This window comes from Marinomonas sp. PE14-40 (genome assembly GCF_051623805.1).
In the GTDB taxonomy this organism is placed as follows: Bacteria; Pseudomonadota; Gammaproteobacteria; order Pseudomonadales; family Marinomonadaceae; genus Marinomonas.
In genome coordinates this window covers 5,041,444-5,156,786 of sequence record NZ_CP130700.1, presented here as the reverse complement: position 1 = coordinate 5,156,786, position 115,343 = coordinate 5,041,444, and the positions used below count along the sequence as shown (strand labels likewise).

Below are 115,343 nucleotides of genomic sequence, written 5' to 3'. Positions count from 1 at the left end.
TCCCCATAAGATATAGGCAGACAGAGCAGGCACTATGCCTTTATTCACTGACGTATTCATAATGTCCCTATGATTTGAAACGAATAGAAAAATTCTAGTAAGCAGTCATTTCCTAACTTAAGAAATAAGTCAGGGAAAAAGGGATTGTAAAACAAGGTTCAGATTGAGCCAAGCATATTTACATAGTTCATCAAGATCTTAAATAAACCAAGTGTCTTACTTTTAAGACACTTGATTAGGTTATATTAGATGAAGCATTCAATAATTATATTAAAAGGAGAGCATCAGCTCCAATAATCAGTCAGGGGTTTATCCGCATCAAAATGATGAGCAATTTGCGCTTGTAACAATTCAGCGGACGAGAAAGCATCGGTTAGGGCATGGTGGGCTTTATATCTAGGTAAGCCATATCTTTGGCGACAAGCATCTAACCGAACTGACGTATTGGCGGTAAATATACGTTTTAACAAAGATCTCTGTTTCAGGACCTTTTGCTCTATGGCTAAGGTGTCCAGAATCGGAAAGAATAAATCTTGTCCATATAACTTCTTGGCTGCTTGATATAAGAACTGTCTTTCAATAGCAGCACAATGCACAACAACGACTTTACCTGCCATCGCTTCTAAAATTGCATCAAAGTAACGGCTTAAAGGCGGTGCTTGCTCAACATCCGAATGCGTCAATTCATGGATGGTAATAGATTCAGCTGAGAGTCTAGCGCCAGGGTTAACCACCCAATACTTCGCACTGGCACATTTCACTCGTTTTGCACTCATTGCCACTGAACCCACACTCACTATGGTATCTTTTTGGCTTCGAAGTCCTGTTGTTTCAAGATCTAAAGCTATCATAGGGGCATCTGCAAGTTTAGTATCAAACGCGGGGATACCGGCTTGATAAAATCGCTTTAACGGCCCATCAGGCAGAGTTTGTGCTTGAGTTAAATAGTAATCATGCCAATCGAAGGCCTGATTACCATCTTGTCTAAAATTATCGTACAGCTTGGCTAACATTAGGAACGCTCACCTGCATAACGAAACTTAATAAACTCTTGTTGACGAGATACTACATGGAAGGCATCTCTTAAATTACGCCTTTCAAGGCTAGAGAGGTGCTCCGGGTTCACATGGTTATTCGGCGTTAATCCTTGATCAATTTGTTCGGTTTGGTGTCGTATTCTCACCATGCTGATCAACTCTAATGCCATGGCCAAATCACGCGCTCGACCCTCTTGTAAAATACCAGCCGCTTCAATATCTTGAAGACGTTCCATCGTATTAAGCTTGCGGCTACCGCAGGCTAACGCGTGTACACGAACAATATCAATAATGGGCGCGATGCCCCTTTCTTTAAGATTAAATGTCTTTGACTGCTTACCACTTCCGTCCAACACAAATTGTCTAAAGAAACCTAAAGGCGGTTTTCTCTGGTTTGCATTACGAGACATATGAGATAAAAAGCGTCTATGTTGCTGAGTCTGTAAATGAATATGATCTGTTAACTGCCTTGCTAATGATTGCTCTCCATATACACAGCGCAAATCGAAAAAGATCGAACTTCTTAACAAGGCTTCTGGTTTAGGGTTTTGAATCCAATCACTGAAATAGTTTTTCCATTGGGAAAGAGGTTGTCGCCATAAGGTATTGCTGGCCATAATATCGCCTGTACAAAGCGGATAACCACATTGATCTAGGCTTTGACAAAGCCAGTCTGCAAGGGTTTTAAAATAATCGCCATGCACAGCTTCATCATAATTATCAGACAAGATAAAGGCATTATCTTGATCGGTACTGATCGTTTGTTCTTCTCTTGCTTGTGACCCTAAGGCAATAAAACAAAAGGGAATGGGAGCAGGCCCAAATTTCTTTTCAGCCAGCTGCAATAAACGCTCAATGAAAGTAGTACCTATTCGAGATAAGGCATTGCCTATCATGACACTGTTGGCATCTGCATGAACCAACTGAGTAAAAGTATGCGTCATTTTACGGCTGATAGCCTGTAACGCACTCACGTCTTGCTGCTTAAAGATGTCACTGATTAAATACATGCTACCGTGACTTTCTTTTTGCACTATATCACCAGTACTGATCACCCCTATAGCTTTGCCATTTTTCGTAATAGGGAGATGGTGAACATTTTGTGCCATCATTTTCATCACAGCTTCAGAGGCAAAATCACCGCTATCAAGTGTGATAGGGTCTTCGGTCATGATGACTTTCACAGACTCACCATAACTCAGCCCTTTGGCGATTACCCGTGTTCTTAAGTCCCTGTCAGTTACTATGCCAACCAACTCTTCTTCGTGGGTAATCAGTAAGCTTGAAACACGCTTATCCGCCATTCTTTGCGCCGCTTCTTGTATACTGACATCATCTTCGATGCTAATTGGTGGGCGTCTTAATAAGCTTTTAACAGGACATGTCATTAAAGAGACGTCTTGATTTGAGTTTTGGTTTTGCGCCTCTAATGCAGTGCGCAAACGATTCTCTCGAATGAGTTCGAAAAAATCAGAAAAAATATCCTGCTCTACATAGAGCTTTTTAAACCAGTGAGCCGGAATAAGGTAGAGTAAGCAGTCTTCAATTGCCTTGATTTCCTGACTAACTTTACCATCACGTAATAGGGATAAATAACCAAACAACTCCCCTTCTTCCATTCGTCTTAGCAGCTGATCTTTGGTGGATAATACTTCAACTGCACCACTTCGAATAAAATATAAAAATTCATTAATCGTGTTAGGTACGATAATGGACTCTCCATTTCGTACATATTGAATTTCAATTTCATGGACCATTTGCTCTATCAGTTCTGGCTCTTGCATTTCACTAAAGGGTGGATACTGATTTAAGGCATCCAACATTTCTGTTAATTCCACTTCCATCATATTTTATTTACCACCTGACTTAAGCTAATAATCGAGAGTATTTTCACTGATCTAAAATAAATAAAGCGATGTATGGAGTCATACACCGCTTTATTAGAGCAACATGTTTAAAGTGTATTACTTAACTAGGTGCAAATCGGATTGCAGACCTTTATACAAGCTAACACACATCACCAACATTAAGACGGAGAAAGGTAAGCCAATTGTAATCGCTGCGGCTTGAATCGCAGACAAGGCTTCTGATCCACCGCCAATAAGCAAGGCTATCGCGATAATACCTTCTAGTACAGCCCAGAAGACACGTTGAATCATAGGTGCATCTGTTTTACCACCTGCTGTGATGCCATCAATAACTAATGAACCAGAGTCAGAAGAAGTAACAAAGAAGACAAGTACTAATATGATACCAACAAATGAAATCAAACCGGTAAGCGGTAAATGCTCAAACATTTGGAACATAGCAAGTGAGGCATCAGAAATACCGTTTGATAGTTCACCTACACCGTTATTTACTTGATCAATCGCTGAACCACCAAAGATTGCCATCCAAATTAGTGAAACAAAAGTCGGTACTAGTAGTACAGCAACTAAGAATTCACGAACAGTACGACCGCGAGAAACGCGTGCGATAAACATACCAACAAATGGTGCCCAAGATACCCACCAAGCCCAGTAGAAGACAGTCCAACCATGGTAGAAAGTTTGGTCTTCACGGCCAATCCAGCTACTTAATGGAATAATGTTTTCAACATAGCCTAGGAAGATAGTTCCCATTGAACCAAAAATAGCGCCCGTATTTGCGACAACTAAAACAAACAACGCTAGCGCGGCAGCAATCATAATATTGATGTTACTCAATAATTTAACACCGCCTTCTAACCCTCTAGCAACAGAAACTATTGCCACAGCAGTGACGACTAAAATAACAACAATTTGAGTCGTAAGTGTGTTGGGGACATCAAATAAGAAATTAAGACCACTGGTTGCCTGTTGTGCACCTAAACCAAGTGATGTTGCCAAACCAAAGATGGTTGCAATCACGGCTAGTACATCAATAAAGTGCCCAATCACACCCCATACTTTTTCACCTAATAGTGGGTAAAAAGCAGAACGTATGGTTAAAGGTAACCCTTTGTTATAAGCAAAAAATGCTAGGGATAAAGCGACAACACCGTAAATAGCCCAAGGGTGAAGGCCCCAATGGAACATGGTTGCACCCATTGCTAGCTGCTCACCACCAGGTGTTCTTGCTTCAACATTTAGAGGTGTGCCATACCAACCGGTATAATAAGCCACTGGCTCAGCAACACTCCAAAACATTAGGCCTATGCCCATGCCTGCAGCGAATAACATTGAGAACCAAGTCAGGGTTGAGTGCTCAGGTTTTGCTTCTGTGCCCCCTAAACGGATTTTACTCACTGGTAGTACAATTAATGCTAAGCAGAATAATACAAAAATATTACCACTTATCATAAACAGCCAATCAAAGTTACTAATTGACCACCCTCTCGCACCGACTAATATTTCTTTCGCTTCAGCGGGAAATAATATGGTGCCTAAAATAAAGGCAAAGATAATAAACGCACTGCTCATGAATACAGGGTTAAGGAAATCCAAACCCATCACTTGCACATTGTCCTGACCTACTTTATACGCCGTACTATACTCTGCTCTACCATTACTGGATTCTTTCAGCTTCATTTTGTTGGCTTCCTATTAATTATAATTATATGTTGCACTAGAAAGTATTATAAAATTACCCTAGCGCAATTGTTCTTTTAACGTCACCGAATGTCCCTTGGTAGTCCAACACTAGTGATTTAGGTGGTCTAGTTAGTGTGTCGAAATATGCAATTTCATACCTATTAGCATTTAGTGAAACTAAATAGCCATATATCAAGACTTAATCATAATGCAAAGAAATGACACTTTGATAGATATTCAAAACATGTAGTTACGACACCTTAATAGTCGTTACACCTGAGTCTAAGTGTATCATTTATCAGGCTTTATAAGGGGATTTGCATATTTAAAAGGTGTGCTTTTAAAGGTTTGGTTAAATAATAGGCATAAAAAAACCCAGAACATAAATGCTCTGGGTTTGCTTGAAACAAATTGTATAAGCAAAAGGGAATTTAAAACAAAGAGAAATCAAGTAAAGTTGCTTCACTTAATATAAGTTCATTATAAAAAATTAAAGCCAGACATAATACAAGTTGACCGTTCGTTCCAACTTCTAATCTCTTTATTTGCACATTCGTTCAGTTTTTTGTATTAACTGGCAAAACAAAATAACAAATACAAATATCACAACCCAAAAATATGCAATATTGGTATTTCATGTTTTTTATGGGATGATTCTGCTTAACTGAAATCATTTACACTTATTGTTAGCCTGGCTAACTAGGTGAGCTAATACATTAGGGGTTATCCGTGAAATTTGAAGGTACTAAAAACTACGTTGCCAGCGAGTCTCTTAAACTGGCAGTCCACGCAGCCATGCTACTAGAAAAGCCACTATTAATTAAAGGTGAGCCAGGAACAGGGAAAACTATGCTAGCTCAAGAACTGGCTGACTCCCTTGATACTGAGCTCATTCAATGGCATATCAAGTCTACAACTAAAGCTCAACAGGGCTTATATGAATATGATGCCGTATCACGCCTAAGAGACAGCCAATTAGGTGATGAAAAAGTACATGATATCGGTAACTATATAATCAAAGGAAAAATGTGGCAGTCTTTTGATGCAAATGTCCGTCCAGTACTTCTGATAGATGAAATTGATAAAGCAGACATTGAGTTTCCAAACGACTTATTACTTGAGTTGGATAAAATGGAATTCCATGTGTATGAAACTCAAGAAAGAATCGTCGCTAAGCAAAGACCTATTGTTATCATTACGTCAAATAATGAAAAAGAACTTCCTGACGCCTTTTTAAGACGCTGCTTCTTCCACTATATCGATTTCCCTAACAAAGACGAAATGCAGCAAATCATAGAAGTTCACCACCCTCATATTAAACAAGACCTACTTACCACCGCACTAGAGGTCTTTTTCCAATTAAGAGAGCTCCCTCATTTAAAGAAAAAACCTTCTACCAGTGAATTATTAGATTGGCTTAAATTGCTTATCGCCGAAGACATTGAGCCAGAAGTATTAAGAGACAAAAGCAATAAAGGTGGTTTAGTGCCATTATTCGGTGCCCTACTAAAAAATGAACAAGATGTCAGCCTGTTACAAAAGCTCGCATTTATGAGTAAACGTCGTTAGTTAATACCTCATATTGGAGATCTTGCATCATGCTGATTGAATTCTTTTTAACACTGCGAAAATATCGGTTAAAGACCAGTATTCGTGAGTTATTAGATCTCATTAATGCACTCAAAAATCAGGCTATCTTCGCGGATATTGATGCCTTTTACTTTTTGGCTAGAACCGTCTTAGTCAAAGATGAAACTCAATACGATAGATTTGATAAAGCCTTTGCCGACTATTTTAGTGGCATACAAGACTTAGATGTTCTCTCTGCTTTGAAACAGGCTTATCAAATCCCTGAAGATTGGCTTAGAAAAGAGTTTGAGAAAAACTTAAGCCCAGAAGAAAAGGCTCAAATTGAAGCCATGGGTGGCCTAGACAAGTTAATGGAAACCTTGAAAAAGCGTTTTGAAGAGCAAAAGGAACGCCACGCCGGTGGCAGTAAATGGATAGGGACTGGAGGCACCTCTCCCTTTGGTTCTGGTGGCTATAACCCTGAAGGGGTTCGTATTGGTGAAGATCAGCCAAGACAAAGAAAAGCGGTAAAGGTTTGGCAACAAAGGCAGTATCGCAACTTGGATGCGAATACAGAAATCACTAGCCGCACTATGAAACTAGCCCTTAAAAAACTACGTCGTTTTGCTCGTACTGGTGCCAGTGAAAAGCTCGATTTAAACGGCACCATTAGTGCGACAGCAAAACAAGGCGGTATGCTTGATGTTCATATGGAGCCAGAAAGACATAATGCGGTAAAAGTATTAATGTTTTTTGATATTGGCGGATCAATGGATGATTACATTAAAACCTGCGAAGAGTTATTTAGCGCTGCTCACAGTGAGTTTAAACATTTATCCTTTTTTTATTTTCATAACTGTTTATATGAACATGTATGGGAAGACAACATTAGACGCCGTAGTGAATCCATCGATACCATGAGTTTAATAAATCGTTTTGGTCGTGACTATAAAGTAATCTTTGTAGGTGATGCCACTATGGGACCCTATGAAATTGATGCGCCAGGCGGCAGTGTTGAGCACTGGAATCAAGAATCTGGTTCAAGCTGGCTTAATAAGATAACTAATCATTTTGATAATGTTGTTTGGCTTAATCCTCAACCAGAAGAACATTGGTCATATCATTACTCTATTGGCATGATGAAGTCTTTGATGAAGGATAAAATGTATCCTTTGACCTTAGATGGTATTGGTCGTGCGATAAAAGAACTTTAAACTCAAACCATGAAGTTTTAATAGGCTAGGAATACAACTTATTCCTAGCCTATTTAGCTTGAATGAAGTTTAGGCGGCTATCAGTATATACTCGTCACTAGCCTTGGCTTATTTCGAGGCAATTTTTCCCTTTCGATTTTGCTTTGTATAAGTTCTCGTCAGCAATTTTAATATAGGTTTCAATATCATCTTCATCCTTTCTAGGAACCGCAAAATAAGCACCAATGCTTAGACTTATTTGAGGTAAACCTTCGTGCTTAGGCTGCACTTTCTTTTCATTTAGCAGTTTAGATTTTAACTTTAAAGCGGTTTCTTCCAACTTGATAATGTCTATCCCTACTATATAGACAATAAACTCATCGCCACCAAACCTTGCAACAACATCTGTTTTTCGATTAAAGATAGAGCGAATACATTTAGCAATCAGCATGAGACACTCATCCCCCTTAAGATGGCCATAATAGTCGTTATAGTCTTTAAAGTTGTCTGCATCTATCATCAAAATAGCAATAGGATACTGCTCTCTTTGCGCTTGGAAATAACTTTCCTTGTAAAAGGCCATAAAGTAACGGCGGTTAAACAAGGTTGTTACCGCATCCTTTTCACTTAGATGCTTAAACTTGCTTTTTTGTTGCTCTATTTTTAAACGCTGAGCTTCCATTTCACTAATATCTTCAATGATGCCAAAGATTAATGACACACTACCGTCTTCCTCATAGTCGAGCACCCGAGCACGACTTTTAAAGTAACTATTCTCTTTAAGTGTATGATTATAATAGGGAAACTGATTGTTATATTCGCTAATTTCTTGATTGAGTAGCTGCCGATATTCAGTAAAAATTAGCTTAGCCTGACGCCCTGACTTGAGCTCAACATTCTTAATAAAGTCGCCAGCAATAGGACACGTCTCACTCACAGAGTGCTTTTCTAAATTTGAATCCAGTGAAAAGGCTTGCGCCATAGTGTGGTTGCAATAAAAAGAGTCTGGGTCCTCTCTCACATCAATCAACCACCAACTCAGACCTTGAAAGTTTAGTAGTTGATTTAGTTGCTCTAAGTACGAATCTACTCGTGGATTAGGCATCTAATTAAACCTTACTAATTAGAGTTAATGCCTCATACAATACTGATAACGTCCCTAAAAATGTACGAAACGATTAGACCTTCGATCATCAGATTGAAAGCGACTTACTTTTTCAAGTGTAGCTTCTTATAAATGTTTTTGCCCTTTGGGGAATAAACTCGAGGTTAGTCAAACCTATGAATGAAAGACACATTTATCCACAAAATGAGCCTAAAGTAATTAGGCTAAATGTTTAAAAGCATCATCTGTGGTAAAGAAAATTTGCCCAGGCTTGAGCTGTTCTATGAAACTTGTCTGATTTAGCTGATCCATAACAGGTCCTTTGACTTCTGCAAGGTGCAAGCTGATTCCTAAGTCTTCAAGTTTGGTTTTCATGGCCTCAAACGCATCCAAAGCGGTGGTATCAATAAAACTCACTGAACTAAAGATTAAAACAATATGCTGTATTTCAGAGGCTAGATTAATCTGGGTAAAGATATAATCTTCGATACATTGCACATTCGAAAAGTAAATACTTTCGTCCACTCTGATTGCCAAAATCCCTTGTTCAGTATTGACCTGATGACGCTTAATATTCCTGAAATGTTCACTGTTACCTACCCTGCCTACGACGGCCATATGCGGGTGACTCGCCCTATATACCACCAGCATGACTGAACCCAAAATACCTACGGTAATACCCAGCTCGATACCAAAGACTAAAACAGTAAAAAATGTCGCTACCAAGCTATAAGCGTCGGTACGATTTACTCGCCAGCATCGCTTAAGTTGCTCAAGTTCGATCATAGAGGCTACAGACATAACAACAATTGCGCCAAGGACAGCGAGTGGCAAATAATAAAAGAAGGGAGTTAAAAATAATAAGGTAATAAGAACACCAAAAGCGCAAACAATACTGGCTATGGTGGTTTGTGCACCCGCACTATGATTAACAGCAGAACGACTCATACTCGCAGCCAGCGCAAAAGTACCGCTCAAAGCCGCCATAAGGTTTGCTGCTCCAAGAGCAAGCAGCTCCTGATTAGCGTTAATACGCTCCTTGCGTTTATTCGCCAAGGTTGTCCCAACGCTGATACTTGTCACAAAACACATGAGCGCAATTAACAAAGAAGGTAAAGCCAACGCCTGCCACAAACTCACATCTAGTTGAAAGATTTGTAGAGAGGGAAGCCCTTCTGGAATCGCACCGACCACTCTAACTTGGTTTAAATCATTCAGCTGTCCAAAAAACACAATATAAGCAAAAGCCAATACAATAAGCATAGGGCCAGCTTTTGCTAGCGCCTGCTCAAGTAAAGCATTCAAGCCTAATCGTTTTAGCTGCCCTGGAAATAGGTTTTTAAAATACCAAAGACCGATACAGGCACCGATTCCTATGCTAAGTGTGGTGTAATTGATAAGAGAAACTTGAGCGAATAAAGCCTCAATCGTTTCTGCAAAATTTAAACCCGTTGGCACAGAAACCCCCAACAGATGCTTGAGCTGACTCGTTAAAATGATGATAGCTGAGGCACTGGTAAATCCACTTATCACAGGCAAACTAATAAAGTTTGTCATGCTGCCTAATCGTAATAGCCGCATTAACAACAAAAAAGCACCTACCAGAAAGGAAATATTTACCGCGTAAATAAGATACATTTGATCAGTTTCAGGTGCTAACGCACCCACACTGGATGCCACCATAATAGAAATAAGCGCAGCAGGTCCTACAGATAAGCTTCTGCTGCTGCCTAAAATGGCATAGAAAAAAGACGGTAAAATAGCACAATACAAACCATACTCTGCCGGCACCCCCGCTAGCAGCGCATAAGCCATACCTTGAGGCACCATAATGATGGTGGCAATTAAGCCAGCAATTAAATCACTAATGACATCTTGCTTTTTATAGGTCTTAAGCCAATTGGCTAAAGGCAACTTATCTAGAACTAACATGGCTATCTTCTATGTATTTGAATGTCCTCCACTTTCCTTACTGAAAGCGGCTTACTATAGATTCAAAATATCATATATAAAGACTAAATCTCGACACTTATTCCAAAAATGAATATTGATATTACCAATTGTGCTTATACGATTTTCCAATATAAGCCTACTTTCTTCTCCATAAAAAAGGAGCCAAACACTGGCTCCTTTTTAAGATGACTTGTTATTTAGGCAATACCTAGGTTCGACTATATGACCACCTTTCAATCCCTTTCAGGCTTAATAGCTTGTCTTGGTTTAATACAAAGCCAATCTTTTCAGCCACTTTTTTTGAAGCGATATTATCTTCAGGAATTAAAGCAAGAATTTTATTTAGTTCATGACCCGCCTGACTGGCATAGGAAAAGGCACGTTCTAACAATTGCTTTACGGCTTCCTCTGCTACCCCAAGGTTTTGATAGGAGGGAGAGACATGACAACTAATGTCCACTTCACCACCTTCTGGTTCAGAGTTAAAACCACAGGCACCAATCACGCAACCCGAGCTGTCTTTCATGAAATAAGGCATGGACCAAAATAACGCTTTACCCTCTTCACTTAAGGCAATTGACCTCGAAAAAACATGGTTAGGAGGTAAGGCTTCTTCAGCAAAAGTATACTGGCTTTGAGAAACATCCCTTTGCGGGAATAAGGTAGCAAGTTCAACAAGAGATAACTGTTGTAAAGAAAATTCCATTTAATACACTCCAATATCCAATTAAACAAAGCTGTGATAACAACTGGCAGCGGGAAGCTTAGACATGATCGAGGTGTTTTCGCCACTCATTCAGTAAATTTTTGTCCAATAATCAACCATCTCATAAAGATTTTTTATGATCAATTATTCTAATGTAATACATTGATACCATTAGGTTAATTCATGTTAATTTGGCCACTATATTAGCAAATTAAAAAGTAATAAAAGTACGCTGAGTTAAGCTTTTTTAAAGTATCAATTTTTTAAACTCATTAGGCTAGTTACTTAGCTTTATGTTGCCCTTGCACTATTCCCTCAGCTAATTTATAAACAAAAAAAGCCGCAATTTCTTGCAGCTTTTTGTACATTTTTTGCTAAGCATGATTCTTATCAAAAACTAGCGATTAGCGCTCACCTAGTATTTCAAATACATCGCTCACCAGTCTCGCTTTACCATCAGCTTGTATTTGCCAGTGCTCTCTATGCACTGCTCCAAAAGCTTTATTCATGGTCCAATTAGAGCTTAAGATATAGCCATCATTCCCTTCAGCTACCCAGTTTACCTCTGAATAATCTACATCTTTAAAACCTTGGTCCATGATATTTTGCCAAAATGCTTGGATCTCTGAACGGCCAGTAAAGGTACCCATAGGTCTCGCTTCCATACTCGCACCTTCACAATACTGAGCAGCACAGCCTGCTGCATCTTGGTTATTAAACGCGGCTTGCCAAGCCGCGATACCTGCTTTACATGTTTCTAAAACGTTTGAATCAGACATTATTTACACCTCTGTTATATGTTTTGAAGTACTTTACTCTTGCTATTATCAGCAAAAAACAGAAGAATCAGAAATAACTGTAAACTTAAACAGAACAATAAAAATATGAACAAAGCTAAATATATGACCCTTTTTATGCATATAGTGTCATCAGGAAGCATCACTAAAGCGGCAGAGAAGTTAGACGTATCTAAGTCTGTTGTTAGCCACCAGCTTAAGCTCTTAGAACAAGAGCTAGGCGTAACCTTATTAAAGCGCACCACGAGAAAACAGCACCTTACTGCTGCTGGTGAGGCGTTTTATCAAGATTGTTGTGAATTAAATCAAATAACGGAATCTGCTTGGTTACAAGCTAAAGAAGCGCAGGATGAGCCAAAAGGAAAATTGAAAATCAGTGCGCCCCACGCATTAATGAATACCTTGATTGTTCCGGCATTAGCCAAAGCGTTTAGAGGGAATACAAAACTCAATTTAGAACTTATCAGTAGTGATACCCATCAAGACCTGATGCAAGAGGATATCGATTTAACGATTCGAATTGGCCTGTCAGATGCGAGTAACTTAAAGCAAAAGCGCCTGGGTAGTTTTCGTGATCAAGTATGCCAATCAAGGCTATTTCCAACATTAGACGGCATTGCTTTAAAAGGCTCGTCTGAAGCTAGTTTTAGCTCCAACAAGCCTATACCTGAGGCAATAGAGCGAGCACCATACATTGCAAACTCATGGCAAGGTAAAGAAATCACACATGAATTTTTATCTAAGATAAACCTCAAAAAGCAGCATCTTACGTTTCATCAAACCCATCAGGCAAATAACCTGCAATCTTGTATTGAGTTAATTGAGCAAGGTTTTGGTATCGGCATAGTGCCTGACTTCATTTGTCGTAAACACATCAAGACACTTATGCCAGTATTGGAAGGTTTTGAGTTAGCTGAAAATCCGATTTACGCCTTACACCCTTATCAAGGTATCACTCCTATCGCAGTACAAATGGCGATTACTCAGATTGAAAAAGCCTTAGGACACTTATCATCACAAGATTAAAACTAGCGCCTTCTAGGGCGTTTGCTTTTTGCTTTAGGCTTAATACCCAAAGCTTGATTGCGCTTTTCTTTGTTAGATAAAGGCCTTTTATTTGACTTAGATTCAGGCTTATCAAGATCAGGTTCAAAACCTGGGAACCATTGAGACGCAAGCGGTGTATCCAGAAGTTTTTCTATGTCTTTCAATAAATAGTTTTCTTTCTCAGTCAGTAAACTGATTGCTAACCCAGATTGCCCTGCACGCCCTGTTCGCCCGATACGGTGAATATAATCTTCGGCGTTATAGGGTAATTCATGGTTGATTACATAGGATAAAGCTTCAATATCTAATCCGCGGGCAGCCACATCGGTGGCAACTAAGGCTCTTAACTCACCTGCTTTAAAAGCAGCAAGCACTCTATCTCTAGCGCCTTGAGATTTATCCCCGTGTATTGCCTGAGTTTCTATGCCATCTTTCTTCATTTCTTTCGCTAGACGGTCGGCACCTTCTTTAGTGCGGGTAAAGATAAGGACTTGTTGCCAATTCTTTGAACCGATCAGATAAGAAATTAAGCCACTTTTTTTCTCTTTATCTACCGCATAGAAAACCTGTTCCACTTGTTCTGCACTGGTATTTCTTTGATCAACTTCAATTAATACAGGATCTTGCAGTAAGGTTTTGCTTAATTTGAAAATCGCATCATCAAAAGTAGCCGAGAAGAAAAGCGTCTGCTTTTGTTGAGGTAAGCGCTTTAAAATACGCTGAATATCTATGATAAAGCCCATATCCAGCATACGATCCGCTTCATCTAACACCAAGGTTTTTAATTGGCTCACATCAACCAAGTCCTTCATAACAAGCTCAAGTAAACGTCCAGGCGTCGCTACAAGCACATCGACCCCTTGTTTAATCTCGTCTATTTGCGGATTGATACTGGCACCACCATAGGCAACAACACTCCTTAAAGGTAAGGCTTGGCCATAATCACAAAAGCTTTTATACACTTGTTGGGCTAGTTCACGAGTCGGCGTCAAAACAAGCACGGATACTTGGTTGTTAGGCTCAAGATTTTCTATTTGGTGGGCTTCAAACAATCTATGTAAAAGCGGTAGTGCAAAAGCGGCAGTTTTACCTGTCCCTGTTTGTGCACCAGCCATGACATCTTTATTGGCAAGCACAGCAGGGATGGCTTCAAGCTGAATGGGTGTTGGGGTTTGATAACCCAATAATTCAACCTGTTCCAATAATAAAGAATGCAAACCTAAAGACGTAAAACTCATGATATTCACTTAACCTAACTGACCTATTAAAAACGCGGCAAGTGTAACACTAACTCTGACAACATGGGCTTTCGTCTCCTATCAATTTAACTGTTTAAAAAGCCCCTTTAGCAGTTTTAGCACCAAATGCCAGTCTCATTGAAAATACTTGATATCAAGCAAGCCTAAGGGCCTGTCTCGCATAATTTCACCAAAATGTCTTATAACACTTCTATAGTCACATTAGTAAAGTCGAATATTGCATGATGCAAACAATTTTCCAAAACAGATAGGAATGATAACAAGGAATGTTTATGACAATGTTTAAACGATTGGTTTCGATCTCCCTCGCTTTAACCCTATTCATCTTAGGATCACTGAGCTTTGCCAGCGACGAGTTGCCCAGACTTAACGCTATCAAAAACCAGAGCTCAATTTCAGGCTTATCCTCAGGTGCTTTTATGGCAACTCAATATCATATTGCCTACTCACAAGACTTGGTTGGTGTCGCAGCTGTCGCAGGTGGACCATGGCAATGTGCAGCAAGTAATCCCCTAAACCCTAATCCGCTTTCCACAGCAACAAGCACCTGCACCTGCCTCAAAGGCTTACCCTGCCCTTATCTTGGGGCACCTTTCCCTGATGTGAGTGAAATATACAATCTGGCCAAAGCGGCCGAAGAAGCAGGCAGCATAGATAAGTTAGAAAATGTATTAGATGACAAAATCTATCTATTTTCTGGCAAACAAGACAAAACTGTACTGACACCAGTTGTAGACAGCGCTAATGATTTTTATCAAACATTAGGTATCTCTGACGAACAGATCTTATACGACAACCAAGTTGACGCAGGTCATGCTTTTATTACCAATCAAGAAGTCGATTTAGATTGCCCCCTAAGCCAAACACCTTTTATCAATGACTGTCAGTACCGTCAGGCAAGGATTTTACTTGAGCAAATTTATGGCGATTTAGAGGAATCGACGCCTTACCAAACTGACAATTTGATTAAATTTGAGCAAAAGCCCTTTGTCCCTCAATATCGATTTAATATCAGCAGTATGAACTCAGAAGCTTATGTTTATATACCAACGGATTGCCAACAAGATGCTACCCAGTGCCGTGTGCATGTGGCACTGCATGGTTGTGAACAAGGTATTCAAAGCATAAAAGAAAAGTATGTAACAGGAACAGGCTATTTAGAAGTAGCTGAAGCTAACCAATTAATTGTGCTTTTTCCTCAGGTTGATAAGTCCTCTTTCATCCCTTACAACCCAAAAGGCTGTTGGGACTTCTGGGGCTACACCAACAATAGCTGGCCACCTTATACCTATTACACAAAAGATGCGATTCAGATGCGAGCAATTAAAGCCATGCTAGACCACCTAACTTCTGGCTAATAAACAGCCTTGTCAATACAAACTCAGCGAGCTATAAAGCCTGTTTAATTACTGGCTTTATAGCTTAAGTCCTAAAATTAACTCCCTTAACCATAGATTTGCTTGGTCCTGATCCGCACTTTTATGCCAATAGATATTCCAGTCAAGAGCAGGTAAAGAGTAAGGCAACTCTAAAATTTTAAGGTCGTAACTTTGCGCCATACTAATTGGCACCGTCAGCGCCATATCCGTTTGCGCAACTAACAAAGGTGCCACTTGATAATGTTGCACTCGCATTTTAACGTTACGCTGCCTCCCTAAACGATTTAAACCAATATCCTCATAACCTCGCCCTTTTCGCCTTGAGGATACCTGTAAGTGATCTAAAGCAAGGTACTCATCTAAGCTAATGGTATCCCCAATTATTGGGTGGTCACGCCTGACAGCACAAGCATACCTTTGCTTGAGGAGTGCTTGTGTTTGCATTTGCCCGACAGCAACAAATGGCGCATCTAGGGCTATGTCTAAACTTCCCGCTGCCAACTCTCTTTCAATGTCTTCTCTTGGGACATAACAACATTCAACACCTGCTTTGGGTGCAAGTTCTTGCAGTATTCCCAAAAGCTTGGGCATCACCATGGCTTCAGCCATATCATTCATGCTTAAGCGAAAGGTTTTCTCCGTTTGGAAAGGCTCAAAAACTTGTCCTTCTTGTAGGCTTGTTGCCATAAGCTGTAACGCACTTTGAATACCAGTAACGATATTTTCAGCCAAAGGTGTGGGTACCATTCCTTTCCCTGTCCGTACAAATAAAGCATCGTCATAAATCAGCCTTAACCTTGATAATGCATTACTCACAGCAGGTTGAGTAATACACAAAACTTCAGCGGCCCGCGTCAAATTTCCTTGCATATAAATCGCATCGAAAACAACAAATAGATTCAAATCCACTTTATTTAGTCGCATTTTATGTCCTTAGCCAGTCCGAAAAAGAGTATCTCTTTGCGTGATTCAAACAGAATAATGCCACAGCATTATAACCACCATGTATTTTACCTTATTCATATAATAAATTTTTAAAATAATACTTAGGCGCTTATGCTAATTTTCTAAGCATTTTTTAATCAGGCTCTAATGGGTGAATAAGGATAAATTAATGAGACGTTTGTATTTCATACGCCATGGACAAGCCAGCATGGGAGCAAAGAATTATGATGAGTTATCAGAGTTAGGCATGACTCAAGCCCGTCTTTTAGGAGAATACTTTAAGGCTAATGAGATAAGGTTTGATCAGATAATTTGTGGTACTCAAGTACGCCATAAACAAAGTGCACAACATTTTTTATCTGGCTACCACACTAAAGACTCTAATTTACCTTTCACTTATATGAAGGAATTCAACGAGTATAATTTCGAAGCCATTATCAAGGCATATCTCAAGTGTCATCCTACAGAAAAGCAGGACTCCTATTCAAACAAAGCACTAATACAGCTGCTGAAAAAGAGCCTTACTAGCTGGAGCCAAGATCAGCTTAGCCATGGTAAGTTTAATGAATTAGACGAAACTTGGGCTCAACTTCAACAACGAGTTAGCAAGGGATTGTTAAAGCTTCAATCAGATTTTAGCCAATCAGACACCTTGATTTTCACCTCTGGCGGCCCTATCGCTCAGATCGTTAGCCAAATTTTAGATATACCAGCAAATAAAAGTATTGAGCTCAATTTAACGATTCAAAATACAGCGATCACTCAATGCGTATGCAATCAAGACAGCATTCGCTTAGACAGTTTTAACAGTATTCCCCACCTAGAATCCCCCAAACGACATACATTACGCAGCTTTAGCTAGTTTGCTTTATTTACAATAAGGAAATGACCATGGATTTTGAATATAGCCCTAAAGTTCAAACCCTCATACAAGAAGTGAAAGACTTTATGGATGAGCATATCTACCCTAATGACGCTCGCTTTCACCAAGAGGTAACTGAAAACCCATGGCAGACACCAGCAATCTTACAAGAACTAAAAGTCAAAGCACGTGAACAAGGACTTTGGAATCTTTTTCTTCCGCTAAGTTATGGCAGCCATAGCCCAGGATTAACCAATCTAGAATACGCCCCATTGGCTGAAGAGATGGGCAAAGTCATGTGGGCACCTGAAGTGTTTAACTGTGCCGCACCAGATACCGGCAACATGGAAGTATTAGCCAAATACGCTAATGAGGCCCAGCAAAAACAATGGCTAGCACCTTTATTAGCGGGTGAAATTCGCTCCGCCTTTGCCATGACAGAACCTGATGTGGCGTCCTCTGATGCGACCAACATCGAAACCCGTATTCTACGAGATGGTAATGACTATCTGATCAATGGTCGCAAGTTTTATATCAGTGGTGCCTGTCGTGATTCTTGTGAGTTGCTAATTGTGATGGGGAAGACAGACCCTGATAACCCTAACCGACATCAACAGCAGTCTCAAATACTGGTGCCCACCAATACTCCAGGTGTCACTATCGTAAGACCCATGAAGGTCTTTGGTTATGACGATGCACCTGAGGGTCATGCTGAAATTATTTTTAAAAATGTACGCGTTCCAGTTGAGAATCTCATCTTAGGGGAAGGTCGTGGTTTTGAAATCGCTCAAGGTCGGCTAGGACCTGGTCGGATTCACCATTGCATGCGCTCTGTTGGCGCGGCACAAAGAGCATTAGACCTTATGTGCAAAAGAGCCAACGAACGTATTGCGTTTGGAAAACCTTTATCCAAGCAACAATCTGTGCGTGAAGACATCGCCAAGTCAGCCTGTGAAATAGAACAAGTAAGACTGCTGACGTTAAAAGCGGCGCAAAAAATGGACACAGTAGGCAACAAAGCAGCAAAAGATCTGATCTCCATGATCAAGATAGTTGCTCCTAATATGGCGCTAGCTGTTATCGACAGAGCCATTCAAATACATGGTGCAGCAGGTGTTAGCCAAGATCATTTCCTTGCTCATATGTATGCAGGTCAACGTTGCTTACGCCTTGCGGATGGACCAGATCAAGTCCATATGATGCAACTTGGCCGTAACCTTGCCCAGCAAGCATTCACTAATAAGGATTAAGCATGGCTAACCAAAATGCACTAGATAACAACCTAGACGAGAAACGCTTAACTCACTACTTAGAATCGAATGTAAAAGGCTTTAAAGGACCAATTAGTTTAACTAAATTCGATGGCGGCCAATCTAATCCTACTTATAAAATCATCACACCTTCTGGCACTTATGTTTTAAGACGCCAGCCCTTTGGGGCCCTATTAAAGTCAGCTCATGCTGTTGATAGGGAATTTCGTGTGTTAAAGGCATTAGAGAATACGAATGTACCTGTCCCTACGGCTCACCACCTTTGTTTAGATAAAGATGTTATTGGCAGTATGTTTTTTCTCATGGAATTCTGTGAGGGCCAAATTTATTGGGATGCTGCACTACCAGAAATAAATAAGAAAGCCGATAGAAGCGCTATGTATGATGCGATGAATTTCGCTCTCACTCAGCTACATAAGGTGGATGTACAAAGTGCTGGTTTAAGTGATTATGGCAAGCCAGGCAACTATTTTGAAAGACAACTCAGTCGTTGGAAAAGCCAATATCAAGCAAGCGAAATTAAGCCAATTAAAGCGATGAATACACTCATTAATTGGCTAGAAGAAAACTTACCAGAAGATGATGGTCGTATTGCCCTATGCCATGGGGATTTTAGATTAGATAACCTAATTTTTAACGCTGAAGACAAAAGTGTAAAAGCCATTTTAGATTGGGAGCTTTCTACGTTAGGCCACCCTTACGCGGACCTTGCTTATCAATGTATGCAATTAAGGCTTCCTATTAACTCTGATAAAAATGCCATTTCCGGCCTGATGGGTTTGGATGCAAAGGCCCTTGGTATTCCAAGTGAAGCTGAGTATGTTGCCCTTTATTGTCAGCGAATGGGCATAAAACACATTGATAACTGGCACTTTTATCTTTGCTTTAGCTTTTTTCGACTTGCGGCGATTGCTCAAGGTGTGGCTAAACGCGCACTTTCTGGTAATGCATCAAGTAAACAGGCTGGCAAAGTCGGCGCCATGGTTGAACCACTCGCCCTCCTAGCCCTTGGCATTATTAAAAATGAAATTCCTTTCCCTAGCTCAAAACAAGAAGAAACATCAGGAGCCCTATTATGAAAGCCATTATCTGTCATGAGTTTGCACCAATAGACGCCCTCTCCTATGAAGAGGTCGCAGACCCAATCCCAAATGACCACGAAATTATTGTTGATGTTGCAGCATGTGGCATTAACTTCCCTGATGGCCTTCTCGTTCAGGGTTTATATCAAATGAAGCCTGAGCACCCTTTTTCTCCTGGTAGTGAAGTAACCGGCACGATCAGTCAATTGGGTACTAAGGTGAAACATCTTAAGTTGGGGCAAAGGGTTATTGGTCTCACCATGACTGGCGGTTATGCTGAAAAAGTGGCTATCAACTCTCGTATGGTTTTGCCCCTGCCTGACACCATCAGTTTTGAACAAGGGGCAGGACTAATTACAGCTCACGCAACAGCGCACCATGCACTAAAGCAAAGAGCAAACCTTAAAAAAGGTGAAACACTTCTTGTTACAGGTGCATCCGGTGGCACAGGTCTAGCGGCGGTTCAGATAGGTAAAGCCATGGGCGCCAAGGTCATTGCACTTTGCTCAAGCCAAGAAAAACTGTTAGCGGCGAAAGAACAAGGGGCAGATGAACTCCTATTAAGTAACGACCCAGACCTTAAAGATAAAATTAAAGCGCTAACCGAAAATAAAGGTGTAGACGTTGTTTATGAGGTAGTCGGTGGTGACCTCTTTAATGTCTGTGCTCGAAGCATGGCATGGAATGGCCGCTTACTCGTTATCGGCTTTGCGTCTGGCTCGATCCCCGAATTCCCGGTTAATTTGGCCCTGGTTAAAGGCTTCTCTGTAATAGGTGTGTTTTGGGGCAGCTTTGCACAAAAAGAGCCAGCAAATTTCATGGTCAATATGCAGGAACTGTTAGCTTGGTACGCACAAGGCCAAGTCAAAGTGGTCATTGACCAAGTATATCCTCTATCCAAAGCACCAGAGGCGCTGACTAAGGTATTCAATCGCCAATCAATCGGCAAACTGATTTTAACGCCATAGCTTAACCCCTTAGCTTAAACCCTTAGCAAGAAAAAAGACGACATCAAAAGGAGAACATATGACAACCCAATTATTTGATTTAACCGGCAAGGTAGCATTAGTCACAGGAGCAAGCCGAGGCATAGGTGAAGAGATCGCTAAGTTGCTCGCAGAACAAGGCGCCCATGTGATTGTTTCTAGCCGTAAGCTAGAGGGTTGTCTTGCCATCACTGATGAGATATTGAGTACGGGCGGTAGCGCAGAAGCCTTTGCTTGCAATGTGGGCAACATGGAAGATATCAGCGCTCTTTTTGAACATGTGAAATCTAAGCATCAAACACTCGATATTCTGATTAATAATGCGGCCACCAATCCCTATTTTGGCCATATTTTGGACACAGACATTGCAGCCTATAACAAAACAGTTGATGTAAATATTCGTGGCTACTTTTTCATGTCGATTGAAGCGGGCAAGCTAATGCGTAAAAACGGAGGAGGTACCATCGTCAATACCGCCTCAGTTAATGGTGTTCATCCAGGGCTTGGTCAAGCTATTTACTCAATCACAAAAGCCGCTGTGATTAACATGACCAAAGCCTTTGCCAAAGAGTGTGCGCAATTTGGCATACGCTGTAACGCTCTACTTCCCGGTCTCACTAAAACAAAATTCGCTGGTGCACTTTTTACCAATGAAGATATTTACAAAAGTGTGGTTCAAGGAATACCTATGGGCCGTCATGCTGAGCCAAAAGAAATGGCAGGGACAGTTTTATATCTAGCGTCTGACGCAAGCAGTTACACCAACGGTGAATGTATCGTGGTTGATGGTGGGCTCACACTCTAACTAGAAAATAAAAATTGAATGAAATACCTCCAATTTGTATTAAGGAAAAGGTGCCATGGAAAACTTTAAAGATCAGGTGGTTATTATCACAGGTGCTAGCGGTGGTTTAGGTAAGGAAGCCGCCAATCAATTTGCTCAACAAGGGGCAAAACTCGCCTTATGTGACATCAATATCGCTGCGTTAAACGATTTAAGTACCGAACTTACTGAACAGGGTATTGAAGTATTTAGCCAACCTTGTGATGTGAGCAACGAACAAGAAGTTCAATCCTTTATTAATAACACTGTCGTTCATTTTGGACGTCTAGATGTCGCCATTAATAATGCCGGTATTGACCCGAAACACAGCCCTCTCGCTGATATGGATACACGAGATTTTGAGCGTGTTATGGATATCAATGTTAAAGGTGTCTATTTATGCATGAAGTACCAGATCCCCCATATGATAAAACAAGGCGGTGGCGCGATTTGCAATATGTCATCGGTTGCTGGCATTTCAGGCGCCCCCTTTATGTCTGCTTATGCGGCGAGTAAACACGCGGTTATCGGCTTAAGTAAATCGACTGCCCATGAGTATGGTAGAGCAGGTATTCGTGTGAACAGCGTCTGCCCTTATATCACAATGACAGACATGGTTGAGCAGCATCTTAAAACCTTAGATAACCCAGAAGAAGTACTGGCTAAGTATGGTAAGGCATCCGCCCTAAGGCGTGTTGCTCAACCAAACGAAGTCGCAAAAGTCATGTTATTTGCCTGTGACAAAAATAACTCTTACATGACAGGTCAGGAATTGGTTGTTGATGGCGGCATGACCGCTGTTTAAATAATTCACCACTTATGAAAGGAGTAACCCTATGACACTGAATAGACAATGGCGTATGAGTAAACGCCCAACAGACTTAGTTGGTAGAGAACACTTTGAGTTTGACCAAAGTAAACTCAGAGAGATAGAAGATGGTGAGTTTCTTGTCCGTAATTTATACCTATCTTTTGACCCTACCTTAAGAGTTTGGATGAATGAAAAAGACTCTTATGTGTCTGCCATTCAAATCAACGAGATTATGCGTGGCACGACTGTCTCTGAAGTCATTGAAAGCAAGCACAAGGACTATCAAGTAGGTGATAAGGTATTAGGCGGCTTTGGTTGGCAGGACTATGCAATAAGTGATGGCAAAGAGCGTATTATTCAGACTCGAAAAATCCCACCTAACATCCCTGCAACCATGCCTTTAAGTGTATTAGGCGTTACTGGTATTACCGCCTATTTTGGTATGACAGAAATCGGTAAGGTTAAAGCGGGTGATACGGTATTAGTGTCTGGGGCTGCTGGTGCAACAGGGTCGATTGCAGGCCAAGTTGCTAAGCTTAAAGGCGCAAAAGTGATCGGTATTGCAGGTTCAAAAGAAAAGTGTGACTGGTTAACCCAAACAGCTGGCTTTGATCATGCGATTAATTATAAAGACGAAAATATCAATCAAGCTTTAAGTGAATTATGCCCAAAGGGTATTGATGTATTTTTTGATAACGTTGGTGGTGAAACCCTAGATATTGTCTTAGCTAAAATCAGTATCAATGCACGTATTGTTCTTTGTGGTGCCATATCCAGTTATAACTCAGGCCAAAGCTATGCGCTGAAAAACACCAGTAACTTAATCGTGCAGCGAGGCACTATGCAAGGCTTTATCATTTTAGACTTTTTACCGAGAGCAAACGAAGCTATCTCAGCGTTATTAGGCTGGATTCAATCGGGTGAACTCATCTTTCAAGAAGACATTCAAGAAGGGTTAGAAAATGCGCCTGAGGCTTTCCAGCGAATTTTCACCGGCAAAAATCAAGGCAAACAGTTATTAAAAATTGCTGAGCCAGAGCATTAATCTCAGACCCAAAGAGCGCCCTTAAACTTAAAGAACGCCCTTAAATCTAAAGAACAAATGCGGCATAAATTACAGCACAAAAAAAACCGCACTTAAATTAAGTGCGGTTTTTTTGTTAGCCATTAAAAATGGCTAACCGAATCACTCAACTTAGATAAACTAAATTAAAGCACCATACGACGTAAGTCGCTTAGTACTGAATTTAAATAAGTCATGAAGCGACCAGCATCACCGCCGTTCACTGCTCTATGATCATAAGATAAACATAGTGGCAACATGGTACGAGGTTCAAACTCTTTACCATTCCAACGTGGTTCAACATCCGCTTTAGAAACACCTAAGATACCCACTTCAGGGCAGTTTACGATAGGTGTAAAGCCGGTACCACCAATAGCACCTAAGCTAGAGATAGTGAAACAACCGCCTTGCATATCAGCAGGTAGAAGCTTCTTACCAAGCGCTTTCTTAATCAGTTCATTTGCTTCTTTAGCAATTTGAACCACTGACTTTTTATCCACATCACGTAATACAGGAACCACTAGACCGATTGGAGAATCAACCGCAATACCAATATTCACATAGCTCTTTTGTACATAGCTTTCGCCATCTGCACGCATAGAAACATTAAATGCTGGATTTTCAACCAACGCTTGTGCTGCCGCTTTAATTAGGAATGGTAGTGGTGTTAGTTTAACACCCTGTTTTTCCATTTCCCCTTTAAGGCCTTTACGGAAAGCTTCAAGTTCTGTGATGTCAGCTTTATCAAACTGTGTGACATGTGGCACGTTTAACCAGTTACGTGACATGTTCTGAGCCGTGATTTTTTGAATCTTGCTCATCTTCACAATTTCAACTTCGCCAAACTGGCTAAAGTCAACATCAGGTACTTGCGGAATACCAGCACCAGCAACAGTCGTTGCTGAAGATGCCGCTGGAGCAGAAACAGCTTTCTGTACTGCCGCTTTCACATAAGCGTTCAAATCTTCTTTGGTAATTCGACCACGAGGACCCGTTGCACGTACCAAAGAAAGCTCAACACCTAGCTCGCGAGCAAGCATACGAACAGCAGGACCTGCATGAACATTTTTAGATGGTGTCGCTAGAACAGCTGCAGTATCAACAGCAGGCGCTGCTTTTACGGGTGCAGCAGGTGCTGGTGCGGCCGCTTGAGCAGGCGCAGCAACTGGTGCTGGTGCCGCAGCAACAGATCCTTCAACTTCAAGATCTAGAAGCATATCGCCTTCTGAAACCTTATCACCAACATTTACTTTAATTGCTTTAACAGTACCAGTGCTTGGTGCAGGAATTTCCATTGATGCCTTGTCTGTCTCTAGCACAAGAATGGAATCACCCTCTTCAATTTTATCGCCTACAGCCACTGAAATTTCAATAATTTCAACGCCTTCAGCACCACCAATATCAGGTACAGTTACGGCTTCAACACCACCAGCAGTCACAACTGGCGCAGCAACAGGTGCTGGAGCAGCCACAACAGGCGCTTCCGCTACAGCAGGGGCAACCTCAGCAGCTGGGGCAGCAGTTTGAGAAGCAAGTACTAAAATAGCACCACCTTCTGATACTGTGTCACCAACATTGATAGAGATGCTAACCACTTTACCTGCAGCAGGTGCAGGAATATCCATAGATGCTTTGTCAGTTTCAAGCACAACAATTGAGTCGCCTTCACCAACTTCGTCACCTACGCTAACGCAAATTTCAATAACTTCTACATCCGTCGCACCGCCAATATCTGGCACAGCAACAGCTACTTCAGCTGATACCGTTGGCGCAGCAGCAGGAGCCGCTTCAACAACAGGCGCAGCTTGCGCTACTGGAGCAGGCGCAGCAGCTTCTACAGCAACCTCACCACCCGCTACTTCAACTTCAAGAATTACGTCACCTTCATTTACTGTCGCACCTTCTGCGATAGCAATGCTGGTCACTTTACCTGCAACAGAAGCAGGCACTTCCATAGAGGCTTTATCTGTTTCTAATACAACAATTGCTTGATCAATTTCGATCATGTCGCCAACTTGGACATTAATCTCGATCACTTCAACATCGGCTGCACCGCCAATATCCGGTACATGAATGATCTCTGTACTCACGGAAATCTCCTTTGTCATTAAGACGCATCAAAAATATAAATAGCCTGATCAAGACTAATCTTAGATCAGGCACAGATTTAAATGGTAATTAGCAAGTTACTGGGTTTGGTTTTTCTGGATCTAGACCAAACTTAACAATTGCTTCTTGAACCACTGATGCCTCAATTTCTCCGTCGTCAGCCAAGGCTTTAAGAGTAGCAACAACCACCCAATAGCGGTTGATTTCGAAAAAGTGACGCAATTTCTCACGAGTATCACTACGGCCAAAGCCATCTGTTCCCAATACGCTGTAAGTGCTATCGATAAACGGACGAATTTGATCTGCAAACAATTTAACGTGGTCAGTAGACGCAATAACTGGACCCGCACCGTTTAGGCAATCAGACACGTAATTAGCACGTGGTTCTGCTTCTGGGTGCAATAGGTTCCAACGCTCAACATCAAGACCGTCACGACGCAATTCATTGAAAGATGTCACACTCCAAATATTAGAGTTAATGCCATAATCATTGAAAAGCATTTCAGCAGCGGCTTCTACTTCACGCAAGATAACACCAGAACCTAATAGTTGAACTTGTTTCTTATTAGACTTCTTAGTGTGCTCTTTAAGCTTGTACATACCTTTGATGATGCCTTCTTCAGCACCTTCTGGCATGTCTTCATGAGCATAGTTTTCGTTCATTACGGTTAGGTAATAGAAAACACTTTCTTGCTCTTGGTACATACGACGCATACCGTCTTGTACAATTACAGCTACTTCATAAGAGTAAGTAGGATCGTAAGAGACACAGTTCGGAATCGTACCTGCCAATAGATGCGAATGACCATCTTCGTGCTGCAGACCTTCACCGTTAAGTGTGGTACGACCTGCTGTTGCACCGATTAGGAAGCCACGAGCACGCGAATCACCTGCTGCATATGCAAGGTCACCAACACGTTGGAAGCCGAACATAGAGTAGTAGATGTAAACAGGAATCATTGGATAATTACTGTTGCTGTAAGATGTCGCACACGCCAACCAAGCAGACATCGCGCCAGCTTCGTTAATCCCTTCTTGTAGGATCTGACCTTTTTGGTCTTCTTTGTAGTACATGATCTGAGTGTGATCATGTGGTGTGTAACGCTGACCTTCAGCTGAGTAGATACCCAATTGACGGAACATGCCTTCCATACCAAAAGTACGCGCTTCATCAGCAACGATAGGCACAACACGATGACCAATTTTCTTGTCTTTAACAAGTGAGTTTAAGACACGAACAAATGCCATAGTCGATGAAATTTCACGACCTTTTGTGTTTTGTATTTGTGCTTTGAATGCTTCTAAAGAAGGTACTTCAAGGGCTTCACTGGCTTTACGACGCGCAGGGAAAGCACCGTGCAACTCAGAACGACGAGCACGAAGATATTTCATCTCTGGGCTGTCTTCAGCTGGACGGTAGTAAGGTAGATCCTTAAGCTCTTCATCACTAATTGGAATACCGAATTTATCACGGAACATTGCCAATGATTCTTCGTCCAACTTCTTAGTTTGGTGAGCGGTATTTTGTGCTTCAGCAGCTTTAAACATGCCATAACCTTTAACGGTTTGAGCAAGTACCACTGTTGGGCGACCATCATTCTTAGATGCTTCAGCATAAGCTGCATACACCTTATAAGGGTCATGACCACCACGGTTTAGGTTCATGATGTCATCGTCAGACATATCTTTGACCATTTCCAGTAGTTCTGGATATTTGCCAAAGAAGTGCTCACGCGTATAAGCGCCACCATTTGCCTTGTAGTTTTGTAGCTCACCGTCACAGACTTCGTCCATACGTTTTGCTAGTAAACCTTTTGTATCTTTTTCGAATAAAGGATCCCAATGACGACCCCATAAACATTTAACAACATTCCAGCCAGCGCCTCTGAAGACACCTTCAAGCTCTTGAACAATCTTACCGTTACCACGAACAGGGCCATCTAGACGCTGTAGGTTACAGTTAATCACGAAGATCAGATTGTCCAGCTTTTCACGGCCAGCAAGTGCTATTGCACCTAAAGATTCTGGCTCGTCACACTCACCGTCACCTAAAAATGCCCATACTTTACGGTCACCATGATCGATCAAACCACGACTTTGTTGGTATTTAAGTACATGTGCTTGATAAATAGCTTGGTGTGGACCTAGACCCATAGAAACCGTTGGGAACTGCCAATAGTCAGGCATCAACCAAGGGTGTGGGTATGAAGAAAGACCCTTGCCGTCAACTTCACGACGGTAGTTATCTAGCTGTTCATCGGTCAAGCGACCTTCGATGTATGAACGGGCATAGATACCTGGGGATATATGGCCTTGGAAGAAAACCATATCAGCTTCTTGTTTGCCATCGCCACCACGGAAGAAGTGGTTAAAACCTATATCATATAAGGTTGCTGCTGATGAGAAACTCGTAATGTGACCACCAAGTGTCGAATCGACTCGGTTTGCCTTCATTACCATAGCTAATGCGTTCCAACGAATAATAGAACGAATACGACGTTCCATAAACAAATCACCAGGTAACGGCTTCTCATCTTGAGGTGAGATAGTGTTACGGTAAGATGTAGTGATAGAAGCTGGCATAGGTGCGCCGGCTTTAGTCGCTTCTTTATTCAGTTGATCTAAAATGTATTGTACACGTTCCGGTCCTTCTTCACGAAGAACAGACTCAAGTGCATCTACCCATTCTTTGGTTTCAATTGGATCGATATCATTGAGAATATGCTGCTCAGTCATAGTATTAATAACCCCCCGCTATTAGAACAGATCTTGGCTCAACCGTTGATTTTGATTGTTTTCAACCGAAGTGCCTTTTAAACGAACCGTTGGAGCCACACTAGGATAAGTATGGAACCAGCTAACGCTCATGCTAAACACTAGTCTATTAAAATATAATGGACTTGTGTTTAGCATGATTGGGGTCGAAATTATTATTGTTTTAAGTTTTCCAACGCCATTTCATCAGCCACCCTATAGGTCGGAACGTTTTCCGATTCGGATCTTTCAAAAAGATCTCGAAGTGTAGTCCTGATTTTTGCAACACGCTGTTTTGCAGCAACTGAAGAATAATCAGGCTCAAAGGATATGTTAATTATTCCACCGGCGTTGATCACATAATCAGGTGCATATAACACCCCTTTTTCATGTATCAAATCACCAATAGCTGGTGTGACTAATTGATTATTAGCAGCACCAGAAACGATATCCCCTGTGAACTGGTTTACAAATTCGGCGCTAAGAGTACCACCTAAAGCGCATGGCGCATAGATGTCTATTGCAAGTCCAAATAACTGATCTGAAAAAACAATCTCTGCATTGAAGTCATTTTTAGCTTTTTCGCAGGCTTTTTCATTTAAATCACAAACCAATAATTGGGCACCATCTTGGTGTAAATATTCACAAAGATAATAGCCAACATGCCCAATCCCCTGTACTAAGACACGTTTACCCTGAAGAGAATCTGATCCGTATTTTTTTTCACAAGCGGCTTTAATACCTTGGTACACGCCAAAGGCAGTAAAAGGTGACGGATCGCCACTAATTTCTGACAATCCATACACAAAATTTGTATTTCGTTTCACAATTGACATGTCTTTTGGAGAAATGCCAACGTCCTCAGCTGTGTAATAACGGCCTTCGAGGGTGTTTACGAAGCGTCCAAACGCTTCTAAAACCAATTCACGTTTTTCTGCACTGGGTACGCCAAAAATGACAGCCTTACCACCACCAAATGCTAAAGATGAAACTGAATTCTTATAAGTCATGCCTTTAGATAAACGAAGGGCATCAGTAATAGCATCGGCTTCTGACTGATAATTCCACATTCGACAACCGCCAACAGCAGGCCCACGGTTTCGATTATGAATACCAATAAATGCAATTAAACCAGATTCATCATCTTGGCAGCGATAAACCGCTTCATGATGATCAAAATCTACATGAGTACTCACGTCTAATTTCACAATACGAAATGAACTGTTATCCAAAAGTGGCTCTGATGAGGGGATTTCTTGAGATAAAACTGAATGCATAGAACACCTCTCGCGTTTTGCGCGTTTATTTTTATGTAGCTTTTGGCTACTTTATGAGTGCTTAACGCTATTTTTTGGGTAAAAATCTAACGTTAATATCTTATAAAGGTGACCACCTTTTTCTAGGTATCGAATAGATGATCAACTTTGAGTGTAACCTGCGCCCTTTTGAAAAGCAGCAAGCATTTTCAATCTAATGATAATTCCTTGAAACCTGCGATTAAGTCGCGCCACTCATAAAAAGAAGATTAATGGGGGCTCTTTTATCTCTACCTACTGTCTATTCTCTTTTACTAAAATGCCAGGCTTTGAGATTTGTAAAAATCTCAAAGCCTTAACAAAATACTAAAAAGCTCTCCTAGTATTTGACTTATATACAAATAAGAAAATAAAAATCGCTGGCTTGGCGCTGACGCAATTGCCAATACCCGTTACAATATGCCTCTTTTCAATTTGTACTTACAGGACACAGCATGACACCTAACGATGCCCAACTTCAGCATCAGATAACATCTCAGGTTAGCCAAGCACTAGCTGAAGACATTGGCTCTGGTGATATTACAGCTCAACTTATTCCATCTGATGAAAGCATTAGAGCGAATGTGATTACCCGTGAAGATGCTATCTTATGTGGGAAAGCTTGGGTTGAAGAGGTATTCAAGCAGCTCGATAAAAATGTTGAGATTAGTTGGTTTGCAGAAGAAGGCGAACAGCTTAGCGCTAATCAAAAAATATTCTCCTTGTCTGGTAACGCTCGCAGTATTTTAACGGGCGAACGCTGCGCATTAAACTTCTTACAGAGCTTATCTTACACTGCAACAGTTTCAAGGGAGTATGCTCAGCTAGTAGCGAACACAAAATTAACCGTTTTAGATACCCGTAAAACGATTCCTGGCTGGCGTTTAGCTCAAAAGTACGCGGTCACTGTGGGTGGTGCTCAAAACCATAGAGTTGGCTTATATGATGCATTCTTAATTAAAGAAAATCATATCATGGCTGCAGGCTCTATCGAAAATGCAATAAAGCAAGCGCAAACTATAGCATCAGGCAAAACCATAGAAGTTGAAACAGAGAGTCTTGCAGAAGTAGAACAAGCAGTAATCGCTGGTGCTGATATTATTATGCTCGATAACTTCTCCCTAAGTATGATGGAAGAAGCAGTAGCGACTTATGGTAGCAAAGTTAAGTTTGAAGCTTCTGGCAATATGACTAAACAAGACTTATTAGATGTAGCAAATACAGGCGTTGATTTTGTTTCTGTTGGAGCACTAACTAAACACCTACATGCTATCGACCTTTCATTAAGAGTAGTTAAAGACTAAAAATGAACGATTTTATACTGGTTATAAATAGTGGCAGTTCTTCCTTAAAGTTTGCAATTCTGTCTCAGCAAGGTAAGCAGGTTATTCTTGAAGGAATTGCAGAGCGTTTAGGCAGTGAGTCAGCGTCGATTGATTTTGAATACAATCAAACGAAAGAAACAGTGTCACTGAACCTTGGCTCCCATCAAGATGTTCTAACCAGTATAAAATCATGGCTTGACCAACACCCTCATATAACTGAAAAGTTAATTGGCATAGGTCACCGAGTTGTTCATGGTGGCGAATCTTTTAGTCAGTCAGTTCTGATTGACGATAAGGCGATGAATGCCATAGAAGCATGTGCTAATTTGGCACCGTTACACAATCCCGCGAACATTAAAGGCATTACTGCCTGTGCGAACCTATTTGCTAATCTTCCTCAAGTTGCCGTTTTTGACACAGCTTTTCACCAGTCATTAAAGCAAGAACAATACCTCTACCCTATTCCTATGCATTTCTATCGAGACCACACCCTTAGAAAATATGGTTTCCATGGCACCAGTTACCGTTATATAAGCCAAACGCTATCTCAAGTAGACGAGCAGTCCTTACATCAAGGAGTAATAGTTGCTCACCTTGGCAACGGAGCCAGTGTATGCGCTATCCAAGATGGTAAGTCAGTTGATACTAGCATGGGCCTCACACCTCTTGATGGACTGATGATGGGAACACGTTCTGGCAGTATCGACCCTATGATATTGAGCTTTGTTGCTAAAGCTGAAGGTAAGAGTCTTGATGATTGCTTAAACATTTTGAATAAAGAGAGTGGCCTTTTAGGTATATCAGAACTTTCAAATGACTGCCGTACTTTAGAAGAGGCAATGAAAGCGGGAGATGAAAGAGCAAAATTAGCCCTAGACATGTTTTGTACTCGTACAGCAAAAAGCATTGCAGCCCTTGCCACCTCATTAACCACATTTGACCATTTAGTATTTACCGGTGGCATAGGTGAGAACTCTGTTTATGTCCGTCAGCAAGTCTGTCAAGCACTAAACCTTTTTGGCATAGAAATTGATAAACAGACTAATATTGATCTACCTAGAAAACAGATACACAAGATTTCGAAAGCACAAAATAATAAAACTGTTTGGGTTATCCCAACAAATGAAGAATTGATGATTGCCTTGGATACCATTCATTTAATTCAAGCTTAGGCCGTTAACCTAATACGACCACCTTATATAATTAGAATTTGGAAATAGACATGTCTACTAATGTCCTAATGACAGTACCAACTGGCCCAGGTGTTGGCCTCACTTCAGTTTCAGTGGGATTGGTACGGGCACTCGAACAACAGGGTCTCAAGGCGAGTTTTTTTAAACCAATCGCACAACCAAGACCAGGTGACGCTGGTCCGGACAGATCGACAGCCATGGTTGCTCAAGGCTCAACTCTCACACCAGCTGACCCTATCCCTTTACATGAAGCTGAACGTTTTTTATATAACGACCAAATTGAAGAGCTAATGGAAGAAGTGGTTGCCAGATTTCAGTCAAGTATAGAAGCAGACAGTACTGTTATTATTGAAGGTCTTGCTCAAATTCCTGGTCACCCTTATGCAACAAGGCTAAACAAAGCCATAGCCAAAACACTTGATGCCTCACTAGTACTCGTTACTGCGCCCAACAATATGCGAGTTAATGAACTAGAGCACCATGTTGAAATTGCCGCAGGATCTTATGGCGGCATAAAGGCTGATGACGTTATCGGCTGTATACTTAACAAAACAATCCCTGGCTCACTTGGCTCTAAGTCCTATGGTGATTCATTTGCTCAGCGCCCTATTTTTAAACGCAATTTCAATTTATTAGGGCAAATACCTAAGACTGAAGAGTTAACTTACCCAAGAGCCAGAGATGTTGCTGATTTTCTCAATGCGAAAGTTATTAATGCGGGGGAATTAGATACTCGCCGCGTTCAATCATTTACCCTATGTGCTCGCGGTGTAGAAAACACGCTACCCGCGCTAAAACCTGGCGTGCTCGTTTTCACCCCTGGAGATAGAACCGACATCATAATGGCAACAGCCATCGCGGCTCTTAACGACACTAAAATAGCTGCACTCGTTCTAACGGGTAGCTACCAACCTAGTGAAGACCTTCTCAAGCTTTGCGGTAAAGCCATGGCTAAAGGCCTTCCGATTCTTTCTGTGGATACCAACAGTTGGGAAACGGCAATCGGCATGCAGTCTTTTAATCAGGAGATTCCACTTGATGATAAGCAGCGTATCTCACTAGTGAAAGAACATATGGCTCGCTGTATTGATCATGAATGGATAAGCTCTTTCGCTCTTAATCAGGATGAGAGAAAGCTTTCACCACCTGCATTTAGATATAAGCTAATCGAACAAGCAAGAGCACTGAAAAAGTGCGTCGTACTCCCCGAAGGTGAAGAAGTGCGCACAATTGAGGCGGCCTCTATATGCACTGAACGTGGCATTGCTCGCTGTATATTATTAGGTGACGAATCTCAGATCATGCGCATTGCCCATAACAATGGCATTGAACTGCATCCTGATGTTGAGATTTTAAACCCTAGCTCTATTCGTGATCGTTACATTGCTCCTATGGTGGAGATCAGAAAACATAAAGGCCTTACTGACATAGTCGCCCGTGAGCAACTTGAAGATAATGTAACCTTAGGCACCATGATGCTAGAAACGGGTGATGTGGACGGACTGGTTTCCGGAGCGATTCATACAACAGCGAATACCATTCGCCCAGCATTGCAATTAGTAAAAACCTCCTCAAACTCTTCTTTGGTCTCCTCTGTCTTCTTCATGTGTTTACCAGATCAGGTTTTGGTATACGGAGATTGTGCAATTAATCCAGATCCAAGCGCAGAACAGCTCGCTGAGATTGCCATTGAAAGTGCGGACTCTGCTATTGCGTTTGGCATTCCTGCCCGCGTGGCTATGATCAGCTATAGTACAGGCGGCTCTGGTGCTGGTAACGATGTTGAAAAAGTAAAGTTAGCCACTGAAATGGCACAGGCAAAACGCCCTGATTTACTCATTGATGGGCCGCTACAGTACGATGCAGCCATTATGGAAGACGTAGCAAAACAAAAAGCACCTAATAGTAAAGTGGCAGGCCGTGCTACCGTCTTTATTTTCCCAGACTTAAATACGGGTAACACTACCTATAAAGCAGTACAGCGAAGTGCCGATGTCATCAGTATCGGCCCTATGTTGCAAGGTATTCGCAAACCTGTGAATGACCTATCTCGCGGCGCACTGGTCGATGATATTGTTTACACCATTGCGATAACCGCTATTCAATCAGAACACAGTTAACCAAATATAGAGGGCTAGTGGGTCATTAGATCAACTAGCTCTTTTTACTCTTTTTTTAAACACTATTCATCAACCTCGCCCTTCTGTACAAAAAACGCTCAGGCATTATAATTAAAGCAAGCCTCTAAGTTTTAGCGAGATGTTTTATGTCTATGAGTATTCCTCACGCTATTGAAGCATTCTCTAAAATGCCACCAGCAACAGCGCCCAACCAGTTTGAGGCAGACGAACATCCACACAATCAACAATTAACTAGACAAGCAACCAGTCAAAGTACACCCCTTAATGAGAATAATCGTTTTGTTACCTTATCTGAGCAAGGCAGGCACTTGTCCCAACATAATCATGCTGAACAAGATTTAGCGAGTAGAGCATCAGACATCCATAATAATACTCAGCTGGTCTATCAAAAAAAATCTCAAATTCAGCCTCAAAGTAAATTTCAGATAGAGCAAGGATTAAGCGATGCAGAACAAAAAGAAGTGGACCAGTTAAAACGAAGGGATCAAGAAGTTAAAAATCATGAAAGAGCTCATGCTAGTGCTGGCGGTCCCCATGCGGGCGCACCTCAATATGAATACGAAACAGGCCCAAATGGCAGTCGTTATGCGATTAATGGTGAGGTGTCGATTGATCTAAGTGTGATAGCCAATAATCCACAGGCGACTATCGATAAAATGAAACAGGTGTATCGAGCAGCTTTAGCGCCGCAAGAACCCTCTTCGCAAGATAGAAGTATTGCTTCTGAAGCTCAACAGTCTATGAATACCGCTAGAACAGAATTAGCTAAAGAGAGGGCTGAAGAGAGTGAACAGGACTCAAATCAAGATAAGACTAACTTTAGCCAGACAGCATCAGATAAACAGATTATAAACCCATATAGTGAAGCAGAAAGTAGAAGCAAAACTAGCTTTCATCAGCTAGTTTAAAACAGACTATTTAAGCTTAAGGATGAGCTTAGTGCGTCTTTAAAAATCATTTCCAAATTTCACGGAGGAAATAATGGAAATAAGAACCCGTCTGCCTCATTCATCTAAAATGAATGGATTTACACTTGTTGAGCTTATGATTGTCATCGCAATCATCTCTATTCTAGCAAGTCTTAGCGCTCCCAAGTTAACGCGACAAGTTGCCAAAGCCAATCTAGTATCAGTTCATAATTTAGCCAATCAAAATCAAGCTGCGATAGAAGAATTTATTATGATAAATGATAATTTCCCGACCAGCTCTGAATTCGAAGACTGGCTTATTACTGCTGGTACGGATAGCCATATAGACCAAATTCTCATCGATAATACTGATGGTATAAGTGGTGATTTAAAAATCACTTTGAATACACTACCTGGTTTAGATGCTGGCCACTATTTTGTGTTTTCACGCAATAGCAGCGCGAACTGGTCTTGCCTCTCGACCCTTTCCTCAGATTATTTACCTAGTCATTGCTCAACAACTGAAAATGATGAGGTCGAAAGTTTATGATGATGCTAGAAGAAATCTTTCAACATGCAACTGAAATGCAGGCCACGGATATTCATTTATGTCCAGAAGAAAAAGACTACAAAGTCTTATTTAGAGTCGCTGGGAAGCTAGATCTTTTTTTACGCCAAGCGCCAGGAAATTTAATTAACCGCCTAAAAATCATGGCTAACTTAGACCTTTCTGAAACTAGGCGAACTCAAGAAGGTCAATTTAAATACAGCATTAATCAAAGGCTTTACTTTATTCGCGTTAGTATTATTGCCACACAAAAAGGTGAAAAAGTGGCTTTACGCTTATTACATCAAAATAAAATAAGACAACTAGAGGAGCTTAACTTACCAAACGCATTAGTGAATGAGATAAATAAAGCCTTAACCCAAGATAGTGGCTTATTTTTGGTTTGTGGAGCGACAGGAGCAGGAAAGACAACAACGCTTTATGCTTGTCTAGAGAAGCTAAACCAGCGAAACAAAGCTATTTTCACCATTGAAGATCCTATTGAATACGAAGTAGATAGCTATTTTCAATGTGAGCCGCAACTGGCAATTAACATTACTCATACAAGTCTACTCAAGTCTTTTATGCGACAGGATCCAGATGTTATTTTAGTGGGAGAGTTAAGAGATGCTGAGACAGCACAACTAGCCATAACGGCCGCTTTAACAGGCCATATGGTATTCGCTACTTTACATAGTAATTCAGTGATTGATGCTATCCATAGAATGCAATCATGGCAGGTAGATTTTTTTGCATTAAGCAGTGTCATTCGATTAATTTTGCATCAAAAAATGCACTTTGATCAGCTCAATGCCAAACCCATATTTTTTGGTGCCACTCCAAACTGGGGTAATGAGAATCGCCCTTCCCAGTATAATAGCCTCACGCAAAAAGACTCTCTCTGGTCATTTTTCGGTGATTCAAAGGAGTAATGTACTTATGCCTTGGTTCAGAATTGAAAGTAATGACGTAAGCATGGTTAGATTCTACCCCTCTATAGAAAGTGCTTATTTAGATCATTTTAGTCAGAAAAAGTGGGCGATTAAAATTAAAAAGATAAGGTTAAAACCACTAAATAGTAAGCTCCTTGTTAGCTTTCTTTCTGAACTACTAAAAGGCCTAGAAGCAGGCCTCAAGTTACAAGAAGTATTAACTTATTTAAGCAAAAACCATAAAAAGTCGAACATGGCATTAATATCCCATGCCATCTGTGATGAAATTAGCATGGGGACACCTTTTAATGTCTGCTTTAAATCACTAGTCGAGCCTTCACTGCATGGTTATTGTCATCTATTCATTCAAAATAGTACTAGTGAGCAACTCTTAGAGAATTTAAACATTTTACACGAGCAGATAGCTCAACTAAGGAGCTGGATTAAACGATTACAAAAAAGTCTTATTTATCCATACTTTGTCATTCAGTTGTCTTTAATTATTTGGTTAGCAAGCCTCATTTTGAATACACAAAAGTCGGATCAATTACAAGCAAACTTGGGTATTTACTTTTCCATCACGGTATCCCAACTCATCACTTTTTACTTACTTGAATCTAGTTTAATGATAAATTTTACTGAAAAAAATTATCAAGCATTTAGACTTAACAAACTATTCAGTTTATTGAAAGCATCTTTAAGCACAGGTAATCACTTACAGAATGCGCTTACGTTATTACCTAAAAACTTCTCACACCCAAAGCTTAAAGATGAGCTTTTACTGACTTACTATCACCTTAGGTTGGGAGATAGTTACTTAGTCAGTTTTCCAACTTATTGGTTTCCAAAGGAATCTTTGTTAGCCTTAGAAGCTTCATGCCATTCGGGCGATATTATTAGAGCAATCGACTCTGCCACACATATTCATCATGAAAGGTGGCAAGCAAGCTTAACTCTCGTTGAGAGACTATGCCCAATACTAGGCTTAATGATTGCGGGTATTTTTGTTAGTAAAACCCTATTAACCATTTACTTACCACTGATAAACATAGGATAAATAACACAGGATGAGAACTCACTCTTGGAATTAACTATCGCTTCAATTCTATTATATGTGCTCATATGCCTATGCTTTGGCAGTGCCATGACGGCTTATATCAGTAGGACACCAAAATATGAAGAGTTTATATGGCGCAAAGAAGCCCATCAGTTTTTAGAGCTCCCCTTTGATAATAACCCGCCCCCTTCATTCAATTCAGGTTGGTCTTTATGTCCTGAATGCAAGCACACGCTTAAGTTTTATGATCTTATCCCCATTTTGAGTTTTATAAGTACCAAGGGAAGATGTCGCTACTGCAAAAAAGCTATACCTCTGAGCTATCCATTAACTGAACTTGCAAGTTTGCTAACCTGTTTACCTTTACTTTTTATCAGCACTAATTGGATTTCACTCTTAATACTCACCTGTATATTTAGTTTACTGATCTGTATATCCATCATAGATTGGAAAGTTCAATGGATACCTGATCAACTCAATCTATTACTTTTAGGCTTCGCCTTAACCTTTAATATTGTTGAAAGCACAATTTCAATGAAGGATGCCGTATTAGGCATGATGTTAGGTTATTTATGTATTGTCTCAATACGTCAGCTATATTTGATATTTAAGGATATTGAAGCCATAGGTTTGGGGGATGCCAAATTATTAGCAGCACTTGGTGCTTGGCAAGGGGTTGAAAGTTTGTTCTACATCCTTTTTTACGCCAGTATTACTGGCGTTATTTATGCTATTTTCAGTAGAAAGGGACGTTATCAGAGCCTTGCTTTTGGACCTTTTCTTTGCTTTTCAGCCTTATTAAATTTTTTCATTACAAATCAGTACTAATATTATATGACAGAAATAAATAAAAAAACTCTTGTAGGTTTAGCTGGCGGGATTGGATCGGGTAAATCGACAATCAGCAAACTTTTTAACCAATTAGGCATCATTAGTATCGATGCTGATGATGTTGCTAGAGAGGTGGTAGAACCTGGCAGCAAGTGCCTTAAGGCAATTGTAGAACGTTACGGAAAGGGAATTTTGCTCGATAACAAACAACTAGATAGACGACAGTTACGCCAGATTGTTTTTGAAGATAAAGCAGAGAAACACTGGCTTGAATCAATAACACACCCTGAAATTCACAACCGCATTGAAGAATTAATTTCTGCTGCCGATAGCAAGTATGTTCTATTAGTACACCCCTTATTATTTGAGACTGAACAAAACAATCGTTGTGACTATGTCATCGCAATCAGTGTTCCAAGGGAAGTACAAGTACAAAGGGTGACAGTAAGAGATAATTGCAGTGAAGAGCTAGCAAATAAAATTATTGACAATCAAATATCAGATATGCGTAGATCAGAATTAGCTAATACTATAATTAAAAATACTGGAAATATCAGTGATTTGAATGCTAAAGTCGATGAGTTGAACCAATTTATTATTGAAAATTTTAATGAAAACTAACACAGAAACAGTGAAAGAAATTAGCTGCCCTAACTGTAAGGGTAAGTCAGTTTGGAACAAAGAAAACAAGTATCGCCCTTTTTGCAGTGAAAGATGCAAATTGATTGATTTAGGTGAATGGGCATCTGGTACTTACGCAATTGCACAAACTCATTCTGAAGAAGATGAGGTGTTTTCCAGTATGTTAGAAGAAACACCTGGATCACATTATTAAAAACACGATATAAGTGAAAAAATATGGCAGAAATTGATTTTTCAAACCAAAGAGCACTTCTTATTGAAGATATGGCTGAAGCCCGTATATTACAAAAAAAGATGCTAACTGACTTTGGTTTTAAGCAAATTGAATTGGCAATGAAAGCCGAATCTGCCATAGAACTATTAAGATCTAATACCTATGACGTTGTATTGTCTGACTACAATTTAGGCAGTGGCAAGGATGGTCAGCAACTACTAGAAGAAGTACGTCACTCAAACCTTATTCCGAATACATCAACCTATTTAATGGTTACCGCTGAAACCTCAATTGAAATGGTTATGGGCGCAATTGAATATCAACCTGATGGTTATATTTCCAAACCTTTCTCTCAAGCATTATTACAACGCAGACTATTAAAGCTGATAGAGAGCAAACAAAAACTCTATGACGTAAATCATGCCCTAGACCAAAAAAAGTATGAACAAGCAATAGAAGAAGCCGTTAAGGTTGTTGAAGCGCACCCCTTTTTGGAGTCAAAGTGCTCAAGAATCAAAGGTGAGTGCTTTCTTGAACTAGAACAATATGACAATGCCATTGAACTATTTCAGACAGCACTAAAAGAGCGAAAAATGCCTTGGGCCCTTTTTGGTCTTGCTAAAGCTTATTTCTATAAAGGAAATTACGAGGAAGCAGAAAGTCGATTTAGACAGCTAATGCTTGATAATCGTTTTTTTGTGAATGCCTATGACTGGTTAGCGAAATGCTTGGTTAAACTAGATAAAAAAGAAGAGGCGCAAACTACGCTAATTGATGCCGTCGCTAAATCACCAAAAGCCATTTTACGTCAAATTGAATTAGGAGAATTAAGCTCAGAGCTAAATGATTTTGAAACGTCTGAAATGTCATTCCGACGAGCTGTTTTTCTTGCTAAGCACTCCATTTACAGTGATAGCAGTATCTACTTCCAACATTTAAAATCCTTCATTGGTATTGCTAAAGAACACGAGCTATCTAATAGGCAAGTTGATAACTTCAAAATCACACTCAAGAAAATTCAAAAACTGTTTGGTGATAATCCAAAGATAAAAAGTGGTGCTTATGAAATTGAAATCGAACTTTTTATTACTCAAGATAAGTTAAACCAAGCAAAAAGTGCTCACTTACTCTATAAACAAGATGTGGACATGGGGCTTGCGGCACCACAATCAGACAGGTTTAAAAAGAAATTAGAACCATTACTGGGAGAATCAAGTGAAGAAAGTTGATATTAGCGTCATACTCGCCAGCTCAATTCACGAGAGTAAAAATGCCGTTGGCAATCTCATGTATCAACTTCAAACATTAAAGTCTGAATTTGAAGGCCCAATAGAACAAGTTGAAAAAATCAATAATATTGAAGAAGGCCTTAAACAACTCAACGATGAATGGGTTGAATATCTATATTTATTCAAATTAGCCTCCGATGGTTATGACTTACAAACCGAGACTTTACAAGTAAGTGAGTTTCTAGACGACCAGGTTTTTGTATTAAGCCAGTCTGCTACAGCAAGACACCTTATACTGAGTTATGAATGTGATGAGTCTTTATTAGCAAACTTTGATGAAAGACTACTCACTTCAGTCATCAGTACTGGGGTATACAACGCATTACGGTTTGCTAAGAGCAAGATACTATTAAAAGCAGATATCATCGATGGCTATCTAGTATTCAAGATAGAAGATGATGGCCCTGGTTTTTCTGAATCAAACAGCGAAGAAGAAAACTTTCTAGATAGTAGCACAGGTCTAGGGCTTTACTTTACTGAGCTATCAGCCCAAGCTCATAGCAATGATGATAATCAGGGATACATTTCTAAGACTGACTCAAGCACCCTTAAAGGCGCCTGCCTAAGTATTTATATCCCTCAATAAAACTGATTCTCAGGGTAATTAAGGTTATGGTAGCCAGACTTCAAAACGGCTACCACTTAGTATACTGTTATTACTTAAAGCGACATATCCAGACCTGCCTCTATTTTGGTGAGATTTAGCGATCTCATTACAATAAAGCCACCCCAGACCTTGTTCATTGAACTCTTCGCTCTTATCTTGAATCCCTTCATTAAACCTATCTAGAATCGTGTCAGGAAAACCTCGGCTATTATCGTCTACTTGAATAAGTATGCCGTCATCTTGAGCAAGCGCTCTGATAATCACGGCATCTTTAGTATAACGACTCGCATTCACTAGAGCTGTAATTATAATAGAGCTAACCAATTCAAAGTCGAAATAGGCACTCATATCCTCAAAGCACTCAATCTCTACTTTGACATCCCCCATAACGAACAAGCCGTTCACACTGAGAACTTGCTCTTCTAAAAACTCATGTACGAAGTGCTCTTCATGCACAATAGGTAAACGCTCGTATTGAATTCGATACAAGGTGTGAAGGTGAAAAAGATTATTCTGTAAACGTGCTACTTCATAATGCATATTGGAAAAGCTCTGCTTATGCTCATCACTCATACGCTGGGCCAAAGCACCATTGGCCTCAAAAGATTGAAGCAGCATCGCCAAGGAAGTATTCATATCCTTTACGGTTGAAGCCATCACATTATGAAACATCGAATCTTTATTATTCACACTCTATCCTTATGATTAAGCTTGAAAGTTACGCACTACATAGCTTTTTAAACTACGATAACGTTTAAACTGTTTATGCTGCACAGAGATATGCTTGATCCTATCAAGGGAATCAATACAGATATCAATTAAACTTTGCTGTCTTTCTGTCGTTTCCATTAATTTTAAAGCGGTCTGCACTAAGTTCATATTCAAACCGGGGTGAATTGGTGATGATTTTTGTGCTTTTTTGAAAGCTACAATGGCGTCTTCATAACGTTTATTTTCATAAAAACTTAAGCCGACTAAATTATCTTGCTTCGCTTTCAATCTAGCAGTTAAGCCAACAGGTTCGTCTAGGAATGCATAGGTTTTAGCAATCAGTCTTTTATCGACATTTTTATCATTTAAAATATGATTAAACATCTCATTTGCAGCATCATGCTGACCCGTGGCATAGAGTACTTTTCCCATTTCTAATGCAATATCAGGCGTTAATAAACCAGCATGCTCTTCAAGCATACTCTTGCCTTCTTTCAAGGCAAGATTCGCCTGATCTCGTTTACCAAGAGAAGAAAAAACTTGGCTTTCAATCAATATTTTATGTAATTGAGTAGAGGCATCATCTGGAAACTTTTTTGCCATTTGATTCAGCATAGAGAAAGCGTCCTGAGACTTTTTACGAGCTTCTGCTGATGCATCACCAATAATTGATTCAGAGATCACTTGTGCAGCTTGTAAGTATTGATCAGCAGAGGCAAAGTGTGAATTAGCACTCAATTTTAAAGCCTGCTGACTCGACCTTAAAGCCACATCTAAATCACCATTTGATAAGCTTAAATTTACTAAAGATTGCTGCCTTGTCATGACCCTAGGAGAAAGTTCGACTGCACTTTCTAAAAAGTCTTGTGCTTGCTCCGAGTCTCCTTTTTCCTCTAAATACTCAGCAAGAAGATCAAAGGCTTTTATACAATTAGGAAACTGGGCAACTACTTTATTAAGGTGAGTTATTGCGTCTTGAGCTGACCCCGTTGCATTCATTACTTGTGCTTCAAGTACCATAGCCCAATCAAGGTCTCGTTTAGATTGAACCAAATGACAAAGGCTTTTAGTTTTTTCAAACTGTTTTGTTTCGAAAAAAGCTTCAGCCATCTTACGTCGACACCATGCAGAGTAGCGGCTTCCAACTTTAATCAATTGATTACAAAGTGTTAAAACTGAAGCATAATTACTATCTGCTAAAGCTTTTTTAATCTCACTCAGTTCACCATTTTGCTGCACCAATCTTTCAATTCGTTTAACTAATACAGATTGAGTAAAAGGTTTTGTTAGATATTCATCAGGACTTGCTTCCATAATTCCCATAACAACATCACGGCTTGTCTCAGCAGAAATAATGACGAACAGAGCAGTGCTTTTCAAATAACCTAACGATCTCACTTCTTCTAATACTTGTTGACCATTTTTTCCATGGCCTAAATTATAATCACATAAAATAAGGTCAAACTTTTTCGTTTTGCACTCATCTAAAACACCCTTCCCTGTGGCTGTAACATGGATGTTTTCAATTCCAACTGATAATAAAATTTTTCTTATAGACTGACGAGAGTTTTCAAAGTCATCAGCAATGAGTACTTTTAATGCACGCAATGTTTGAAATTCCACAGTTAATTAATGGTTTACAGTATGTTTGTTATATTCATAATATAACTTTTCATAAGTTTAATTTAGATTTAAACATTTAGCATTATTTTACACTTAGTCACGTAAACAGGTTATTAATAACTCTCCTGCATCTTCAATATGGTTTCGTAAACACTCTAATGCCGATGAATACTCCTGAGCTTGTAATAGCCTAAGCATCTCATAATGATCTGATTGGCTTTTTCTATCATAATCAAGGGGAATACATTGAAAACCAATATAGCGGTCAACTTGTGAATGAAGCTGTTCAACCACTTTAAATAAAGTAGGTCGACTAGCGGCCTCATATAAGGTTTTATGGAACATCCAGTTCAGTTCACCACGTTCAAGAAGTGTCAGGTCTTTATACTCAAGCTCCTCTAAATAGTCTTTCGCCCTCCCTAAAATGGCATGATTCAAATGAGGAATAGCCAATTCAAGTAGCATGACCTCTAGTGCAGAACGCATACGATAAAGGTCTTCAGCTTCATGGCGAACTAATACGGGTATCATGACACCACACTTTCCATGGGGGACTAGCCAGCCCTCTGTTAATAGCTTTTGTAAACTATCTCGAATAGGAATACGGCTCACTTCATAGCGTTTTGCCAAATCTACCTGCTTTAATGGCACGCCAAGCGGTAAATTTTGGGACCTAATATCTGCTTTTAATTTTGCTAAAACATCTTTACTCAAAAAAATCACCGTAAAAAACAAACGTCACTCTATTGTCCAATATTCACAAAAAAGAATTCAAGGTTAATTCTAATTTTTATAAAATTCAAACATGATTCATTTTAGAGTACTCCATTAATTCAGCCCTTGAGTTTAGTCATAAAAAGTAAAGTCATTATGCCAAAGCAAATCCCCCAGAAAGCTGATGAAATATCAAAAAAAGACACATCGGATAGGGTCACTAAAAAAGTAATTAAAGCGGCTTCTCGGGTACTGTCTTTCTCTAAAGAGGTTTTTAGATTAACACCAATGGTAGAAAGCAAAGCAAGACCAGCTAACGCAAGAATAAGGTTCTGAGGGAATAGAGAAAATATAGCAATAATGCCCGCCCCCCCAAGGCCTGCTAAACAATAAAATACACCGGCTGACAAACCTGCTATATATCGCTTTTCAGCTTGTTTATGACTTTCTTCCCCCATACAAATCGCTGCGGTAATTGCGGCAAGATTAAAGGTAAATCCACCAAATGGCGCCAATACTAAGGTTGTAACACCAGTCCAAGAGATAAGCGAGGAAGTAGAAACATCTAGGTTATGTGCTTTTAAAGCGACTATCCCTGGCATATTTTGCGCTGTCATAGTCACGATAAATAAAGGTAAAGCTACACCGATTACAGACTTAAAACTAAACTCTGGCATTTGCCAGACAAACTGGTTAGTAAAAGTCATGGATTCAGTCATAGCAAGCAGCTTAGGTTGATCATAAAAAATCAACAAAAGAGCGACGACAAGTACCATAATAATGGCGTACCTAGGGATAAAGCGTTTAGCAATTAAGTAGGTGACTAACATGATAAAGATTTGAAAAAAGTCACTGGTCATACCATCAAAAATAGCAATTCCAAACTGAAACAGTACGCCAGCTAACATAGCACAAGCAACCTGATACGGTATGAGCGTCATTAATCGATTAAATAATCCAGATACACCAACAAGCAGAATCAAAGCACCAGTAACGACAAAAGCACCAATTGCCTCGCTATAGGGTACGCCTTGTAAACCAGTCACTAAAAGCGCTGCCCCGGGTGTCGACCATGCCGTTATGATAGGTTTCTTGTAATACCAAGATAATGCGAAGCAACTCACCCCCATACCAATACCAAGAGCGGTAATCCAAGATGTTAATTGACTCGTATTAGCACCACTTGCTTGAGCAGCCTGAATGACAATAGCAACAGAACTTGCAAAACCAACCAGCACAGCAACAAATCCCGCAACAATAGCACTTAAGCTTAAATCATTTTTAATCGACATGACGTTTCCAATTCATAGACTTTTCAGGATAATGGCATAGCTCAAAAAATATGTATACATTTTTAAATAATGGTTATTTTTAATATTCTTAAAAATTTCACTTAGTACAACCTTGAATATATAGATAACACCACCCAAGTTCGTAAAAAGGGATAATGCCAACAAAATTTACAAGCAGCTTTTAATCACAACTCTTTTATTTACACAAAACAACAGCCATACTGCCTGAGCTATCTTTAATTATTCACTGACTTAACGCTTAAAAGGGTTACCAATGGAAGTAAAAGATTTACTACAACAGACAGATAAACTCCCCAATGTGCCTGATGTCGTTCGAGAACTTATCATTGCGTTAAAAGACCCAGACGCCGATTACAACGCAATTGCAACAAAAGTCGGCCAAGATCAAACTCTTTCCTTAAAAATCCTAAGATTAGTTAATTCAGCACATTTTGGCCTTTCAAGAAAAGTCTCTTCTATTGATGAAGCTGTTGTACTTTTAGGCATGGATAAGCTCAATACTCTGGTTATTGCATCTGGTTTAGCTAATTCAGCAGTAAACGTTGATGGACTTGATTTAAAGCTTTTCTGGCGAGATGCCTTTATGGTTGCAACAATTGCGGCTTGGCTTGCTCAAAAAACAGAAGTAGTTGAAGAAGATATCGCTTTTACAGCAGGCATTATTTACAACATAGGTCGGCTCTTATTACATTTGGCAGCACCAAAAGACGCCATGGAAATCCAAAGTCTTGTGAAAGATAAAAATGCATCACGAATAGCAGCTGAAATGGAGCGTTTAAGTTTTACCACTCAAGATGCTGGTAAAGCATTATTAGACCTATGGAAGTTTCCAAGCGAATTGGGGCTTGCAATTCAACAGTACAAAAGACCTTTAGGTTATGAAGAGCCAACGCCTTTGAGTGCTATTTTAAATCTTGCTAATTATTTAAATGGTGCTAAATCAAGTGATAGAAGCATCGAGGACATCAAACAATTTATTCCTAAGAAAGTAATGCAGCTTGCTGGCATCTCTTTAGAAGTAGTAGATGAATTAGATGAAGCTCTCATGTTAGAAACTGGGTTTGAACCATAGTAAGAAAATTAGTCTCAATACAGATCAGCAAACATTGAAAGCGCACGTTAGATAAAGGTATGATGCGAGCAATTTTATTATCATTAGGGATAAAGCGTGGCGTATTCAAACACCCCCGTACAAGGTGCTTCATGGATGGTTATTGCAGGTCTAGCATTTGCTATAGTAAATAGCCTTGCTCAATATTTAAGTATCCACTTTCAGATAGCGTCAACGACTGTCGCCTTCATTCAATATGGCATCGCCTTTATTGTTATTTTACCTTGGCTTAAAAGCCTCGGACTTAAACAAGCATTAAAAACAAACAAACTTGGTTGGCACATAACGCGAGTATTCTTCTCCGTAATCGGCATTCAATTATGGCTTTGGGCTCTTGCCTACCCTATTCCCATTTGGCAAGGGATAGCTCTTTTAATGACATCACCTCTTTTTGCTACACTGGGGTCAGGTATTTTTTTAAAAGAGAAAGTTGGTTTAGCAAGAATTTTTGCAACGCTCGCTGGCTTTTTCGGAGCTATGCTTATTTTAGAGCCTTGGAGTGATGACTTTACTCTTGCATCACTCCTTCCTGTTGGGGCTGCTTTCTTTTGGGCAATCTATTCTTTGATGGTTAAAAAGCTCTCAAGCGACGACTCACCTACCACCATGGTTGTCTACTTATTAGTATTAATTAGCCCATTCAATTTATTATTGGCTTTACCTGAATGGAGCTTACCAACAGGGTCGTTCACTTGGACATTATTATTAGCAGCAGGCATTTTCACAGCGTTAGCTCAATGGGCTATCGTGAAGGCTTACTCGATAGCAGATGCATCATTTATACAACCATTCGATCACGTTAAACTCCCACTTAATGTACTCGCTGGCTGGCTTGTCTTTGGTTGGGTGCCACCAGGCAGGCTTTGGTTAGGGGCATTTATCATTATTTTAGCAATAGCTTTTATCACCCATTATGAAGGGAAGAAAAAACCACAGCCCAAAGCAACATAAGACCCTAAAGGGATACATCTTGCATCCAATTGTCGCAAGATGTATCAAACCCTCCCTAGAACTAACTTTATTACATCTAGCTATCCACTCTAATAAAACAAGCCTTTATAATGGTCGTCTCCTTTCAAATTTTAGGCGCCTTGTATGAGCGATGTTATTCGAGTATTAGTTGTTGATGATCACTTAGAAATCAGAACATTACTCGCAGAATATTTACATAAACACGGCTTGCGTGTCGAAACCGCAGACGGTGGTGAGAACATGCGCCAACACTTAAGTAAAAGCAGTTTTGATGTCATCGTTTTAGACTTAATGATGCCAGGAGAAGACGGCCTAACCCTATGTAGAAAAATCAGAGAAAAGTCATCTATTCCTGTCATTATGCTCACAGCAATGGGAGAAGAAGCGGATAGAATAGTTGGCATTGAAATGGGAGCTGACGATTACATAACGAAACCCTTTAGTGCCCGCGAACTTCTTGCTCGCATAAAAGCATTAGTAAAACGCTCTCAAAGCATGCCTTATCAAGGTGAAAATCAAAAACAGGCAAGACAATTTAGTTTTTTGAATTGGCGCTTAAATTCTATTAAAAGAGAATTAATTGACCAAGAGAACCAAATTATTCCATTAAGCAGCGCTGAATTTAGATTACTCACTGTATTTCTGGAAAACCCAAAACATGTTCTCAGTCGAGATCAGTTAACAGAAATGACAAAAGGGCATGCGGCCGGTGTTTTTGATAGAAGCATTGATAATCAAATCAGTCGCCTTAGAAAGAAAATAGAACCAGACCCTAAGACACCTGAAATCCTCAAGACAGTATGGGGTGGTGGATATATTTTCACTGAAGAGGTCGTTAAGACGTGAGTTTTCTAAAAAAAGTAACCCTGCCGCCCTTCTTAAGTAAGCTTTACCCTCGAAGCTTAGCCGGCCAATTTATTTGGTTACTTTTAATCGCCTTATTATTTAGCCAAGTTCTGACAGGATTTATATTAATCAATGAACGAAAAGAAGCCTTAACAGTACTTAATCGCAAAGGAAACTTCAGCCGCATCATTTCTACTGTTCGAATATTAGAAGAAAGCCCTCAAGAGCTACATAAGAAAATCCTTCATGCCGTCAGCTCTGAAAATATTTATTATTGGTTTGCTAAACCAGAACAAAGTAAAGTATTAAAAAGCGCCCCCCTAGACCAGCAGCTCGTCGAGAAGTTTAAACGTTATGGCATAAACAATTTAGTTGTTTTAGAGAGTAATCAAAACCCAGACTTTGAACACAAAAAGTATTATTCAAAAAGACCAAATAGCAACAAAAAAGATAACCGCCACTCTGAACATAAGCCATTTGAATGGAGCCAGATTGCTATTCAACTAAAAGATGGTCGCTGGCTCAATGTCGCAAGCAGATTCCATATTAGTCCACCATTATGGCCACTAGCGAATGTTGTTTCGATTTCAATTACCGCTGCATTTTTAACCTTTATTGCTATTTTCATGATACGGCGCATTACCAAACCGCTCGCAAAACTCACAACAGCCGCAAAACAATTAGGTTGCGGTGAATCAGTGGAGCCATTAAAAGAAGCAGGACCTGAAGATATTAAAACAGCGTCTATTGCCTTCAATCAAATGAACGACCGACTACAGAGATATATTTCAGATAGAACGAATATGCTAGCTGCAGTGTCACATGATCTTAGAACCCCTATCACTACACTAAGACTCAGAACAGAGCTTATGGATGAAGGTCCAACTCAAGAGGCATTTTTAAGTACGCTAAACGAAATGCAATCTATTACAGATTCAACACTATCTTTTATTAGAGAAGAAAAGTCGACCGAACCGAGTCAACTCATAGACATTAATGCTCTGTTGGATACCATTTGCCAAGACCTACTTATTCAAGAAAAAGAGGCAAAGCTAATCACATCAGAGTCCTGCTTTTATAAATGTCGCCCTATTGCCTTAAAACGAGCTTTTTGTAATTTGATTGAAAACGCGATCCGATACGGCATTAAAGCAGAAATGGAATTGAGCAAATCTGAATCTCATGTCAGCATAATCATTCGTGATGAAGGACCCGGGATAGAAGAGAGCCAACTTGAAGAGGTTTTTAAACCTTTTGTAAGGCTCGACAAAAGTCGACAACAAGCCGGTGGAACTGGACTAGGCTTAGCAATCACTCGCTCCATAATACAAAACCATGGTGGTAGTATTAGACTTATTAATAATCAGGGAAAAGGGCTAAGTGTAGAAATAGTTTTACCTATCGTTTAACAGGTACAACTACGACTTTTGAGATTGCTTTATGGTGCCCCACATGGCCTTTTTTTACAACTCGAGCGCAACCACTTGCTAGCACTAGGCTACATACCGTTACAAATTTCATCAACACAGGCCTTTAAAAATTAATAAGGCCAGCATAAAAAAGCCACTGATTTACACCAGCGACTTTTCATAAGCTTTTCACTTCTAACTATTTATAAACAATTAATTAGAAGTTATAACGAAAGTTAGCATAAGCAGTATTTATGTCATTATCATTAAAGTCATAATACTCATAACCTGCACCAAATGAAATTTGAGGTGCTGGATAAAACCTCACAGTTGCTTGATAACCCACTCCTGAATCATCAAACACATCATGATATTTAAGCTTTGCATCTAATTCAATATGAGCTGTCAGGGCTGATCTAATACCACCATCTATTTGAAAACCGGACTCATCAACAGAACCAATCTCTGAATTGGCAATCCTTACCGTACCATACATATCTGTATTACTTAGTGATGTTGCTGTGTATGCTCCAATACCAAACTGAAGTGTTTCAGCATCTACATTGTCGTATTCATAAGTAGTAGATTCAACACTAAAATATAAAGAGTCTTGAAATACAAATCCTCCAGAAAAAGATGAATAATCACCTGTAGAAGAGTTAATGTCACTGCTGTCTGCCTTACCCAAAGCAAGATCAACATAATTATAACTAAAATCTGAAGCATAAAGATTAGTAGATAACCCTAATGCCATTGCCAAACCGGCCACTTTAAACTTATTCATTACACGCTCCATTTGCCATGCGCTAGTTTTAAAACAAAACTATTGTCGGTGAATTGTAACTTCTATACAAACTATAACGACCCAAAATTACAAAAGTTTAGTACTAATTAATAAAATATTAGTTTAATTAGTAAATTCTAATCTTTTCTTCACCGAGCATGTATCTAAAGTAAGTTTAAAGCCTGCATAGCCGCTTTTATTCTTTCTTTGCTTTCAGTCTGTAAAGGCACAATTGGCAATCTAACATCATCTTGGCATAAGCCGATTAAAGACATTGCATATTTAATCCCAGCAGGACTTGGCTCTACAAACAATGATTGATGCAAAGGCACTAGCTTTTCATGTACTGCCTTCGCTTTAACATAATCACCTTGTAAACATGCCTGTTGCAACTCGAAACAAAGCTTAGGTGCAACATTTGAAGTCACAGAAATACAACCGTTACCACCAACTGAGTTATAAGCAATCGCAGTTAAATCTTCTCCTGACAAATAGCTAAATTCATTACCAATTAAATGCTTTTCAATGCTTGGTCTCGCTAAATCACCCGTTGCATCTTTCACCCCAACGACTCTTGGTAGCTCCGCTAGTCGTAGCATGGTTTCAGGCTGAATATCTACAATCGCTCTAGGCGGAATATTATAAATAATCATTGGTAGTTCTGTAGCATCATGCAGATATTTAAAGTGCTGATATAAACCTTCTTGTGAAGGACGATTATAATAACCCGCCACACACAGGATACCATCCGCACCAGATTGCTCTGCAGCTTTAGCAAATGCCAGCGCTTCAACTGGGTTATTAGAACCCGCACCAGCGATAACAGGTACACGCCCAGCACTTTCTTCAACAACAACTTGAATAACTCGTTTATGCTCTTCTTCAGTTACCGTTGGTGACTCGCCCGTTGTACCTACAGGCACTAGACCATGAGTACCATTTTCAATTTGAAAATTAACATTATGGCGTAATGCAACTTCATCTAACTCACCATTTTTGAATGGGGTAACCATTGCAGTATAGGAACCGCTGAACATAATCTACTCCTTACCAGTATTTTTAAACCAAAAAAAAGCCCAGACGCGGTCGGCGACTGGGCTTTAGGTATGTATTTTATGACTAATTACAAACCTCAACCAGAGTCGCTAGAAAGCTAGGTTTCTTCGCGTTGCTTGGTTTTAATGAAGTTAGTTGTTTAGACATTTTATAAATCTCTGTTGATTGCGTTATCAGTGTTACTAAACATAACAGGCTAGCAAAATAGGTCAAGCAAATTTTCAGTTTCATGACTAAAGTAAATATCAGAATGTGAACTAACATATCTTCAATCGATAAACACAGTCTCGCTTATTAAGCTGCAAAGTTATCCGTCAGATATTGGTTAATTGCCTTTGATTCATATAGCCATGTATCTTGACCTTCTTTTACAATGCGCAAACATGGCACTTGAATTTTACCACCTTGCTCTAGTAAAGACTGTCTATCAGCATCATTATTTTTGGCATCTTTTAACTCAATCGGCAAATTAAGCTTATGCATGGTTCGGCGAGTCTTCACACAAAATGGACACGCTTTAAATTGATACAAAGACAAGTGCTGCGTTTCTTGCTCTACTTTTGACTGCTCTTGTGAGCTACGCTTCATTTTCGCAGGGCGAGTAACCCAGTCAACAAATATAATGATTTGACCTAAGCCATTACGTAAAAGCTTAATAAGCATCTTAATAAAACCCTGTTAGTTTAAATTCGAAGCAGAATTCTACCTGATTTTAAAAAGCATCATAGTCTTAACTTATAATCTAACGCCAACTATGGCCAAAAAAAGAGCACTTTATTATCTATGAAGCAATTTACTGATAAAAATTTTAACCGTCCGCAAATGTGTTTTAGGAACATTTGGCGCCAAGGCGATCAAGTGGTCATATTCATCTTTAGTTGGTTGAACCAGTCCGCCATGGGCAAGTGCCAATGTCGTAGGGTTTAGGCTCACAATTTTTTGCAATGACGCCTTATATCGATTTGGATAGAAAACAGGGAAAGGAGGGATATAACGCCCTTTCACTTTAACCATTAAATCTGCCACATAAACTTTATCACTAGGAAGATGATGTAAAGACAAGTCTCTATCCGTGTGCCCTTGCGTCTCAAGTGCTTGCCAATCAGTAAACCCTGGCAAAAAGTCTCCATCTTCTAATTGGTAATCAGCATAAAGCTTACTTGGATAGCGAATACTTTTATTCGGCTTTTTAAGTCTATGGGCTACCCACTTCGCTAAAAGAATATCTGTCAGATGCATTAATTTGCCATTAATCCCAGCATACCACTGTCCCGATACACCAGAGGCAGCTACTTTGCAGCCAGTCAAGGATTTCAGTTTATGTACAGCGCCTGCATGATCTGGGTGCATATGTGTCACTACAACAAGTTTTAAATCTGTTAAAGGCCTAGCAAGGTCATTACAGATAAAGTGTTTTAGCATGGAAATATCAGCCCGACTACAGCCATCAAGCAAGAGTAACTTATCTGAATATTCTGCGAGATATACAGATTGGATATAACCTTGAAGGTGATGCAGCTTCATATATTCATGCCCAGCAATTCATAAGGAGTAAGAGATATTAAACCCACACTGACATAAAACAAACAAGTATCATATTAAAAAACAATAAAAATAAGTTATATCACAATCAAGCATAATAAAGTTTGCCCATAAAAAAGCCCTGCTTAGAAAGCTAAGCAGGGCTTTGATGTTCGAACAAATTAGACTATTGGCTTAGTTGCACAATTAGCTTATTCATACGGCTAACAAATGTTGCTGGATCTTCTAATTGACCACCTTCAGACAAAGTTGCTTGCTCAAACAACAACCAAGTCATATCAGCAAAGCGCTCATCATCAGATTCAGCATCCATTTTCACCACTATCGGATGCTCAGGGTTAATTTCTAATGTTGGCTTAGTGTCAGGCAATTGCTGTCCCGCTTGCTCTAACAAACGACGCATTTGCAAGCCCATGTCATGCTCACCTACAACTAAACACGCAGGCGAATTAGTCAAACGGTCGGTAGAGTTAACTTCAGCAACCTGCTCTGAAAGCACAGTTTTCATACGATCAAGCAAAGGCTTAAGCTGCTCAGCTTGCTCTTCTTTCTGCTTTTTCGTTTCTTCAGTTTCTTCTTCAGCAATATCTAGCTTGCCTTTAGTAACATCTTGGAAAGACTTACCTTCAAACTCATTTAGAGAAGACATCATCCACTCATCAATACGGTCAGAAAGTAGCAGTACTTCAAGTCCTTTCTTACGCAAGATTTCTAAATGAGGACTGTTTTTCGCTGTGTTATGGTTTTCAGCATAGATATAGTAAATCTTATCTTGGCCTTCACCCATACGCGCCACATAATCAGCTAAAGATTGATCCTGTTTTTCAGTATCTGTATGAGTCGAGCTAAAGCGCAACAAAGCAGCTACTTTATCTTTATTACCCATATCATCTGCTGGGCCTTCTTTTAGGACATTACCAAATTCATCCCAAAACGCTTGGTATTGCTCAGGCTCTTTTTTAGCCATCTTAGCAAGCATATCCAAAACACGCTTAGTCAAAGCTGAACGCATAGAGTCAACAGCATGATCATTTTGCAAAATTTCACGTGATACGTTTAATGACAAATCATTTGAATCAACGACACCTTTTACAAAACGCATATAAGGCGGCAAGAATGCTTCGGCTTCATCCATGATGAAAACACGTTGAACATAAAGCTTAAGACCACGCTGCATATCACGATTCCAAAGATCATGCGGCGCTTTGCTTGGAATATATAGCAAGCTTGTATATTCCAACTTACCTTCTACTTTGTTATGAGACCATTTCAAAGCATCCGTATAATCATGAGATACATGCTTATAAAACTCTTGATACTCTTCATCAGAAACCTCTGAACGAGAACGAGTCCATAATGCTTTAGCAGAGTTTACAGCTTCGAATTCAGCGGCTTTACTCTCATCAACTGGCTTAGGGTTACCCTCTTCATCAAATTCAGGATAAGCCACTTTTTCCATTTCAACTGGAATAGAAATGTGATCAGAGTATTTAGTAACAAGTGAGCGTAAACGATAGTTATCAGCGAAATCTGCTTCATCTGCCTTTAGATGTAAGATGATACGTGTACCACGACTTGCCTTTTCAATGGTTTCAATCGTAAATTCACCAGAACCATCAGAAACCCAACGAACCGCTTCGTTTTCAGCCACTGCGGCATAACGTGTTTCGACAGTTACTTTGTCAGCAACAATGAACGAAGAGTAAAAACCAACACCAAATTGACCAATAAGCTGGCTATCTTTTTTCTCATCACCACTTAACTTTTCAAGGAACTGAGCGGTACCTGATTTAGCAATAGTACCTAGGTTATTAATGGCATCATCACGAGTCATACCAATACCGTTATCATCAATAACAACCGTATTAGTCTCTTTATCAAACTCAACGCGAATACGTAGCTCGGTATCCTGAGCTAATAATTCCGCATTAGAAACGGATTCAAAGCGTAGCTTATCAACTGCATCAGAAGCATTTGAGACAAGTTCACGTAGAAAAATTTCTTTGTTCGAATACAAAGAGTGAATCATCAAATGCAAAAGTTGTTTTACTTCTGTTTGAAAGCCTAACGTTTCTTTTTGTGTTTCAGTTGTCATATGACAAGTCGCTCCTAACGATTTGAATTCACTAAATAAATTCTTATTAATTCAAAAATGGTGCAATTACAGAATTGCTATCTTGATACTTTAGATAGCGACGTTGAAAAAGATTTCAAGGACAAGAGAGAAAAAAAGATTAATTCGACAGGCAAAACAATTTTTTAAGGATGAAAGTGAGCCCAAAGCGACTCACCTTTGGGTAACTCAACCAATTTTACGAATTAAGCTCAACCCATCACCAATGGGAATTAAACTGACATCGACCTCATCATCTTGCATGATAAAGTCATTTAGCTGGCGAACATATTGAGTGTTCTTATCATCAAACTCATCTTTAGCCACATTCCCCCACCAAAGCGTATTATCAATAGCAATGCAGCCATTCGTGCTTAGCATTGATTTAGCTAATTGATAATAAGCAAGTTGATTCGCTTTATCGGCATCAATAAAAACAAAATCAAACATCTCTCCTGCCTGCATTAAAGACTCCATATTGACCTTAGCATCGCCAAGGCGAGTTTCTAACCTAGCACTCAAACCTGCTTTTTCAATATAAGTATTAGCAATATCTAACCACATAGGTTTTTTTTCTAATGCCAACATACTGGCATTTTCAGACATAGCCATACCAATAGATAGCGTACTATAGCCAGTAAAAACCCCGACCTCTAAAATACGTTTAGGATTTTGCATCTTCACTAAGAGAGATAATAGCTGCCCCGTCTCAGGTGAGATTTGCATTCTCGCCATATGATATAAAGACGTTTCAGCCCTTATATCTTTCAGAATCGAATGCTCTTTTACTGAAGCCTTAAGCAAGTAACGATAAACATCATCGTCCACTGAAACGGTTCTATTTACAGGCTCTTGATTAAAGTTCTCAAGTAAATCAGCCTTTTCTTGAACTGATAAATTTTCAGGCAATTCAGGTAGCATGAGGTACAGATAAGCCTTTATTTAATGTTTTAAACGTTTTAGAGCGGAACTCTCTTCTATATAAAATAGCGACAACAATCAAAATGCTCGCCCAACAAAAATAAGGCCCTAAAAACCAGCCACTAAACGCCATAGCAAAGTAAAAAGCACGCAAACCATAATTAAACTGGTTCGCCGCCAAGCTACAAACTTTTGCCATATGTTGAGCATAATCCTCCCTCTCTTCTTCAGAAACACTCTCATCGGTATCAAGAGGAGAGCTCCCCACCAACACAGAGCAAAAATTATATTGCCTTACCGACCAGGTAAAAGTAAAAAAGGCATAGGTAAAAATAAGGATAAGAACAATAATTTTTAACTCCCATTCTTGCTGGGAATTCGGTGTTAAAAGCTTAAAATCTGCAATAATACCCAATGCCTTTTCTGAGTAGCTAAACGCGGTAAACAAACCAGCAATAATTAACAGAGAGCTTGAAGCAAAAAATAAGCTACTACGCTCAAGATTCGCCATGATAGAGGCATCGGTCACCCTATTATCCCGCCTCAATAAACGTCGCATCCAAGCCACCCTAAATTGATGCAATACACTAACCAAACAATCTATATGCTTAGATTGATATTGAGCAAAAATACTGTAGCCAATCCAAGTCATAAAAAATGCAGTTAAGGTAATCATATCTAGATGGCTAATAAGGAGGATCTGATTTTCAACTAGCATAATATTCTCTATACATATCAAATAAATATCTAATGTTTACATTATGTTCAAAGAGAACACAAATTCGACTTTAAACCATAATAAAAATTTGCCGACATAAAAAAAGCAGATTGTAAAACAACCTGCTTTTAATGAAAGGATTAATCTCTTAAATTAAACCTTCAACTTCCAGTTAACCGTTTGGCCAGCAAAGAAAGGTACAATAGGGTTACCGTTTGGCAAAATGATTTGCTCAGGCACCTCCCAATCCTCTTTAACTAGCGTCACTGTCTCAACATTTCTCGCTAAACCATAGAAATCGGGGCCATTTTTACTGGCAAATGCCTCTAAATGCTCTAGCGCACCAAGATCATCAAACACTTGAGTGTAAAGCTCTAAAGCAGACCATGCACTATAACAACCAGCACAACCACAAGCAGACTCTTTACGATGTTGCTCATGGGGCGCTGAATCTGTCCCTAAGAAAAACTTCTTAGAACCAGAAGCAACAGCGGCTTGAAGGCCTTGCTGATGGGTATTTCTTTTCAGAATTGGTAGACAGTAATTATGCGGTTTAATCCCACCATCAAGCATGTCATTACGGTTTAGCAACAAATGTTGAGGAGTAATAGTTGCAGCAACATTATCATGTGCGCCAGCGACAAATTGAGCCGCGTCAGCAGTCGTAATATGCTCAAACACCACTCTTAACTGCGGAATTTTTTCAACAACTGCAGCCATATATTGATCGATAAAAGCTTTTTCACGATCAAAGATATCGATATGCTTATGGGTCACTTCACCATGAACCAATAACAACAAATCTTGTTTTGCCAATTCTTCAAAGACTGGATATAACGCATCAAATGCACTAACACCGGCATCAGAGTTAGTTGTCGCCCCTGCTGGATACAGTTTTGCTGCAACAACACCCGCCTCTTTTGCTAAACGGATATCTTCAGCAGTGGTTTTGTCTGTTAAATAAATCGTCATAAGTGGCTCAAAATCGCTTCCATCAGGACGCGCTGCCAGAATACGATCGCGGTAAGCAATAGCTAACTCACCACTGGTAACAGGTGGAACCAAATTAGGCATAACGATAGCACGGGAGAAGCAACGCGCGGTTGCTGGCACAGTTTCATTCAACATATCGCCATCTCGGAAATGTAGATGCCAATCATCAGGTTTTAAAATAGTGATTTGATTCATACTCTGCCCTTACTACAAGATTTATTTAAACAAATTTTAGCTAAAAAAAAGACCGCAATAGCGGCCTTTCTTCAACTCCAAATTAGGAGTTATTATCACGACGAGGACGACGCTCACCTTCACGGCGAGGACGATCACCATCACGACGTGGACGATCACCATCACGACGAGGGCGACGATCACCATCACGACGAGGACGACGATCACCATCACGGCGAGGGCGACGATCACCAGCAGGACGCTGTGGCAACTTATCTAGTGACTCAAGCACACTGACTTCAGCACGTTGACCACAAATACGTGTTTTAGCAAGCTTCTCTACCGAATCTTGTTTCATTTCAGCAGGAAGGTCGACTGTGGCATAGTCTTCATAAATTTCGATATGGCCAATGTAACGACTTTCAATATCCGCTTCATTTGCAATCGCGCCAACAATATTACCAGGCTTAACACCATCACGATAACCAACACTTAAGATGTAACGAGTCATCTTAGTTTCTGGGCTATCTTTTAATGGCATAGGCTCTAGCGTTAAAGGGCGCTGCTTACGAGGTTCACGTGGCTCACGCTCAGTACGTTCACGACGGTCATTACGCTCATCGCTACGTTCACGACGCTCTTGACGCACTTCCATCTCAGAAAGAAGTAATGGGTTTTTACCTTGTGCCATATGAGCAAGTGCAGCAGCAACCTTTAACGGTTCAGCTTCATGCTCTTTTTGATAGCTTTCAGCTAATTCAATAAAGAAATCTAGATCAGCATTATCAAGAGTATCTGTAATACGCTGCTTGAAACGATTTACACGTTGAGTGTTAATATCAGATGCTGTAGGTAGCTGCATGCGCTCAATCGGCTGACGTGTTGCACGCTCAATTGCTTGTAACATACGACGTTCACGATGAGCAACAAATAGGATAGCGTTACCAGTACGACCGGCACGACCAGTACGGCCAATACGGTGAACGTAAGATTCGGTATCGTAAGGAATGTCATAGTTTACAACATGACTGATACGATCAATATCAAGACCACGTGCAACAACATCGGTTGCCACTAGAATGTCAATTTGACCACGTTTGATACGGTCAACGGTACGCTCACGTAAATTTTGACTGATATCACCATTCAAAGCTTCACAAGCATGACCACGAGCAGTCAATTTTTCAGCAAGTTCAACGGTAGCAGCTTTAGTACGAACAAAGATGATCATGCCATCATGCTCAGACATTTCTAGAATACGAGTTAACGCATCCAATTTATGCAAACCACTTACTTGCCAATATTTTTGAGTTATCGAAGTATTTGTTGCTGTTTTAGTAACAATTTTAACTTCTTTCGGGTTATTCAAGTGACGATTAGCCACTTGACGAATAACGGATGGCATAGTCGCAGAGAACAAAGCGATTTGACGCTGCTCTGGTGTATGCTCCAAAATCCACTCAACATCATCAATAAAGCCCATACGAAGCATTTCATCAGCTTCATCAAGCACAAGTGCTTGCAAAGAATCTAGCTTCAATGTTTTACGACGAATGTGGTCCATAACACGACCAGGTGTACCTACGACAACTTGAACACCACGTCTTAGTTGACGAAGCTGTGTATCGTAGGACATACCACCATAAATTGGCAAAACATGGAAATCAGGAATGTTACGAGCATATGTTTGAAATGCTTCAGAAACCTGAATAGCCAACTCACGTGTTGGTGCTAAAACCAATAGTTGAGTGTTTTTATCTTTTGGGTTAATTCTAGATAACAACGGTAGCGCAAAAGCCGCTGTTTTACCTGTACCTGTCTGCGCTTGCCCTAAAAGGTCGTGACCTTCTAACAAATGTGGAATACTTTGCGCTTGGATAGGTGATGGTTGTTCGTAGCCTTGATCGACTACGGCTTTTAAAACATTGGCATCTAAGCCCAATGAAGCAAAAGTAGGCTGAATATCAGCGTCAGACATGTATGTGAATACCTTTAGTTTTGGTGGGGGCAACTATAAGTTGACCATATTGAATCCGGCCGTCCGCAGGACTATATCGGAAATCAAAATAGTTAAGTTGCAAATATCCGGGGAAATTCTGCGGCGCATTGTATACCAACTAATCAATGATAGCTAGCAACAAACACCATCAATTTAGGCTTACCGTTAAATTAGACTTTAATCTAAGCCCCTGAATTTGAATTCACCTCTTTGGCTGTCAAGTTCACCCTTCCCACACATATCTAGAGTCAAATTGACCAAGTACGATCATTTCAATTTGTTATACATAAAGCTAATAAAAACAGAATAAATCAATAAGATGTTTGTTATTAATGCATAACCAGTAGAGAGTATAGCCTACTGGTTATAACAAACCTGCATTAGTTACTTTTCATGACCAATTGCCATACCATCAATCACTTTATTATAGCGTGGCATTTCAGCATGAGAGCCTAACATGAGAGCAATCCAACGTGTTCTCGGATTGGCTTCTAAAGCCAACTTCACAATGATAGTCAATGGAATTGAAAGCAACATACCCACTGCACCAAATACCCAGCCCCATAGAATCAAAGATAAAAAGACAACTAAGGTGGATAAACCTAACCCTTTTCCCATATACCTAGGCTCTATCATATTACCGACTACCAAGTTAATCACAAGAAAACCTAAAGCAGCCAAACCAGACGCTAATCCGCCCAATTGTACAAAAGCCAACATAACAGCCGGAATCGCCGCAATAATAGAACCTATGTTCGGCACAAAGTTTAATAGGAAAGCTGACACCCCCCATAACAGAGGAAAATCTACACCGATTATCCAGAGCCAAATCCCCACCACAAATCCCGTCAAAATACTCACTAACGTTTTAATTGCAAGGTACTGATTAACCGCTTTTGAAAAAGCATCAAAACGTTTTAAAGAACCACTTGCATCATCCATTGCTGCCGATAGTTTGGTAGGAAAATCTGCCGCTTCAAATAAAATAAATACGACTGTCATCAATACAACAAAAACATTCGTCAGTACGCCCCCTAAGCTACTCAAGGCATTTGTCACGACCTGCATCAAGATGGAAGGATCAAAATAGCTTCTTATCTGGTCAGCAGATATCGAGATTCCCACCAGACTGAGCAATTCCGTCACAGCTGATAATTCATTAGCCAACCTTTCTTTGTAGCCAGGTAAGGCTGCATAAAAGTCATCCAGAGAACTACCAACAAAGATAACCAAGGAGCCCACAGAAAAAACCATAAGCAAGACAACTAACATCACAGCAATGCCAATGGGCACCTTGTGACTTGCCAACCAAGCTAAAAGCGGTGCAAAAATAATCGCTATAAACATAGACAACATAAAGGGCACCACAATTGCCGATGCGGCCTTTAAACCAGCAATAATAATGACCAAAGATGCAAAGCCGACTAAAAAGTATGTGGCTCTATGAGTATCGGCCAAGGTTATCTCCTTAATTTCATGTTGTTCATTGTTATTACTAGACTAACCCATTGGATAGATGCTTTGAGCATAGTCAGCAAGATCCTGCAGCATAATCTGTTTACCTTTTGGCAACTCAGAATCATGCGCCAACTCATTTAAGCGAGCAAAGAACGCATCCATACAAATACTCCCTCCTGCACTCTCATCCATCAGTTTAGCGCTACGATATTCTTCCCACTCTTGTCTCTGAGTATCTGATAATTGTTCAGGGTAATTACGACCAATATAGCGCATCAGCATTTCTGGTAAACGCCTATCATCAAATGATAAAGCCAGTTCTGATAATGCATTAGGCCCCGTATCTCTAATTTGCGCCATACGTGCTTTATCATCCCGTGAAAAGAAGCCTCCTGAATACAGCATGACATCTGGGTCTTTATCAATTTGCTCCCTTTCCTGCATAAATACCTGACTAATTTTATTCGCAAGTTCAGGGTAGCTCTTTAAGATGGCTAAATTTTGACGACATATTTCGCCATCAAGATTTAATCGAGAAACCACATTGGCATCCTTTAGAAAGGTAGCAGGCGCAACAGCAGGGCTTCGATTATAATGCAATGTCTTAAGAGGTAATCGGGATATATCACCAAGCTCTTCTTTACTAGAAAATACCCTATGCCTAATTTCATCAACCGTAAGATCAATGAGAGGCTGAGCATCTTCCATCAAATCAAATAGAATTACTCCATTTTTGTTCGTGGGATGTGGCGCAATAGGGGCAACAAAAGCCGCGTAGTTTTTGGCTAGTCCAAACATACCGGATATGTGTAAAAACGGCTTCATGCGATAAGGGTCAATAAACTGTTGCAGCTCCCCTTTTTCACGCATTTTAAAATAATAGTCATACAACTTAGGCTGCTTCTGCTTAATCAGTTTAGCCATTTCAATAGTGCCATACACATCTGATAAAGCATCGTGCGCTTGTTCGTGAGCTATTTCATTCGCTTTGGTTAGATCCTCAAGTTTTAATGAGGTCAGACCATCCTGATTTTTAGGCCAATTAATCCCCTCTGGTCTAATGGCATAACACATACGTACAAGATCAATAATATCCCAGCGAGAACAGCCGTTTTGCCACTCACGAGCATAAGGGTCAATAAAATTACGATAGAACCCATAACGAACCACTTCATCATCAAAACGAATACTATTGTAGCCAAGTGAGCAAGTACCTGGCTTAGCAAACTCTTTTTCAATTAACGCCATAAACTCTGTTTCAGGATAACCTTCTCGATTAGCGTCCTGTGGACTAATGCCCGTCAACAAACAAGCATCAGGATGAGGCAATACGTCTTCGGCCAATTGACAATAAATCATAATAGGCTCGCCTATCTGATTGAACTCAAGATCCGTACGAATGCCTGCAAACTGCATAGGTCTATCACGTGCTGGATCAACGCCAGTTGTCTCAAAATCAAACCAAAAAAAAGTAGAAGTTGTAGCACCAGTCACAAAATTTTCCTGTCAGTCAAAGAATAATGACGTATTATAACCGCATTTTATTACCTTATGGCATTAATAACTTAATTGTAAGAAAGAGGAAGCCTCGAGTGTCTACTCCAAATAACTGCCCTTGTAACAGTAGTTTACCCTATGAGATCTGCTGTGGTATGTATCATAACAACCCAGGGACAGCCCCCACAGCAGAAGCGTTAATGCGCTCTCGCTATAGTGCTTTTTACACAAACAACTTTGCCTATATCAATCGCACCCAGAAGCTAAAAAATAGCCCAAATCAAGATGAAGCAGAAATCGCAGACTGCAATAATGAAACTAAATGGATCAAGTTAGAGATTATTGAAACCGAAAAAGGTTTGGAAAAAGACAAAGATGGCATGGTGTCATTTCGCGCTCACTTTAAAGAAGGTAAGCACATCGGCAAACTTAGCGAACGCTCTTTATTTAAACGCATAAAAGGTGAATGGTTTTACATTTCCGGTGAGCATGAAGTCGAACAAAACACACCTTTAGTCAATTCTGACGTAATGAAGCTAGGTCGCAATGACCCTTGCCACTGTGGTTCAGGCAAAAAGTTTAAGAAATGTTGTGGCAAATAACTAAATTTGACCGATCGGTTAACTTTTATTCATTACTAGCCTATAATTTATGAACTCTACTCAGAAAACTTTTTATTACGAGAGCACATAAATGAACCTACTTGAACTAATGGGATATATCGCATCCGCTTTAGTCGCAATTTCTTTAACAATGAGTTCGATTGTCCGACTAAGGTGGCTCAATTTAGCAGGTGGACTCACCTTCGCTTTATACGGCTTTTTAATTGGCGCTTACCCTGTTGCTGCTGTGAACTCTTTTACAGCTTGTATTAATATTTTTTACTTAATAAAAATATACCGAGCAAAAGTCGAGTTTAACGTTATTAAAAGTGGCACTGAATCTGGCCAGTCTGGTTATATAAGTTTCTTCTTAGATAGATATAGCAAGGATATAAAACACTTCTTCCCTGATTTTGATCTTTTCAAACATGACGAAAGAAGAGAATATTATTTATTAACTGATCAAGAAACGGTTGTAGGAATACTATCAGGTATACGTTTAAGTAAAGATCATTTTCAAATAGATCTCGATTTAGTTACTCCGACCTACCGTGATGCCAGATTGGGTAACTACTTATTTGGTGATAACAACCATTTTGCAGAGAAGTTTAAAATCGAGAATATAACCGCAAATGCTCAAAGCGAAGCAAACCGACGCTATTTAAAAGGGATAGGGTTTAAGCCTATCAAAGATAATGTTTGGCAATATCGCAGTTCATAAAGCATAAACACCTGAACTAAATTTTAGTTTCGACTCAAGTCTGGACCTAACAAAAGTATGTTAAGTCCAGATCCAACTAACTTAGGCTAAATCCTTGCCTGTAGATGCGCACCACACGCGATACCAATCATCATCAGCAAACTCAATCTGACAAGCGGCAACCGCTTTTTCCAATCTATCTATCTTACCAGATCCCAACACAGGACATATTTTAGCTGGATGCTTTAATAGCCAAGCCAATGCAAGTTGATCAACACTCGCCTCATCATATTTTTCTGATATCACTTGAAGCTGTTCTCTCACTCTCTCCTCTTGCTCATTACTACCACTAAACAAGCGACCTCCTGCAAACGGAGACCAAGCCATAGGTGTGACAGCATGCTGGTGTAAATGATCAATTTCACCATTTTCAAAAGACTGAGTTTGCAATACGGAATATTCCGATTGATTCGCGACCAAAGGAACATCCACCCTTGATTGCAACAAATCAAATTGAGCCGAGGTAAAATTAGACACACCAAAATGCTTAACTTTACCTTGAATCATCAAGTGCTCAAACGCACGCGCCACCTCATCTGCATCCATCAATGGGGTTGGTCTATGTAGGAGCAACAAATCTAAATACTCAGTTTGTAGTTGCAACAAAGAATTTTCTACCGAAGAGATAATATGATCGAAACTAAGATCATACTGATAAATTGCATGCTCAGGTCTAGCATCAGATTTAAGCTTGATGCCACACTTAGAAATCAGTTGCATCTTATCCCTTACGCTTGGTTTCAATGCTAGCGCTTCACCAAACAAGGCTTCACATTGGTAGTCCCCATAAATATCCGCATGATCAAATGTAGTCACGCCCAACTCTAAGCAGGCTTCAATAAATGATAAGCGAGACTCTTTTGTCATATTCCATTCACCTGCTCGCCAAAAACCTTGAGCAATACGCGAACCTTTAAAACCCAAAGGGTGATATTGATGAACCAGTGTATTCAAATCATGCCTCTCTTATAAAATGAGATTTTATTAACAAGATATTTTTATCTAACTTTATCCCAACAATAATAAAACTGGAATTTAAACCCTTATGTTAACCATTTCTAAGTGTTAATTAATCAAATAATTAAGAAATGTGAAAATTAAGAAGTTATTAAAACTTTCTTATGAAAATCACTTTTAACCTTATTCAATCTGGGTATGATAAATAGAAATTAATCGAGCTGAAGTATTCATATGAAAAAGACCATTATCGCCTCTCTTGTCACCCTAGCTACGGCCTCTAGTATGAATGCCCAAGCTGAAAACCTATTAGAAGTTTACCAACTTGCTAAAATCAATGACCCAGGCTTGCGCTCTGCTGCAGCCTCTTATGAGTCTGAGAAAGAAGGCGTTGTGATTACCAAGGGGAGTTTATTCCCTAATATTTCATTTGATGCTGATCTTGGTTACACAGATACAAGCGCAGATTCGGGTGATTCTGATACCAATACCAACTCATTGAAAGTTAACCTAGATTACCCTATTTACTCCCCTGCTCTTGGGTATGCGGTTGATGCGGTTGAAATCGGCTTTGAAAGCTCTGGTGTTACTTATGCGAATACCGAAGAGGATTTAAGCTTTGAGAGCATCTCAGCTTACTTTGATCTATTAACTGAAATGTCGAATCTCAATACCGCCAAGCAACAGGCTAAAGCCACAGCGAGCCAACTTGATCAAGTGAAACAGCAATATGAAGTGGGTCAGGTTGCGATTACTGACTTACATACCGCTCAAGCTGAATACGATTCAAACATTGTTGATATTATCAGCGCTGAAGCCAATATGATTAACGCTCAAGAAACCCTGCGTCAATTAACAGGAAAACTCATTACTGATGTTCCAGATTTATCTAAGAACTACCCAATTAAAATGGACACAGACAAGACAGCGGGTTTTTATGTGGATCTGGCGAAAAAACAAAATAACGACATAAAAACACTAGCACTGGCTCACGACTCGGCTTTGACCAATATTGAAATTCAAAAGTCTAATGGCCGCGTTCCTACGGTGACGGTTTCAGGCAGTCTTACTCGTTCTGATCGTGACACGTCACCAACCTCAAGCGGTGATGGCGATAGCCTAGCAGCATTTATTGGCGTTAATGTCAGTATTCCTCTTTATCAAGGCGGTGCAATCAATGCGCAAGTGAGACAATCTGTTCATGATGCCGTTGCCGCTGAAGAGAACCTAGAAGATCAATTACAAACAACGGAACTAGCGGTTCGCTCTTTGTACCGAGATCTAAAAACTTCTGTGGCGCAAATTGCCGCACAGAAACAGCTGATTATCTCAAACGCCAGCTCATTAGAAGCGACTCAAGCAGGCTACGATGTGGGCACACGTAACATTGTTGAACTATTAGACGCTCAGTCTGATTTATACAACTCTCAAGGCACACTAGAGCAATTAAGGTACAGCTTTGCGGTAAAACAAATGTCATTGCTTGAATACACAGGCGAACTTGATGAAGACAAAATCAAAGAGTTAAATACTTGGTTAGTTAACTAGCATTAAAAACCAAATAAAAAGGGCGCATACAGCGCCCTTTTTATTTGCCTAGAAAGTTACTCACTAATCAGTGTATCTAACTTTAAAAAGCGATTTAAAACACGATAAAGGCCAATGGCATCCTGACTGCCTGCAAGCTCTCGAATTGAGTGCATAGCAAAGGTAGGCAAGCCAATATCTAACGTTGGCACACCCACTTCACCAGACGTAATTGGGCCAATCGTACTGCCGCACGCCATATCACTACGTACAACAAAAGTTTGGACTTGATACCCTTCAGCTGTAGCAAGCTTTTTATAAACAGCCGCTGTTTCACTATTTGTGGCATACCTTTGATTAGAGTTCACTTTAATGACAGCACCTGAGTTAATTAAAGGTGCATGCAATTTGTCATGCTTAGCTGCATAATTTGGATGCAAGGCATGAGCATTATCAGCAGAAATCATCATAGACTGATTCATTGCTTGCACATAGTGAGCAGGCTCTGGCGATAAACGTCGTAATACATCTTCTAAGAAAGGCCCGTTCGCCCCACTTGTTGAAAGACTACCGACTTCTTCGTGATCAGTACAAATTAGAAGGCTTGGCCTTTCATCACTAGCATCTAACAAGCTTGCCATACCAACAAAACAACTAAGCAGATTATCCAAACGAGCGGAGCAAATAAACTCTTGCTTTAGGCCAACCAAAGCAGGTGCCTGATGGTCATAAAGGCTCAATTCAAAATCAAGAACATTAGCAACATCAAGATCTGGGTACTCTTTTAATAACTGCTGCTTAATTAACCCTTCAAGTTCAAACTGACTATCTCCCAGACCTAAAATAGGGAGTAGCTCTTCTTGCGGATTCACACTAAAACCTTCAACCACCCCACGGTTAAGGTGTATTGCCAAATTAGGAATAACGGCAATTGGATCTTTAAAGTCTATAAGACGGCTCACAATTTCACCGTTAGCTTGGCTAAAACTGACGCGCCCAGCAATAGAAAGGTCTCGATCCAACCAAGTATGCCTTAGCACACCACCATAAACCTCAACCCCTAATTGATCATAACCATGTCGATTTACATGGGCGTTTGGCTTAAGCTTTAAACAAGGGCTATCTGTATGAGCGCCAATCATTCGCCAGCCGGTTTTATGAAAATCTAGGTTCGGTGTTGTGAACGCGATAATAGAGGAGGCATTGCGACGAACAAAATAACGCCCGCCAGCTTGAATATCCCAATCTTGATTTTCTTTTAGTTCAACAAAACCTTTTTCAACTAATGCTGTCTTCATACTAGTAGTTGCATGAAACGGAGTGGGTGATGACTTCAGAAAAGATAATAATGAGGCATTAAAAGATTGATTTTCCATAACTTCCTTTGTACAAAATTAAGTAAATAATTAATAGTTTTGCGTAGATTAGCTGGCCATAAACGAATGAGTCTAATATGATTTCAACATGCGCCAGACTCAACTTTAAAGAGACAAATATGCCGAGAAAATATAAACGACTATTGTTAAGCCTTCTCACAGGGTGTGCGTTAGCATCACCTTCACTTCAGGCTTTCGACGAACTTAAGCCACCAGCTGAGTATAAAAAAGTATCGATTCAGTTAGTCGAAATGTTAGAAGGTATTCACTATAACAAAACTCAAGTCGATGATCGAATTTCAAGCCTCGCGTTTGATGCCTATATAGACTCTTTAGACCCTAGTAAAAGTTTTTTTCTGGCTGAAGATATTAAGCGCTTTGAAGAGTATAGATACCGCTTTGACGACGCGATCACCTCTGGTGATGTCAGCGATGCGTTCGTCATATACAACTTATATTCCCAGCGTGTTGAAAGCAGATTAAACAAAGTCATCGAAGACATGCCAAGCATGATAGAAGCGTTTAACTTTGAAAAAGATGAAACCTTCAATGCAGACCCTGATCAAGCGACTTGGGCAAAGACAGAGCAAGAGCTTCAAGAAACTTGGCGTAAACGTATTAAAAATAGAGCACTGACTCTGCGCCTAAACAGTCAGGAAGAAGATAAAATTGAAACCTCCCTGACACGTCGTTATAGCAACCAATTACACCAAATTGAACAAACTAATTCGATTGATGTTTATCAAATTTTTGCCAATGCTATTACCGAAGCATTTGACCCTCATACTAGCTACTTTGCCCCAAGAGCATCAGAAACCTTCAGTATCAACATGAGCCTCTCCCTTGAAGGCATAGGTGCTGTTTTACAGCAAGAAGATGAATACACACAAGTTGTTAGATTAGTGCCAGCGGGTCCAGCTGATAATCAGGGAGAGCTTAAACCAAATGATAAAATTGTTGCGGTAGGCCAAGAAGGCAAAGAAATGATCGACGTCGTCGGCATGCGCCTTGATGATGTTGTCGATATGATACGCGGCGAGAGAGATACTAAAGTTTTATTAGAAATCATTCCTTCCAATGGTGATGGCCAAAGCAATAAAATCATCACAATTGTACGTAAAAAAGTAAAACTTGAAGATCAGTCAGCTAAAAAAGAAATTGTTGAAGTTGAAAGAAATGGCGACATTTATAAAGTAGGCGTTATTCAGCTGCCTACCTTCTATTCTGACTTTGCAGCTATTAAGGCTGGCGATCGTAACTATAAAAGCTCAACCAGAGACACAAAAAACCTCATAGAAGAACTGAGACAAGATGGCATAGATGCATTAATTCTTGATCTTAGAAACAATGGCGGCGGCTCTTTACAAGAAGCAAATGCATTGACTGGCCTTTTCATTCCAGCAGGTCCTGTGGTTCAAATTCGAGATTCTGCCGGTAGAGTGAGTATTTTGGGCGACCAAGATAGAAGCGTCACTTATAGTGGCCCTATGGCTGTTCTCATCAATAGGATGAGCGCCTCAGCGTCTGAAATTGTCGCTGGTGCCATTCAGGACTATGGTAGAGGCCTAATCTTAGGCGGCCAATCTTTTGGTAAAGGGACGGTGCAAATTCTACAGGACTTAGATCAAGGTAAACTTAAAATCACCCAGTCTAAGTTTTATCGTGTCTCAGGAGAAAGTACTCAGCATAAAGGAGTCATGCCAGATATCGCATTTCCATCCATGCTAGACGAAAACAGCGTGGGTGAAAGTGCGCTGGATAATCCATTACCTTGGGATAAAATCATGGAGACTCGTTACCCAGTGTATTGGGATATTCCAAACTTTTTACCTGAGTTAGAGCAACGACATAATCAAAGAGTTGAGAAGAACCCAAACTTCATAGCACTCAGTGAGCAGCTTGATCAAATAAAGGAACAGTCAGATAGATTTAGCGCCATTTCCCTCAATGAAATAAACAGAGTTGAGCAAAGGGAAGAGAGTGAAGAAACTCAGCTAAGTCGAGAGAATACTCGCCGTGAAGCCCTAGGTTTAGAGCTCATCACATCTTTAGATGATATCAATGATGAAGATGCAGAAGACATTTATTCTAAAGAAGCATCTGAAATCTTGTTAGACTTTATCGGCATGAATCAACGCCAACAAAATCAATAACAACTAACATATGAAATGACTCGTGCTATAGCGACGGGTCATTTCTAGTTAAATTAATTTTAAAGTTTTACCCCTAAAATTAACTCTACAATCACACCTTTCATTACAAACCCAAACACACCTAGGCCTAAACCACCAAGAATTACAAAAGTTCCTAGCTTTCCAGCATTGGATTTGCGCGCTAAATCAAACATAATAAAGCCCATAAAAATCACTATACCAGTTACACAAACTGTCAACATAATGGATTCTATTTCTTCTATTTCCATAACAATCTAACGACCTCAGATATTATATTCAAATGGCAAAATCTTCTTCAGACCGCAATACTATAGATTTATTTTCTAAAACACGAGGCCGTCCTAAGACTCGTCCCTTAACAAGAAAAGACCAACTTAAAACAAACAAACGAAATCAACGACTTAAAGAAAAAAAGCAAGGACTTAAACGAGTAGAAATTACACTTAAAAATGATGTTTTAGAAATGCTTGATCAACTCTGTGAGCAAGAAGGCATGAAAAGAGCGGAATGGATAGTACAACAAGTCGCTCTTGCGCACGCCAAACCGAAAGCTAAAAAACGACCAAAAACCTCGATAAACACTGCTGAAACCATAAAGCCCACTTCTGATTAAAGTGGGCTTTAGGTAAATCTAACTTAAGACTCTAACTGAGTTAATAAGTCTATAACACGACGACTTGATGCTTCCATTTTAGCAAGGTGACCAATCCCTTTTTCCAATTCACCTTCTTGCTTAGATGAAACAGCAGCCAAACCATGCTGATGAAAATCTGCATGCACTTCGCCTAACTGCTTAAAGGAATGGTTACCAGCAAACAAAGCGCGCCCTTCTCCTTCATACCATTGCCCTAAACGACATTGAGTATGATCTGCAAAGTCATGATGAGAACTCGCTGATTGTTCAACAAAATAGCGGTGAACATTCGCTTTCCAAACCATGTGATCCATTTTTGCTGTATGCAACATGCAATGAACACTCTGTTTATCAACAGTAGACTGGGTATCTAAAGCTTTATTAAAGACAGTTTTAACCCCTTTAAAGGTCTCGTCTGTACTTTCTACCAATTTATTACACCCAGACACAACTAGGTTGATATGACCATCGGCGATGCCTGTGTTACGCTCAATCGACTCGACCAACTGCGCAATCTCAGAACTTGCATCACCGGCTTTTTGCGCCAAAGACCGTACCTCATCAGCAACAACAGCAAAACCACGACCCTGCTCACCAGCTCGTGCAGCTTCAATTGCCGCGTTCAGAGCCAAAAGGTTTGTTTGCTCAGAAATGCCGCTAATAATTCCGACAAATTGTGTGATATTACTGGCAAGAGTTTTAAGCTCAGTCACACTGTCATTACTCTCACGAGCACCGTCTTGAATTCGCTTAATTTCTGTTTCAAGAGTCTGCATAGCGACATTACTGTTATCGGCGAGTTGACTAAAGTCAGCCAAGTTTGCTTTCTCTTGACTTAGATCTACCAAACTATTTGATAAGGATTCACGCATAGTATCAAAAGGAGACATAGCTTCTAGATACATAGATTCTAATGGTGATGCCTTCTTACGGGTTAACAAGTCTTCCAATTCAGCAAGAGATTGCTGGTATTTGCCCTGTAATTGATCAAGTTCTGTCGACAAACCAGCGCAATCAAGCTGACTCGCTTCAAGTTTTGACTCTAATTCAGTAACTTGCTTCGCTTTTCCCCACATATAATCCCCTATCATGGTGTATTTGTTATACTCTGCAACCAAACTAAACTAACACTTTGATATATATAAACCTATGGCAAAATTGTATTTTTATTATTCGGCCATGAATGCCGGTAAATCGACCGTTTTATTACAGTCTGCACATAATTATAAAGAAAGAGGTATGACACCTTTATTATTTACTGCCGCCATTGATGACAGGGAAGCTATTGGTAAAATAGCCTCTCGTATAGGTATTGATGCAGACGCACAAACATTTAAACCAGATACAGACCTACTTGAAGAGATTCGTCTACTTGCGAACAAAAGCAGACTTGATTGTATTTTAATCGATGAAGCTCAGTTTTTAACTGAAGCTCAAGTTTATGCCCTATCTGAAGTGGTTGATAAGCTCAAAATTCCCGTTTTAGCTTTTGGTATCAGAACTGACTTTAAAGGCCAATTGTTCGAAGGTAGTAAAGCATTACTGGCTTGGTCCGATAAGTTAATTGAGCTAAAGACTGTTTGCCATTGTGGCAGCAAGGCGACTATGGTGATACGCATTGACGGTGAAGGTAACCCACTACGTGAGGGGGAACAGGTCGAAATTGGTGGCAATAGCCGTTACATTTCAGTTTGCCGTAAACATTTTAAAGAGGCGGTTGTAGATTAATTATGTGGTTTAAAAACGTACAGTTCTTTCAGTTAACAGACATAGATGCAATTGATACAAACGAGTTGATAGACAAGCTGGCTGATTTCCCCCTGAAGGAATGCGGTAGCCAAGAAGAATACTCTTTTGGTTGGATGCCTTTAATCAGAAACAGCGAACAATGGTACTTAGCAAGTAACAAATGCCTTTTAATTCGAGCTGGAAAAGAAGAAAAAGTACTGCCCTCATCCGTCGTTCGTGAAGAGCTTGAAACCAAGATATCTGAAATCGAACTAATGGAAGGCCGTAAAGTGGGCCGCAAAGAAAAATCTGACATCAAAGATGAGCTTGTTTTTACATTAAGACCCAAAGCCTTTTCTAAACGTTCAGACATTTGGGCGTATTTAGATATAGAAGCAAAACTACTGGTCATTAACAGTACTAACGCCTCTATGACAGAACTTTTGTTCAAACAATTGCAAACAACACTTGGCAGCTTCCCTATGGCACCACTTATGGCACAGGAATCACCAAGTGGCCTAATGAGTAATTGGCTATTAAAAAATGAGTTGCCAGCAAGCCTTAATACAGGTGAAGAATGTGAGATACAAGATGGGTCCGAAGAGAAAGCTAGTATCCGCTTTAAAGCATTAGAGCCATTATCTGAGGATGTTACTCGTCACATTGAGCAAGGTATGCGCGTTAAAAGCCTAGCCCTAAAATGGACGGAAAAGCTAAATTTTGTGCTCCATGATGACCTATCATTACGTAAGATTAAGTTCGATGACACAATCAAAGAGCAAGCCTTTAATGACTCTCAAGGTGGTGGACTTTCAGATTTAGATGCTAACTTTGCGCTTATGTCTCTCGAACTACGTCAGTTTTATGATTCTTATAAACTTTGGTTTGATATCCAAGAGAAGTAAGCAAGGACAAAGAGCTGAACTATACTCATATAGTTCAGCTCATAAATGCAAGATCTCAGAATTAAGCACAAAGCTGTTAGCTTTTTCCACAGTTTAGGTGGATAAGTTGGGGAGAAATACAGGCAAGCTAGAGCAGCTCTAGCATCCCTCTTAATGCAAGCAATTTATTAATCTTTTTTTAGTCTTCTTATCTCACCTTACCTTAAAAACAAATTAAATAAAATGAATAAAATTGAAACGGAACAAAGGCTTGCACAAAAAGTAACCTTAATTGGTGGCGGCATTGATGCATTATTAGGTATTTTAAAAATTCTCGCTGCAAGTGTTTCTGGCTCTCAGGCATTAATGGCAGATGGCATACATAGTCTTTCTGATTTACTCACAGATCTGATGGTTTTGATAAGTTTCAAGATCTCCCGCCAATCCCCAGATAAAAACCACCAATTTGGCCACCTTAGATTTGAATCTCTGGGTAATCTTTTACTTGGTTTTATCCTATTACTCGTTGCACTAGGCATAGGTTTAGATTCTATTTTGCGCGACAGTCACAGCCAGATAACTTGGCTTGGTGTAAGCACTCTGATTGCCACCATTATCTGCAAAGAAGCTATTTTCTTTTACACAAAAAAAGCAGGAGACAAAATACAAAGCCAATTACTCATTACCAATGCTTGGCATAGCCGCACTGACTCCCTTTCCTCAATGGTTGTATTAGTCAGTATGCTAGGTACTTATTTAGGTCACGCTTGGCTAGATAAAGTCGCCGCTATCGTCATTGCGCTACTCATTTCTAAGATTGCCATCAGTACTATTTGGAAAACACTTGCTGAGCTTATTGATACCGCACCAAATAAAGAAACAATGCACAGCATTATTGAATGTGCCAAAAGTGTAGAACCTCTTGCCATTCCAAGTAAAATCCGAGCAAGAACCATGGCCGGTAAGGTTTATCTCGATATGCGCCTAGAAGTCGATAAACACATTAGTGCCAGTGAAGGTCACTATTTAGGGGAACTGGTTTCTGCCAAGATTCGTCAACATAATGCGAATGTTGAAGATATTCTTATTCACATAGATCTAAATTCTTTGGCAGAAGATGAAAACATTAAACAGGCCATCGCTAAGTTGCCTGCTAGAAACCAAATATTAGCTGATTTAGGTTTCTTATTAAGATCACACAAACACTATATTGACTTAACCAAGGTGCAGCTTGACTATCTCGATACCGGACTTGAGATTAGCCTAACAGCTTACTCTAAATCGCTTAAAGAAAACGAATCAATGGAAAGAGCCTGTGCGGGTGTCGAGATGGACAGTATGAATATTCGCTATGCTAAATCAGTAAACTTACTTTGGAATATTCAGGATGAACTCTTAAACAATAATTAAATGACTAACAGGTGTTTAGCCCTCAATAGGTCACAGTTAACACTTCAAGACATTTCTTCTAGTATCTCATTCAAGTTTATTGTCATCCAAAGCTAAACTTGTTTGAGACTCTTCAAGGTGAGCATTGGGTATTTTCTTATTGGTTTTTGCCCCCATCACTTTTAATTGCTGTGCACGCATCACCAAGTTACCACGTCCAGAATTAAGCTTATTCATCGCATTGTCATAACCTTTTTGTGCCATATTTAGGCGATTACCGACTTCATCCATATCTTGGACAAAGCCAACAAATTTGTCATACATGGCACCTGCCTGCTTCGCAATTTCGACCGCATTTTGACTTTGCTTTTCATTACGCCAAATGTTCTGAATTGTCCTTAAGGTTGCCAGCAAATTAGATGGCCCGACTACGATAATATTTTTATCAAAAGCATCACTAAACACATTTGCGTCTGCTTGAATACCTAGCAAATAAGCCGCCTCAATAGGAATAAACAAGAGTACAAAATCTAAACTTGTCACCCCGGGTAAAGTATCGTAAGCCTTACTACTTAAATCTTTAATATGGCGCTTGATGGCATCCAAGTGCTGTTTTAATGCCTTCTGCTTTTCTTCTTCTGTTTGTGCTTCCACATAAGCAAGATAGCTAATCAAAACCATTTTTGCGTCTATGATAATTTGCTTTCCTTCAGGCAAATTAACAATAACATCAGGCTGTAATCGCCTGCCAGATTCTGTTGTAGTAGAAACTTGAACTTGATACTCCCTTCCCTTTTCTAAACCTGAGCGCTCTAAAACACGCTCAAGAATAACTTCTCCCCAACCACCTTGAATTTTGTTTTGGCCTTTTAGCGCTTGCGTTAATCCTGCGGCATCATCACTAATTCGCTGATTCAGTTGTTGTAGATTTTTAATTTCACGAACCAAGGAGAAACGCTCTTTTGCCTCTGCTTGATAACTCTGCTCAACCTTTTCTTGAAAGTGCTTAATTTGGTTTCCTAACGGATTCAACAAAGAGCCTAACTGCTTTTCATTTTCAGATAGCATCTTGCTCTGCTGTTGCTGCATTATATCTTGCGCAAGTTGTTTAAACTCAACTTCCATCTGACGCTTTTGAGATTGAAACAAGGCATCCTTCTCTTGCCAAACCGTTTGTGCCGCTGCAAATTGTTGCTCCAGAATCAAAGTTTCTTTTTCCATCGAGTGGATTAGCTCAGACTGATGTAAAAGTTTTCTATCAAGTTCTTGATTTTCATTGGCTTGTTTTAGTAATTCTTGTTCACTTTTTTCTTTATCAAGCTGCCACTTACGGCGCATTGAATGTACAATAGATAAAAAAAGCACAATGCAAAGAATGACCCCGATAAAAAAGCCGCTTATCGCCAAAGAAAAAGGCTCGATCATATTCACTATTTGATCATTATTCATTTACTTGCCACCTGCTAAAATCATATATAAATCAATCATCAAAACTATTTATTCAAGTGTACATGGATTATTTCTTAAGCCCAACTGAGCCTCAGCGTTTTGATCTTACTATCAAGAAAAGTCAATTCATCACTCAGGTATGTCGTACCAAAGGGAGAGCCGAGGCAAAAGCATTTATACAGAGCGTGAGAGACAAATTCCCTGATGCCAACCACCATTGTTCAGCATTTGTCGCAGGTCACCCAGACAATGTGCATTTATGGGATCAAAGCGATGATGGTGAACCTAAAGGGACGGCAGGAAAGCCTATGTTAAATGTATTGCAGCATTCAGATTTTGGCGAAACCTGTGTTGTTGTTACCCGTTATTTTGGCGGTATCAAGCTCGGTGCTGGAGGATTGGTACGCGCATATAGTCAAGCAGTACAAGAAGCACTAACAAATACCCAAACCCAACAAATATTTCCAAGAGATAATATACAGCTGAAAATATCCTACGCTTTATTAGGCAAGGTAGAGTATTGGTTAGAACAAAGTGACATTGACGTAATCAATAAACATTTTGATACAGACATTATTTTTGATTTAGCTGTCATACCTAACTCTTGGATAGAACAAAAAGCTATCTTGACCAATTTATGTCAAGGCAGCCTGACCCTTACAAATGTGGATGAATAATTAATATGTACCAAACCGGACAAAGATGGAGTAGCCGTAACGAACCTGATCTAGGTGTCGGCATGATAGTAGAATTAGAATCTAAGTCTTTCACTGTACATTTTGCAGAGTCAGAAATAGATCGCCATTACTCTGTATCACAAACTAGCCTAGTTAGACGTACCTTGACTGAAGGTGACGAACTTTACTTCCAAGATGAAGCGTTTGTTATTGAAGAAGTACGCGAAATTGACGGTCTTGTTGAGTATTTTATTGGAGATGATTGGATAGAAGAATCAATTATTCAGTTCCCTCGCAATGATAAAAATGAAATTGACGCCCTATTGTCTCTTTCTCCTGCGAAACGTATGTGGTTTGACCTACGCCACCAGACGCTAAATCATCAGTCTAAATTAGCCAGCTCTGAAGTTAGGGGCCTAATGGGGTTAAAAGCTGAATTACTACCTCATCAGATCTACCTTGCTCACGATATTGCAAATCGCCCGAAAGCACGTGCACTACTTTGTGATGAAGTAGGTATGGGTAAAACCCTAGAAGCGGGTTTGATTCTTCACCATAGAATGCTAAATGGCCTATGTAAACGCGCACTTATTCTGACACCAACTAACTTACAGCATCAGTGGCTAGTTGAGATGTTACGTCGTTTCCACCAACACTTTTCATTAATTAACGAAACAGCTTACGAAGAAAGCTGGGATGAAGACGCTAATTTATTTGAAGAGCAGCCACTTGTTATTGCACCAATCGATTGGGTAGCAGGTAATGGGAAAGCAGCACAACAAATGCTAAGTGCTGATTGGGACATGGTAATTATCGATGAAGCACACCACTTAAGCTGGAGCCCAGAGGCACCAAGTAACGGTTATCAACTCGCTGCTGCCTTAGCGGCTAAGTCTGAATCTTTATTACTATTAAGTGCTACACCAGAACAAACAGGTGAAGAAGAGCACTTTTCTCGTCTGCAGTTACTTGACCCTGAAAGTTACCATGATTTTTCACAATACCAAGAACAGCAAGCAGACTTTAAGCAAGCCGCTTTGTTAGCAGAACAGCTTTTACCTTTAACACAAGGTAAAGAGCCAGAAGCTCGCCCAGACTGGGACAAATGGTTCGCCCCGTATTTAAAAGAAGTAAGTTCTAAAGAATGGTTTCAGTCTTTAAACACTAAAGATGATGAAACATTTGAAATGGCTGTTCAAGATGCCATTAGCTGGTTGATTGACCGACATGGTACCGGTCGTGAGGTTTTTCGTAACACACGCGCAGCAATTGGCGGATTCCCAGATAGAATACTCACTCACTACCCATTAACACCTAACCCTACTCATAGTTATAGCCAAGACTCTGTGTTCCCGCAGAACAGTTTAGAACAAGCTAAATGGGGTGAAGATCCACGCTGGGAATGGCTAAAAGAATTCTTAGAATGTCAGGCAGATAAAGTTTTAGTTATTTGTCATAGCTCGGACATGGCTCAATGGCTAAGTGAACAGCTGACTTTTGCCGGCTTCCAAAGTGCAGACTTCCATGAACAAATGCCACTTATTCACCGAGATAGAGCAGCAGCCTATTTTGCAGACCCAGACGGCGCGCAAGTATTGGTTTGTTCTGAAATCGGCAGTGAAGGTCGTAACTTCCAATTTAGCCATAACTTAGTTATGTATGATCTACCTGAACATCCAGATTTATTAGAACAGCGTATTGGTCGTCTTGATCGTCTTGGCCAAACCCAAGATGTCAAAATTCATGTACCTTACATCGAAGGCACAGTGCAAGAAAGGCTGTATCAATGGTACCACCTTGCTTTGAATGCATTCTGTCATACGACACCTTGTGGCGACAAAGTAAATCACACCTTTAAAGATAGCTTAGCCAGTTTCTTACAAGGCAATGACGATGACGATACCTTGATTGCTGAAGCTAAAGCTTACCATCAAGCGCTATTGATTCAACTTGACCAAGGACGAAATCGATTGCTCGAGATGACGTCTTGTCGTCCAGAAAGAGCAAAAGAGCTGATTGAAAATATAGAAGAAAACGCATCAGCAGGCTTAGATGAGTATATCGAAAAGGTCACTCACGCATTCAATATCCATACCGATCGTATTGAAAAAGAAGGTGATGAAAGCGAATGGTTCATCCGCCCTTCTACTGACATGATGTTAGAGGCATTACCAGGCATTGAAGAAGAAGGCAAAACCTTAGTTTTAAATCGTCGTAAGGCAAGTCAAAGGGAAGATGTGGCTTTTGCCACATGGGAGCACCCATTAATTTCTATGCTGATGGATGAAGTCCATACTTTTGATTCAAGCAAGCTAACAGCATCGACTATGCCTATTGCTGCATTACCTGAAGGTACTGTACTAATAGAAAGCCTATTTGTGATTGAAGCAAGCGCTCATCCGCGCCTAAAACTGAGCCAGTCTTTACCAATGACTCCTATTTGGCAGCTATCTGACGCCAACGGTAAATTTTTACATAGTCAGTTCACCCCTGAGAAATGGGCGGATCGTCTAAAAAGCGTACCTAACCGTGTTGCTGAACAATGGGTTGCAGCCTTGCGCAAAGACCTAATTGAGCTACTACAGAACCACCAACTGAATGCCCATGAGCAGGCTAGGCCGATTATTTCGCAAGCCAAACATGAGTATCAGAGAAAGTGGCAAGGTGAACTAGATCGCTTGATTGAATTACAAAAGCAAAACAACCAAATCAAAGACGAGGAAGTTGAGCGTTTAGAAAACAACTTACAAGAAGGGTTAAGTCGTATTGATGATTGCCAAATTCGCTTAGATGCGATCCGCATTATTCTGACAACAAAACCTTAGTAACAATGCCTGCACACGAGATTTTAAATATTCTCTATGAAGATGAATGGTTCGCTGTCATTAATAAGCCAGCGAACTTTTTATCTGTACCAGGAAGAGGGATAGAAAAACAAGACAGCATCACCCATAGAGCTTTTAATTTGTTCGGTGAAGCTCATGCCGTACATCGACTTGACTACGCCACTTCCGGCCTCATTATCGTAGCAAAAACCTTAGAGTGCCATAAACGCTTATCCGAACACTTTCGTGAAAGGCGCGTACAAAAAGAATATCGAGCAATTTTAAGAGGCCAAGTAGTCGCCAAAGAAGGCACCATCTCTAAACCTCTCATTTGTGATTGGCCTAATCGGCCAAGGCAAATGGTACACAGAGAATGGGGAAAGCAAGCAACAACTCACTGGAAAATCATTCGCCAACAAGATGACAAACAGCATAGTCGTGTTGCTCTTTTTCCTATCACAGGTCGCTCTCATCAATTAAGGGTGCATATGCAGAGTATGCACCACCCAATTTTAGGTGATGAGTTTTATGATGATATGTGCTCTAAGGCAGACAAACGTCTTCACCTACATGCTTACCGTCTTGAATTTAGCCACCCTTTCACCACAGCTTGGTTAAAATTTATCGCTGTTTGTCCCTTTTAAGCACTAGCAACAAAAAAACGCCTATTAAAATTTAATAATAGGCGTCTTATAACACTACCACTTTAATCGTCAGATAACCCTTTCAATTGCTGATTAACCGATTTAACCGCATCCCCAATTTTATCAACCGAGGTTAATAGTTGTTCAGTATCATGGGTATTGTTTTCCGCTACATCAACAATATTACTAATATTACGATTTATCTCGTCACTCACCCTTGTTTGCTCCTCAGCTGCCGCAGCAATCTGGCTATTGAGGTCGTAAATATTTTTAGTCGATTGAGCAATACTCTCAATCATAGCATTCGTTTCATCGGCATTTTCCAAGCTAGAACTCAAACTCTGATTACCTCTGACTATGGTTGTCACCGCCTCTTTCGCACCATCTTGCAGTCGAGTAATCATGGTTTGTATCTCTTCTGTGGATGCTTGAGTACGGCTAGCTAAAGTTCTCACTTCATCAGCAACAACAGCAAAACCTCGCCCTTGCTCGCCAGCTCTCGCAGCTTCTATCGCAGCATTGAGCGCCAGCAAGTTAGTTTGCTCTGCAATGCCACGAATCACATCTAGCACTCCACCTATATTTTGACTATCAGCCTCAAGCTTAGTGACAACATCAGCAGAGAGTTGCATCTCTTTGGATAACGCCTGCACCGCCTGCATATTGGAAACGACTACTTGTTTTCCTTTTTCCGCGTCTTCCTGAGTTTGTTGCGCACTGAGAGAGGCGCTTGATGTTAACTCCGCAACTTGTTGAGCCGTTGTCGTCATCTCATTCATCGCCGTTGCGACCAAATCGGTTTCTTCTTGCTGCCTTACGATTCCTTGCTGAGAGCGCTCAGCCACACCAGCCAAGGACTTAGAAGTACTTACCAATCCACCCACCTGATTAGCAACCACACTTAAGGACGCTTCCATTTTCTCCATAAAGCTATTAAATGCAGTAGAAATTGCACCTAACTCATCATTAACAGAGACATCAAGCCTTTGGGACAAATTACCCTTACCATCTGCTATTCCTTGTAAAGCTTGGCTGACATTATTTAATCTCACAGTAACTAAGCGCTTAAAGGTGAACATAAGAGCTAATAAAGAGACGATAAGAGTAACCACTAAGAAACTAGCTAAGTTTAAGTTAAGCGCATTACCTGCCGCTATTTGCTCATCAATGGGAATCTGTACTTCTAGTACACCACGTACATCACCTAGCTTCCAGCCAGTTTTCGGCGTATCAGGATGAGCGTTATGACAGTTGACACAGCCTTGCTGAGTCATAGTATCGGCAAGGGCAACTCGTACCACTTCTCGCCCGTCAATGTTCTCTACTCTACTCACCGTTGCTCCTGGGTCACTATTTAACTGAGACCAAGCTTTTGCACCAAACTCATCTAACTGACGGTTTTTGCGGTTTGGAAAAGGAAATTGGCTATAAAGCTTTAATGTCATGCCTTGCTTTGAAAACTCATCGCTAAGGTCATGTATGAAGGTGGCAGGTAAAGGTATTTGACTAGCATTAGATTTGTGTTCAAAGTGCGGCTTCATGCTAGATCCAGCCAACACCTTCTTAACAACATTATTAGTATAATAGCCTCGTATGGTTTTATATTGTTGCACCGTGCTAATTGCAGATGGTAAGGCACTATCCTCAGCATTTTCCCGCATAGCAGAAGAAAAGTAAGTTACCAGGACCATTCCCATTATGATAAATATCAAAATAACGGGGACAAACAACTTAACTAGAATACTCTTTGTATATACTTGCATAGCCTTATCCTTTTACATCCATTTACTAAAAATAGAAGAAAACATTAGAATTAAGGCACTAACAGGCTATTTTTATGTAATTAAATGAAACTCTCTTCAAACTATTTTTTATAAATTCTTCCCGAGGGATTTAAAAGCTTATACATTTAAAGGTAGGGATAAAATCCATCTTGATAAAAGCCTTTTTCAGCATTAACTTATAAGCATTAGAAATAACCAGATATCTTTTTAAACATTAGCCACAGAATGTTAACCTTTACCAAACCAACCAAAAAAATATGTCTTTTTAGGGATATGATATGAACAAATTTCAAAAATGTGCATTGGTCATTGTAACGGGTGCCACCTTAGCCGCATGTGGAAGTTCGAGCACCAAACCAGCAGAAGTTGCTGGCAGTATTTCACCTGTAGATGAAAGTGTTCAAGCAGAAAGCATATATAACTCTGCCAAAGCGGATTATGAGCTATGGCTAGGCAAGATGAAGGAAATCGAGCCTTTAGAGCTATATTCAAAAAGCATTTACAAAGAGACTTTAAGCTCTTGGGCTAAAGCGGTTGATGTTTATGAAAATTTTGCAGATGACCCAGCAAAAGCAGTTAAAGATTATTCTATTTTTTCCTCTGGCACTTATGCGGAAGAGTACAACGAGAAATTAGCAATCGTAAAAGTAAATCACGCCAAGCTACTTGAATTGAAGAACAAGGCTGACACCATTCTGGCCGATTCAATTGATCAAATGGAATACCTAGATACGATTGAAGCTGAAAAACATTTTAAACAAAACTACCGTACAGTTAAAAATGCCTATGTTTCTTTATTTGCCTATGTAGCAGATAACGATATTGGTGATGCCCAAAATAAACAAGCGGCATTTTTAAACACAGCCAAAAAGCTAGAAGTGAAAGTAGTTCTTAAAGTAAATATTGAACCTTTAGAAAAAGAAATTGCTCAACTTAAAAAGAGTGGTATAGCGACACTTGCCCCTATCAGCTATAGCAAAGCGACAGCAGAATTATCGCTGGCAACCAGCGAAGTAGAGAACAATGCACGTAACCAAGAGGTTATTCTGGCCGCTACTGAAAAAGTGAAATTTGAGATTGATCACACAACGCAAGTTGCCAATGAAGTTCAACGCTTAAGATCTACTTCTAACCTTAAGTTTGAAGCGGTTGCACTTGAAGTTGAAAACCGTTTACTTGAAATTTCTAAAGCAATTGACGGCTCTGACTTTAGAAACAAGCCAGTACGTGTACAAAAAGACATGATAGTTGAACTGATTGATGAACTCACCAATACAGACACGGCAACAAGACTTGAAAATGAAGTTGCCAGCTTACAAGCCAAACTGGAAGCCAGCCAAAACAAGCTTAGTCAAGAGCAATCATCTTTAGCTGAAGCGAGCAAACAGCAAGAGGTTCTTAGAGAAAGAATCGAATCCCTACAACAGCAATTAACCTTAAAACAATCTTTAGTCGATAAACTAACTAAAGATCTTGCCGATCAAGAAGGGCTAGCTCAATAAGCTTTTGACCCTAAGACAAAGCCAGCATGTTTACCATGCTGGCTTTTTTTATGTTCATCTATTTTTCGCAACCAACACTTTTCTAATCGTTTGATTAAAAACATCTATAAAATGTGGAGGAAATTGCTTTCCACTTTCAAAGTTAATTTTCTGAACCGCTTTCATTGCACTCGACTTATATTCGTTACCGGAAGCTCCCCAGACAAGATCAATGAACTTAACAGCCATAGACAAAACAAAAGCGCCAGGGGGTATCAAAGAGCCGACTAATGCTTCTGGAAAACCGGTCCCATCAAAACGCTCTTCATGGCTTTTAACAATAACAACAGCCTCTTCCCAGCCAGGATGTTTACTAAGAAGCTGAGCGCCAACAATAGGGTGATTTATTTCTGCTGCTATTTTAGCTTGCTCATCATCCTGTGCTTTTAGTACCAAGGCTCTCCCCATACCATGCATATAAGCAGCAGCACTTAATTGGGCTGCATCAACAGGATTACTAAGATCATTATTTATCAAGAGACACAATTTAACGATTCGCTCCCCTCTCTCAGGCGAGTAACCTAATAATTTATTTAACTTGGCAGATAAGGCTTTAAACTGCTCTATATCAGCAATTTGCTCAGTTGAGAACTCGGCCTTTACTAACAATACATCCGTTTCATCATCAGCATCCTGGGCACCTTCTTCTGCTAACAGGGTAAGCACTTTTTCAGCCTTAGTCCCTCTTAAAGCATCGTCTTCAAGATCATATAATTCTGTTAATTGATCCCTCATTAAAACGAGTTGATCATCTTCAACAACATGAGAGCTAAAAAGTTCTCGGAGAATAGCCCCTACCTCTTCTATTATCGTATTCGTAAGTTCACCCAAAGAAACGGTATATGCTATATAGTGCCCTCGCATGCCATCAACGATTTCTTCGAGTTTATGAAGCACTTCAACTAGGGGGTCAAGAAAGCAGACAGAGCAGTTTCCCTTCATACTATGCAATGATCGAAACAAGGTATCTAGCTTCTCAAAAGCAAAGCCCTGATCTTCAATATCATTAATGATCTCTTCAATCTCTAGCTGAGCTTCTTTATAACATTCTACTAAGTCTTTCTTTAGCTCATGATCTAAAGAAGAAAAGTTTTTGCAAACAACTTGCCCCATAATAGATTCACCATCCCGATAAAATGAGAAAACCGATGCTGTTAATCCTATCCCTGTATTTCAAGATTAGATCTTAATGAGTAGTTTTTCTTGTTTTCAATCTGCAAAATTTTAGTTCGATGAACTCTAAAGCTTATTACTAACTTGTGAACGTCCAAAAATTAGGGTCAAGAGCACGTCTTCAAAACTCTAGCTAGCTTCATAAATGTTAATAAAAATTGAATGTTTAGTATTCTAGTCTAGGTTTCTAATGCAAAGCTCCATATAATGTCGACCAAGTCTAACTGACACCTTTTTATCTAGATTAATTACGCGGTTCTTAACATCACAATGGCAAAAAAACTTTTCATCCAGACCCATGGATGCCAAATGAATGAATATGATTCATCTCGTATGGCAGATTTACTTGGCGATAGCCACGAAATGGAACTTACGGATAATGCTGAAGAAGCAGACGTGCTCCTTTTAAACACCTGCTCTATTCGAGAAAAAGCACAAGATAAGGTTTACCATCAGCTTGGTCGTTGGAAAAAGCTAAAAGATAAGAATCCAGATTTAAAAATTGGTGTAGGTGGTTGTGTTGCCAGTCAAGAAGGTGATTCCATCCGCAAAAGAGCCAAGCATGTTGATATGATTTTTGGCCCCCAGACCTTACACAAATTGCCTGAGATGGTTGATGCGGCGGCAAACTCCATTCCTATTACAGACATTACTTTCCCTGAAATTGAAAAGTTTGACCACCTTCCAGCACCAAAAGTAGAAGGTGCTGAAGCATTCGTTTCTATTATGGAAGGCTGTAGTAAATACTGCACTTTCTGTGTTGTACCTTATACCCGTGGTGAAGAAGTCAGCCGACCTTTCACTGATATTCTTGTAGAAGTGATGCAACTAGCAGAACAAGGTGTCCGTGAAATTCACCTACTTGGGCAGAATGTTAATGCTTATCGAGGGACAGATTCAGATGGCATAGAATCAGATCTTGCAGATGTTATCAGCGCTATTGCTCAAATTGATGGCGTTGAGAGAATTCGTTTTACGACCTCTCACCCTGTAGAGTTCACCGATAGCTTGATAGAAGCCTTTAGAAATATTCCAAAACTCGTCAGTCATTTACACTTACCTGTCCAAAGTGGTGCTGATAATATTCTTAAAGCAATGAAGCGTGGCCACGACAGACAATCTTATATCGATAAAATAAATCGTATTAAAGAAGCACGTCCAGGTATTAGCTTATCGTCTGACTTCATTATCGGCTTTCCAGGTGAAACCGATGACGACTTTATTGATACGATGAACCTGATTCAAGAGATAGGTTTTGACCACTCCTTTAGCTTTATTTATAGCCAAAGGCCTGGTACACCAGCATCTGATTTAGAAGATAACATTTCAGAAGACGTTAAAAAACAGCGACTTGCAATTTTACAACGCCGTATCAAACAGCACGCCTATGACTACAGTCAAGCGATGATAGGTACGACTCAGCGCATTTTAGTGAGTGGATATTCGCCCAGAGATCCAGGCCAAATGCAAGGTAGAACTGAAAACAACCGAATTGTTAACTTCTCGGCAGTAGAACCTCAGCTAGTTGGTAAATTTGCAGACGTTATTATCACGAACGCTTATCCTAATTCTTTATTAGGTGAGATGATCAGCTCTGAACTAGAATTAGAGTTTGAACTAGCTTAATTTTTAACACTCACTTTCGTTTTAAGGTAACTCTTGGACACACTAGCAACCCTACATACAAGACTGCAGCCGGCTCAGGCTGCAGCACTCGCCAACCTTTGTGGCCAACTTGATAGTAATTTAAAACTTATCGAGGAAAGGCTTGAAGTAGAGATAGGTTATCGTGGAGAGCTTTTTACCATAACTGGCTCTGACAAAAAGGCCCTATCAAACTGTAAAACATTACTTGAAAACTTGTACCGTGAGGCATTGGTTGAAGCCGACTTAAGCCCGCAAATGATTCATTTGTTTTTACAAGAGTCGGCGGTAGAAGCCTTAACCTCTCAAGATACTACGCCTGAGTTTCAGACGATTAAAACTCGTAAGCTGCATGTGAAGGCAAAAGGCCGTAATCAACAAGGTTACGTTAAGCAGATACGCCAAAATGATATCAACTTTGGTATTGGTCCTGCTGGTACAGGTAAAACTTATCTGGCCGTTGCTTGTGCAGTCGAAGCGCTTGAGAGTGATAGAGTTGAACGTATTATGCTAGTACGTCCTGCCGTTGAAGCAGGCGAGAAGCTGGGTTTCCTACCAGGTGACTTAACCCAGAAAATCGACCCATATTTACGCCCCCTTTATGACGCCTTGTATGAAATGCTTGGTTTTGAACTAGTTGACAAACTCATTGAAAAAAATGTTATCGAGATTGCACCTTTAGCCTTCATGCGTGGTCGTACTCTTAATAACGCCTTCATTATTCTTGATGAGTCCCAAAACACCACAAGAGAACAGATGAAAATGTTTCTAACCCGTATTGGCTTTGGTTCAACCGCTGTTATTACGGGTGATAGAACTCAAGTGGATCTACCAAGAGGCACCTCATCTGGTTTAGCTCATGCAATGCATGTATTGGATAATGTTAAAGGTATTAGCATGACTCAATTCAGCTCTATGGATGTAGTCAGACACCCTCTTGTGCAACGCATTGTTGAAGCTTATGATGCTTTTGATGAAGAGCAAGAAAAAGAACGTGAAGCAAAAAAAGCCGCTAATATCAAAGCTCAACAAGAAAAAGCAGAAATGCTAAATGCAGACAGTGAATAAGATGACAAACTTAGATCTCGATTTACAACTTGCAAGTGTAAATACTGACAACTTACCCAGTGAGCAAGATTTTGTTAGCTGGATTGCTCCAGCACTTCCTGATCATGGCACTGTTTTTGAGCTAACAGTGCGTATTGTCGATGAAGAAGAAAGCCAACAGCTTAATCACCAGTATCGTGGAAAAGACAAGACAACCAATGTGTTATCTTTTCCTTTCGATGTACCTGAAGGAATAGAAATACCTCTTCTAGGGGATCTCATTATTTGTAAGCAGGTTGTTGAGCTAGAAGCAAAAGATCAAAATAAAACCTTATTTCATCATTGGGCACATATGGTAATTCATGGTACCTTGCATTTACTTGGTTATGACCATATAAATGAAGATGATGCGCAAGAAATGGAAAGCTTAGAAATAAGCATACTTGCGCAATTAAAGATCCCAAATCCCTATCTGATAAATGAGTGAGATCAGACTACTATGAGCGAAGACCGATCGAGTCCCTCAAACGATCAACAGCCAAAATCTTGGTTTGAGCGCCTAAGTCAGGCTTTTAATGATGAACCAAAAAGTAGAGAAGATATTATCAATCTACTGGAGGCTTCTGTTCAATCAGAAGTTATCGACAAAGATGCATTTACGATTATCGAAGGTGCACTTGAGGTTTCCGAGGTTCAAGTTAGAGACATAATGATCCCTCCCTCTCAAATGGTGGTAGTAAAGTCAGACGATGACCCAAAAACAACCTTGAGAAAAATTATTGAATCATCACACTCACGCTTTCCTGTTGTGGGTGAAGATTCCGATGAAATATTGGGCGTATTACTTGCCAAAGACTTGCTTCCTCTTCTTTTTAACGAAGGAGATGTGACTAACGAGCATTTTTTAGAAAGGCTAAGAGAAGCTAATTTTATCCCTGAAAGTAAGCGTTTAAATGTTCTGTTAAATGAGTTTAGAACTAAACGCTACCATATGGCGATAGTATTAGATGAATATGGCAGTGTTTCTGGTTTAGTGACAATTGAAGATGTTCTAGAGCAGATTGTCGGTGAAATTGAAGATGAAACAGACAAACTAGAAAATGAAGATGTACAAAAACTAGAGTCACCTGGAACTTACCATGTGCCTGCGCTTTATGCGGTTGAAGACTTTAACCAGTACTTTAAAACGCAATTCAGCGAAGAAGAGTTTGATACTATTGGCGGTATCATTGTTCAGCGATTCGGACATGTTCCAAGCCGTGGAGAAGAAATAGCAATCGATGATATTAATTTCACTGTTGTGAAGTCGGATGGTCGTCGCGTTAAAACGTTACAGGTTACCTTTCCAGAAGCCGAAGACTTTGCCTAATTAATAATGAAACATGGACGTTTAACAGCTCACAAACTGCCTTTAAGTCTACTAACTAAGCTTAGTAACCTCATCGCCCAATCTAAGGCTAAATATGGCAATAAAGTAGATTACTTCTTTGCCTTAGTAAGCGGTATGCTGGGAGTTTTAGCTTTCGCACCTTTTAATATTTGGCCTGCATATGTTGTTACAATTTGCTCTAGCATTTGGTTTATAAAACAGGCGGATACATTAAAAACAGCATTTAAAAGTGGTTTAGCATTAGGGCTAGGCTTTTTTGGTGCGGGTATCTCATGGGTTTATGTCAGTATTGCCACCTATGGTCAAATTGGCTTACTACTTTCCATTTTAATCACCTTAGCCTTTGTTGCTTTATTAGCCAGTTTTTACGCATTCGCTTTTAGTATTACCTGGAAAGTCATAAACAAATTCAAACAATGGCCAATTAGTCTCATTTTTACCATTAGCCTACTTCTTAGTGAGTTTTTGCGTAGCACCCTATTTACGGGCTTTCCTTGGCTTTTGCCAGGATATAGTTTGCATTCGACTTGGGCGTTTGAATTATCGCCAATTGGTGGCATATGGCTATTAAGCAGTCTTTCTATTTTAACTTTTAGCCTGCCTACGGCTGTGTTTTTCGAAGGTTTTAAAAAACAATCATTACTCTGTTTTGCGCTGATCATTACATGGGGAGCAAGCCTTTACCTGCCTCATTCCGAAATTCAGTTCAGTGAAGAGATTGGCAAACTAAAGACAACATTGATTCAAGGAAATATAAAACAAGACGAGAAATGGTTACCAGAAAATGCTGGACCAACCCTCGACTATTATCAAGCTACTAGCCTAGAACACCTAGATAGTGACTTGATTATATGGCCAGAAACCGCCATTACTTACTTACATCATCAAGTTGAACCCTTTTTAGCGCCATTTGATAAAATCTTGAAAGAGTCCAATACCAGCTTAATTACAGGTGTGCCTGTATTTACACAATCTCCCGATAAAGCACTTGGTCAAGGTCGTTTTTACAATGGACTTTGGACTTTCGGGGATGGCTTTGGCTTATATCTTAAGCAAAAGCTGGTTCCTTTTGGCGAATATATCCCTTTTCAAGAATTACTTGGTCCTATTTTCGATATCTTTGGACAGCCAATGACCTCTTTCCAAAAAGGAGAGAGCAATCAACCTAGTTTACAAATTGGTGAATGGGCAATATCCAGTTTTATTTGTTATGAAATTGTTTACCCTGAGCTAGTACGTAGCATGGTTAGAGACAGTGACATTCTTCTAACCGTTAGTAATGATGGCTGGTTTGGTGAATCAATTGGCCCTTTACAACATTTACAAATAGCCCAGTTCAGAGCCAAAGAAAGCAGCCGCTACTTAATCAGAGCAACTAACACGGGTGTGACAGCAATTATGGATGCAGAAGGCAGCATCCAAAAGCAACTCCCCCAATTCACACGCGCAAGCCTGACTGCTGAAGTGAAACTGCTGAAGGGCATTACTCCTTATGTGCAATATGGCAATCTCGTTGTATTGAGCTTTCTTTTCTCGCTGATACTTCTTTATTCTCTCTATTTCACCATTAGAGCAAAAGACTAAAACCTAAAAAGCCAACTATTTACACGTTGGCTTTTTTTATATTTAGTGATACTACCCCTTACTTATACCCTAAGAAAAATCACTAAAGCGAAGAGCACTAGCCATTATCTTTCTTCAAATTATAAATCAGACACGCACTAGCCATTAGCAATAACACGCATAATAAAACACCGACAAGTAACGATGCTGACTGAGCTGATTCCAGTGCTTTTTTACCACCAAATATTAATAGACTCATCGCAACCCCTGCCTGCGCGAGCACCCAAAAATGGCTTAATCCCATGCTTCTTGTCGTTGCAGGTTTACGTGTCAGTAACTCAAGGACATAAATAGAGGCGTTCGATGTTGAAACAAAACAAAGAAGAACAAGAACAATGGCGACAAATGCTAGCATTTGGCTATAAGGTAAAAGCGTCAGCATCTTAAATAAAGCGGTTGTCGGAGACAATCTTGGCTCCATAATTTCGCCTATACCTTGGGAAATTTGCTCTAAACCAATGCCACCAAGAGAGCTAAACCAAAAGAGTGAAAACACGCTTGGAATAACAAGAGTAGCAAAAATGCATTCTCTAATACTTCGCCCTTTTGATATTTTTGCGATAAAAATACCGATGAAAGGCGCCCAAGAAAACCACCAAATCCAATAAAAAACAGTCCAGCCATGAAAGAATTTAAGGTCTGTACGCTCTGACCATTGGCTCAAAGCAACAAAATTGTTGGCGTACTCAAGTGCGGTCTTCCCAAAAACTGAGATAGCTGTATTTAAGTCAGTTAAAAGCACTAAGCTTATTGCAAAAACACAAGTTAAAAGCAAATTAACAAGGCTAAATTTTTTAACCCCTTTTACAAGGCCTAAATGCATCACAAAAAAAAGTAGTACACTGGCAATCAGTATTAAAGCACTTTGACTCATCAGAGTATTAGGAATCGCATATAAATATTCTAAGGATTTTGCTGCTTGCCTAGCACCTAATCCCATTGTCGTCGCAACACCAAATATGGTTGCAACGACAGCGAGCACATCTATTAAATTGCCACTGAGTTTATGTGTTTGCGATTTCAAAATTGGATATAAAACAGAACTCAGTTTAAGAGGTAAGCCTTTGTTATACGATGCATAAGCGACAGTTAGCCCCATAACAGAATAAATAGCCCAAGGATGTAGCCCCCAATGATAAACGCTAGCAGCTAAAGCAAGACTTTCTGCTTCCTTACTGTGAGCGGCATGATTAAAAGGCACCCCCCACCAATCAGTGTAAAATGAAGCAGGCTCGGTTACACCCCAAAATACCAAGGTGAGGCCTACACCCGTCGTAATAATCATTGAATACCAAGCAAAATTAGAAAACTGAACAGCTTCCTTACCTAGTTTTCTTTTACCTAACGGTGAAACTGCCAATACTAAACACAAACCTAAAAGCAAATTCGCACTTAACACAAAGAGCCAATCAAGATTAATAACAGACCAACGACGCCCACCAACAAAAACACTTTTAGCCAATTCAGGAGCAAGTAAGCAGGCAAGCAAGGTAACTAGGATTACCCCAACGGATAAGAGTAAAACAGGGTTAAAATTAGCAAGTTTTAGGGAGTTCTCACTCGTTTTTCCACCTTCCGATATAGCCGCAACATTTTGCGGTTGGCTCATTTTCATAATTAATATCCTTATTAACAAGCATAAAAAGCGCACTCTATTCAGCCATAGAAGAAATACTAGGATGATAGAAGGCTATAAATTCGACAAAATTAAGATGAAATGGCAGCAAGAAATAAATAGCAGGGAGGATGTGTCCTTCAGTTTATAGCGCAGTTTCTATCCTTGAAACCATTTTTCGAGGGCAAGAGTAATATAGCAAAGGTTATCAGTGCAAATCTTGAAGGGCGTTTTAGTGCTTTTAGCTTTCACCAATACAAGCTAGTCCACCAGATGAGTCTCATCCAGAAATAAGTGAGTCTAATTCTGATAAAGTTTATTCTTCAGCAGATTTAGAATGGTTAGAGAAAACCCCATATCCGCAGTTATCACAGACATCTAATTCCGTACTTTGCTTTAACACTTGGTTTTGACTGCAAGACATACACAAATACACACCCGCCTCACAATGGCTTCCCGCCGTGTGGCAGTGTGCTAAAGGAACTGGATTTTGATTGACATGATCAACAAGCCATAACAAGCCCAAGTCTTCAATTTCTTCAAGTTCTTCTAATGCATCATGCCCTTTTTCAAGTACCAAATGCCAATGAGCTGACACCCAAGCTTCCATATATCCCATCTTATGGTGCCAATACGCTGTGGCAAGATGTGCATCATCCACGACCCATGACTTTGCCGCCTCCAGTGTTTTTCGTGTCTCTTTTACGATTCCTTCATTGGTTTTGCTTTCTTTTTTATCTGATTTCATAACTAGACCCTCTTGTGCCTTCTAATTAGTGCCTCATCTATATAAAATAGCTCACAATTAACAATTCTATCGATAATTAACACTAGGCTTGAATCTAAAGCGCTTTTATCAGGCCAAAATGGGACAATTTTACCGTCATGCAAGAACAATATAATCCGCAAAACATAGAAAGTATCGCTCAGTCATTCTGGGACGAAAATAAAGTATTTAAAGCGGTTGCAGATAGCAACAAGGAAAAGTTCTATTGCCTTTCCATGTTCCCATACCCAAGTGGTCGTCTACACATGGGTCATGTGCGTAACTACACCATAGGTGACGTTATTTCTCGTTACCAGCGTATGCAAGGTAAAAATGTTCTTCAGCCTATGGGTTGGGATGCTTTTGGTCTTCCTGCTGAAAATGCGGCGATCAAACACCAAACAGCGCCAGCAAAATGGACTAAAGAAAACATTGCTTATATGAAAGATCAACTTAAGCAACTTGGTTTTGGTTATGACTGGGATAGAGAAATTGCGACTTGCACACCAGAGTATTACCGTTGGGAACAGTGGTTCTTCACTCAACTTGTTGAAAAAGGCATGGCGTACAAAAAAACCTCTGCGGTTAACTGGTGCCCTCATGATAAAACCGTTCTGGCTAATGAACAGGTTGAAGATGGTGGTTGTTGGCGTTGTGGCACGATGGTCGAAAGAAAAGAAATTCCACAATGGTTCATCCGTATTACCGATTACGCGCAAGAATTATTGGACGACCTAGACCAATTAGATGAATGGCCTGAAAAAGTTAAAGCCATGCAACGTAACTGGATTGGCCGTTCAGAAGGGCTAGAGTTCAGCTTTGCAATCAAAGGTAAAGGTGACAAACACGAAGATAGAATCAGTGTTTACACAACACGCCCAGATACTATTATGGGTGTGACTTACATGGCGGTAGCAACAGAACACCCTCTTACTTTAGAAGCGGCTCAAACAAACCCTGAACTTGCGACTTTCATTGCGGACTGTAAGAAAACCTCCACGACTGAAGCTGATATGGCAACAATGGAGAAAAAAGGGATGGATACTGGCTTTAAAGCCATTCATCCAATTACCGGCGACGAAATTGCAGTTTACGCTGCTAACTTTGTCTTGATGGATTATGGTTCAGGCGCAGTCATGTCTGTACCTGCTCACGATCAAAGAGATTTTGAATTCGCTAATGCCTATGGTCTGCCGATCAAACAAGTTATCACAGCCGTTGACGAAGAAATTGATCTAACCAAAGCCGCTTACACAGAAAAAGGCATTCTATGTAATTCTGGTGAATTTGATGGTTTAGATTTCAGTGCAGCATTTAAGGCTGTAAGTGAATGGATGAAAACCCAAGGTATAGGTGACATTAAAGTTAACTTCCGTCTACGTGACTGGGGCGTTAGCCGTCAGCGTTATTGGGGGACACCAATTCCAACGATCAATATGCCAAATGGCGAAGTTAAAACTGTTCCTGCAGATCAGCTCCCTGTTGAACTTCCAACAGACGTTGTGATGGATGGCGTTAACTCACCAATCAAAAACAACCCTGAGTTTTCAGCAATTGAATTTGAAGGCATGCAAGCAGAACGTGAAACAGATACCTTTGACACCTTTATGGAGTCCTCTTGGTACTATGCACGTTATTGCAGCCCTGAAAGTGATGAGATGATGCTAACAGAAGAAGCAAACTACTGGCTTCCTGTTGACCAATACGTTGGTGGTGTTGAACATGCTATTTTGCACTTACTTTACGCTCGCTTTTTCCACAAATTACTTCGTGATGCAGGCCTAGTAACATCTAACGAACCTTTTAAACGCCTACTTACCCAAGGTATGGTGAATAAAGATGGCACTAAGATGTCTAAATCTAAAGGCAACACAGTTGATCCTCAAGAAATGATTGAGAGATACGGTGCTGATACAGTACGTCTATTTATCATGTTCACGGCACCACCAGAGCAATCATTAGAGTGGAATGATGCGGGTGTTGATGGTTCTTCTCGTTTCCTACGCCGTTTATGGTCTCTGGCTTATCGTCATACTAATGCTGGTACAGTCGGTGTGCTTGATACAAGCAAACTAACCTCTGAGCAAAAAGCGCTACGTCGTAAAACACACGAAACTATTGCTAAAGTAACAGATGATATTGAACGTCGTCAGACCTTCAATACAGCTATTGCAGCACTAATGGAGCTGTGTAATGAAATCAGTAAGTATGAAGACAAATCAGAGCTTGGGTTAGCAGTAGAACAGGAAGCGCTTGAAGCCGCGACGTTATGTCTTTCGCCAATCGTGCCACATATCTCACACGAGTTATGGGGAGCACTAGGCCATAACACTAACGTCGTTGATGCGCCTTGGCCAAAAGTTGACGAAAGCGCTCTAATTAAAGATGAGCTTACAATCGTAGTTCAAGTATTGGGGAAAAAGCGCGCAGAAATGTCTGTCTCTGCTAGTGCAACCAATGATGAAATTGAAGCCTTAGCACTTGCTAACGAAAATGTTATCAAGTTTATTGAAGGTAAGACTGTTCGCAAAGTCATCGTTGTACCTGGTCGACTTGTCAATATCGTCGCAAACTAGTTCGGTTAGAAGGTGAGAACCTCTTTCTCACCTTCTCTCATTCTATATTTGGATAATTAAATGGCCTTTTCTCAGCTAAAAAAGCAATCCATATCATTTAGTGCAAAAGCATTCATCATTGGTTTTATTGCGCTATTTATCAGCGCATGTGGCTTTCATTTAAAAGGGCAAGTTCCCATTCCTCTTGCCCTTAAGAACCTAAAGCTCAATTCTCAAAGTGAAATGCCTAGTTTTGATCAATCTCTTAATAAGTCGCTTATACTTGCCGATGTATCTATCATTGATGAAGATGCTCAAGTAGACGAAACTGTTTTAGAACTAAAAGTGCTTAAAATCACATTTACGGATAGAACCTTATCAACTGCTAGCAATAATGACGTCACTGAAAGAGAAAGAACGTTAAAAGCCAGCTACTTTATTCGCAACAATACAGGTAAATCTCTGTATGGTCCTCGTATAGTAACGCTCTCAAGAACTCTATCTAATCAAGATGCTAGTGATGATACTGTACTTGCTTACAATAAAGAGCAAATGCAAGACATGGCGGATGATCTAGCCAAACAGTTAGTAAACGATCTAGCTTATTCACCTTTATAACAACAGCAGAATGAGCTTAAGATAAAAATCAGATGAAAATTAAAACCGAGCAAATTGAACAAACTATCAATAAGCAAATTCACCCGATTTATATTATTTCAGGTGATGAAACCTTATTAGTTCAAGAAGCCAGTGATACGATTCGTCGTTTACTTCCTAATAAAGGTATAGATGAGCGATTACGTTTTGTGGCTGATGCTCAATTTGATTGGCAAGAGGTAATACAAGAAAACCAAGCCCTGTCTTTATTCTCTTCTCAGCGTCTGTTTGATATTCAAATTGACAAGCTTTCAGAGAAACACACAAAAGCGTTAACTCAGCTAGGTAATGAACTGAGCACAGATAATATTATTCTGCTCACCTTACCTAAGTTAGATGGTCGTAGCCAAAAGACTAAATGGTTCACTAAACTTGAATCTCAAGGTGTTTTTGTTCAAATATGGCCAGTTGAAAACAACCGCCTAGGACAATGGTTACAAAAAAGAGCCACCAGCTTAGATCTAAGCCTTACCCGTGATGCTGCTGCACTAATTTGTGAACGTAATGAAGGTAACTTATTAGCCCTATCACAAGAGCTTGAAAAACTCGTATTAATCCACGGTCCTGGCAGCAAAATTGATGAGCAGATGATTGCTGAATCTGTATCTGATAGTAGCCGTTACTCTGTCTATGATTTAAGCGATCGAATCCTCATGGGTAAAGTCAAAGAGTCGTTACATTGCTTACAGCAACTCAGTGCTGAGGGTGTCGATAACAATATCATGCTATGGCTACTTAACCGTGAAATTCAGACTTTAGATAAGTTGGTTCAGGCCAGTGCAACTATGCCAGTTAGACAAGCTTGCCAAAAACAGCGGATTTGGGATAAACGCATTCCATTTTATGAAAGCGCCCTAAGCCGTCATAATGTTAATACCTTAAACTATATGCAGCGCTATATGGCATTAGTTGATCAAACCATTAAAGGCCTACATGCCCTAGACATTGATACTGGTTTGAGAAATCTTGTGATGATGTTCTGCGGTGTTAAAGCCGTTCAGACTGAACTCGATATAGAGGCATGATTTAATAATCTAAACTTAAGTCCCTTAACGTTCATTTGATGTTAAAGGACTTAAGCTAATCGCAACAATTAAGCGTAAATTTTGTTAGCCCAGACTCCAAGACCTGCAGCCACACTACCAAAGTGATCCCCATCAAGAATTTCAATTTGCCCTAACCTTTGAGCAATCGCTTCTCTAATCACTGGAGATTGAGCAGAACCACCGGTAACAAAAACAAGATCAGGTTGCACACCAGCTTGTTTTACGACCTCCTCCATTAGATTCAACATTTTTGTTAAAGGCGGTTGAATACGATCAGCATAACTATCACGAGAAACATCACAGGTTAAGCCAGACTCAACATAGCCAAGATCTAAGGTATGAATCAGGTTATCAGACAAAGCTATCTTACATTGCTCTGCATCCCTAACAAGATGGAAGTTTTGCTTTTCTTCACGCAAGTTTATAAAACGCTCTAACAAGTTTGGTTCTTTAGCATCTCGATACATTTGCTCAAGGTGAACTTGTGTCTGCAAACTGTTAAAGCTTGTTTGAGCACTAACATCATTGGTTGTAACTGCATCCCAAAATACTTGAGTGGGCATCGGCAGACCGTTTTTCAAACTAGACTCCATGCCAAACAAAGGCATAAGGTTTTTACCTGCTAACTGAATATCCAAATCATTACCACCAACTCGTTCCCCCGTATGGCCAAGAAAATCAGCAGAACGATCAAGCTTGTTACGATAGTTTGGCCCCATACGAACCATGGCACAGTCACTCGTACCGCCGCCAATATCTACCACCAATACCGTCTTATCATTTTCTAGACGATTTTCAAACGCTAACCCGGCTGCGATTGGTTCGTATAAAAACTCAACCGATTTAAAGCCTGCACGCTTAGCTGACGTAGTTAAGATATCTAACGCTTGTCGGTTAGCATTATCCGCATTAATACCTTGAAAATTGACTGGGCGGCCAACAACCGTATGAAGCAATTCATGACCTAAATTCTGCTCAGCTTGATGCTTGATGTTTTGCATCATAGCGGTAACAACGTCTTCAAAAAAATGAATAAACTCTGCTCTAAAACCACTCCCACCTAAGAAAGATTTAGGCGACTTTACAAAATAACCTTCATCAGGTTGTGCTAAGTATTGAGCAAAAGCATCACGTCCAAAAAATAAGCTTTGCTCATCTTGATGGATATCGGCTTCACGTCTTACTCTTTGTGCCATAGTTAACTGATTCTTACGACTCTGTAGAAATTCAGTCTTATGCACATTGTCTTTGATATTTAGCGCAACTGATTCAACGATAAGTTCACGCTCTAATGCATAAAGCGTTGAAGGAACAAAGCATTTACCTTGCTCTAACTCAACAAGAGCAACTTGTTGAGTTCCGTCAGATATAGCTGATATCGCGCAATTAGAAGTACCATAGTCAAATCCAGCTATCATTTATTTATCAGCCTATACAGTTCGTTTTAAAAAATGGGCGGGCAAAATAACATAGCTAAAAAAATGATTCGAGTGTTTATCTATGAGAGGTTGAAAAATATTAAATAGAATTAGGAAAGATGGGTAATTTCGTAATATTTAGCCTCATGACCAATTACGACTTTAATTTCATCTTCAAGGTAAGAACCCATTAATGATTTCCCCATTGGAGAACTTGGAGTAATCAAAATACCACTGGTTTCTTCACATTCGAAAGCCTGGCCACCAGCACAAGGTGAAATAAAGCAGTTCATCTCTTTACCAGAGTCATGGGTTAGGCGAATTAAAGCACCCATGGCAATTTCATCACCTTCTATAAATACTTTAAAGTCAGCAGCTAAAAAGTGCTTTAAGTCATTCTCACACTCTATCACCCTCTGAGATTGTCCATGGGCTAAATAAGATGCTTCTAAACCAAATGTATCATATTTATTCTCTGCTACAGTTTCTTTATCTGTGGCAGCTTCATATGCTTGTCGTGCCGCAGCCGCAGCCGTTTCAAATCGCTGTTCTAGCATAGTGACAATGGCAGTAATTATTCGGGATTTGTTCATAAAGCGGATGTTGCTCAAGATGTTAAACAACAAATGTAATCACATTCTAATAACGATAATCAAGAGGAAAGCACTGGTCAATTAATGCTTTCCTCCACTAACTTCTACTCAGCATCGTCAGTACATGTATAGCTTTTCACTAAGCCATCTTTACCCCAAGACTCCAACCGGACATCAAAGCCCCACAGACGTCTAAAGTGCTTTAACACTTCAACCGTGTCTTCATTAAGTGGTCGATCACCATTCATCGTGTGTTTTAACACTAGGCTCCTATCTCCTAAAATATTGACTTTTTGCACCTGAATATTAGGTTCTCGATAACTTAAATTATATTGCTGAGCTAATCTATCTCTTAGCAAACGATAACCTTCGTCATTATGAATTTCTTTTACTTCGACAAAAGGATCTAACACATCATTTTCTAAACCGAAGAAGCGGAAATCGCGCATTAACTTGGGAGATAAAAACTGCAAAATAAAGCTCTCATCTTTAAAGTTACGCATAGCAAAATCTAAAATCTCTAACCAAGGTTTATCAACATAATCAGGAAACCACTCTCTATCTTCTTGAGTTGGGTTTTCACAAATCCTCTTAATATCTGTATACATAGCAAACCCAAGAGCATAAGGATTAATACCAGAGTAATACTGAGAGTCAAAAGAGGGTTGGTAGACCACGTTAGTGTGAGACTGTAAGAACTCTAAAATAAAGCCATCTTCAACCAAGCCCTTGTCATACAAACTATTCATAAGTGTGTAATGCCAGAATGAGGCCCAGCCTTCATTCATAACCTGAGTTTGTCGTTGAGGGTAAAAATATTGCGCCATTTTTCGCACAATTCTGACCAGTTCACGTTGCCAAGGCTTTAAGAGAGGCGCATGCTTTTCTAAAAAATAAAGTAGATTTTCTTGCGGCTCACTAGGAAAGGACTCTCTCATATCCTCCCCATCGCCCGCCTTATCTGATTTTGGAATAGTACGCCAAAGGTCATTAACTTGCTGCTGCAGTTGATGCTCTCTTTCTGTCACTCGTGCTTTCTCTTCTTCTGCTGATAAAGGTACAGGTCGTTTGTACCTATCTACGCCAAAGTTCATCAAGGCATGACAAGAATCCAAGGTTAACTCGACATCTTCAATACCGTACTTCTCTTCACACTCTTGAACATACTTTTTAGCAAATACAAGATAGTCAATGATTGCCGTCGCATCAGTCCAAGTTTTAAAAAGGTAATTCCCTTTAAAAAAGGAGTTATGACCATAACAGGCATGGGAGATTACCAAGGCCTGCATCATCATATTGTTTTCTTCCATAAGATAAGCAATACAAGGAGAAGAATTAATCACTATCTCATAAGCTAGCCCCATACGGCCGCGCTTATAATTCTGTTCAACATCTAAAAATTGTTTACCATAAGACCAATGATGGTAGCCCAAAGGCATACCGACAGATGCATAAGCATCCATCATTTGTTCTGAACTAATGACTTCGATTTGATTTGGATAAGTATCCAAACCAAACTCCGCTGCTATTTTGCCGATTTCTTTGTCGTAGGTTTCTATTAAATCAAATGTCCAATCAGATCCTGTTGACAAGAAATTCCGCTTACTTTTGGCTTGACTCATGCAACCTCCTTTGGAACAAATCTCTAAATACCGGATAAATATCGGTCAGGTCTGTAATGTGGCGCATGGAAAAATAGCTTGGGTGTGTATTTTGAACCTGCTCATAAGCATACCAAAGGCTCTGGTGGTTTCTTGGTGTGATTTCGATATAGGTAAAATATTGCACCTGATCAATGATGGATTCTTCCAAAATTTTACGACAAGTATCAGAGTCATCATCCCAGTTATCACCATCAGAAGCCTGTGCTGCGTATATGTTCCAAGCATTGGACGGATACCTATCTTGAATAATTTTATCCATCAACTTAAGCGCACTTGACACTATGGTGCCACCTGTTTCGCGTGAATAAAAAAACTCTTCTTCAGTAACTTCTTTTGCACTTGTATGATGTCGGATAAACACCACTTCAATTTTTTCATAATTACGACGAAGGAATAGATATAAAAGAATATAAAAACGCTTGGCAATATTCTTAGTTTCCTGTGTCATTGAACCCGACACATCCATAATGCAAAACATAACAGCCTGACTGCTAGGTTTCGGTTCTTTTACATGGTGATTATATCTAAGGTCATAACTATCTAAAAAAGGTGTCTTATCAATTTTTTGACGTAACTGCTCAGCTTGAAGTAATAGCTCTTTTAAGAATTTTTCATCTTTAAGAGCGGTATCTTCTTTTTCGATTTCTTCTATTTGTGCTTCGATCTCAAGTAAAAGCTTTTTAGAACTTCGGCTCATAGCAATACGGCGCGCCTGCGCATTTCGCATAGAGCGAACTATGTTTAATTTAGACGGTGTACCATCAGAAACAATACCCGCATGCTTTAAACTAAACTCTTTAATTTCTTTTAATTCTTTTTGCAAAAGATTAGGGAGTTCAAGATCCTCAAAAACATAATCGAGAAACTCTTCTTGAGAGATTTGAAAAACAAAATCGTCCTCTCCTTCCCCTTGATCACTTGCATCTCCAGAGCCACTCCCTTGTCCACCACCACCTGGAGGCTTTGGAATGCGGTCCCCAGTATTAAACTCTTTATTACCTGGGTGAACGATTGATCCAGTTCCTCCTTGGCCATGACCAAAAGAAGGTTCATGTATATCTTGCTGTGGTATGGTAATTTTCTCACCACGGTTTAAGTCTTTAATGCTTCTTTCGTTAACAGCTTCTTCTACCGCTTTTTTAATATGCTTTTGGTAACGGCGTAAAAATCGCTGTCGGTTGACACTACTCTTGTGCTTTCCATTCAGGCGGCGGTCAATTATATAAGACATGGGCTCACCTCCTATGCAGCTTAAAGAAGAGACACTGGCCTCTTACCAATGCCTATAAATAGGCTAACAACATCTCCTATAAAGGAGATGCTGCTAGGTTTTCTTTACTGTGATTTACGCACTCTTAAGTACCACTCAGAAAGTAGTCTTACTTGTTTCTCTGTATAACCTCGTTTCACCATACGTTTCACAAACTCATTATGTTTGGTCTTATCTTCGGTAGAAGATTTAGCACTAAACGAAATAACAGGTAACAAGTCTTCCGTATTAGAGAACATTTTGCGTTCAATCACTATCCTGAGTTTTTCGTAGCTTAACCATGAAGGGTTTTTACCGTTGTAATTGGCTCTAGCTCTTAATACAAAGTTAACCACTTCATTCCTAAAGTCTTTAGGGTTGCTAATGCCGGCCGGTTTTTCAATTTTTTCCAGCTCATCATTAATTGATGCTCTATCTAAAATATCCCCTGTTTCTGGATCTCGGTACTCTTGGTCTTGAATCCAAAAGTCAGCGTAGGTCACATATCTATCAAAGATGTTCTGACCGTATTCAGAGTAAGACTCTAAGTAAGCCGTTTGAATTTCTTTACCAATAAACTCAACGTATCGTGGCGCAAGGTACTCTTTCAAGCTTCTTAAATATCTATCATGTCGCTCTTGATCAAACTGCTCTTGATCGATTTGTTGCTCAAGGACATACATAAGATGAACTGGGTTAGCAGCAACTTCAATTGGATCAAAGTTAAAGACTTTAGATAAGATTTTGAACGCGAATCGAGTCGATAGTCCATCCATGCCTTCATCAACACCTGCGGCATCTTTATACTCTTGCAAGGATTTAGCTTTTGGATCCACATCTTTCAACGTTTCACCATCATAGATTCTCATTTTTGAATAAACAGATGAGTTCTCAGGTTCTTTTACTCTCGATAAGACAGTAAATTGAGCAAGCATTTTTAAGGTATCTGGTGCACATGGAGCCGATTTCAGAGAGCTATGTTCGAGTAGTTTTTGATAAATACTCATCTCTTCAGATACACGAGTACAATAAGGCACCTTAACGGTATACACCCTATCGATAAAGGCTTCGTTGGTTTTGTTATTTTTAAACGACTGCCACTCAGATTCATTCGAGTGAGCCAAGATAATGCCATCGAATGGAATACCACCTAGCCCTTCAGTGCCGTTGTAATTCCCTTCTTGGGTGGCAGTTAATAGTGGATGCAGCACTTTAATTGGCGCTTTAAACATTTCCACGAATTCCATGATACCTCGGTTACCTCGGCATAATCCGCCAGAGAAACTATAGGCATCAGCATCATTTTGCTCGAAAAACTCCAACTTACGAATATCAACCTTACCGACTAGTGCGGATATATCTTGGTTGTTTTCATCACCTGGCTCTGTTTTCGAGATAGCAACTTGTTGCAGAATTGAAGGGTAAACTTTAATCACTTTAAACTGGCTGATATCACCATTAAATTCGGTTAGACGTTTTGTTGCCCAAGGAGACATTGAACCTTTAAGGTAACGTCTTGGGATTCCATAAACTTCATTAAGAATATCGCCGTCTTCTCTGACATCAAACACAGACAAAGGAGACTCAAAAACCGGCGACCCTTTAATGGCGTAAAAAGGAACGCTTTGCATTAATTCTTTTAACTTTTCTGCAAGAGAGGATTTCCCCCCCCCAACAGGTCCAAGCAGATATAAAACCTGTTTAGATTCTTCCAAACCTTGAGACGCATGTGTTAAAAAAGCAACGATCCTTTCTATTGCTTCTTCCATACCGTAAAAAGCTTCAAAGCTTGGGTATTGTTTGATTAATTTGTTCGAGAAAATTCGGCTTAACCTAGGTTCTTTTGATGTATCTATGATCTTAGGTTCACCGATGGCTTTAAGCAGGCGCTCAGCAGGTGTTGCATACGCACCGACATCCGTTTTACATAGGTTCAAGTATTCGTCTAATGACATCTCTTCGTCTTGCTGAGAATCATAACGAGATTGAACATGGTCAAATATACTCATGTTATTGTCCCCTATAATCAAGATTACTCTTTGCCTATTATTGGCAAAGTTTTTGTTGATTCCATAACTAAGGTTTAGCACAGTCCGAAACTTCGGCAAGTCTATTAACAAATTGATGCAAAAAGAATAATGTTAGATATCGGGATTCAATTGAGAAACTAAGTATGATTTTTGAACTAGAGAAAATGTCAGCAAATCAGAGGTATCATTTAATCACTCAAACAGTGCTACCTAGGCCCATAGCATGGATACTGACAGCAAACGAAGAAGACAGCTTCAACCTAGCGCCTTTTTCTTATTTTGCAGCATTAAGCTCAGAGCCCGCGTTACTAGTAGTTTCTATAGGTAATAAAGAAAAAAACCTGAACAAAGATACAAAAACAAACTTATTAAGAGACAAAGAATGCGTTTTACATATCCCAAGTGAGCAAAATGCCCAAGATGTTAATACAAGTGCAGCAACCTTAAGGTACGGTCACTCAGAAATTGAAGAACAAGGGTTAACACTCACCCCTTTTTGCAAGAATTTACCTAGATTATCAGATGCAAAAGTTGCCATGCACTGTCGCTTATACGATGTACACCAATTGAGTGACAGTCAAAGTGCCTGCTACTTAGAAGTTCTCAGCATTCATGTTGAAGATACTATTGTAAGCGAAGCTGAAGGAAGGTACTTCATAGATAGTTTAGGCCTTTCACCACTGAGTCGCCTCGGTGGCAGTGATTATGGTGTGCTAAACGAAAAATTAACCCTTAAAAGACCCAGCTAAATATAGTCATAAGAAGAGGACGTTCTGTGAATTTAACAAGGCAAATTAAACAACTACCCTTTATCGAAAAAGCGGCACCAGAAGTGATTAGCAGTTTAATTCAAATTGCCGACATTATAGAGCTGGAAAAAGATGATTACTTAGTAAAACAGTTTGATATTGGTCAGCATCTATATTTTCTTCTTTCAGGGGAGCTCGCCACGCTTATCCCACTAAAAGAAAACAATGTTGAACACAATATTGGAACGGTCAAAATAAAAAACACACCTATTGGTTGGTCTGCTTTTCGGTCACCTGCACGTTATACAACCACTTACATAGCCCAGAAAAAAACACAGCTACTTAGACTCCCAATACAAGCACTCACCACCCTTATTAATCAAAACCCAGAGTTTGGCAATGAGATCTTATCTTTTATCTATACCTCTTGCTTACCTGTATTAGAAGAAGTTCAAAACCAAACACGCCCATTTTTCTCCAACGAGAGCTTAGCCTTTGATGAAACTAGACCTTTAGAGCCAACAAGCCATCATAAGTTTTCCGCTCAAGAAGCGTTTGATTTAATCAAATCAAGTGCATTCTTCGAAGGCTTTAACCAGCAGGAAAAACGTATATTCAGTAAATCAGGTAGTTTTTTCTTGGTTAATCAAGGCGATATTATTAGCCAACAAGAAAAAGTATCAGATGGCTTATATCTTCTCATCAAGGGTAAAGTCATTGTCAGTTATCAAACTAACAAAGGCAGAACCTTAACAACTCGAACCATCTCAAGAAGAGGAACAGTACTTAGTTGGACTGCGCCTAATCAAAATATTAATAATCGAACGTCTATCATAGCGTCACGTGATAGCAGTATTTTATATATATCCCAAGAAAAGTTAGATAACCTGCTAGAGATGTCACCGAAAATTAAGCATAAATATTGGTATCGCTTAATTTGGTTGGTAGGCACACATTTGCTTGCAGCTAGAATGAGACTTTTATCCCAAACCCTTAATAACGAAGTCACGGCAGTAAGTAATGTCATTGCACAAAATGCAGCACTATTATCGGTAAGCTCACCTTTATATAAAATCAGTGAATTACTTAAAAGCCAAATTACAACAAATGAAGCTTTTGGACTTTTATATAAGAGCCTTCACTTTGGCACTGCGTTAGAAAAAACCATTGCCGGCATGTGTCTTGATATTTTAAAGGATGTGCAAAGGGAGAATGGATTTTATCTACAATTACAAAAGGCCTACGATAGAGTCAAAGAACTGGACTCAGATACCCCTAAAATGGATATCAGACGTGAAAATGCTCAGCTCTTTAAGCAGGCCTTTGAGAAAGTCCCTTATGTCATCAAGGGGCTAGAGAACCTACCTAAAAAAGCGGGCAGCCTATTTATATATAATCACTTAGCCAATGCCGAAAGCACGACCCTCCCTAATGGCTTTAACTTTCCCCTTGATGCTCAATTCATTAGCTCATTAATCATTGATAATCAGTATGGGGTAACAGGTTTAAGAATAGTTGGACGAAGTCAGAAGAATGAATATTGGAGAGATGATTATTACCATAAGTTTGGACATATTTTTGTCGATAGCTGGCAGTCATTAAGCCAAGATGACACGGCTAATAACGCTTTTCTACAAGATGCTAGCAATGTCATCAATGATGATATCCCTTTGCTTATTTCACCTGAAGGGGCACGCTTTTCGACAGAAGATTCGCCTTCCATTTTTGGAGAGTCAGCTTTCTCCTTAACTCAATCAAACCTGTTAAATGAAGAACCTTGGATCGTACCTATTGCCGTTGCAAACTTTGATAAACGTGTCGATCACACCATATATTCTGTAGTGATTAAGCCCGCATTCAAACTTTCGGATAGAGTAAACTTTAACCGCAAGGATAGCCTGACTAAATTTTTGAAAAAGTATCAAAGTGAGTTTAAGGGCTATGTTAACGAAGCAAGGCAGCTTGCTAGAGAGATAGCGATTACCCCCTCACTAAGTCACCAGCCAGGTTATCGTTCTAATATGCTTAAACTCAATCAGGTTGAAGCAGAATTTGAGTCAGATGTCAGAGCATTAGAAAGTCAGCTCGCTCAAATATCCAATCAAAATCAAGCCGCCGCTTTTTATGGTTCATCCACCTTTAAACTTTGGGGGGACATGCGCCAGTCTTTAAGCCATATCAATACCGTCAATCTTGGTTTTGGTGGAGCCACTCTTGAAGCCTGCGTTTATTATTTTGAGCGACTCGTTCTTGCTCAGCAGCCTAAGTCACTGGTTTTATATTTGGGTGATAACGATATAGGAAACCGTCAGAGTTATAATCAAATCACTGAGCACTATATTCAGTTACTTGAAAAAGTAGACCAACACTTCACAGATCTTCCTGTTGCAATAGTCAGTGTCAAGCCAAGTCCGGCTAGGATGAAACATCATCAAGAGATCATTGAAGTAAACAAATTATTAGAAAGATTAGCCTTCACAAGACCCAATACAGTTTACATTGATATCTATTCAGCTTTTATAAAGCAGGATAACAGCCTAAAAACTGAACTTTTTTGCGATGATGAATTACACTTAAACAAAAAAGGATATGAAGTGTTGAGTCAACATATATTAGCATTTGAAAACTTTATTTTTCATAAATAAACATGACTTTTATTGATATTCTCTTTATAAAAATCAATACCTTATATAAATGAATGAAATTTGAATTTAACTATAATTATATTGTTTGTATGCTGAACTCTCTATATTCTTTAACCTATATGAAAGTAGCAATCTCTATACAACTATTTGGAAAACATCATGTCTGAAACAAAATTTCGCCTTGTTACCCGTAGTGATTTCGATGGTTTAGTCTGCGCCGTCCTCTTAAAAGACCTTGATATTATTGATGATATTTTATTCGTTCATCCTAAAGACATGCAGGATGGTAAAATAGAAATTACAGAAAATGACATCACCACCAACCTACCTTACGTAGCAGGATGTCATCTGGCCTTTGACCATCACTTAAGCGAAACAGTCAGAAATGATGCGGATATTAAAAACCATATTATTGATGCTAATGCCCCGTCAGCGGCTAGAGTTGTTTACGATTATTATGGCGGTTGGAAAAAGTTTCCTAGCATATCTATTGATATGATGGATGCGGTTGATAAAGGCGATTCGGCACAATTTTCCGAAGAAGAAATCATCAACCCTCAAGACTGGGTATTGCTAAACTTTATTATGGATGCAAGAACAGGTTTAGGCCGTTTCAGAGATTTCCGTATTTCCAACTACCAGCTTATGATGAAGCTTATTGATTACTGTAAAAATCATACCATTGAACAAATACTTGAATTGGAAGATGTGAAGGAAAGGGTTGAACTTTATCGTCACCATGACGAACAAGCTAAACTACAAATTCGTCGCTGTGCAACTCGTCATGACAACCTAGTCGTTCTTGATCTCTTAGATGAAGAAACTATATATGCGACTAACCGCTTTATCATTTACGCTCTATTCCCTAACTGTAATATCTCTATCCACAAGTTATGGGGACTTAAAAAGCAAAATACTGTTTTTGCTATTGGTAAATCCATTCTAGATAGAAGCTCAAACACTAATGTTGGTGAATTGTGTCTTGCATATAATGGCGGTGGTCATATGAATGCTGGTACTTGTCAGGTTGCTAACGAAGATGCCGATCAAGCATTGTCAGATATTATTAAAACAATTAATCAACAAGGTTAATTGCAGTTCTATTAATACAAATCTGATAGCCCTATCAGGTTTGTATTAACTTGTAGGCAACTTGATGTAAATACGGATCAAAGTATTAAGAATCTAGCTTTAGAAAGTTCTGTACAACCTCGTCATACTCAATCGCTTCTGAAAAATAAAACCCCTGTAATAAGTTAATTCCCAGCTCAGAACAAACCGAGATATGGGCCTCTGTCTCTACACCTTCTGCGACGACATCACGCTTTAATAACTGTAACATAACAGTTAATCCCTTTATTAAAGCCATATTTTGACTATCGTCTAAATTACTTGGCATTAAGGAGCGATCAAGTTTTATCAAAGAAATAGGGTATTTTTTTAAATGGTTAACAGATGAGGAACCTTTACCAAAATTATCTAACGCAATTTTACAGCCTAACTTATCTAGCTCTCTAATAATGTTAATGGAGTAGTTGGATTTTTCAGAAAAGGCACATTCAGTTAATTCAAATGCAACAAGGTGAGGCGAAACCTTGTTATCAATTAGGCACTGATGGATGTATTCGACTAATTTAACATCTTGAAACTGTATCGAAGACAAGTTTATCGTCATTACAAATGGCTCATTTTTTTCATGGTTAAATTTGCTTAAAGAGCAAATTGCCGTTTGTATTATCCAGCGTCCAATACTAATCATTTGCTGAGTCTGCTCTGCCACTGGTACAAAATCACGAGGGAAACGTAAGCGACCATCTATTCCCCAACGTATCAAAGCTTCAAAGCCAAAAACAGTCTTATTCTTAGGGTTGAGTATGGGCTGGTAATGCAGTAAAAACTGCCTTAGCTCTTGCGCTTGTTTTAATTCTTTTTCTAATAATGCACGTAAATAAAATTGCTCTTGCATTTCCTCTTCGAAGAAACAAACTCGGCTTCTTCCTAGTTTTTTTGCTCTGTACATTGCAATATCAGCTTGTTTAAAAAGCTCTTCAAAATTAGTGGCATTATCAGGGTAAATAGAGATACCAACACTGGCCGTTGAATGAACTTCAGTCTCATTAATAATAAAAGGTTTTGTTAGTGTCTCAACGACTCGTGAAGCGACTTTGCTAGCATCTTCCACTGAATCTAAATTAGATAAACAAATACTAAATTCATCTCCACCAAGTCTTGCAAACAGTTCATTGCCCCTTAAGCAAGACTTAATACTATCAACAACTAATAGCAATAACCTATCCCCAACATCATGCCCATAAGTATCATTAACAAATTTAAAGTTATCTAAATCAATCAATAAGAGCGCTAATTTATGCTTGTCTCGAATGTTATTAACGATATTGATTCTTATAGAGTGCTCGAAGTAAGCTCGATTTGAAAGGCCAGTTAATGTGTCAGATTCCGCTAATAATTTTACTTTTTGATAGCTCTCAGCCAGCTGTTTCTCCAGCTCAAATCGTGTTTGGGCTTGAAGTACTGCCCGTCTTAATCTGGCTCCAGTCACTTCCGACTTCATTAAAAAATCGTGAGCACCTGCTTTTAAACAGTCTATTGCAAGCTGCTCATCTTCAGAGGAACTCATCATAACAATAGCTGTATTTGAGCTTTTAGATGACTGAGTAAGCTCATAGATCATTTCTGTACCGTCACGCTCAGGCATACGATAATCAAGTAGAATTATATCGTAAGAATTATGTTGATAGAGCTCTAACCCTTCATCTACTGTCTTTGCAGTATCAATAGAGACATCTAAATGGCTCTTCTTAAGCGCCCTTAGAACCAGCTCCTGATCTACCTTGTCATCATCTACAATCAATACATTCAATCTAGCCCCCTTTAAATCAGCCGTCACACTGATTTAGGAAAATGAGCAATCTTCATATAAGCCGATAAAAACTCAACAATTGATTCATAGCCAGTTCCAATTTCATTTTTTATAAAATAACCAGCGACATTTTTATCAAAGCTCAACGCGATATCTTGCTCAGATTTCGATGTTGTTAACACATACACGACACTCTGTTTGAACTTTTCATATTCACGTAAATAAGTTAAAAACTCTAAGCCATCCATCATAGGCATATTTAAGTCTAGCAAAATAATAAAAGGATAATTTACCATACCCATTTTTAATAAATTGAGAGCCTCCTTTCCATTTTTAGCCCTTACTATTTCATTTGTTAATCCTATTTTTACAAAACTTCTTTTAATTCCGATTGCATCAACATCATCATCTTCGATTAATAAAATTGTAATACTCATTTTAACCTCAATTTAAAACGTTATTGATTTGGTAATGGCCAACTAATGATGAAAGAGGTTCCTCTGACTCCATCAGATTCAATCGATAGATCACCATTATAGTGATTGATAATTCTTTTTGCTAAAGCCAACCCCATACCACTGCCTTCCACATCATCCCTTGGTTTAAGTGTTTGAAACATTTCCAAGACTTTGTTGTGCATTTCAGGTGGAATACCTGGCCCATCATCAGATACTGTAATAATTTGATTTTTATCCGTTTTATTAAATTTTATTTCTATTATCCCTTTATCTTTATCATGATGTTTAACAGCATTAGATAGTATATTTCGAATAATAATTTCAAATGGTACCCGTGGAATTAATAAATATGAGTTTGATGAAATACAAGTAAACGCTTCCGGCTTATCAATTAAACTAAACTGGTCCGAAACAAGTCCCTTTAACTCAAGAGGCTCATACTTGTATTCATATCGACTCACTCGAGAATAGTTTAATAAGTCATCTAAGAGCCTTATCATACGGCTCGATCTGCCTATCATCAGGCTTAAGTGCTCTTTGGACTCTATTGGTAATATCTTTTCGCAATCTTCTTCAATCCAGCGTGCAAGTTGCTGAATAGCATTAAGTGGAGATTTAAGGTCGTGGGAAGCAATATAGGCAAACTGCTCCAAATCAGAATTACTTTTTTCTAATGCTTTATTTTGTTGAATCAGGTTTTGCAGCAACTCTTTTTCTTTTTGAATATCAACAATATGTATCACAATATTTGAAATTACATTATTTTTATCTATCACTAATGCTGCGGTTAGCAAGCCCCAAATATAAACACCTTCTTTATTTAGAAACTGACTCTCAACATGTATTGAGGTTTGTTTACGTTTAAGCATATTTTTTATCATGTCATGAATAATCAAAGAACCATTATTCGATAGTATTTTTTTTAAGTTTTCGTCAATCAAATCATTCCTATCAAAGCCTAACCAAGTACAAATGGCTTTATTTAATTCAATAAACTCTAAATTTAAATTAAGAATGGCAAAACCTGTTGAAGATGCATTCACTGCTGTATCTAATAAGGCCTCTGAACTTTCTAAAGCTTTTTCAATTTTAACTTCATTCGAAAGATCTCGAATGAGGATAATATAATAATTTGTAGAGTTTGAACTTGCTTTAGTAATGGTTAAATCGATAGGTAATAATCTGCCTTCTTTGTTAGCAACATTAAGAATTTTTTTCTCTTCATAGGCATGCTTACTTTTTACATTTAGATAATGCTTCTCAATGCTATCAGAGACAGCTAGGTTTGGATCAGGTATCACGGATATATCTTGACCAATCACTTCAGATTCTTTAAGTCCTAATGCAATTTCTGCCGCTTTATTAAAACTTAAAATTTTATTTGAGTTATCAATCGTAATGAGTATGTCACGCATACTATTAATTGTTGTTGTGAGTTTTTTCTCACTCACTTTTAATTCGCGGGTCATTTCATCCGCATAAAGAATGGCTTTTTTATTCGATCTGGCTAGTACAATGAATAGAATAAGCAACATAATATCAATGCTAATACCACCTATTAGAATCATCATAGGCTGATCATTAGAAACTTGATGCCGAAAGAGTGTTGTTGACTGCATTTCAAAGCTCCAGTTACGACCATACATTTCAACTTCTAGCGTCTTTGAGAATAACGGAGTTTTATCATAACCCTTGGCATTTTTTTGTAGCTCATCATAAAGTAGATCCGCTCCGTCACTGATTTTAAAGTTAACGAGACGATTCTCATTTTTAAGCGTCCCTTGCATAAGCTTTTCCATGATAAAGGGCGCATAAACATTAGCGATAAAAGATGCACGTCTTAGAGGAATACTGTTAGGGGGTTGGACAAACTTATAATAGGGTGCAAAAAATAAAAAGCCCGGCGTTTTTTTAGCATCTTGAACCAAAATAATAGGGCCTGTGATTTGGGCTGTAGCCGTATCTCTCGCTTTAATTGAGGCAGTATGGCGATTTTTTTCATGGGCCATGTCTAAGCCCACCGCCTTTTGATTCTGTTTAACAGGCTCTATATGAGTTATTGGCCAATATTCATTCTTATCATGGACAGGATGAATCTGATAATCAGGCCTAAGTAGCCTTTGTTCTGCCAGATAATCATTCAGCTTATCTGGCGCAACATAATCAATAACACCGATACCATTGATCCCTGGATATTTTTCTTCAATCGACAAAGCCATTGCAAAGGCCTTCCAAGTTTTGGTATTAACAGCCTCTTTTTGTGAATTAATTGCAGCAACGCCTGCCCATAAAGCATCTTCATACTTCAGCATTCTTTCTTTAACAAGCTCTATTAAAAGATCTGATTGGAAGTTAAATTGAATTTGACTCTTTTGCTCAGCTAGGCGGGATGTCACTTGCCATGCGCTTAAAGTTAAAACCAGCGATAAAACAACCACTAGCCAATGATACCAATGGAGCTTTCCATTGCCTTTATGTATCGTATTTTCTGATTTTCGTCTCATATACAGCCTTAACCAAGCCTATCTTTCTAAATACCTAATAAAGTTTAATTCGCCAAGGAAGTAGCTTACGAATAAGTGAAATCTTTCTGTCTTTATAAATATTAGTAGGGATTAAAAAAAAAACATGGATGCAAAGACTTTAATGCTTCGAATTTACAAAAAATTATATATTTACAACAAGAGGTTAACGCGACAAAAGATAAGCAGACAGTGAAGGGTACAAGCGAAAGTGGTGCTGTAATCAGATTTACAGCACCCGCTTTAATCAGCTATTTTACAATCTAACCTTTTTTAAACTCAGGAATAATATGATTACCGTATTGAGCAATGATATTTTCTTCATCACCATTATCTAGATAGATATTAAACTGTGTTGTACCCGCTTCTTCTAGGTTACGAATTTTCGCAATATGGTCTTCTACTTCACCCAAGACGCAGAAACTTTTAACAATATCTTCGGAGATAAAATCCAAATAAGGGTTATCACTTTGACCGTGTTTTGAATAATCATAGCCCTTACGATTTTCGATATAATCCGTCAGACTTTTTGGTACAAGTCCTGAATCAGCACCATATTTTTCAACGATATCAGCAACATGATTACCCACCATAGCTGGGAACCATTTTGTATGCTCAACACAGTCTTCCATTTTACCAAAATAAGCCGGTGCAGCAGCCTGTACTTTAAAGTTTGACATATCTTTGCCAGCTGCTTCCCCCGCTGTGATAGCTTGATCTTTAAACCAAGTAATCAAACTAGGCTCAGCAATCTGTAAGATAACGCCATCACCCACTTCACCTGCTGTTGCAAGAGCTTTTGGACCATAGGCACCAATCCAGACAGGTAGCTCATAACCATTAGCCCAAGGTAACTTAACAGGCTCTTCACATTCACCGTAACTGACTTCTTCTCCGCGAACCATGGCTTTTACTTTATGCGTAAAATCAGCAACACGCGCCAAAGGCGCAGGCTTTTTCCCCATTACTCGCATTGAAGAGTCACCTCGGCCTAAACCAATATCAAAACGACCTTCACTTTGTGCAGCTAAGCTAGCATAAAGGCTGGCAGAAAGTGACCAATCACGAATATTAGGGTTAGTCACACAAGGTCCAAAGCGCATGGTTTTTGTATGTTCCATACACATAGCCATAGCAACAAATGATTCACGCCACAAAATATGAGAGTCATAGAACCAGCAATAATCAAAGCCAGCTTCTTCTGCTTGTCTTACTAAGTTTCTAGCACGATTTGGGCTCACGAAGCCTTTAAAAGTAATTCCAAATTCCATTCTTTATTCCTCTTTGTCTTCAGTTTTTATGGTTTTTATATCGCTTTTTTATATTTTTCTTTCATTAAAATTTTAATGCGTTAGCCTATCTAACAAACAGCGTAGACAAACAAATCAAAAAGCACCTTTAGTCATGTTGCGGCGGTAATATCCCAACAC

Annotated in this window: 97 protein-coding genes (2 of these 97 only partly in view); 50 read left to right on the top strand and 47 right to left on the bottom strand. The window is 39.6% G+C overall.

Annotation, left to right across the window (positions count from 1 at the left end; genetic code table 11):
- From rarD to Q0A08_RS23810, 4 genes are all read right to left on the bottom strand, one after another.
- Positions 1-60, bottom strand: the start of a protein-coding gene (gene rarD, locus Q0A08_RS23825) for an EamA family transporter RarD (protein WP_438464019.1). It extends 837 nt beyond the left edge of the window; 60 of the gene's 897 nt are visible here — the first part of the coding sequence; the start codon lies at positions 58-60; its stop codon lies off the left edge, out of view.
- A 224-nt stretch (positions 61-284) separates the two neighbouring features.
- Positions 285-1,013, bottom strand: a complete 729-nt coding sequence (locus Q0A08_RS23820; RefSeq protein WP_438464018.1) for a 3'-5' exonuclease — start codon at positions 1,011-1,013, stop codon at positions 285-287.
- A complete protein-coding gene (locus Q0A08_RS23815; RefSeq protein WP_438464017.1) occupies positions 1,013-2,884 on the bottom strand; it encodes a putative nucleotidyltransferase substrate binding domain-containing protein in 1,872 nt (623 codons plus the stop codon). The genes Q0A08_RS23820 and Q0A08_RS23815 overlap by 1 nt, the downstream gene beginning before the upstream one ends.
- Before the next feature lie 117 nt (positions 2,885-3,001).
- Positions 3,002-4,585, bottom strand: a complete 1,584-nt coding sequence (locus Q0A08_RS23810; protein ID WP_438464016.1) for a BCCT family transporter — start codon at positions 4,583-4,585, stop codon at positions 3,002-3,004.
- A gap of 732 nt (positions 4,586-5,317) precedes the next feature.
- On the opposite strand from Q0A08_RS23810, the gene Q0A08_RS23805 reads away from it, so the two are divergent.
- Together Q0A08_RS23805 and Q0A08_RS23800 are read left to right on the top strand one after the other, a co-directional pair.
- The gene (locus tag Q0A08_RS23805) at positions 5,318-6,157 is read left to right on the top strand and encodes an AAA family ATPase (RefSeq protein ID WP_438464015.1); all 840 of its coding nucleotides are present in this window, start codon (positions 5,318-5,320) and stop codon (positions 6,155-6,157) included.
- A 29-nt stretch (positions 6,158-6,186) separates the two neighbouring features.
- Positions 6,187-7,371: a vWA domain-containing protein gene (locus Q0A08_RS23800; protein WP_438464014.1), complete on the top strand. Its 1,185-nt coding sequence runs from the start codon at positions 6,187-6,189 to the stop codon at positions 7,369-7,371.
- Positions 7,372-7,468: 97 nt separating this feature from the next.
- Here Q0A08_RS23800 and Q0A08_RS23795 read toward each other — a convergent pair whose 3' ends face one another.
- The 4 genes from Q0A08_RS23795 to Q0A08_RS23780 all read right to left on the bottom strand — a co-directional run bounded on the left by Q0A08_RS23795 (position 7,469) and on the right by Q0A08_RS23780 (position 11,893).
- Positions 7,469-8,455 carry a GGDEF domain-containing protein gene (locus tag Q0A08_RS23795; RefSeq protein WP_438464013.1) on the bottom strand — a complete coding sequence of 329 codons (987 nt, stop codon included), beginning with the start codon at positions 8,453-8,455 and terminating at the stop codon, positions 7,469-7,471.
- A 219-nt stretch (positions 8,456-8,674) separates the two neighbouring features.
- Complete coding sequence (locus Q0A08_RS23790) at positions 8,675-10,387, bottom strand: SulP family inorganic anion transporter (protein WP_438464012.1); 1,713 nt, start codon at positions 10,385-10,387, stop codon at positions 8,675-8,677.
- A 229-nt stretch (positions 10,388-10,616) separates the two neighbouring features.
- Entirely contained in the window at positions 10,617-11,114 is a 498-nt protein-coding gene (locus tag Q0A08_RS23785) for a GNAT family N-acetyltransferase (protein WP_052702213.1), read from the bottom strand.
- A 404-nt stretch (positions 11,115-11,518) separates the two neighbouring features.
- Entirely contained in the window at positions 11,519-11,893 is a 375-nt protein-coding gene (locus tag Q0A08_RS23780; RefSeq protein WP_438464011.1) for a YybH family protein, read from the bottom strand.
- Positions 11,894-12,028: 135 nt separating this feature from the next.
- Here Q0A08_RS23780 and Q0A08_RS23775 point away from each other — a divergent pair, with 135 nt between their 5' ends.
- Positions 12,029-12,937 carry a LysR family transcriptional regulator gene (locus Q0A08_RS23775; protein WP_438464010.1) on the top strand — a complete coding sequence of 303 codons (909 nt, stop codon included), beginning with the start codon at positions 12,029-12,031 and terminating at the stop codon, positions 12,935-12,937.
- 2 nt (positions 12,938-12,939) lie between these two features.
- On the opposite strand, the gene Q0A08_RS23770 is transcribed toward Q0A08_RS23775, so the two are convergent.
- Positions 12,940-14,196 (bottom strand): DEAD/DEAH box helicase, encoded by a 1,257-nt coding sequence (locus tag Q0A08_RS23770; protein WP_438464009.1) that lies wholly within the window; start codon positions 14,194-14,196, stop codon positions 12,940-12,942.
- A gap of 293 nt (positions 14,197-14,489) precedes the next feature.
- On the opposite strand from Q0A08_RS23770, the gene Q0A08_RS23765 reads away from it, so the two are divergent.
- Entirely contained in the window at positions 14,490-15,575 is a 1,086-nt protein-coding gene (locus Q0A08_RS23765) for an extracellular catalytic domain type 2 short-chain-length polyhydroxyalkanoate depolymerase (protein WP_438464008.1), read from the top strand.
- A gap of 57 nt (positions 15,576-15,632) precedes the next feature.
- Here the strand turns inward: Q0A08_RS23765 and Q0A08_RS23760 are convergent, their stop codons facing one another.
- A complete protein-coding gene (locus Q0A08_RS23760; protein WP_438464007.1) occupies positions 15,633-16,520 on the bottom strand; it encodes a LysR family transcriptional regulator in 888 nt (295 codons plus the stop codon).
- A 190-nt stretch (positions 16,521-16,710) separates the two neighbouring features.
- Here Q0A08_RS23760 and Q0A08_RS23755 point away from each other — a divergent pair, with 190 nt between their 5' ends.
- The 7 genes from Q0A08_RS23755 to Q0A08_RS23725 are packed head-to-tail and all read left to right on the top strand — an operon-like array spanning position 16,711 to position 23,421.
- Positions 16,711-17,403 carry a histidine phosphatase family protein gene (locus Q0A08_RS23755; protein ID WP_438464006.1) on the top strand — a complete coding sequence of 231 codons (693 nt, stop codon included), beginning with the start codon at positions 16,711-16,713 and terminating at the stop codon, positions 17,401-17,403.
- Between the two features lie 29 nt (positions 17,404-17,432).
- On the top strand, positions 17,433-18,653 hold the full coding sequence (locus tag Q0A08_RS23750) for an acyl-CoA dehydrogenase family protein (RefSeq protein WP_438464005.1): 1,221 nt from the start codon (positions 17,433-17,435) through the stop codon (positions 18,651-18,653).
- A gap of 2 nt (positions 18,654-18,655) precedes the next feature.
- Complete coding sequence (locus tag Q0A08_RS23745; protein WP_438464004.1) at positions 18,656-19,753, top strand: phosphotransferase; 1,098 nt, start codon at positions 18,656-18,658, stop codon at positions 19,751-19,753.
- Complete coding sequence (locus Q0A08_RS23740; RefSeq protein WP_438464003.1) at positions 19,750-20,724, top strand: NADPH:quinone oxidoreductase family protein; 975 nt, start codon at positions 19,750-19,752, stop codon at positions 20,722-20,724. The genes Q0A08_RS23745 and Q0A08_RS23740 overlap by 4 nt, the downstream gene beginning before the upstream one ends.
- Before the next feature lie 58 nt (positions 20,725-20,782).
- A complete protein-coding gene (locus tag Q0A08_RS23735; RefSeq protein WP_438464002.1) occupies positions 20,783-21,547 on the top strand; it encodes an SDR family oxidoreductase in 765 nt (254 codons plus the stop codon).
- A gap of 55 nt (positions 21,548-21,602) precedes the next feature.
- A complete protein-coding gene (locus Q0A08_RS23730; RefSeq protein WP_438464001.1) occupies positions 21,603-22,370 on the top strand; it encodes an SDR family NAD(P)-dependent oxidoreductase in 768 nt (255 codons plus the stop codon).
- A gap of 31 nt (positions 22,371-22,401) precedes the next feature.
- Positions 22,402-23,421, top strand: coding sequence for an NADP-dependent oxidoreductase (locus Q0A08_RS23725; RefSeq protein ID WP_438464000.1), 1,020 nt, complete (start codon positions 22,402-22,404; stop codon positions 23,419-23,421).
- Between the two features lie 164 nt (positions 23,422-23,585).
- On the opposite strand, the gene aceF is transcribed toward Q0A08_RS23725, so the two are convergent.
- The 3 genes from aceF to Q0A08_RS23710 form a co-directional block, all read right to left on the bottom strand.
- Entirely contained in the window at positions 23,586-25,547 is a 1,962-nt protein-coding gene (gene aceF, locus Q0A08_RS23720; RefSeq protein ID WP_438463999.1) for a pyruvate dehydrogenase complex dihydrolipoyllysine-residue acetyltransferase, read from the bottom strand.
- Positions 25,548-25,617: 70 nt separating this feature from the next.
- Positions 25,618-28,284, bottom strand: a complete 2,667-nt coding sequence (gene aceE / locus Q0A08_RS23715) for a pyruvate dehydrogenase (acetyl-transferring), homodimeric type (protein WP_438463998.1) — start codon at positions 28,282-28,284, stop codon at positions 25,618-25,620.
- Positions 28,285-28,478: 194 nt separating this feature from the next.
- Positions 28,479-29,579, bottom strand: coding sequence for a Leu/Phe/Val dehydrogenase (locus Q0A08_RS23710; protein WP_438463997.1), 1,101 nt, complete (start codon positions 29,577-29,579; stop codon positions 28,479-28,481).
- Between the two features lie 473 nt (positions 29,580-30,052).
- On the opposite strand from Q0A08_RS23710, the gene nadC reads away from it, so the two are divergent.
- From nadC to Q0A08_RS23650, 12 genes are all read left to right on the top strand, one after another.
- A complete protein-coding gene (gene nadC, locus Q0A08_RS23705; protein ID WP_438463996.1) occupies positions 30,053-30,901 on the top strand; it encodes a carboxylating nicotinate-nucleotide diphosphorylase in 849 nt (282 codons plus the stop codon).
- 2 nt (positions 30,902-30,903) lie between these two features.
- Positions 30,904-32,094 (top strand): acetate/propionate family kinase, encoded by a 1,191-nt coding sequence (locus Q0A08_RS23700; RefSeq protein WP_438463995.1) that lies wholly within the window; start codon positions 30,904-30,906, stop codon positions 32,092-32,094.
- Between the two features lie 50 nt (positions 32,095-32,144).
- On the top strand, positions 32,145-34,235 hold the full coding sequence (gene pta / locus Q0A08_RS23695; RefSeq protein ID WP_438463994.1) for a phosphate acetyltransferase: 2,091 nt from the start codon (positions 32,145-32,147) through the stop codon (positions 34,233-34,235).
- A gap of 146 nt (positions 34,236-34,381) precedes the next feature.
- Positions 34,382-35,164, top strand: coding sequence for a putative metalloprotease CJM1_0395 family protein (locus tag Q0A08_RS23690; protein ID WP_438463993.1), 783 nt, complete (start codon positions 34,382-34,384; stop codon positions 35,162-35,164).
- A 73-nt stretch (positions 35,165-35,237) separates the two neighbouring features.
- Complete coding sequence (locus Q0A08_RS23685) at positions 35,238-35,714, top strand: pilin (RefSeq protein ID WP_438463992.1); 477 nt, start codon at positions 35,238-35,240, stop codon at positions 35,712-35,714.
- Positions 35,711-36,643 carry a GspE/PulE family protein gene (locus tag Q0A08_RS23680; RefSeq protein ID WP_438463991.1) on the top strand — a complete coding sequence of 311 codons (933 nt, stop codon included), beginning with the start codon at positions 35,711-35,713 and terminating at the stop codon, positions 36,641-36,643. Before Q0A08_RS23685 ends, Q0A08_RS23680 begins: the two co-directional genes overlap by 4 nt.
- Before the next feature lie 7 nt (positions 36,644-36,650).
- Complete coding sequence (locus Q0A08_RS23675) at positions 36,651-37,700, top strand: type II secretion system F family protein (RefSeq protein WP_438463990.1); 1,050 nt, start codon at positions 36,651-36,653, stop codon at positions 37,698-37,700.
- A gap of 57 nt (positions 37,701-37,757) precedes the next feature.
- Positions 37,758-38,528, top strand: coding sequence for a prepilin peptidase (locus tag Q0A08_RS23670; RefSeq protein WP_438467693.1), 771 nt, complete (start codon positions 37,758-37,760; stop codon positions 38,526-38,528).
- A gap of 6 nt (positions 38,529-38,534) precedes the next feature.
- Positions 38,535-39,152: a dephospho-CoA kinase gene (gene coaE, locus Q0A08_RS23665; RefSeq protein ID WP_438463989.1), complete on the top strand. Its 618-nt coding sequence runs from the start codon at positions 38,535-38,537 to the stop codon at positions 39,150-39,152.
- Positions 39,142-39,366, top strand: coding sequence for a DNA gyrase inhibitor YacG (locus Q0A08_RS23660; protein WP_438463988.1), 225 nt, complete (start codon positions 39,142-39,144; stop codon positions 39,364-39,366). The genes coaE and Q0A08_RS23660 overlap by 11 nt, the downstream gene beginning before the upstream one ends.
- A 23-nt stretch (positions 39,367-39,389) precedes the next feature.
- Complete coding sequence (locus Q0A08_RS23655) at positions 39,390-40,616, top strand: response regulator (RefSeq protein ID WP_438463987.1); 1,227 nt, start codon at positions 39,390-39,392, stop codon at positions 40,614-40,616.
- Positions 40,603-41,262, top strand: coding sequence for a sensor histidine kinase (locus tag Q0A08_RS23650; protein WP_438463986.1), 660 nt, complete (start codon positions 40,603-40,605; stop codon positions 41,260-41,262). The genes Q0A08_RS23655 and Q0A08_RS23650 overlap by 14 nt, the downstream gene beginning before the upstream one ends.
- A gap of 24 nt (positions 41,263-41,286) precedes the next feature.
- Here the strand turns inward: Q0A08_RS23650 and Q0A08_RS23645 are convergent, their stop codons facing one another.
- The 4 genes from Q0A08_RS23645 to Q0A08_RS23630 form a co-directional block, all read right to left on the bottom strand.
- Entirely contained in the window at positions 41,287-41,973 is a 687-nt protein-coding gene (locus Q0A08_RS23645) for a sensor histidine kinase (RefSeq protein ID WP_438463985.1), read from the bottom strand.
- Between the two features lie 15 nt (positions 41,974-41,988).
- Complete coding sequence (locus tag Q0A08_RS23640) at positions 41,989-43,602, bottom strand: response regulator (RefSeq protein ID WP_438463984.1); 1,614 nt, start codon at positions 43,600-43,602, stop codon at positions 41,989-41,991.
- A 108-nt stretch (positions 43,603-43,710) separates the two neighbouring features.
- Positions 43,711-44,331, bottom strand: a complete 621-nt coding sequence (locus Q0A08_RS23635; protein WP_438463983.1) for a GntR family transcriptional regulator — start codon at positions 44,329-44,331, stop codon at positions 43,711-43,713.
- 119 nt (positions 44,332-44,450) lie between these two features.
- A complete protein-coding gene (locus Q0A08_RS23630; protein ID WP_438463982.1) occupies positions 44,451-45,623 on the bottom strand; it encodes a benzoate/H(+) symporter BenE family transporter in 1,173 nt (390 codons plus the stop codon).
- Between the two features lie 274 nt (positions 45,624-45,897).
- Here Q0A08_RS23630 and Q0A08_RS23625 point away from each other — a divergent pair, with 274 nt between their 5' ends.
- The 4 genes from Q0A08_RS23625 (at position 45,898) to Q0A08_RS23610 (ending at position 49,982) form a co-directional block, all read left to right on the top strand.
- On the top strand, positions 45,898-46,716 hold the full coding sequence (locus Q0A08_RS23625) for an HDOD domain-containing protein (protein WP_438463981.1): 819 nt from the start codon (positions 45,898-45,900) through the stop codon (positions 46,714-46,716).
- Positions 46,717-46,812: 96 nt separating this feature from the next.
- A complete protein-coding gene (locus tag Q0A08_RS23620; protein ID WP_438463980.1) occupies positions 46,813-47,706 on the top strand; it encodes a DMT family transporter in 894 nt (297 codons plus the stop codon).
- Positions 47,707-47,850: 144 nt separating this feature from the next.
- Entirely contained in the window at positions 47,851-48,573 is a 723-nt protein-coding gene (locus tag Q0A08_RS23615) for a response regulator (RefSeq protein WP_438463979.1), read from the top strand.
- Positions 48,570-49,982: an ATP-binding protein gene (locus tag Q0A08_RS23610; protein WP_438463978.1), complete on the top strand. Its 1,413-nt coding sequence runs from the start codon at positions 48,570-48,572 to the stop codon at positions 49,980-49,982. Before Q0A08_RS23615 ends, Q0A08_RS23610 begins: the two co-directional genes overlap by 4 nt.
- 217 nt (positions 49,983-50,199) lie before the next feature.
- Here Q0A08_RS23610 and Q0A08_RS23605 read toward each other — a convergent pair whose 3' ends face one another.
- From Q0A08_RS23605 to sbcB, 11 genes are all read right to left on the bottom strand, one after another.
- A complete protein-coding gene (locus tag Q0A08_RS23605) occupies positions 50,200-50,766 on the bottom strand; it encodes a hypothetical protein (protein ID WP_438463977.1) in 567 nt (188 codons plus the stop codon).
- A gap of 164 nt (positions 50,767-50,930) precedes the next feature.
- On the bottom strand, positions 50,931-51,803 hold the full coding sequence (dapA, locus tag Q0A08_RS23600; RefSeq protein ID WP_438463976.1) for a 4-hydroxy-tetrahydrodipicolinate synthase: 873 nt from the start codon (positions 51,801-51,803) through the stop codon (positions 50,931-50,933).
- A 313-nt stretch (positions 51,804-52,116) separates the two neighbouring features.
- The gene (locus tag Q0A08_RS23595; RefSeq protein WP_438463975.1) at positions 52,117-52,485 is read right to left on the bottom strand and encodes a glutathione S-transferase N-terminal domain-containing protein; all 369 of its coding nucleotides are present in this window, start codon (positions 52,483-52,485) and stop codon (positions 52,117-52,119) included.
- Between the two features lie 114 nt (positions 52,486-52,599).
- Positions 52,600-53,346, bottom strand: coding sequence for an MBL fold metallo-hydrolase (locus Q0A08_RS23590; RefSeq protein ID WP_438463974.1), 747 nt, complete (start codon positions 53,344-53,346; stop codon positions 52,600-52,602).
- A gap of 184 nt (positions 53,347-53,530) precedes the next feature.
- Complete coding sequence (gene htpG / locus Q0A08_RS23585; RefSeq protein WP_438463973.1) at positions 53,531-55,459, bottom strand: molecular chaperone HtpG; 1,929 nt, start codon at positions 55,457-55,459, stop codon at positions 53,531-53,533.
- A 207-nt stretch (positions 55,460-55,666) separates the two neighbouring features.
- The gene (locus Q0A08_RS23580) at positions 55,667-56,398 is read right to left on the bottom strand and encodes an O-methyltransferase (RefSeq protein ID WP_438463972.1); all 732 of its coding nucleotides are present in this window, start codon (positions 56,396-56,398) and stop codon (positions 55,667-55,669) included.
- The gene (locus Q0A08_RS23575; protein ID WP_438463971.1) at positions 56,388-57,116 is read right to left on the bottom strand and encodes a DUF599 domain-containing protein; all 729 of its coding nucleotides are present in this window, start codon (positions 57,114-57,116) and stop codon (positions 56,388-56,390) included. Before Q0A08_RS23575 ends, Q0A08_RS23580 begins: the two co-directional genes overlap by 11 nt.
- Before the next feature lie 153 nt (positions 57,117-57,269).
- On the bottom strand, positions 57,270-58,304 hold the full coding sequence (pyrC, locus tag Q0A08_RS23570; RefSeq protein WP_438463970.1) for a dihydroorotase: 1,035 nt from the start codon (positions 58,302-58,304) through the stop codon (positions 57,270-57,272).
- 82 nt (positions 58,305-58,386) lie between these two features.
- Positions 58,387-60,261, bottom strand: coding sequence for a DEAD/DEAH box helicase (locus tag Q0A08_RS23565; RefSeq protein WP_438463969.1), 1,875 nt, complete (start codon positions 60,259-60,261; stop codon positions 58,387-58,389).
- A gap of 405 nt (positions 60,262-60,666) precedes the next feature.
- Complete coding sequence (locus Q0A08_RS23560) at positions 60,667-61,740, bottom strand: AI-2E family transporter (protein WP_438463968.1); 1,074 nt, start codon at positions 61,738-61,740, stop codon at positions 60,667-60,669.
- 42 nt (positions 61,741-61,782) lie between these two features.
- Positions 61,783-63,234: an exodeoxyribonuclease I gene (gene sbcB / locus Q0A08_RS23555; protein ID WP_438463967.1), complete on the bottom strand. Its 1,452-nt coding sequence runs from the start codon at positions 63,232-63,234 to the stop codon at positions 61,783-61,785.
- A 98-nt stretch (positions 63,235-63,332) separates the two neighbouring features.
- On the opposite strand from sbcB, the gene Q0A08_RS23550 reads away from it, so the two are divergent.
- Both Q0A08_RS23550 and Q0A08_RS23545 read left to right on the top strand, forming a co-directional pair.
- On the top strand, positions 63,333-63,839 hold the full coding sequence (locus tag Q0A08_RS23550) for a YchJ family protein (protein ID WP_438463966.1): 507 nt from the start codon (positions 63,333-63,335) through the stop codon (positions 63,837-63,839).
- A gap of 91 nt (positions 63,840-63,930) precedes the next feature.
- Entirely contained in the window at positions 63,931-64,560 is a 630-nt protein-coding gene (locus Q0A08_RS23545; RefSeq protein WP_438463965.1) for a hypothetical protein, read from the top strand.
- A gap of 81 nt (positions 64,561-64,641) precedes the next feature.
- Here Q0A08_RS23545 and Q0A08_RS23540 read toward each other — a convergent pair whose 3' ends face one another.
- On the bottom strand, positions 64,642-65,553 hold the full coding sequence (locus Q0A08_RS23540; protein WP_438463964.1) for an aldo/keto reductase: 912 nt from the start codon (positions 65,551-65,553) through the stop codon (positions 64,642-64,644).
- A 237-nt stretch (positions 65,554-65,790) separates the two neighbouring features.
- Here Q0A08_RS23540 and Q0A08_RS23535 point away from each other — a divergent pair, with 237 nt between their 5' ends.
- Positions 65,791-67,104, top strand: coding sequence for a TolC family outer membrane protein (locus tag Q0A08_RS23535; protein ID WP_438463963.1), 1,314 nt, complete (start codon positions 65,791-65,793; stop codon positions 67,102-67,104).
- A 56-nt stretch (positions 67,105-67,160) separates the two neighbouring features.
- Here Q0A08_RS23535 and Q0A08_RS23530 read toward each other — a convergent pair whose 3' ends face one another.
- A complete protein-coding gene (locus Q0A08_RS23530; protein ID WP_438463962.1) occupies positions 67,161-68,459 on the bottom strand; it encodes a M18 family aminopeptidase in 1,299 nt (432 codons plus the stop codon).
- Positions 68,460-68,578: 119 nt separating this feature from the next.
- Here Q0A08_RS23530 and Q0A08_RS23525 point away from each other — a divergent pair, with 119 nt between their 5' ends.
- Positions 68,579-70,612, top strand: coding sequence for a carboxy terminal-processing peptidase (locus Q0A08_RS23525; RefSeq protein ID WP_438463961.1), 2,034 nt, complete (start codon positions 68,579-68,581; stop codon positions 70,610-70,612).
- A gap of 59 nt (positions 70,613-70,671) precedes the next feature.
- Here Q0A08_RS23525 and Q0A08_RS23520 read toward each other — a convergent pair whose 3' ends face one another.
- The gene (locus tag Q0A08_RS23520) at positions 70,672-70,881 is read right to left on the bottom strand and encodes a DUF2788 domain-containing protein (RefSeq protein WP_438463960.1); all 210 of its coding nucleotides are present in this window, start codon (positions 70,879-70,881) and stop codon (positions 70,672-70,674) included.
- A 32-nt stretch (positions 70,882-70,913) separates the two neighbouring features.
- On the opposite strand from Q0A08_RS23520, the gene ybfE reads away from it, so the two are divergent.
- Entirely contained in the window at positions 70,914-71,246 is a 333-nt protein-coding gene (gene ybfE, locus Q0A08_RS23515) for a LexA regulated protein (protein WP_438463959.1), read from the top strand.
- 23 nt (positions 71,247-71,269) lie between these two features.
- Here ybfE and Q0A08_RS23510 read toward each other — a convergent pair whose 3' ends face one another.
- The gene (locus Q0A08_RS23510) at positions 71,270-72,343 is read right to left on the bottom strand and encodes a methyl-accepting chemotaxis protein (protein WP_438463958.1); all 1,074 of its coding nucleotides are present in this window, start codon (positions 72,341-72,343) and stop codon (positions 71,270-71,272) included.
- A gap of 73 nt (positions 72,344-72,416) precedes the next feature.
- On the opposite strand from Q0A08_RS23510, the gene Q0A08_RS23505 reads away from it, so the two are divergent.
- The 3 genes from Q0A08_RS23505 (at position 72,417) to Q0A08_RS23495 (ending at position 75,289) form a co-directional block, all read left to right on the top strand.
- Entirely contained in the window at positions 72,417-72,995 is a 579-nt protein-coding gene (locus Q0A08_RS23505; protein ID WP_438463957.1) for a thymidine kinase, read from the top strand.
- 2 nt (positions 72,996-72,997) lie between these two features.
- Positions 72,998-73,900: a recombination-associated protein RdgC gene (locus Q0A08_RS23500; protein ID WP_438463956.1), complete on the top strand. Its 903-nt coding sequence runs from the start codon at positions 72,998-73,000 to the stop codon at positions 73,898-73,900.
- Positions 73,901-74,122: 222 nt separating this feature from the next.
- Positions 74,123-75,289 carry a cation diffusion facilitator family transporter gene (locus Q0A08_RS23495; RefSeq protein WP_438463955.1) on the top strand — a complete coding sequence of 389 codons (1,167 nt, stop codon included), beginning with the start codon at positions 74,123-74,125 and terminating at the stop codon, positions 75,287-75,289.
- A 66-nt stretch (positions 75,290-75,355) separates the two neighbouring features.
- Here Q0A08_RS23495 and Q0A08_RS23490 read toward each other — a convergent pair whose 3' ends face one another.
- On the bottom strand, positions 75,356-76,717 hold the full coding sequence (locus tag Q0A08_RS23490; RefSeq protein ID WP_438463954.1) for a DNA recombination protein RmuC: 1,362 nt from the start codon (positions 76,715-76,717) through the stop codon (positions 75,356-75,358).
- A gap of 62 nt (positions 76,718-76,779) precedes the next feature.
- Here Q0A08_RS23490 and Q0A08_RS23485 point away from each other — a divergent pair, with 62 nt between their 5' ends.
- From Q0A08_RS23485 to Q0A08_RS23475, 3 genes are read left to right on the top strand one after another with little or no spacing between them, the layout of a single operon-like run.
- Positions 76,780-77,394 carry a YigZ family protein gene (locus tag Q0A08_RS23485; RefSeq protein ID WP_438463953.1) on the top strand — a complete coding sequence of 205 codons (615 nt, stop codon included), beginning with the start codon at positions 76,780-76,782 and terminating at the stop codon, positions 77,392-77,394.
- Between the two features lie 5 nt (positions 77,395-77,399).
- Positions 77,400-80,219 (top strand): RNA polymerase-associated protein RapA, encoded by a 2,820-nt coding sequence (rapA, locus tag Q0A08_RS23480; RefSeq protein ID WP_438463952.1) that lies wholly within the window; start codon positions 77,400-77,402, stop codon positions 80,217-80,219.
- Between the two features lie 5 nt (positions 80,220-80,224).
- Positions 80,225-80,863, top strand: coding sequence for an RluA family pseudouridine synthase (locus tag Q0A08_RS23475; protein WP_438463951.1), 639 nt, complete (start codon positions 80,225-80,227; stop codon positions 80,861-80,863).
- A 62-nt stretch (positions 80,864-80,925) separates the two neighbouring features.
- Here the strand turns inward: Q0A08_RS23475 and Q0A08_RS23470 are convergent, their stop codons facing one another.
- Positions 80,926-82,626: a methyl-accepting chemotaxis protein gene (locus Q0A08_RS23470; protein ID WP_438463950.1), complete on the bottom strand. Its 1,701-nt coding sequence runs from the start codon at positions 82,624-82,626 to the stop codon at positions 80,926-80,928.
- 299 nt (positions 82,627-82,925) lie between these two features.
- Here Q0A08_RS23470 and Q0A08_RS23465 point away from each other — a divergent pair, with 299 nt between their 5' ends.
- Positions 82,926-84,149 (top strand): hypothetical protein, encoded by a 1,224-nt coding sequence (locus tag Q0A08_RS23465; RefSeq protein WP_438463949.1) that lies wholly within the window; start codon positions 82,926-82,928, stop codon positions 84,147-84,149.
- Positions 84,150-84,203: 54 nt separating this feature from the next.
- Here the strand turns inward: Q0A08_RS23465 and Q0A08_RS23460 are convergent, their stop codons facing one another.
- Positions 84,204-85,301 carry an HD-GYP domain-containing protein gene (locus Q0A08_RS23460; protein WP_438463948.1) on the bottom strand — a complete coding sequence of 366 codons (1,098 nt, stop codon included), beginning with the start codon at positions 85,299-85,301 and terminating at the stop codon, positions 84,204-84,206.
- A 330-nt stretch (positions 85,302-85,631) separates the two neighbouring features.
- On the opposite strand from Q0A08_RS23460, the gene miaB reads away from it, so the two are divergent.
- From miaB to lnt, 5 genes are read left to right on the top strand one after another with little or no spacing between them, the layout of a single operon-like run.
- Positions 85,632-86,987, top strand: a complete 1,356-nt coding sequence (gene miaB / locus Q0A08_RS23455) for a tRNA (N6-isopentenyl adenosine(37)-C2)-methylthiotransferase MiaB (protein ID WP_438463947.1) — start codon at positions 85,632-85,634, stop codon at positions 86,985-86,987.
- 33 nt (positions 86,988-87,020) lie between these two features.
- A complete protein-coding gene (locus Q0A08_RS23450) occupies positions 87,021-88,073 on the top strand; it encodes a PhoH family protein (RefSeq protein ID WP_438463945.1) in 1,053 nt (350 codons plus the stop codon).
- 1 nt (position 88,074) lies between these two features.
- A complete protein-coding gene (gene ybeY / locus Q0A08_RS23445; protein ID WP_438463944.1) occupies positions 88,075-88,539 on the top strand; it encodes an rRNA maturation RNase YbeY in 465 nt (154 codons plus the stop codon).
- A 12-nt stretch (positions 88,540-88,551) separates the two neighbouring features.
- Positions 88,552-89,421 (top strand): HlyC/CorC family transporter, encoded by an 870-nt coding sequence (locus tag Q0A08_RS23440; protein ID WP_438463943.1) that lies wholly within the window; start codon positions 88,552-88,554, stop codon positions 89,419-89,421.
- Between the two features lie 6 nt (positions 89,422-89,427).
- Positions 89,428-91,026 carry an apolipoprotein N-acyltransferase gene (lnt, locus tag Q0A08_RS23435; RefSeq protein ID WP_438463942.1) on the top strand — a complete coding sequence of 533 codons (1,599 nt, stop codon included), beginning with the start codon at positions 89,428-89,430 and terminating at the stop codon, positions 91,024-91,026.
- A gap of 97 nt (positions 91,027-91,123) precedes the next feature.
- Here lnt and Q0A08_RS23430 read toward each other — a convergent pair whose 3' ends face one another.
- Both Q0A08_RS23430 and Q0A08_RS23425 read right to left on the bottom strand, forming a co-directional pair.
- Positions 91,124-92,680, bottom strand: a complete 1,557-nt coding sequence (locus Q0A08_RS23430; protein ID WP_438463940.1) for a BCCT family transporter — start codon at positions 92,678-92,680, stop codon at positions 91,124-91,126.
- A gap of 316 nt (positions 92,681-92,996) precedes the next feature.
- A complete protein-coding gene (locus Q0A08_RS23425; protein ID WP_438463938.1) occupies positions 92,997-93,428 on the bottom strand; it encodes a zinc ribbon-containing protein in 432 nt (143 codons plus the stop codon).
- Between the two features lie 137 nt (positions 93,429-93,565).
- Between Q0A08_RS23425 and leuS the strand changes: the two genes are divergently transcribed.
- The 3 genes from leuS to holA are packed head-to-tail and all read left to right on the top strand — an operon-like array spanning position 93,566 to position 97,683.
- Positions 93,566-96,022, top strand: a complete 2,457-nt coding sequence (leuS, locus tag Q0A08_RS23420) for a leucine--tRNA ligase (protein WP_438463937.1) — start codon at positions 93,566-93,568, stop codon at positions 96,020-96,022.
- A 60-nt stretch (positions 96,023-96,082) separates the two neighbouring features.
- Positions 96,083-96,619: an LPS-assembly lipoprotein LptE gene (locus tag Q0A08_RS23415; RefSeq protein ID WP_438463936.1), complete on the top strand. Its 537-nt coding sequence runs from the start codon at positions 96,083-96,085 to the stop codon at positions 96,617-96,619.
- A 32-nt stretch (positions 96,620-96,651) separates the two neighbouring features.
- The gene (holA, locus tag Q0A08_RS23410; protein ID WP_438463935.1) at positions 96,652-97,683 is read left to right on the top strand and encodes a DNA polymerase III subunit delta; all 1,032 of its coding nucleotides are present in this window, start codon (positions 96,652-96,654) and stop codon (positions 97,681-97,683) included.
- Between the two features lie 68 nt (positions 97,684-97,751).
- Here holA and yegD read toward each other — a convergent pair whose 3' ends face one another.
- From yegD to Q0A08_RS23385, 5 genes are all read right to left on the bottom strand, one after another.
- Complete coding sequence (gene yegD, locus Q0A08_RS23405; protein WP_438463934.1) at positions 97,752-99,122, bottom strand: molecular chaperone; 1,371 nt, start codon at positions 99,120-99,122, stop codon at positions 97,752-97,754.
- Positions 99,123-99,232: 110 nt separating this feature from the next.
- Entirely contained in the window at positions 99,233-99,715 is a 483-nt protein-coding gene (locus Q0A08_RS23400) for a transcription elongation factor GreAB (protein WP_438463933.1), read from the bottom strand.
- Between the two features lie 104 nt (positions 99,716-99,819).
- Positions 99,820-101,337: a SpoVR family protein gene (locus tag Q0A08_RS23395; protein WP_438463931.1), complete on the bottom strand. Its 1,518-nt coding sequence runs from the start codon at positions 101,335-101,337 to the stop codon at positions 99,820-99,822.
- Positions 101,318-102,610, bottom strand: a complete 1,293-nt coding sequence (locus Q0A08_RS23390; protein WP_438463929.1) for a YeaH/YhbH family protein — start codon at positions 102,608-102,610, stop codon at positions 101,318-101,320. Before Q0A08_RS23390 ends, Q0A08_RS23395 begins: the two co-directional genes overlap by 20 nt.
- A gap of 104 nt (positions 102,611-102,714) precedes the next feature.
- Entirely contained in the window at positions 102,715-104,637 is a 1,923-nt protein-coding gene (locus Q0A08_RS23385) for a PrkA family serine protein kinase (protein ID WP_438463928.1), read from the bottom strand.
- Between the two features lie 164 nt (positions 104,638-104,801).
- Here Q0A08_RS23385 and Q0A08_RS23380 point away from each other — a divergent pair, with 164 nt between their 5' ends.
- The 3 genes from Q0A08_RS23380 to Q0A08_RS23370 all read left to right on the top strand — a co-directional run bounded on the left by Q0A08_RS23380 (position 104,802) and on the right by Q0A08_RS23370 (position 109,144).
- Positions 104,802-105,407, top strand: coding sequence for a flavin reductase family protein (locus Q0A08_RS23380; RefSeq protein ID WP_438463927.1), 606 nt, complete (start codon positions 104,802-104,804; stop codon positions 105,405-105,407).
- 26 nt (positions 105,408-105,433) lie between these two features.
- Entirely contained in the window at positions 105,434-108,052 is a 2,619-nt protein-coding gene (locus tag Q0A08_RS23375; protein ID WP_438463926.1) for a cyclic nucleotide-binding domain-containing protein, read from the top strand.
- 159 nt (positions 108,053-108,211) lie between these two features.
- Positions 108,212-109,144: an exopolyphosphatase gene (locus tag Q0A08_RS23370; protein ID WP_438463925.1), complete on the top strand. Its 933-nt coding sequence runs from the start codon at positions 108,212-108,214 to the stop codon at positions 109,142-109,144.
- An 85-nt stretch (positions 109,145-109,229) separates the two neighbouring features.
- Here Q0A08_RS23370 and Q0A08_RS23365 read toward each other — a convergent pair whose 3' ends face one another.
- The 5 genes from Q0A08_RS23365 to npdG form a co-directional block, all read right to left on the bottom strand.
- Entirely contained in the window at positions 109,230-110,933 is a 1,704-nt protein-coding gene (locus Q0A08_RS23365) for a two-component system response regulator (protein ID WP_438463924.1), read from the bottom strand.
- A 23-nt stretch (positions 110,934-110,956) separates the two neighbouring features.
- Entirely contained in the window at positions 110,957-111,370 is a 414-nt protein-coding gene (locus Q0A08_RS23360; RefSeq protein WP_438463923.1) for a response regulator, read from the bottom strand.
- Between the two features lie 20 nt (positions 111,371-111,390).
- The gene (locus Q0A08_RS23355) at positions 111,391-113,895 is read right to left on the bottom strand and encodes a CHASE domain-containing protein (RefSeq protein ID WP_438463922.1); all 2,505 of its coding nucleotides are present in this window, start codon (positions 113,893-113,895) and stop codon (positions 111,391-111,393) included.
- Between the two features lie 281 nt (positions 113,896-114,176).
- Positions 114,177-115,184 (bottom strand): TIGR03842 family LLM class F420-dependent oxidoreductase, encoded by a 1,008-nt coding sequence (locus tag Q0A08_RS23350; protein ID WP_438463920.1) that lies wholly within the window; start codon positions 115,182-115,184, stop codon positions 114,177-114,179.
- Between the two features lie 127 nt (positions 115,185-115,311).
- On the bottom strand, positions 115,312-115,343 hold the 3' end of the coding sequence (npdG, locus tag Q0A08_RS23345) for an NADPH-dependent F420 reductase (protein ID WP_438463919.1). It continues 640 nt past the right edge of the window; 32 of the gene's 672 nt are visible here — the last part of the coding sequence; the start codon falls outside the window, past its right edge — the gene reads right to left on this strand; its stop codon occupies positions 115,312-115,314.

Bases quoted from the DNA above. Each gene is read 5' to 3' on its own strand.
- Q0A08_RS23770 (WP_438464009.1), bottom strand. From the start codon at position 14,196: ATGAGTTTTACGTCTTTAGGTTTGCATTCTTTATTATTGGAACAGGTT.
- Q0A08_RS23530 (WP_438463962.1), bottom strand. From the start codon at position 68,459: ATGGAAAATCAATCTTTTAATGCCTCATTATTATCTTTTCTGAAGTCA.
- Q0A08_RS23415 (WP_438463936.1), top strand. From the start codon at position 96,083: ATGGCCTTTTCTCAGCTAAAAAAGCAATCCATATCATTTAGTGCAAAA.
- nadC (WP_438463996.1), top strand. From the start codon at position 30,053: ATGACACCTAACGATGCCCAACTTCAGCATCAGATAACATCTCAGGTT.
- Q0A08_RS23505 (WP_438463957.1), top strand. From the start codon at position 72,417: ATGGCAAAATTGTATTTTTATTATTCGGCCATGAATGCCGGTAAATCG.
- Q0A08_RS23485 (WP_438463953.1), top strand. From the start codon at position 76,780: ATGGATTATTTCTTAAGCCCAACTGAGCCTCAGCGTTTTGATCTTACT.
- Q0A08_RS23395 (WP_438463931.1), bottom strand. From the start codon at position 101,337: ATGAGTCAAGCCAAAAGTAAGCGGAATTTCTTGTCAACAGGATCTGAT.
- Q0A08_RS23470 (WP_438463950.1), bottom strand. From the start codon at position 82,626: ATGCAAGTATATACAAAGAGTATTCTAGTTAAGTTGTTTGTCCCCGTT.
- Q0A08_RS23460 (WP_438463948.1), bottom strand. From the start codon at position 85,301: ATGGGGCAAGTTGTTTGCAAAAACTTTTCTTCTTTAGATCATGAGCTA.
- Q0A08_RS23710 (WP_438463997.1), bottom strand. From the start codon at position 29,579: ATGCATTCAGTTTTATCTCAAGAAATCCCCTCATCAGAGCCACTTTTG.
- leuS (WP_438463937.1), top strand. From the start codon at position 93,566: ATGCAAGAACAATATAATCCGCAAAACATAGAAAGTATCGCTCAGTCA.
- ybfE (WP_438463959.1), top strand. From the start codon at position 70,914: ATGGCAAAATCTTCTTCAGACCGCAATACTATAGATTTATTTTCTAAA.
- Q0A08_RS23740 (WP_438464003.1), top strand. From the start codon at position 19,750: ATGAAAGCCATTATCTGTCATGAGTTTGCACCAATAGACGCCCTCTCC.
- Q0A08_RS23590 (WP_438463974.1), bottom strand. From the start codon at position 53,346: ATGAAGCTGCATCACCTTCAAGGTTATATCCAATCTGTATATCTCGCA.
- Q0A08_RS23360 (WP_438463923.1), bottom strand. From the start codon at position 111,370: ATGAGTATTACAATTTTATTAATCGAAGATGATGATGTTGATGCAATC.
- Q0A08_RS23385 (WP_438463928.1), bottom strand. From the start codon at position 104,637: ATGAGTATATTTGACCATGTTCAATCTCGTTATGATTCTCAGCAAGAC.
- Q0A08_RS23790 (WP_438464012.1), bottom strand. From the start codon at position 10,387: ATGTTAGTTCTAGATAAGTTGCCTTTAGCCAATTGGCTTAAGACCTAT.
- Q0A08_RS23490 (WP_438463954.1), bottom strand. From the start codon at position 76,717: ATGAATAATGATCAAATAGTGAATATGATCGAGCCTTTTTCTTTGGCG.
- Q0A08_RS23755 (WP_438464006.1), top strand. From the start codon at position 16,711: ATGAGACGTTTGTATTTCATACGCCATGGACAAGCCAGCATGGGAGCA.
- rapA (WP_438463952.1), top strand. From the start codon at position 77,400: ATGTACCAAACCGGACAAAGATGGAGTAGCCGTAACGAACCTGATCTA.
- Q0A08_RS23795 (WP_438464013.1), bottom strand. From the start codon at position 8,455: ATGCCTAATCCACGAGTAGATTCGTACTTAGAGCAACTAAATCAACTA.
- Q0A08_RS23660 (WP_438463988.1), top strand. From the start codon at position 39,142: ATGAAAACTAACACAGAAACAGTGAAAGAAATTAGCTGCCCTAACTGT.
- Q0A08_RS23595 (WP_438463975.1), bottom strand. From the start codon at position 52,485: ATGCTTATTAAGCTTTTACGTAATGGCTTAGGTCAAATCATTATATTT.
- dapA (WP_438463976.1), bottom strand. From the start codon at position 51,803: ATGTTCAGCGGTTCCTATACTGCAATGGTTACCCCATTCAAAAATGGT.
- Q0A08_RS23675 (WP_438463990.1), top strand. From the start codon at position 36,651: ATGCCTTGGTTCAGAATTGAAAGTAATGACGTAAGCATGGTTAGATTC.
- Q0A08_RS23580 (WP_438463972.1), bottom strand. From the start codon at position 56,398: ATGCTACCTGAATTGCCTGAAAATTTATCAGTTCAAGAAAAGGCTGAT.
- holA (WP_438463935.1), top strand. From the start codon at position 96,652: ATGAAAATTAAAACCGAGCAAATTGAACAAACTATCAATAAGCAAATT.
- Q0A08_RS23745 (WP_438464004.1), top strand. From the start codon at position 18,656: ATGGCTAACCAAAATGCACTAGATAACAACCTAGACGAGAAACGCTTA.
- Q0A08_RS23355 (WP_438463922.1), bottom strand. From the start codon at position 113,895: ATGAGACGAAAATCAGAAAATACGATACATAAAGGCAATGGAAAGCTC.
- aceE (WP_438463998.1), bottom strand. From the start codon at position 28,284: ATGACTGAGCAGCATATTCTCAATGATATCGATCCAATTGAAACCAAA.
- Q0A08_RS23575 (WP_438463971.1), bottom strand. From the start codon at position 57,116: ATGCTAGTTGAAAATCAGATCCTCCTTATTAGCCATCTAGATATGATT.
- Q0A08_RS23685 (WP_438463992.1), top strand. From the start codon at position 35,238: ATGGAAATAAGAACCCGTCTGCCTCATTCATCTAAAATGAATGGATTT.
- Q0A08_RS23725 (WP_438464000.1), top strand. From the start codon at position 22,402: ATGACACTGAATAGACAATGGCGTATGAGTAAACGCCCAACAGACTTA.
- pta (WP_438463994.1), top strand. From the start codon at position 32,145: ATGTCTACTAATGTCCTAATGACAGTACCAACTGGCCCAGGTGTTGGC.
- Q0A08_RS23615 (WP_438463979.1), top strand. From the start codon at position 47,851: ATGAGCGATGTTATTCGAGTATTAGTTGTTGATGATCACTTAGAAATC.
- Q0A08_RS23475 (WP_438463951.1), top strand. From the start codon at position 80,225: ATGCCTGCACACGAGATTTTAAATATTCTCTATGAAGATGAATGGTTC.
- Q0A08_RS23800 (WP_438464014.1), top strand. From the start codon at position 6,187: ATGCTGATTGAATTCTTTTTAACACTGCGAAAATATCGGTTAAAGACC.
- pyrC (WP_438463970.1), bottom strand. From the start codon at position 58,304: ATGAATCAAATCACTATTTTAAAACCTGATGATTGGCATCTACATTTC.
- Q0A08_RS23700 (WP_438463995.1), top strand. From the start codon at position 30,904: ATGAACGATTTTATACTGGTTATAAATAGTGGCAGTTCTTCCTTAAAG.
- Q0A08_RS23425 (WP_438463938.1), bottom strand. From the start codon at position 93,428: ATGAAATCAGATAAAAAAGAAAGCAAAACCAATGAAGGAATCGTAAAA.
- aceF (WP_438463999.1), bottom strand. From the start codon at position 25,547: ATGACAAAGGAGATTTCCGTGAGTACAGAGATCATTCATGTACCGGAT.
- Q0A08_RS23735 (WP_438464002.1), top strand. From the start codon at position 20,783: ATGACAACCCAATTATTTGATTTAACCGGCAAGGTAGCATTAGTCACA.
- coaE (WP_438463989.1), top strand. From the start codon at position 38,535: ATGACAGAAATAAATAAAAAAACTCTTGTAGGTTTAGCTGGCGGGATT.
- Q0A08_RS23565 (WP_438463969.1), bottom strand. From the start codon at position 60,261: ATGTCTGACGCTGATATTCAGCCTACTTTTGCTTCATTGGGCTTAGAT.
- Q0A08_RS23430 (WP_438463940.1), bottom strand. From the start codon at position 92,680: ATGAAAATGAGCCAACCGCAAAATGTTGCGGCTATATCGGAAGGTGGA.
- Q0A08_RS23400 (WP_438463933.1), bottom strand. From the start codon at position 99,715: ATGAACAAATCCCGAATAATTACTGCCATTGTCACTATGCTAGAACAG.
- htpG (WP_438463973.1), bottom strand. From the start codon at position 55,459: ATGACAACTGAAACACAAAAAGAAACGTTAGGCTTTCAAACAGAAGTA.
- Q0A08_RS23630 (WP_438463982.1), bottom strand. From the start codon at position 45,623: ATGTCGATTAAAAATGATTTAAGCTTAAGTGCTATTGTTGCGGGATTT.
- Q0A08_RS23370 (WP_438463925.1), top strand. From the start codon at position 108,212: ATGTCTGAAACAAAATTTCGCCTTGTTACCCGTAGTGATTTCGATGGT.
- Q0A08_RS23520 (WP_438463960.1), bottom strand. From the start codon at position 70,881: ATGGAAATAGAAGAAATAGAATCCATTATGTTGACAGTTTGTGTAACT.
- Q0A08_RS23495 (WP_438463955.1), top strand. From the start codon at position 74,123: ATGAATAAAATTGAAACGGAACAAAGGCTTGCACAAAAAGTAACCTTA.
- Q0A08_RS23625 (WP_438463981.1), top strand. From the start codon at position 45,898: ATGGAAGTAAAAGATTTACTACAACAGACAGATAAACTCCCCAATGTG.
- yegD (WP_438463934.1), bottom strand. From the start codon at position 99,122: ATGATAGCTGGATTTGACTATGGTACTTCTAATTGCGCGATATCAGCT.
- ybeY (WP_438463944.1), top strand. From the start codon at position 88,075: ATGACAAACTTAGATCTCGATTTACAACTTGCAAGTGTAAATACTGAC.
- Q0A08_RS23730 (WP_438464001.1), top strand. From the start codon at position 21,603: ATGGAAAACTTTAAAGATCAGGTGGTTATTATCACAGGTGCTAGCGGT.
- Q0A08_RS23655 (WP_438463987.1), top strand. From the start codon at position 39,390: ATGGCAGAAATTGATTTTTCAAACCAAAGAGCACTTCTTATTGAAGAT.
- Q0A08_RS23605 (WP_438463977.1), bottom strand. From the start codon at position 50,766: ATGAATAAGTTTAAAGTGGCCGGTTTGGCAATGGCATTAGGGTTATCT.
- Q0A08_RS23690 (WP_438463993.1), top strand. From the start codon at position 34,382: ATGTCTATGAGTATTCCTCACGCTATTGAAGCATTCTCTAAAATGCCA.
- Q0A08_RS23820 (WP_438464018.1), bottom strand. From the start codon at position 1,013: ATGTTAGCCAAGCTGTACGATAATTTTAGACAAGATGGTAATCAGGCC.
- lnt (WP_438463942.1), top strand. From the start codon at position 89,428: ATGAAACATGGACGTTTAACAGCTCACAAACTGCCTTTAAGTCTACTA.
- Q0A08_RS23380 (WP_438463927.1), top strand. From the start codon at position 104,802: ATGATTTTTGAACTAGAGAAAATGTCAGCAAATCAGAGGTATCATTTA.
- Q0A08_RS23440 (WP_438463943.1), top strand. From the start codon at position 88,552: ATGAGCGAAGACCGATCGAGTCCCTCAAACGATCAACAGCCAAAATCT.
- Q0A08_RS23815 (WP_438464017.1), bottom strand. From the start codon at position 2,884: ATGATGGAAGTGGAATTAACAGAAATGTTGGATGCCTTAAATCAGTAT.
- Q0A08_RS23465 (WP_438463949.1), top strand. From the start codon at position 82,926: ATGAACAAATTTCAAAAATGTGCATTGGTCATTGTAACGGGTGCCACC.
- Q0A08_RS23765 (WP_438464008.1), top strand. From the start codon at position 14,490: ATGACAATGTTTAAACGATTGGTTTCGATCTCCCTCGCTTTAACCCTA.
- Q0A08_RS23750 (WP_438464005.1), top strand. From the start codon at position 17,433: ATGGATTTTGAATATAGCCCTAAAGTTCAAACCCTCATACAAGAAGTG.
- miaB (WP_438463947.1), top strand. From the start codon at position 85,632: ATGGCAAAAAAACTTTTCATCCAGACCCATGGATGCCAAATGAATGAA.
- Q0A08_RS23775 (WP_438464010.1), top strand. From the start codon at position 12,029: ATGCATATAGTGTCATCAGGAAGCATCACTAAAGCGGCAGAGAAGTTA.
- Q0A08_RS23500 (WP_438463956.1), top strand. From the start codon at position 72,998: ATGTGGTTTAAAAACGTACAGTTCTTTCAGTTAACAGACATAGATGCA.
- Q0A08_RS23545 (WP_438463965.1), top strand. From the start codon at position 63,931: ATGAACCTACTTGAACTAATGGGATATATCGCATCCGCTTTAGTCGCA.
- Q0A08_RS23510 (WP_438463958.1), bottom strand. From the start codon at position 72,343: ATGTGGGGAAAAGCGAAGCAAGTTACTGAATTAGAGTCAAAACTTGAA.
- Q0A08_RS23810 (WP_438464016.1), bottom strand. From the start codon at position 4,585: ATGAAGCTGAAAGAATCCAGTAATGGTAGAGCAGAGTATAGTACGGCG.
- Q0A08_RS23780 (WP_438464011.1), bottom strand. From the start codon at position 11,893: ATGTCTGATTCAAACGTTTTAGAAACATGTAAAGCAGGTATCGCGGCT.
- Q0A08_RS23785 (WP_052702213.1), bottom strand. From the start codon at position 11,114: ATGGAATTTTCTTTACAACAGTTATCTCTTGTTGAACTTGCTACCTTA.
- Q0A08_RS23760 (WP_438464007.1), bottom strand. From the start codon at position 16,520: ATGCGACTAAATAAAGTGGATTTGAATCTATTTGTTGTTTTCGATGCG.
- Q0A08_RS23390 (WP_438463929.1), bottom strand. From the start codon at position 102,610: ATGTCTTATATAATTGACCGCCGCCTGAATGGAAAGCACAAGAGTAGT.
- Q0A08_RS23680 (WP_438463991.1), top strand. From the start codon at position 35,711: ATGATGATGCTAGAAGAAATCTTTCAACATGCAACTGAAATGCAGGCC.
- Q0A08_RS23350 (WP_438463920.1), bottom strand. From the start codon at position 115,184: ATGGAATTTGGAATTACTTTTAAAGGCTTCGTGAGCCCAAATCGTGCT.
- Q0A08_RS23525 (WP_438463961.1), top strand. From the start codon at position 68,579: ATGCCGAGAAAATATAAACGACTATTGTTAAGCCTTCTCACAGGGTGT.
- Q0A08_RS23535 (WP_438463963.1), top strand. From the start codon at position 65,791: ATGAAAAAGACCATTATCGCCTCTCTTGTCACCCTAGCTACGGCCTCT.